Origin of the sequence: Arthrobacter sp. AG258 (assembly GCF_004364695.1) — a bacterium.
Classification (GTDB): Bacteria; Actinomycetota; Actinomycetes; order Actinomycetales; family Micrococcaceae; genus Arthrobacter.
In genome coordinates this window covers 402,713-512,194 of record NZ_SOBI01000001.1, presented here as the reverse complement: position 1 = coordinate 512,194, position 109,482 = coordinate 402,713, and the positions used below count along the sequence as shown (strand labels likewise).

Here is a 109,482-nt window from a genome sequence, read left to right as displayed (position 1 = left end):
CCAGCAGGATTCCCGCTTCGGTGGGGTTCGGGGTCAGGACCAGCCGGCCGCGCCAGGAGTCCAGCCGGTCTTCCAGCGGCACCAGGGCGCCCAAAGCGTAGGCATCGAGGACGACGGCGGGCCGTTCCGTACCGGGCGACTCGCGGTCAAGCATCGCCACCAGCAGTTCCGCCGCAAGGTCCGGGTCATCCAAGCCCGGTCCGACCAAGACCGCGTCCGCGCCGTCCAAATACGCGGCAACAGGGTCCAGTTCCGCCTTGAGGGAACCCTCCGCAGTTTCGGGCAGCCCGATGCAACCACACTCAGGCAACGCGACCCCCAGCTGCACGGCAACGGACCCGGCCACTGCCAGCGTGAGTTTACCGGCCCCGGCCCGCAGCGCGGCGGTGCCGGCCAGCAGCGCCGCGCCAGGGGTGGTCCGGGCCCCGCCGATCACCAGCACCGACCCACGGGAGTATTTGTCTGCGCCGGGTGCCGGCAGGGGCCACTCGCGCAGGAGCGACGGGGTGACCAGGGTGGCGCCGGCGTCACCGGGGCCGGACACTGGTGTCTCCCGCATGCTCGGTGACAGCGACGCCCTGCTCGGCCAGGTGGCTGGCCACGTTGAAGCTTTCCAGGGTCCACGGTCCCTCACCGGAGGGGCGCACAAACCTGGTTACCGAGGCATTGCGGATGGCTTCGGTGGCCGCGAGGTCCAGCAACTCCCTCTCCGTGAGTCCTTCCAGCACGTACCGGAACAGCATGATCACGGCGTCATGGCACACCAGCATGACCCGGTGGCCGGCACCCAGGCCATTCAGCTCTGCCAGGACGGACCGCAGCCGGAGCGCCACGTCCGCCCAGGATTCCCCGCCCGGCGGCCGGTAGTACAGTTTGCCCAGCCAGTCCCGCCGTTCGGCTTCCACCGGGTAGCGGTTGTCCACGCCCAGCCGGGTGAGCCGGTCCAGGATGCCCAGTTCGCGGTCCCGCAGCCGTTCATCAATCCGAACCTGCAGCGGCCAGCCTGCCGTTTCCACGGCGATCCGGGCTGTCTGACGAGCGCGCGCATAGGGGGAGGAGACCACGGCGTCGGGACGGAACCCTTCCGCGATCCGGGACAGGGCAACACCCAACGCCTTTGCCTGGTCCTTCCCGGTGCCGGAAAGGTCCACATCGGCATCGCGGGCCGGCACGTCGATGACCTCAACTCCCGCGTCCCGGGCCTCCGTGGCGGCCACGTTGCCTTCGCTTTCGCCGTGCCGGACCAGGAGCAGCTCCACCGCTCCGGCTGCCCTGACCGCTGCTGTCAAGCCGTCGTCGCCGGACGGGCCGCCGCCCGAAATGTCTTTCTTCGAAGAATCGCCGTTCAAGGAACCACCCCGTCCGTTTGCCGTGCCGAAGCCCCCACTATGTGCGGCGTACCCAAGGAACGTCGGAAAATAACGGCCGACGGCGGTCCCGGCGCCAGGGGCGCGCAGCCGCCGTCGGCCCCGCACCAGGGTGATGGGGCCGGAACACCTACCTTTCGGGCGTGAGGGTCTTGGAGAACACGGTGGCGCCGTTGGCGTTCCGGAGGCTCACGGTGAAGCTGTTGTCCTCCCCGAGCTGCACGTGCCCGAAGAACTGGTTTTCGCCGTCCCGCGGGGACTCTCCGGCGAAGCGGCCGGACTTGGAAAACACCACCTCCGGCCCGAACGTGCCGTCCATGGCGTTGGGACCGAACGAGCCCGCCGCGATGGGCCCGGCCACGAACTCCCAGAAGGGGTCGAAGTCGGTGAAGGCCGCCCGCTCGGGGGAGTAGTGGTGGGCGGCGCAGTAGTGCACGTCGGCGGTCAGCCACACAGTGTTCTTCACACTGTTGCGCTTGAAGGCGCTGAGCACCCCGGCCAGTTCAAGCTCGCGGCCCAAGGGTGCGCCGGGGTCGCGGTTGGAGACGCTTTCCTCATTCACGGGTCCGTCCGGGACCACGACGCCCAGGGGCAGGTCGTTGGCGATCACCTTCCACGTTGCCTTGGATTTGGACACCTCGCTGATGAGCCAGTCCACCTGCTCCCGGCCCAGGATGGAGGTGGCATAGGGCTCCTTGCCATCCGTGTTGGGGGACTTGTAGGTGCGCATGTCCAGGCAGAAGATGTCCAGCTGCGGCCCGCGGGAGATCTTCCGGTAGATGCGGGCCGGCTGGTACGTGCCGGCGTCGTCGAACGTGCCGGGCCGCCACAGGGCGGAGCTGTCCGCGATGGGCATGTTTTCCTGCCAGGCCTGGCGGCCGCGCGCGGCGAGGGTGTTGACGTCCCGCACCGTGTAGCGGGAGTCATCCAGGACCTGGCCGGGGTACCAGTTGTTGTGGGTCTCGTGGTCGTCCCACTGGGCGATGACCGGGACGTCGGCGAACAACGCGCGCATATTGGCGTCCATGGAGTTGTAGCGGTGCCTGCCGCGGAACTCGGTCAGCGTCTCGGCCACCTTGGAGACCTCCTCGGTCACCAGGTTCTTCCAGACCTGGCCGTCCTTTTCGGTGACGGTCTCCGCAATGGGACCGTCGGCATAGATGGTGTCGCCGGAGTGGATGAAGAAGTCCGGCCGGGTCTGGTGCATGGCCCGGTAGCCGCGCATGCCGCCGACCTCCTCGTTGATGCCCCACCCCTGGCCGGCTGTGTCGCCGGTCCACACGAAGCTCTGCGCAAACGACGCCGGGACGTCGCCGCTGTTGCCCACCCCACCGGTGCGGCCCTTGCCGTTGACCGTCCCGGTGTCGGGGGCCGTGCGGAAACTGCCGAGGACCGTCTCGCTGGCCGCGCCGCCGTCGTCCTCGAAGCTGATTTCCAAGGCGAACCGGGTGTTGGACGGCAGGTTGCCGGCATGGATCTTGGCCGTGAAGTCTGAGGCCTGGGTGGCGCGGGGGCCACGGAGGACCCGCTCAAAGGCACCGCGTCCGCGAAGGACCTGGCCGCCGTCGTCCACCGCCCGCAGGACCGCAGTCATCCGGCCGGCACCCGAGGAGCGGGACCACAGGACGGCAGAATCGGAGGTGACGTCCCCGGTGGCGATGCCGCTGGGGAGGGTGAGGCGGTTGCGGACCAACGCGACGCCGGCGGGAGACTGGCCGGTTTCGGCTGCCTGGGCGGCGGCGGGGACGGAGGCGAGCGCGGCAGCCAGGACCGAGCCTTTGACGACGGTGCGGCGGGAAACGGTGGTGCGGGAGTTCTCAGTCATACCCTGAGGTTCCCGCGGGCGGACGCACGGACATGGTCCTGCGGGTAAACCCGGGGTGAGGCGGTCCTGAACAGCCGGTGGCTTGGATGGGGGCCGCCGCCTTGGGCCCGCAGGCTACGGGACCGCGAAGTCGGCGATCCTGCCCTCCCGCAGTGCGGCACCGACGGCGGCGATGCCGCCATAATCGGGGAATACCACCGACTGCCCGGCCGCCATGCCGGTCCCGGCCGTGGGCAGGGTCATGGTGCCGATGGCGTTCACGTCCAGGTTCCGCAGGCTGTAGGCGAGGATGGCGGCCTGGACGGGGTCGAAGCCCTTGTCCACCGTGAGGCAGCAGCCCGCGAAGTCCACCAGCGACCGGACCGCGTTCACGTCGTTCAGGGCGCCGCCGCCGGTAAGCCGGGCCAGGATGGCGCGCAGCATGGTCCGCTGGTTCTGTACCCGTTGGAAGTCTCCGTCGGTGAAGGCGTAGCGTTCGCGGCTGAACTCCAGGGCAGCCTGCCCGTCAAGATGGTTGATGCCCTGGCTGAACACATGCTGGGTTTCGATAGTGGACTGGAAGGCAAAAGGGACGTTGACGTCGATGCCGCCCAGCCCGTCCGTAAGTGCCCGGAAGCCGTTGAAATCGAGCATCAGGGTGTGGTCGATGGTGACGCCCAGCAACTGCTGCACGGTCTGCGTGGTCAGGTCGATGCCGCCGTACTCCAAGGCCGCATTGATCTTGGAGCCGCCCACGCCCGGGACGTCCACCCACAGATCCCGCATGATCGAAATGACATAGAGCGTGTGGCGGTCCGCGGGCACATGGACCAGCATCAACGAATCCGAGCGCTGGTCCGAGGGCTCGCCGGTCTCCGCGGTGTGGGCTGCCTCGTTCCGGGCGATCCCCCGGCTGTCGCTGCCGATGACCAGCACATTCATCTCGCCCGCCGGGAGGTCCGGAATCGGCTGCGGCGGAGGAGGCGGAGCGGGCGCCGGTGGAGGTGTTTCGGACGGCGTGGGTGTGGGCGTGGGCGTTTCGCTCGGTGACTGGGTTTGCGTGGCCGCGGGGGCGGCGTCCCTGCCCGCGCGGTTGAGGCTGAACACCGCGATCCCCGCGGCCGCCACCAGCACCAGTGCCAGCAGGGCGGCGATCCAGCGGCGGCGGCCCAGGGCCGCAAGCCAGGCGGGCCGGTGGGGCACGGACGGGCGGGTGGGGGGACCGGCGGGTCCGGTTGGATCAGGCGTGCTCATGCGGTGCCTCCACCTCATCGTGTTGCGGGTGGGATCAGTGTCCGCCAGTGATACCCCTGTTGGCTACAGGCTTGTCCAAACTGTCACCTGCGGCGTGTCGCCGGGCCGCCGGGCACCCACGGTTCGTTACGGCGCGCCGGCTGCGTCCCCGCGGACCGGGGAATTGAGGCGGGCGTGGCGCAGGATGGACACGATGGCGGGGGCCAGCTGGTCCTCCATCTGCCGGTACACCTCCGGCGGCCGGCGGTACGGGTCCACGATGTCGTTCTCGGCGGGATCCGCGGGGAGCGAGAGGTGCCGCACCCCGGCGGCACGCGCCGGCAACCCCCGCCAACGGGTTGTGTGGGCAGCCAGCCAGCCGTCGTCGTCGGCCGCGTTGTCCGTGGATGCGGACGTGTCCCTCTGGTCCAGGACGTCGAGCATGCGGGCGAACTCGCGGATGGTGAAGGTGCGCTTGAGGAGGGAGGCATCGAGCTGCAGGACCTCGCCGCGGTGTCCGGAGGTCATGGTGAGTACCAGGTCCACGCCGCGCAGGATGGCGGGGGTGAGCTGCCGTGCGGCAAACCCTTCCGGATCCCCGCCGTAGGTCCGCACGATCTCCGCGGAAATGGGCTGCATGGGTTCGCCCACCATGGCCCGGGTGCCGGCGCTCGCCACCTGGAACCCTCCCGGCACGGCTTGGTCCAGCCCCGCCTGCAGCAGCCGTTCGGCCACGGGCGAGCGGCAGATGTTCCCGGTGCAGACGGTCAGGATCTTGACTGGCGCGGAATTGTCCAAGGAGATGTTCTCTTTCCCAGCTGGTGGCAGGACCGGTGGGCCCGTGCCTTTCAACTTAACACGCAACGGCGCGGCGGCGGCCCCCTGGCCGGGTGCCGCTGCCGCGCCGTTGCGTGTTTTGATGCCGGGCGCCCGCCGGGCAGCTTACAGAACGGTCAGCAGCTGCTTCATTTGTGTGATCTCGGCCTGCTGGGCGTCCACGATGTCGTGGCCCAGCTTCACGGCGTCCGGGAATTTGCCGGCGCTGATCTCCTGCCGGGCCATGTCGATGGCGCCCTCATGGTGGCCGATCATCTGTTCCAGGAACAGTTTCGCGGCGTCGGTCCCGGTGGCGGACTCCAGCTTCTCGATGCCGGCATCGTCCACCATGCCGGTCATGCCGTGTCCCGAGTGGTCGCTCATCATGGTGGGCACGTTCCAGGCTTTAAGCCAGCCGGTCATCTGCTCGATCTCCGGTGCCTGGGCGGCCTTGATCTTCGTGGCGAGCGCTGTCACCTCTGCGGGCATCCCGGGCTTCGCCAGGATGATGCCGCTCATCTCTACTGCCTGGGCGTGGTGCGGGATCATCATCTGGGCAAACATGATGTCCGCCTGGTTATGGTCGGCGCTGGCGCCGGGCATGGTGCCGGCGCTTGCCATGGTACTCGACATGGGGTTGGAGCTGCCGTGGTCCATGGGCATGCTGCCGGAGCCTGTGGCGCAGCCGGCGAGGCTGAGGGACGCGGCGAGGGCAACGGTGATGGACAGGGTCTTGAATGTGGTGTTCATGGTGTCTTTCAGGGAGGTAGTGGAACTGGGCCGGGGTGATGGGCACAGTCCGGTTTACGTCCGGCTGATGGACAGGTCGCAGGGCGAGGGGCTGGGCGGCAGGTACCCATAGGAGGAGCTGGGGTCGCCGGCCGGCGGCAGCAGCGAGACGACGGCAAAGGTGGCCTGGGGTGGGGCAACGGTGACCGGACTCCCCGGTGCGGTTGGGATGCACGGTGCCCCCGATTCCTGCGCTCCCGGGCAGGAGGTGCCGCACGTGGACGTCGCCAGAGCCGGCGCGTCCATGGAAGCCGCTGCAACCGCGTGGCCGGTATGGCCCGGCTGGTCCCCAACCGTGGAATGCACGACGGCGGTGTGCCCTGCGGGCGCCGTATGGGAGGCTGCGCTGTGCGAAGCGACGCCCTGCGCAACGAGCCCGTGTGAGGCGTGGCCCGTGGTCAGTACGTGCATGCCGAGCAGGCCCGCGATAACGGCCAGGGTGCCGGCCAGCAGCAGGGCCTGGTGCAGTGCCCGGTTCACTGCACCTCCGACGGGTTCAGCTTCAGGCGCCGGAGGAGCTGGGCGTTCAAGGCCACCACAACGGTGGAGGCAGACATCAGCACCGCCCCTGCCGCCGGTGAGAGCACTACGCCGGCAAAGGCCAGGACGCCTGCGGCCAGCGGCACGGACAGGATGTTGTAGCCCGCCGCCCACACCAGGTTCTGCCACATCTTCCGGTAGCTCGCCCGGGAGAGGTCCACCATGGACAGCACCGCCCGCGGATCGTTTCCTGCCAGCACCACGCCGGCGGATTCCATGGCCACGTCGGTCCCGGCGCCAATGGCGATGCCCACCTCGGCGCGGGCAAGGGCCGGGGAGTCGTTGACGCCGTCGCCCACCATGGCCACCTTCAAGCCACGGGCCTGCAGTTCGGCAACTTTCTTGTCCTTGTCCGCGGGAAGGACCTCGGCGAATACCTCGTCAATGCCCAGGTCCGCGGCCACGGCCTGCGCCACCTGGCGCGCGTCCCCGGTGACCATGGCCACCTTGATACCGCGGCGCTGGAGGGCTGACACGGCCTGCCGCGATTCGGCCCGCACGGCGTCTTCCATGCTCACGGCGCCCAGGATGGTGCCGTCGCCGTCCACCACGTGCAGGACTGCGGCGCCGCGTTCCATCCATGCCCGCGTCCGGACGGCCAGGGCCTCGGGCTCGACGACGCCGAGCTCGCGCAGGAGCGCGGGTCCGCCCACGTGCACAGTGCGGCCGTCCACGACGGCCCGGACGCCCCGGCCCGCCAGGGCGGTGAAGCCCGTGGCTGCCGGGAGTGCCAGGTTCCGGGCTCCGGCGGCCCGGACGATGGCACGCGCCACGGGGTGCTCGCTGTCGGATTCAACGGCGGCGGCCAAGGCGAGCACGGCATCGGCCTCAGCACCTTCGGCGGCGGCGATGTCCTTCAGTTCAGGTTCGCCGGTGGTCAGGGTGCCGGTCTTGTCGAACAGGACGACGTCGACGGTGCGCATGCGCTCCAGTGCCATCCGGTTCTTGATGAGCACCCCTGCCCGGGCGGCCTGTTCGGTGGAAATGGCGATGACCAGCGGGATGGCCAGCCCCAACGCGTGCGGGCAGGCGATCACCAGGACAGTGACGGTACGGGTAACGGCGTCGGGGACGCTTCCCAGCAGCGTCCAGCCGATGAAGGTCAGCACGCCGGCTCCGGCGGCGAAGTAGAACAGGAACGCCGCCGCGCGGTCCGCGAGGGCTTGCGCGCGCGAGGATGAGGCCTGGGCCTCTTCCACCAGCCGCTGGATTCCGGCCAGGGCGGTCTGGTCGCCCACTGCCGTGACCCGGACCCGGACGCTGCTGTCCGTTGCCACGGTTCCGGCCACCACCGGATCGCCGGTGCCGCGTGGGACGGTTTTGGATTCGCCGGTGATCATGGACTCGTCGAACTCCGCCTGGCCGTACACCACGGTTCCGTCCGCCGGCATGCGGGCGCCGGGGCGGACCAGGACGAGATCGCCGGGGGCCAGATCGGCAACGGGGACAATTTCCGTGCCGCCCTCCGTGATGCGCTCGGCCTCGTCCGGGAGCAGCGCCGCGAGGGCGTCAAGGGCGCCCTGGGCGGATCCGAGGGCGCGCATTTCGATCCAGTGGCCCAGCAGCATGATGGCCACCAGGAGCGCCAGCTCCCACCAGAAATCCAGGTCGAAGCCGCCGATCCCCAGGCTGGTGACCCAGGAGGCCGCAAAAGCCACGGTGATGGCCATGGCGATCAGCAGCATCATCCCGGGCGTGCGGTCCTTGAGTTCCTGGAGGCCGCCCTTGAGGAACGGCTGGCCGCCATACAGGAAGATCACGGTGCCCAGGACCGGCGGAATCCAGGCGGCGCCGGGAAACTCGGGCGGCATGTAGCCCAGCAGGTGACCCATCATGGGGCTGAAGTAGACCACCGGCACGGACAGGGCGAGCGTCAGCCAGAACCGGTTCTTGAACATGGCGGTGCTGTGGCCGGCGTGCTGCCCGTGGGTGTGCACGGCATGGTCATCGTCATGCTCGTGGCCGCCGTGGTGAGGGTGCCCGGTGGGGGCCGCCGGAGCGTGCGTGAGGGGGCCGGCCGCCGCCGGGTGGTGGGAGTGGTTCCCGTGGCTCATGTCAGTTCCATTCCATAGACGATCATGGGGCGCTGGGGTTGACCGGCTGTAAGGCCGGTGGCACCGGCCGGGACAAACCACGTCACTGACAACACCTTGAATATACCCCCTAGGGGTATATGCGTTCAAGTCCATAGCCCATTTGCTGCGGGAGTTCCATAGGACCTCCCGCACTACTTTCCGCTGCTCCATTCGCCCATACTGGGAGGAGCGAGTACGGTGCCGGCCCGCTGGGGGCTGGCCAATACCTGGGAAGTGGGCCTCGTGACCGAGCTGAGCGACTTGTACACCTACTCCAGTGCCCTCGGCGACGACCAGTGCGACGCCGGGGTGTTCCGCGTGGACCTAGCCGGGCCGGCGTTCCATTGGTCCAATGGCATGTACCAGCTGCACGGCTACCAGCGCGGGGAGGTGGTGCCCACCCTCGAACTCGTCTTTGCGCACAAGCATCCCGATGACCGCGGACAATGCGAGGAAATCACCGCCAGGGTGGCGGAGACCGGCGGCTTCTTCTGCATGTACCACCGCATTATTGACGCCAAAGGCCACACGCGCCGGGTCATGACCTCCGGTGAGGCGATCCTCGGCGACGACGGATCAGTGGTGGCGCTCGAAGGCGTGATGGTGGACCTCACCCGGACCCTGCAGCGCGAGACCGAACAGACTGCGCGGGATGCCGTTGCCGGCGCCACCTCCACCCGCACGGTGATCGACCAGGCTCGCGGCATCCTCATGGGCCTGCTGAAGCTCGGCTCGGACGAGTCCTTCCAGTTGCTCGTGGCCACCAGCAGCCACCGGAACGTCAAGCTCGTGGTGGTGGCCGCCGAACTGGTGCAGCTGGCCAATTCAGTTGACGGGCGGACCTACCTGGACCGCGCCGTTCGGGCCATCCAACTGCACGGGCGGAGCCGGGACACCGGGGGACGCCGCGCAGGCTGACCCTCCCGCCCGGTAGAATGGACCTAGGTGCGCCGGGAAGTCTGGTCGGCATGGCTTTGTCGAACCCGGAAATAAGGATGCCTCCATGACCTCCACCCCGCCTGCACCAACACCGCCCCCGCCCAGCCGGAACACGTTTTTCGGCTCCACCGTCTTCTCCCGCGGCAGCTACGCCGAGGCCCTCCGGATCGGTGAAATCCTCCGCAAGGAAACGGTCGGCGGAGCCCTCCTCGTCATCGCGGCGGTCATCGCCCTCGTCTGGGCCAATTCCCCGGCATCGGAGAGCTACTTTGCCCTCCGCGACTTCACGGTGGGCTACGCGCCGTGGCACCTGGAGCTGAGCCTGGGTGCCTGGGCGGCTGACGGCCTGTTGGCCATTTTCTTCTTCCTGGTGGGCCTGGAACTCAAACGGGAATTTGTGGCCGGCGACCTGCGGCAGATCAGCAAATCGATCGTCCCCGTGGCCGCCGCCGTGGGCGGCGTGGCCGTCCCGGCGGTGATTTACGCCGTCGTCAACCTCGCCAGCCCGGAAACCCTGCGCGGCTGGGCCATCCCCACGGCAACCGACATCGCCTTTGCGGTGGCCGTCCTGGCCATCATCGGCTCCCACCTGCCCAGCGCGCTGCGGATCTTCCTGCTGACGCTGGCCGTGGTGGATGACCTGATTGCCATCACCATCATTGCGTTCTTCTACTCCAGCGACATCCAGCCCACCCCGCTGCTCCTGGCGCTCGTTCCGCTGGCGGCCTATGCGTTCCTCGCGCAAAAGTACCGCCGGTTCTTCGGCCGCCATGCCGCCGCGGCCTGGTTGATCCTGCTGCCGCTGGGGGTACTCACGTGGGCGCTGGTGCATGCTTCGGGTATCCATGCCACTGTGGCCGGTGTGCTGTTGGGCTTCGCGGTGCCGGTGATCAGGTCACAGGCCTCCGGCGGTCCGGAAGCGGGCCCGGGGCTCGCCGAGATCTTCGAACACCGGTTCCGTCCCATTTCCGCGGGCGTCGCGGTCCCGATCTTTGCGTTCTTCTCCGCAGGCGTGCTGGTCGGCGGATGGGGAGGCCTGGTTTCGGCGTTGTCGGACCCGGTGGCGCTGGGCATCATCCTGGGCCTGGTCCTGGGCAAGCCGGTGGGAATCCTTGCCACCACCTGGGTGCTGACCAAAGCCACCAGGGCCAGCCTGGACAGCTCATTCACGTGGATCGACGTGTTCGGCGTGGCGCTGCTGGCAGGCATCGGTTTCACCGTGTCCCTGCTCGTGGCGGAGCTCAGCTTCGGCAACGGCAGCCTGCATGATGACCATGCCAAGGTGGGCATCCTGGCCGCATCATTGATCGCCGCGCTGCTGGCGACGCTGGTGCTGCGAACCCGGAACCGCCAGTACCGGCTCGCCGAAGAACTCGAGAAAGTGGATTCGGACCACGACGGCATCCCGGACGTCTACCAGGAACGGACCTAAGCCGCTGGTCCTGCCGGCTGCCCGGCCGGAACCCCGCTCACGCCGTCGCGAGCGGCTTCGCCTGGGCGGCCGGTGGAACGGCCGTGACCTCCACGTGCCGGATCTCCAGGGCCTCCGGGTCCAGCAGCTTCCGCGCACCGGTCCTGGAATCCAGGATCCAGAAGAGTTCAAGGGCCGGGACGACGTCGGTCACCCGGCCGCTGTGGAAAAGCTTGCCTCGGTGCCAGGCTTCGATCTGGTCCCCGATGCGGAGCTGGGCGGTACGTATTCCTTGTGCCTCCATGAGGGCTGCCTCCTGCTGTTGTATCCCCGTACGCACAGCTTGCCGTGAAGAGGTTGCCGGAGTGTTTCGGCCCGGTGTTTTTTCTGTGTCAGCAGTGGCGGTCGCACCGGTCAGAAGCTTGTTCGTCCATCTGTGCCCCCTAGCTTCAGATGCGCGGACAAGCTTCGGATACGCCGCCGAGCGCGGCCGGGGCCGGAGCTCAGTCCTCCATCGGGAACGCGACTGCTTCGCCGACCACCCGGAGGCACAGTTCCATCCCGGGCCGGGCAATCGAGGCGTTCCAATGCCGGATGGTGATCACTTCGCCGCCGCCGGGGTACCGGTGGTCCGCGTGCTCCGCCACCTCTTGCGGCACGTTGAGCTTGAGCCGCACCGTGGTTTCGGGGCCGAAGTAGTCAGTGTCCACTACCACGCCGCGGATGGGGCCGTCCTCGGCGATGCGGATCTGCTCGGGCCGCAGCATCAACTGGACCTTGCCCTGCGCCGGCGGCCGGCGCACCGGAATGCCGCCCAGCGAGCAGGTGGCCAGCGACCCTTCGAGCCAGGCATCCAGGATGACGGCATCGCCCAGGAACTCGGCGGTGGCCCGGTCGGCGGGACGGGTGTAGACGACGAAGGGGTTGCCGATCTGGGCCAGCTTGCCGCCGCGCATGACCGCCACCTGGTCGGCGAAGGACAACGCTTCGGCCTGGTCGTGGGTGACCAGGATGGTGGTAACCCCGGCCTCGGCCAGGACCTTGGCCACGGCGCGGCGGGTGGCCACGCGGAGGCCCGCATCCAAGGCTGAGAAGGGTTCGTCCAGGAGCATCAGTTCCGGTTCCCGTGCCAGGGCGCGGGCCAGGGCCACGCGCTGCTGCTGGCCGCCGGAGAGCTGGTGCGGGCGGCGCTTGGCCATGGCCGGATCCAGGGACACCATGTCCAGGAGCTCCGCCACCCGGGCCGCGACAGCCCGCCGGCCGCCCTCCAGCTTGGCCGGATCCAGGCCAAAGGCAACGTTCTGGCCCACGGTAAGGTGCGGGAAGAGCGCGCCGTCCTGGGCCACGTAGCCGATCTGGCGTTTGTGCGCCGGGAGCCACGCGCCGTCGCCTGCCACGGTGGTGCCGTTGAGCGAGATGGTGCCGGTGTCCGGGTGTTCAAAACCGGCGATGAGGCGCAGCAGCGTGGTCTTGCCGGAGCCGGACGGACCCACGATGGCGGTGGTCCCGCCCTTGGCCACGGACAGGTTGACGCCCCTCAGGACCGCCTGGGATCCGAAGTTCTTGGTGACGTCCGTGATCTGGAGGTGGCTGTTGGTGGTTGCCGCCACGGAGGGGGAGACCCGTGGTTCGGGCAGCCGACGGGTGGATGGTGCTGTCACTGTCCGGCTACTTTCTTGGACTGTTGGAAGAGGAGGTAGGTCATGGGGGCGGAAAGCAGGATCATCAGCAGGGCATAGGGCGCGGCTCCGGCGTAGTCGATTTCGCTGCTCTTGCTCCAGAACTCGGTGGCCAGGGTCTTGGTGCCGTTGGGGGACAGCAGCAAGGTGGCGGTGAGCTCGTTGGCGATGGCCAGGAAAACCAGGGCCGCGCCGCCGGCAGCGGCCGGGGCGGTCAGCCGCAGTGTGACGCGGATGAAGGCCAGCAGCGGCGGCTTGCCCAGCGCCTGCGCGGCCTCGTCAAGCTCCTTGGGAGCCTGCGCCAGCCCGGCCCGGAGGTTCACCAGGGCCCGGGGCAGGAACAGCAGGACGTACGCTGCCACCAGCACGCCGGCTGTTTGGTAGATGCCCGGCATCACGCGGATGCTGACGGTGACGAACGCCAGGGCCACCACGATGCCGGGCATCGAGCTGGTGACGTAGTTGGACAGTTCCAGTGACTTGCTGAACCAGCCGGGCCTGCGGACCGCGAGGTACGCCATGGGGAACGCGACCACGATGGTGGCGGCAGCGCCGGCCAGGCCGTATCCGAACGTGGCCAGCAGGGCGGGGAGGAATTCGGCGGCGGTCCAGACGTCCGCGCCGCCGGCCACGATCCATTTCAGTACGTAGTACAGCGGGAGGCCGAACGCCAGTGCCGTCAGCGCCAGCAGGAAGGCCTGGGACGGGATCTGGTAGGCATGCAGCGGGAGGCGGAGTGCCCGTGCCTGCGCCCCCGAGCCGATCCTCGCGTACCGGGCGGTGCCGCGGCTGCGGACTTCGGCCATCAGCAGCAGCAGGCAGAAGAACACCAGCACGCTGGCCAGCATGTTGCCCGCGGCCCCGTTGAAGGTGGAACGGTATTGGGTCATGATCGCGGTGGTGAAGGTATCGAACCGGATCATGGCGAAGGCGCCGTATTCGGCGAGCAGGTGCAGCCCTACCAGGAGGCCGCCGCCCGTCAGGGCGATCCGCAGCTGGGGAAGCACCACCCGGAAGAAGGCCCGCCAGGCGCCCAGTCCCAGTGCGGCGGCGGACTGCTCGATGGCAGGGTCCAGCCGGCTCAGCGTGGCGGCCGCCGGAATGTACACCAGCGGGAAGTAGGACAGGGTGGAGATCAGGATTCCTGAGCCCAGGCCGCCGAGCGAGGGGATGGCCGAAACCCAGGCGTAGCTGTTCACGAATGCCGGGATGGCCAGGGGAGCGGCCAGCAGGACAGCCCAGATCCGCCGGCCGCGGAGGTTGGTCCGTTCCACCAGCCATGCCCCCGCCACGCCAAGCAGCAGGCACAGCGGGACGGTGGCGGCCATCAGGAGCAGGGTGTTGGCCAGCAGTTCGCCCACCCGGGGGCGCAGGATCAGGGCGACGGCGGTGTCCCACCCGGTTGCCACCGTCATGTAGACCACGTATCCCAGCGGGACGAGGGAGAAGAGGGCGATCAGCACCGCCAGGACGGACACCGCGGAAACGCCGAAAGGCGGGCGGGGGCTGTTGCCCCGGCCCGCCGTCGTCGTGCCCCGCCTGGCGGGAGCCGATAGATCGGTGGTCACGGAATTAGAGGAGTCCGGCCTGGGTCATCAGATCGCTGACCTTCTGGGAGTTGAGCTTTGCGGCGTCAACCTTGGGCGCCTGCAGGTCCTTGATGGGCACCAGTTTGTCGTTGGCGGGCACATCGGAGCCAATGGCGTATTCGAACGACGTTCCGTTCTTCAGGACTTCCTGTCCCTTCTTGCCGGTGATGAACTTCAGGAACGCCTGCGCAGCTGCAGCATTCTTGGAGGACTTGAGCACGCCGCCGCCGGAGACGGAAAGGAACGCGCCCGGGTCCTCGTTCTTGAAGTAGTACGGCGTGACGTTGCTGGAGTTCTCGCCGGTCTTGGCCTGGTCGCCATAGTAGTAGTAGTGGTAGATCAGCGCGGCGTCCACTTCGCCGGCGTTGACCGCCTTCATGGCCGTGCTGTTCCCCTTGTAGGCCTTGGAGTTGTCCTTCATGGCCTTGAGCCAGTCTTCGGTGGCGCCTTCACCCTTGAGTTCCAGCAGCGCGGAGACGATGGCCTGGAAGTCGGCGCCGGTGGGCGAAGCGGCCCAGCGGCCCTTCCACTCCGGCTTGGCCAGGTCCAGCATGGACTTGGGCAGCTGGTCCTCGGTGAGCTTGGTCTTGTTGTACACCAGGACGGTGGACCGGGCGGCGATGCCCGTCCACTTGCCGGTGGACGGCGCGAACTCGGCGGGAACCTGGGCCAGGGTGTCCTTGTTGACGTCGGCGAACAGGCCGGCGTTCTCCACCTGCGTCATGGCGGGGGAGTTTTCGGTGAGGAACACGTCCGCGGGGGACGCCTGGCCTTCCTGGATGATCTGGTTGGACATTTCGGTGTCGTCGCCCTGGCGGAGGGTCACCTTGATGCCGGTTTCCGCCGTGAAGGCGTCCACCCATTCCTTGGTCAGGCTCTCGTGCTGGGCGTTGTAGACAGTGATCTCGCCGGAGGGGGCGCCGTTGGAAGCGGAGCTGTCACCGGCGGGCGTGCCACCGCCGCAGGCGGTCAGGCCGAGAGCTGCGGTGGCGGCGAGTGCGATGCCTGCCAGCGCGCTGTTGCGGATCTTCATTGAGGCTGCTTTCGTGGGGAAAAGTCTGCGTGAACCTAAGTCTTTACGGGCACCGGGAGGCGGTGCCTATGTTCAAAAACTGTAGGGTAGGCAAACCTAAGCTCCAAGCCGGAAAGCGCTTTAAGTGACGAGGTTCACATCAATTACGCAAACATGGCGTGACGTAATTAGCCTCGAAGGTCCCGCCGGTACCCCGGCGGCCCGCTAGGCGATGCCCGTGGTGCCCAGGAGGCTGCCCACCGCAAACGTGAAGGCCATGGCGAGTGCGCCGCCCACCACGAGCCGCAGGGTTGCCTTGCGCTTGGAGCTTCCGCCAATCCTGGCGCTGACGGTGCCGGTCAAGGCGAGCGCCAGGATCACGGCGACGAACGTGACCGGGATGCGCGCCTGCTCCGGCGGGAAAATGATGGCCAGCATCGGCAGTACGGCGCCCACCGTGAAGGCGATCGCGGAGGCGAACGCGGCATGCCAGGGGCTTACCACCTCCTCCTCGTCGATGTTCAGTTCGGCGGACAGGTGCGCCTTCAACGCGTCCTTCGCCGTCAGCTCCTCGGCGACGGTCCGGGCCGTGGCTTCGCTGAGCCCCTTGGCCTGGTAGATCTCCGCGAGCTCGGCCAGCTCGCCGTCGGGATCGTCCCGGAGCTCTTGGCGTTCCTTTTCGATCAATGCCCGCTGGCTGTCGCTCTGGCTGCTGACGGACACGTATTCGCCAAGGGCCATGGACACGGCGCCGCCCACCACGGCGGCCGTTCCCGCCACCAGGATCGGGGCGAGGTCGTTGGTCACGCCCGCGACGCCCACTACGGTTGCCGCGACGGAGACGATACCGTCGTTGGCGCCCAGGACACCGGCCCGCAGCCAGTTCAGGCGGGCGGCCACGCTGCTGTCGTGGGGTTCGTTGTGGCTGAGCTTCACGGTTTCAGACATGCTGGCAGTTAACCACCGCCCGGTTCCGTTTACCACAAAGGTTTGCATCCCCTAACCGGCCCGGAAACGCCGGGCGTCAGTAGGTGGTGGCATTCGGCAGAATCAGGGGCGGCAGCGGGGCCTGGGTGAAGTCGAAGGACTTGGCGAGGTCGCCCAGCTGCGGGTTGTTTTCACGGACGTCGGGCCGTGCGTCGGGCCGTCCGTCCGTGGCAGGATCGATCCGTTCGCCGCCCAGGAAGTCGTCCTCAATGAATTTGAAGTAGGCGTCGTGGCTCAGCACCTGGTGGTCGATGTAGCCCTTCCGGGCGTACGGGCTGATCACCAGGCCGGGCACGCGCAGGCCGTAGCCGTTGTTGTCCACCACCGGCGGGTTTTCGTGGTCGTAGAACCCGCCCCAGTCGTCCCAGGTGAGGAAGATGGCGGTGCTGTCCCAGTCCGGACCGCTCATCACCGCGTTAATGAGGCCGGCCACGTAGGCCTGCCCGGTGCTGATCTTGGCGGGGGCGTGTTCGCTGACCTTGTCGGTGGGTGCCACCCAGGTGACCGCCGGCAGGGTGCCCTGCCGGGCGGCGTCGTAGAACCCGCCCAGGGGTTTGATGTTGCCTTGCTCGCCGTCTTCCTTGACGGTGTCGAAGTACAGCAGCGGGTTCCACAGGCCGGGGGTCTTGGCGTCCTGCTTGACGGGGTCGCAGGTGGCGGCGTCGTTCCGGCAGTCCGGTTCGGTGCCGTTGAAGACGTAGTAGGCCCAGGACACCTGGTGCTTGTGGAGCAGGAAGGTCAGGTCCGTCCAGGCGTAGTCGGGCAGTTCCAGTTTCTTGGCGGCGTCGGTGAGCTTCTTCTTCAGGTCATCGGACACCGGGGCGGCGTCCACGGCTGCCTGGCAGACGGCGTAGGAATCGGTGGGCTGGCAGCTGGTTCCGATCAGCTGGTCGATCTGGGCAGCGAGGCCCGGATCGATCCCCGCCGCTTCCAGGGCCTCACGGCAGGGGTCCAGGTCCATGCCGGCCTGGCATTTGCCGATCAGGGTGTCCTTGATGATTTGCGGCTCGGGTTCGGGGTCCGGGTCCTGCAGGGCGTTCACGCACGACGACGGGTCCCCGGCTTTGCTGCATTTCGCCGACCATTCCGAGACCAGGTAGAGGTGGGCGGGCAGGCTCCAGGACGCCGCCGAGGCGAACAGGTGGTCCTCGAGGGTGAAATTCTGCGCGTAGGCCCAGTAGTTGGGCAGGTCCCGCCCGTCGTGGTAGCCCATCACGTCGGTGGGCATGGTGGTGCTGTACGTGCACTTGGTGCTGGCGGCGCTGCAGCCGGAGAGCCCCTTCTCCGCCTGGGCTACGAACCCGTCCATGGCGCCGCCGTTGATGTCCCCGGTGGCGTCGGCGTGGCTGTGCGGACCGCCGGCGTTGCTGTCCGCGGAGTTGTAGAAGGGGGCGATGCAGCCGCCATTTGCCGGATCCGGGAGGCACACGGCGGGCTTTCCGTCCTTCATGGGGATGCCGTCTGCGCCGGGGTAGGTCCCGAAGTAGCTGTCGAAGGACCTGTTTTCCTGGGTGATGATCACCACGTGCTTGATCTTGGAGATCCCGGCGTCCGCAGAGGCGCCCTGGCCGGCGGCAGCGCCCGCGCCCGCATCCTGGGCCGGGGCGGAGGAGGGCGTGGTGGGTGCCGGCGGGCCGGCGCGCAACGCGTTGGGAAGGACGACGGCGAGAACCACCAGGACCGCCAGCGCAACGAGGTCTGCCAGGACTGTCCGGCGTCGGCCGTTCCATGGAAGCTTCACCTAGGACTCCTTCCGGAATACGTCGTCGCCAAAGGTGGCGACCCCGGGATCGCCGGCCAGCCCCAGCCGGGGGAGGAAGAAGAAGTCCTCGATGCTGGCCAGCAGGCTGTAGTGGTTGTAGGCCCGGTCCGAGGACGTGCCCGCGTTGCTGAACGGCGAGAGCACCAGCGCGCCCACCTTGCCCCCCGCGGCGCCGCCGGCCGGGCTTGCCGTGTCTGATTCAGGCGGACCGGACGAGTCGCCCTCGGCCTCGTCGAAGGTGATCACCAGCATCCCGTCCTGCTTGTAGGCCGGTGAGGACAGGATGGCCGGCACCTGCTCCTTCAACCATCCGTCCACCGCTTCCAGGCCGCCGGTGGTGCCGTCGGCACACGTGGCGTCATGGCCGTCGTGGCACAGGTTGGGTGTGATGTAGGACAGGGTGGGCGTGGTGTCCACGGACTTCAGGTCGCCCGCGAGCGCTGCGAAGTTGACCACGTTCCTGGCACAGTCCGGTGAGGAGGTGATGGAGCGGAAGTACACAAAGGGGTTGTGGTGCGTGGAGTACTGGCTCTCCGGGCTGGCCTTGATGTGGTTGTCAGGCTCGCCCAGCGGCGGGTGTTCGCATGGCTCCTGCATGTCCTCCATGTAGCCCCTCCACGTCTTGCCCTGGGCGGCCAGTTGCCCGGCCAAGGTTTGGGTGTCCTGGGGGTAGACGCAGCCGTCGCCTTGAAGGGTGCCTTCCGAGTCGGTGCCGGTGGCGTTGAACTCGGTGTAGGTGTGGCAGTCGGCCATGGTGCTGTCGTTGGGCCGCTGGCCTGATATCTGGGCCAGGTAGTTGGGCAGTGAATTGTGGGCGATGCCGTAGTAGTTCTTGAGCAGGACGCCCTTCTTGCGGAGCGTTCCGGAGAGGTAGGGCGCGGGGGAATGGTCACCCCATGCGGAGTCGTATCCTTTGTTTTCCAAGTTGATGACGAACACGTGGCCGGGCGTTTGGATGTGGCTTGCAGGGTCCTTGGTGGCGCTGGGCCTGGGTGCCGGGGTGCCTGCCGTGCTGCTGGACACAGACGGGGCAGGCGTGGGCGCGGGGCCATTCGGAGTGCATGCCGCCAAGGTGGGCAGCAGGAGGGCCGGAAGCAGGAGCAGGCCGGGGGCCCGGCGTCGGGCCGCCCCGGTGTGGCGCTCAGTGCTGTTTTTCACGCCCGGCCTCACTTGTTCGTCGCTGCGGGCCTGCCGGCCGGGCTGCGTGGCAGCCCGGCCGGCAGGTATCGGCTCCCCAGCGTTGCGGACACTCTTGCATACCGCGGCCCGGATTTGCACGGGCACTTCCTGTGAGTTCGCAGTGAATCTGTCCGGGTTGCGTCCTCAGCCCACTTTCCGGCGGTAAATGGCTGCAGCGGCCGCGTACGCCACGGCGAGGATCCCGGCCAGCCAGGCAAGCGCCGTCCAGATCCCGGTGCCCACGGGTTCCTGCGCGAGCAGCGCACGGAGGGTGTCCACGATCGGAGTCACCGGCTGGTTCTCGGCAAACCAGGCGACCGGGCCGGGCATGGTGGCCGTGGGAACGAACGCCGAACTGATGAACGGCAGGAAAATCAGCGGGTAACTCATGCCGCTGGCGCCATCCACCGTCTTGGCGGTCAGGCCGGCAACGACCGCCAGCCAGGTCAGGGCCAGGGTGAACAGGACCAGGATTCCGGCGACGGCGAGCCACGCTGCCAAGGATGCGCCGCTGCGGAACCCCATGAGGACCGCAACGCCGATCACGATGGCGATCGCCGCGAGGTTGGCGGCCAGCGACGTGAGGACATGGGCCCACAGGATGCTGGGCCTGGCGATCGGCATGGATCCGAGCCTTTCGACGATCCCGCCCTTGACGTCCAGGAACAGCCGGTAGGCGGTGTAGGCCACGCCCGAGGCGACGGTGATCAGGAGGATGCCGGGCAGGAGGTAGTTCACATAGGAGCCTCCTGAGCCGGTGGTGATGGCGCCGCCGAACACGTAGACGAACAGCAGCATCATGGCCACGGGCGTCACCGCGGTGGTGATGATGGTGTCCGGGCTGCGCAGGATGTGCCGCAGCGAGCGGCCGGTCAGAACGCCGGTATCCCGCAAGGCGTGGGTGCTCATCGGTGGTCCTTTCCTTGCGCCGAGGCGCCGCTGGCACGGCTGTCCGGGGCGGAACCCACCAGGGACAGGAAGACGTCCTCGAGCGAAGGCTGTTTCTCCACGTATTCCACCGTGGCAGCAGGCAGGAGTTGCTTGAGTTCGGCCAGCGTCCCGTTTTGGATGATGACGCCTTGGTGCAGGATGGCGATGCGGTCCGCGAGTTGTTCTGCCTCATCGAGGTACTGGGTGGTGAGCAGCACGGTGGTGCCTTGGCCCGCGAGGTGCCGGATGGTCCGCCATACCTCGTTGCGTGCCTGCGGATCCAGCCCGGTGGTGGGTTCGTCGAGGAAGAGGACACTGGGGTTTCCGATCAGGCTCATGGCAATGTCCAGGCGCCGCCGCATCCCGCCGGAGTAGGTGCCTGCCCTGCGGTGTGCGGCCTCGGCCAGGTCGAACCGGTCCAGCAGGGCGCCGGCAACCGCGTCCGGGCTGGCCAGGTGGCGCAGCCGGGCCACCAGCACCAGGTTTTCCCGGCCCGTGAGGACGTCGTCCACAGCTGTGAACTGGCCGGTGAGGCTGATGGATTCCCGGACGTGCGCGGGTTCCGTGCCGGTGTCGAAACCGTTCACCGTGGCCGTGCCGGCATCCGGCTTCAGCAGGGTGGACAGGATCTTCACCAGCGTGGTTTTTCCGGCGCCGTTGGATCCGAGCAGCGCAAAGATGCTTCCCGGCGTCACGTCAAAGTCGACGCCCCGCAGCACGTGCAGGTCCTTGAACGACTTTTCGATGCCCTGGACCCGGATGGCGGGTTGCAGGGCCTGGTCTGTGGTCACGGCTGGTCCTTCCGGTGTGGGATCTCTCAGGCTTCGCCGGAAGCGGCCTGGTTGATGGTGTCGGTGAGGCGCTTGCGCTCCTTGTTGATCCACTGGCCGTCCGAGTAGTTGCTGATGAAGGTTTCGGCAAACTCCACGGGGTCATCGCCAACGATGTCGCGGATCGGGGTTCCGTCCGCTGCGGCCCCCTCGATGAGGTCGGCCAGGTCCTCGAGCATCTGCATGAGGATGTCGCCTTTGACGATGGCACCCGCATACGTGAAGTAGCGTTCCAGAGCGTCGATGGTGGTCCGGTAGCTGCCGGGCAGCTGTTCTTTGCGGGCCTTGTATTGGCGCCAGCGCTTCTTGTCGTCGAAGGATCCGGTGACTTTTTCGAGCCATCCCTGCGTCATGGTCATTCTCCTTTTTCCTGCTGGTGGTTGGTGTGGTGGAGCTGCTCGATCCGTTCGGCGAGGAAGCTCCAGGAAGTCCAGAACTCGTCCAGGTAACCGCTGCCGGAGGCGTTCAGCGAATAGACCTTCCGGGGAGGTCCTTTTTCCGAGGGGACTTTGGCGACGTCCACCAGGCCGCGCTGTTCGATGCGGACCAGCAGTGCGTAGACCGTGCCCTCGACGATGTCCGAAAAGCCCTGTTCACGCAGCCGGGCGGTGATTTCGTAGCCGTATGCCGGCTGGACGGCCAGGAGCGCCAGGACAATGCCCTCCAGCGTGCCCTTGAGCATTTCGGTCATTTGCTTGCCCATGGAATCCCCTTGGTACCTAGTGTTGCTGACTACTAGTAGATAGTAACACTGAGTAGTCGGCGCGCAACCCCCTGGGCAGGTCTTTCTGCCCTATTGGGTGCATGAGCGCAGGCGTTGACTTGAACCATGGGCAGCAGAGGCCCATAGGGCGGAGACGTACTGGCGTACCGCCCACACCAGAAAGGAAAGATCAGTGAAAAAGTGGTATCGGTGGCAGGACTATGTAGCGGCTGCCGCTGGACTCTTCACCGCCGTGGCGGTCTTGTTTACGCAGCAGCAAAACATGTCCACCACCCTCATGCTCGTCTTCGGCGGGCTCCTGGTGGTCAGCGGCATCATCAACCTGGCCATGCCCGGAACACCGGTCATGGAATACGCCCAGGCTGTCATTGCCGCAGTCTTGATCCTCTCGCCGTGGCTGGGGTCCTACACGGGCGCGACGGGCGCAGCGTGGACGTCGTGGATTGCGGGGGCAGTGGCGCTGGTGGTCACCGCGGTGGCCATCAAGCCGAGCACGGATGCCCAGCACAACCTGCGCATCTCGCACTAGACAGGGGAGCATCCGCCATGACTGAAGTGATGCGGTATGAGGTGGGATCCGGGACCGTGCTCGTTGAGGCTGCCGACAACAGCTATGGGGTGGACCACCCCGCGCGCAACGAGCAGGGGATCCTGGACACCGGCAGGAGGCTGGAAGATGCACTCGCCAGCGTCCGACCGGCGGCCCACGCCGCACTTGAGGCCATGGCGGAGCTGTACCCGGAACAGATCGAAATCGAATTTGGCGTGAATCTGGCGGGAGACGCGGGGGCGATGATAGCCAGGAGCAGTTCCGAGGCCCATTTCGTCCTCCGGATGTCCTGGACCCCCGCGGCCGGGGCGATCCTCCCCGCGGAAGAACTCCCACATGGCGGGTGAGCGTGATGGTTGCATTCCTGAACAGGGCCGACGCCGGGCGGCGCCTGGGCAAGCGGCTCACCGGACTCCGGGGACAGAACGTGGTGGTGCTGGGCCTGCCCCGAGGCGGCGTGCCCGTGGCGTTCGAGGTCGCCAAGGCCCTCGAGGCGCCACTGGACGTGATCGTGGTCCGGAAACTGGGCGTCCCGTTCCAGCCTGAGGTGGCCATGGGAGCCATCGGGGAGGGCAACGTCCGGGTCTTGGATCCACGCACCATCTCCATGGCCCGCGTCTCCCAGGAGGACCTGCAGCAGGTGGAACGGCGGGAGCGCACCCTGCTGGAGAGCAGGGTGGCACGGTTCCGGCAGGGGCGCCCCAGGCTCGACCTCACCGGCCGCACCGCGGTGATCGTGGACGACGGCATCGCCACCGGCTCCACTGCCAAGGCCGCCTGCCAGGTGGCGCGGCACCTGGGAGCCGCGAAAGTCATCCTTGCCGTGCCCGTGGCCCCTGCCCGGGCCATCGTGGAGCTCAAGGAACCGGACGACGTCGTCTGCCTGCTCTCGCCCCAGGACTTCCAGGCCGTGGGCTACTACTACCACGACTTTTCCCCCACCGAGGATGGCGAGGTGGTGCAGTTGCTGGATGCAGCCGCATCCCCGCCGTCCCATGGCGGCGTCGAAGGGAGCGACGGAAGCCTGGTGGACGAGGTCGAGATCCCGGACGGGATGGCCGTGCTGCGGGGCAGCCTCTACCTGCCGGCCGTGTGCGACGGCACGGTGATCTTCGCCCACGGCAGCGGCAGCAGCCGGCACAGCCCGCGCAACCGTTTCGTGGCCTCCGTCCTGCACGGGGCGGGCCTGGGCACCTTGCTCCTGGACCTGCTGACCCCCGAGGAGGAAGTCAACCGTGCCAATGTCTTCGATATCGCGCTCCTGGCCCGGCGCCTCTCAGCCGCCACCCACTGGCTGGAGGTGCGGCATGACGGCTCGGCCGGACGGATCGGCTACTTCGGCGCGAGCACCGGTGCCGGAGCAGCGCTGTGGGCCGCTGCCGAGCCCGGCGCCGAAGTTGCCGCCGTCGTGTCCCGGGGCGGACGGCCTGACCTTGCCGGCCCGCGGCTCGACGCCGTCAGGGCCCCCACCCTCCTGATCGTTGGAAGTGCCGACTCCCAGGTCCTCGCACTCAACCGCCAGGCAATGGCACGCATGCAGGCGCCCACCCGGCTCGAGATCGTCCCGGGGGCCACCCACCTGTTCGAGGAGCCCGGAACCCTGGCATTGGCCGCGAACCTGGCTGCCGGCTGGTTCCACCACTACCTGCTGCCGTCACCGGTGGGCCGTACCGTACCGGAGGCCAGGGAATGACCGCCGACGCAGGCCGGCCGCTGGAACGCGAGCCGGAACATGCGGCGGAGGCCGCAGAAATCCGCCGGCTCGCGCACCCCCTGGCCACCGCCGACGGGCTTGAACCGTTGGTCCGCCTCGCAGCTCCCGCCCGATTCGTGTGCCTGGGCGAGGCGTCCCACGGCACCCAGGAGTACTACCACTGGCGGGCGCTTCTCAGCCGCCGGCTGATCGAAGAATACGGCTTCACCTGGGTTGGCGTGGAAGGCGACTGGCCCGACTGCTGGCGCATCAACCGTTGGGTCAGGGGAGAATCCGGGCAGGACCTCGATGCGCGGCGGTTGCTGGCCGGTTTTGAACGCTGGCCCACCTGGATGTGGGCCAACCATGAGGTTGCCGACTTCCTGACGTGGCTGCGTGAGTGGAACCTCCGGCTCCCCGCAGACCAGCGGACGGGCTTCTACGGCCTGGATGTCTACTCCCTGTGGGACTCCCTGCGGGAGATCTTCGCATGGCTGGACAACAACGCCCCGGATGCCCTGCCGGCTGCCTTGCGGGCCTGGCATTGCTTCATTCCCTTCCGGGAGGATCCCCAGCGCTACGCCGTGGGGAACCGCCTGGTTCCGCAGTCCTGCGAAGCGGACGTGGTGGCATTGCTGGCTGAAGTCCGGCGGCGCGCACTTGGCCGGATGCAGGACGATCCCGCCGCTTTTGACGCATTCCAGAACGCCGTCGTCGCTGCCAACGCCGAGCATTACTACCGGACCATGGTGCGCGGCGACCAGCAGTCCTGGAATATCCGCGACCTTCACATGAGCGACACCGCCGACCGCATCGCACGCCACCACGGGCCCGCATCCAAGGGGCTGGTGTGGGCGCACAACACGCATGTGGGCGACGCCCGGGCTACGGATATGGCGCATGGCGGGATGGTCAACGTCGGACAGCTGCTCCGCCAACGCCACGCGGGACAGGTGGTGCTGGCGGGGTTTGCGTCCTACTCAGGGTCCGTCACGGCGGCCGAGTCGTGGGGCTCTCCGGAGCGGGTGATGGACGTTCCGGCCGCTGTGCCGGGCAGTCACGAGGACCTGCTGAACGAGGTGCTGGGGGAACGGTCCCTGCTGGTGTTCGGGGCAGACCGGACCGGTCCCTGGCTGGCGGCCTGGCGCGGGCACCGGGCCATAGGTGTTGTTTACAACCCGCGGCGGGAATGGGGCAACTACGTGCCCACCCGGATGGGGGATCGCTACGACGCGTTGTTCTGGCATCCACGGACTGAAGCGCTGCGCCCGCTGCACCATGAGGACCAGCCCGGCGAACCTGAGCTCGAGACCGAACCCAGCGGGTTCTAGGCCAAACCAAAGGAGCATGATGGACCAGCCGAGCACCGCGGCCTCCGACGTCCAGGGTTCCACGCGCTGGCCCGCCATCATCAAGGACGTGGCTGCCTTCCCGGTGCCGCCCAACATGCCGGACTACGACGCCGCCCGGCGCGACTTCAGCTGGGACCAAGCCCGGCAGGCACTGGCCGGGCTGCCCGGGGGCCGGGGGCTGAACATCGCCTACGAGGCCGTTGACCGCCACGTGGCCGAAGGCCGCGGCGGCAAGGAAGCCCTGCGCTTCATCAGGGCCGACGGCGGCACCCGGTCCCTTGGCTACGGTGACCTTGCGGAGCAGTCCGGCAGGTTCGCGGCAGTGCTCCGGACCCTGGGGGTGGGGCGCGGTGAGCGGGTCTTCTCCCTCCTGGGCCGCAGCCCGGAGCTGTATGCCGCGGTGCTGGGAACCTTCAAGAACGGCAGCGTCTTCTGCCCGCTCTTCTCCGCGTTCGGCCCCGAACCGGTCAGGCAGCGGCTGCACCTCGGTGCCGGACGGGCACTGGTCACCACCAGGGCTTTGTACCGCAAGAAGGTGGCACCGGTGCGGGACAGCCTTCCCGAACTCCGCCACATCCTGCTGGCGGACGCGGACGGCACCCCCGACCCCGGGACCCTTGACCTGGCCGAACTCCTGTCCCGGGGGGACCCGATCGGGGAGGTCGCAGGCACCCAGCCGGAGGACATGGCCCTGCTGCACTTCACCAGCGGCACCACCGGCACGCCCAAGGGCGCCATCCACGTCCATGGCGCCGTGGCCGCCCATTACGCCACCGGCCGCTTCGCCCTGGACCTGCACCCGCAGGACGTCTACTGGTGCACCGCCGATCCCGGCTGGGTGACCGGCATGTCCTACGGCATCATCGCGCCGCTGGTGCACGGCGTCACCGCCATCGTGGACGAGGAGGAGCTGGACGCCGACCGCTGGTACCGGATCCTTGCGGACCAGCACGTCAGCGTCTGGTACACCGCCCCCACGGCACTGCGGATGCTCATGAAGGCCGGGGCCGAACGGGCAGCCGGGCATGACCTTTCGGCGCTGCGCTTCGTCGCCAGCGTGGGGGAGCCGCTGAACCCCGAGGCGGTGGTGTGGGGCCAGGAGGTCCTGGGCCTGCCGGTGCACGACAACTGGTGGCAGACCGAGACCGGCGGGATCATGATCGCCAACTATCCCGCCATGGACGTCCGCCCCGGGTCCATGGGCCGGCCGCTCCCCGGCATCGAGGCTGCGCTCGTGGCACGGGACGCCAACGGTAAAGCGGTCATTACCGACGGCCAGGCGGTCCTGGTCACGGAACCGGACACCATGGGTGAGCTGGCGCTGCGCCCCGGGTGGCCATCCATGTTCCGTGGCTACCTCAACGAGGAGGAGCGGTACCGGCGGTGCTTCGCCGGCGGCTGGTATCTCACCGGCGACCTGGCGAAACGGGACGCCGACGGCTACTTCTGGTTCGTCGGCCGTGGCGACGACGTCATCAAGTCCTCAGGCCACCTGATCGGCCCGTTCGAGGTGGAAAGCTGCCTGATGGAGCACCCTGCGGTGGCCGAAGCCGGGGTGATCGGAGTACCGGACCCCGTGGCCGGCGAGGTGGTCAAGGCCTTCGTGGAACTCAAGCCGGGCAACCAGCCCAGCGAGGACCTGCAACTGGAGATCATCGGCTTCGCCCGGAAACGGCTGGGCGCCGCCGTCGCACCCCGGCTGCTCGACTTCACCAGCACGCTGCCCAAGACCCGGAGCGGAAAGATCCTGCGCCGGCTCCTGAAAGCCCGCGAGCTGGGACTGCCCGAAGGCGACACCTCAACCCTGGAGGCCCCGGCCGGACCTGCGCCGGGCCTCGGCAAGGAGCAGCCATGAGCACCCTGCGGAATCAGGCCATCCGCGACCAGGAACACGCCCTGCACCTGTTGCGGCAGATGCTGCGGGTCCGCCGGCTCGAAGAAAAATGCATTGAGCTGTATAGCGCGGCCAAGATCCGCGGTTTCCTGCACGTGTACATCGGCGAGGAAGCCGTGGCCGCCGGGGTGATGGAAACGCTGGCACCGGACGACGCGGTGGTGGCCACCTACCGGGAGCACGGCCACGCCCTGCTCCGCGGCGTCTCCGCCGGTGCCATCCTCGCCGAAATGTACGGCCACGCCGAGGGCTGCTGCCGCGGCCGCGGCGGTTCCATGCACCTCTTCGACGCCGACGCGCGCTTCTACGGCGGAAACGCGATCGTGGCCGGTGGCCTGCCGCTTGCCGTCGGCCTGGCGCTCGCGGACCGGATGGCCGGGCGCCAGCGCGTGACCGCCTGCTTCTTCGGCGAAGGCGCCGTGGCCGAAGGCGAGTTCCACGAAAGCATGAACCTGGCCGCACTGTGGCAGCTCCCGGTGCTGTTCTGCTGCGAGAACAACCTCTACGCCATGGGCACCGCGCTGGGCCGTTCCGAATCCCAGACGGACATCGCGCTCAAGGCCGCCGGGTACGAAATCTCCGCGTGGGCCGTGGACGGGATGGACGTGCTCGCCGTCGAGGAAGCTGCCCGGCGGGCGGTGGATGCCGTCCGGTCCGGCGGCGGACCGCACTTCCTGGAACTGCGCACCTACCGCTTCCGCGCCCACTCCATGTTCGATCCGGAGCTGTACCGGGAGAAAACGGAGGTGTCCCGCTGGATGGAACGGGACCCGATCAGCCTGTTGCAGGGAACCATGCAGGCCGCGGGCCAGCTGCCGGAGGAGACCTGGGCGGCGCTGGCGGCGGACGTGGACGCCGAGATCAGCACCGCGGTCGGGTTCGCCGAGAACGGCACGCCGGAACCGGTGTCCGAACTCATGCGGTTTGTGTACAGCGACCCGCCGGAGGCCGGCAGCGGCGTTGCCACCGCCGGCGGCGGCGCCGGGAAAGAAGGGGCGGCAGGATGAAAACCACGTACCGGGAAGCGATGCGGGCGGCCCTCCGTGACGCGATGCAGCGCGACGAGCGGGTGTTCCTCATGGGCGAGGACGTGGGCAGGTACGGCGGCAGCTTCGCCGTGAGCCTGGGGCTGCTGGAGGAGTTCGGGCCCGAACGGATCCGTGACACGCCGCTGTCCGAGTCCGGGTTCGTCGGGGCGGGGATCGGTGCGGCGCTGGGCGGGATGCGGCCCGTCGTCGAAATCATGACAGTGAACTTCAGCCTGCTGGCGCTGGACCAGATCATCAACAACGCCGCCACGTTGCTGCACATGTCCGGCGGCCAGTTCAACGTGCCCATCGTCATCCGGATGACCACCGGCGCCGGGCGGCAGCTCGGTGCCCAGCACTCGCACAGCCTGGAAGGCTGGTACGCGCACATTCCCGGGCTGCGCATCCTGGCCCCCGCCACTTTGGCCGACGCCCGGGGCATGCTCTGGACCGCGCTGCAGGACCCGGACCCGGTGCTGTTCTTCGAGCACGGCTCGCTGTACAACGTGGCCGGCGAGCTCGACGACGACGCCGGCGCCGTGGACATCGACAAGGCGGCGGTGGTGCGCCACGGGGACGGACTGACGCTTATCACCTACGGCGGCACGCTGCCGATGGTGCTGGAGGCCGCGGACCTGCTGGCCGCCGAAGGCATCGAGGCCGACGTGATCGACCTCCGGACGCTCCGGCCGCTGGATGCGCCCACCATCATGGACAGCGTGGCCCGGACCCACCGGGCTGTGGTGGTGGACGAGGGCTGGCGCAGCGGCAGCCTCTCGGCGGAGATTGCCGCCAGGATCTGCGAGCAGGCCTTCTTCGACCTGGACGCCCCGGTGGAACGGGTGTGCAGCCTGGAGGTGCCCGTCCCGTACGCCAAGCACCTGGAACAGGCAGCCCTGCCGTCGGTGGAGCGGGTCATGGCGGCCGCCCGGAGGGCCGTGGGGACCCATGGCTGAATTCCGGATGCCGTCCCTGGGCGCAGACATGGAGCACGGCAAGGTGGTGGAGTGGCTGGTCAAACCGGGTGACTACGTCCACAAGGGGGACCTCGTGGCGGCCGTGGATACGGACAAGACCGTGATGGACATCGAGTCTTTTGAGGACGGCGTGGTCGCCGAGTTCCTGGTGGACATCGGCGACACCGTGCAGGTGGGGACCCCCATCGCCCGGATCACGGCCACCCCCGCCGAACTCCCGCCGCCACCCGCGCCCCAACCCCCGCTCACTTCCGGCAGCATTCCCCCCGACGCCCGCTCACCTTTGACAGCAAAAGAGGCAACGCCCGCTCACCCGGGTGCCACGGGCGGCCGCCCGGAACCCGGCGCCAAGGTTCCGCCGCCGGTCCGGCACCTGGCGCACACGCTGGGGGTCGACGTCGGACGCCTCAGCGGGAGCGGAGCCGGCGGAGAGGTGACCCGGGCCGACGTCGAACGCGCCGCTGCGGCGTCCGGCACCCGGGCGCCGGAGCCGGCAACAGCACCCGAAGCGCACCGCGTGCGGTCCTCGCCGCTGGCCCGGCGGCTGGCGGCGGAACTAGGGGTGGACCTGCCGGCCGTCACGGGCACGGGCCCGGGCGGTGCCGTCACTGAGGAGGACGTGCTCGCCGCCGTCCCGCCCCGGGGGCTGCCGGCCAGGGAACCCGGCGCGGACAAGCCGGCGGAAGCGCCGCCGTCGGAAGCCCGCCCGCCGGCGCCCGCGCAGCCAACGGCACCTGGGAACGCACCGGAAAAGGCGCTGCCCGCAGCACCCCGGCAGGAGCGGGCTGCGGCTGGCAGCAAGGCGGAGAGCCTGCGGCAGGCAATCGGCGCGCTGATGTCCCGGTCCAAGAAGGAAATCCCGCACTACTACCTCGCCACCACCCTGGATCTTGCGGCGGCCATGGCGTGGATGCAGGCGGCCAACCAGCAGCGGCCCGTCACCGCCCGCCTGGTGCCCTCCGCCCTGCTGCTCAAGGCCACCGCCCTCGCGGCGAAAGAGGTGCCGGACATGAACGGCTTCTTCACCAGGGGCGCGTTCCAGCCCAGCAGCGCGGTGCACCTGGGCGTCGCGGTGGCCCTGCGGCATGGCGGGATCGTGGCCCCGGCCGTGCACGACGCAGACACCCTGACGCTGGACGACCTCATGGAGCAGCTGCGCGGCCTGGTCAGCCGGGCCAGGGCCGGCCGGCTGCAGCGCGCGGAGATGGCCGACCCCACCATCACAGTGACCAACCTTGGCGACCTCGGCGTCGAAAGCGTCTACGGCGTGATCTATCCGCCGCAGGTGGCCATGGTGGGTTTCGGCAAGGTCCTCGAACAGCCGTGGGCGCACAACGGGATGCTCGGGATCCGGCACGCCGCCACCGCCACCCTGTCCGCGGACCACCGGGTCAGCGACGGGCTGCGCGGCGGCCGCTTCCTGGCCAGGATCGACGAACTCCTGCAAACGCCGGAGGACCTGTGAGCCGGACCCGTGTGACCGAGGAGGAACCGTGAACCAAGAGGACGCGCGCCGGGCCGTGGAGGCGGCGATCGGCAAAGTAGCGCCCGACGTCGAACCCGCGGACCTGGACGGCACCGCCAGGCTGCGCCAGGACCTGGAACTGGACTCGCTGGATTTCCTCCGCCTGGTGGAGGTCATCGCCGAGTCCACGGGCGTGGATATCCCGGAGGCCGACTACCCTGCGGTGGCTACGGTGGGCGGGCTGGTGGAGTACCTGGCCGGGCACGGATAAAGGGGCTATCCCGCCGCGTGGTCGTTCCCGCGCATCCGCGCCGCAACCACCAGGCCCGAGAGTGCGGTGAGCACCGCGACGGCGGCGATGGCCGCGGGGATGCCGTAGAGGTCCGCGAGCACTCCGGAGAGCAGGGCACCCACGGCGAATCCGGCGTCGCGCCACAGCCGGTACACGCCCACTGAACGGGCGCGCCACCCCGGGTGGGCGACGTCGCCGATGGCTGCCAGCAGTGTTGGGTAGACCATGGCGGTACCGAGGCCCAGCACGACGGCGGCGGCGAGCCATGGTGCGAAGGCGTGCGCGGAGGCAATGACCGCCAGGGCGCCGGCTTGGACCAGCATGCCCGCGGCGATGAACCACTTGCGTCCCCAGCGGTCCGAGGCGGCTCCGGTCACCAGTTGGGCGGCGCCCCAGGCCGCCGGGTAGGCGGCGGCCAGGATGCCGATCTGGCCCAGGCCAAGCCCGGCGCCGGCGAACAGGACAGGGAAGAGGCCCCACGCCAGGCCGTCGTTGAGGTTGTTCACCAGCCCGGCCTGGCTGGCCGCGGAGAGAGAGCGGTCCGTGAAGCTGGTGAGGGTGAACACCTGGCCGGTGGTGAGGCCGGCATGGGCGGTATTCCGTCCTGTGGCATGCTGCGCGGCCTCGGTCCGGGCATGGTGGTGGGTTTCGCGGACGGCCAGGACCGTGAGGCCCAGACCCAGGGCGATGTACGCCGCTCCCAGCAGGAACGGGGCCGGGCGCAGGCCGTGGGCGGTGGCGAGGTAGCCGGTGGCCAGGGCCGTCACGGCGACCCCGAGATAGCCCGCGGCCTCGTTGAAGCCCATGGCCAGGCCGCGCTGCTTAGGACCCACGAGGTCCATTTTCATGATCACGGCGGTGGACCAGGTGAGGCCCTGGCTGACGCCGAGCAGCACGTTGGCCGCCACGATCCAGCCCCAGGACGGAGCGAGCATGAGCATCAGCGGGACGGGGACCGCGGCCAGCCAGCCGGCGATGAGGACCGGCTTCCGGCCGTACCGGTCCGAGAGGGTTCCGGCGAAATAGTTCATGGCGGCCTTGGACAGGCCGAAGGCGAGGATGTAGGTCAGTGCGCCCGTGTACAGGTCGAGGTGGAATTCCCGGGCGGCAAGCAGGGGAAGGACGGTGCGCTCCTGGCCCAAGGTGCCGCCCACCAGTGCGTTCACGGCCACCAGCAGCATGAACTGGGCCAGGTTCTGCCGCAGGCCCGGCACCGCCGGGGTGGATCCGCTGGTGCTGCGGAGGGTGGTGCCCTGCATGGTGGCTCCGTTCTGGTGGCTCCGTTCTGGGGAGGCGAAAGGTGGCCCGGACGCGCGGGGGACGCGTCCGGGCCGGGCCCGGGCAGGAGGGGGGTCCTGCCCGGGCGGTCTGGGGGGAATTGCCTGCTCAGGCTGCGGGGACGCTGTTCCGCCGGGCGTTCCAGGCGGCGTAGCTGCCGTCGAGTTCGAAGACGTCGTACCCGGCACGGCGCAGGGCGCTGGCGGCCACGGAGTTGCGCACGCCGGACTGGCAGTAGGACACGATGGTGCCGCCGGCGGGCAGCTCATCCAGGTGCCACATCACGCGGCCGCCGCTGAGCTGGTGGGAGCCGGGGATGTGTCCTGCCTTGTGCTCGGTCTTGTTGCGGACGTCCAGGACCATGGCCGCTTCGAAACCCTCGAGTTCCTCAGGCTGGATCAGGCTCGGCGTGAAGGTGGGCAACCCCTTGATGTCGGTGAGGTAGCCGGCCACGTTGTCGATGCCCACGCGGACCAGATGGTCCCACAGGTCCTGGGCCTGTTCCTGGTCTTTGGCCAGGAGCACCAGCGGGTTCGTGTCCGTTTCCGGGTTGACCACCCAGGCGCCGTAGCTGGCAACGGACTTGCCGGCCGGTACGTTCAGGGACCGGACCACCGTGCCCTGGTGGACTTCGCTGCTGGAGCGGGTGTCGATGAAGGTCAGGGTATCCCCGGCCAGGCCCTTGGCGACGGTGTCCGTGTCCAGTTCCTGCAGCGGGGCGCGTTCGCCCATGACGGCGGGGCCTTCCCGGTTTTCGCGCTTCATGCGGGCGAAGTAGGCGTGGGCGTCGGGCTGGCCGTCGAGCAGTTCGTTGATGAAGCCCTGTTCGTCGTTGGTGGCCAGGTAGGGGCCCCACCAGGCGTACAGGCGTTCGTAGCCCACCGTGGAGGAAGGGATGGCGCCCAGGGCCTTGCCGCAGGCGCTGCCGGCGCCGTGGCCCGGGTGGACCTGGACGTAGTCCGGCAGGGCAAGGAATTTGTCGCGGAGGCTGGCGAACAGCTGCTTGGCGCCCTCGAAGCGGGTGTCGATGCCGCCGGCGGCCTCATCCAGCAGGTCCGGCCGGCCCAAATCGCCGGAGAACACGAAGTCTCCGGAGAGCAGGTAGCCGGGCTTGTCGCTGAACGCGCCGTCGGTGACCAGGAAGGACAGGTGCTCCGGGGTGTGGCCGGGGGTGTGGACGGCCTTGATGGTGATGTTGCCCAAGGCGATGGTGTCGCCGTCGTGCAGCCGTTCGCCGTCGAACCCGTACTGCCAGTCGGGTCCGCCCTCGCCGGAGACGTAGATCTTCGCGCCGGTGGCGGCGGCCAGTTCGCGCGTGCCGGAGAGGTAGTCGGCGTGGATGTGGGTCTCGGTGACGGCCACGATTTTCATGCCGTTCTTGGCGGCAAGGTCCCTGTAGACGGCGATGTCCCGGCGGCCGTCCACCACGATTGCCTCGCCCTTGGCCTGGCAGCCGATCAGGTAGCTGGCCTGGGCCAGGTCTTCGTCATATATGCGCTCGATAAGCATGTGGTTCTCTCCTTCGGTGAAAGGGGATTGGGGGATGTTCTGCAACAATTCTAGATACCCCTGGGGGTATATCGCAACTATGGATCTGCGGCGGTATTGTGCAGGCTGAGGGGGTCAGGCGGGCTGGTGGCCAAACTCCGCGCGGAGCTGGTCCATGTCCAGGTTCTTGACGGCCTGGATGACTTCCTCGAGGCCGGTGGCGTTGAGGGCTCCGGGCTGGGAGAAGACCAGGGTCTTGTCCTTGAAGGCCATGAGGGTGGGGATGGAGGTGATGTTCGCCGCCGCGGCCAGGGCCTGCTCGGCTTCGGTGTCCACCTTGGCGAACGTGATGTCCGGGTGGCGCTCGGCGGCGGCTCCGTACGTGGGGGCGAACATCCGGCACGGGCCGCACCAGGCTGCCCAGAAGTCAACGAAGACGAGGTTGTTGTCCTCCAGGGTCTGGGCGAAGGATTGCTGGGTGATGTCGATGGTTGCCATGGTCTGTCGAGTCCTTTCGGGCGAAGTTGGTTGGTTGCCCTGGGTTTGCTGTTTCGCCACGCGAGGCGGGGTTAGGTAGTGGGAAGTCCGGCGCGGGTCCAGGCGGTCATGCCGCCGGCCATGGTGTCGGCTTTGTAGCCGGCGCCGTTGAGGGCGTCGGCGACGGCGGCGCTGCGGTTTCCGCTGCGGCAGACGGCAATCACGGGGACGGCCGGGTCGAGCTCGCCCAGGCGGGCCTGCAGCTGGCCCATGGGGATGTGCAAGGCCCCGGGGATCATGCCTTCGGCGACTTCGAAGTCCTCGCGGACATCGAGGATGCGGGCGGCGTTGCGGCGCTGGTCGGCTTCGGTGATGGTGATTTCAGCCATGATGGTTCTCCTTCGAAGTGTGATGTGGCTGGTTCAGTGGCGCCCGTTTAGCGGACGGGTTCGCCGGCCTGGCGCCAGGCGGCCATGCCGCCGCGGACCGAGTAGGCGTCGTAGCCCTCGGCGGCCAGGAGCCGGGCGGCGGACGCGGACCGCACGCCGGAGGCGCAGATGGCGATCACGGGGCGGGTCTTTTGGATGCCGGCGGTGCCGGCCTGCAGCCGGTCCAGGGGAACATGCTTGGCTTGCGGTGCCCGGCCGGTCCGCCATTCCTGCGCTGACCTGACGTCGATGAACGTGGCGCCGGAACCCAGGAGGTCCTTGGCCTGTGCCACGGAGATTGTCTTGTAGGGCTTTCTGAAGGCCTTCTTGAGGGAATCGATCAATCCCATGGTGTTCTCCTTTGTGGATGGGTCAGGCGGTGACCGTGCCGGCGGTGACCCACGCCGCGACGGCGAAGATCAGCACCGCGAATGAGATGCGGATGTGCTTGTCCTTCAGGTGGCGCGCGAACCGCGCGGCAACCAGTGATCCCAGGATGGCCGGGGCGGCGAAGGCCAGGGTGGTGGCCCAGTCGATCGTGTAACCGGCGGCGTGGGCGCTGAATCCGGCTGCGGAGTTGACCACGATGATCGCCAACGAGGTTCCCACCGCCTGTTTCATCCGCAGGCCCAGGAGGATGGTCAGTGCGGGAGTGATGAGGAACCCGCCGCCCACGCCAAGCAGTCCGGTGAGGAACCCGACGAGCAAGCCAACACCCACGGCCTTGGGTGCGCAGGACCGGAAGGCCCGGTTGGGCCCCGTGCTGCAGGTTCCCTCGCTTTCGCGGGGTTTGCTCAGCATCCGGATGCCCGCGGCCACCATGATTCCGGCAAACGCCAGCATCAGGATGGCCGGATCCAGGACTTTGCCGACCGCGGCGCCGGCCCAGGCGGCCGGAATGCCGGCGGCCCCGACCAGTGCGATGACGGGCCAGTTCAGGCCCTCCCGGATGCGGGGGAGCAGGGCTGCCAGTGACGATATGCCCACCACCAGCAGCGACGTGGGGATGGCCTGGGCGGGGCTCAAACCCACCCCGTACACCAGTGCGGGAACGGCGATGATGGAGCCGCCGCCGCCCACCACGCCCAGGACGATTCCGACGACGAGCCCCAGACCCAGGGCAGGGATCATGCCGCGGCGTCCTCTTCAGTGCCATGGACGGGAAGCTGCAGGATGGCGCTTTCGCGGGTGGGCTCCGCGGCGGCCTTGTTCCAGGGCATCGCCGAGAGGGCCTTGCCCATGGCGCAGGTGTTGGTGGCGGCGGAGAAGGTCAGGCCGGTGCCGATGGCTCCGGCCAGCATCCGTATTTTGGGGGATACAAACTTGCCGCCGGCCAGTCCCAGCATCACCAGTGAACCTGCGGCCAGGCGGACTTGGCGCTCGAGGTCCCAGCGGTCTTTGCCCTTGACTACGTTGCCGCCGGCGGCGGCAAAGCCGGGGACACCGCCGGTGAGGACGTAGGCGGTGTCCAGGCCGACCGTGGTCATGCGCTGGCGGGCCTGCTCGGCGCGGACGCCGGACTGGCAGACCAGGACCACCCGTGAGCCCAGGCGTGCGGCGAGTTCATCGGTGTGCTCGGAAAGCAGCGGCAGCGGCACGTTGTAGGAGCCGCGGATGTGCATGGACTCGAATTCGGCCGCAGAGCGCACGTCAATCACCATGAGGTCCTGATGCTCTTTGATCCAGGACTGCAGGGTCTCGGGAGCGAGTGCGGTCACGGCGCCTGCTTTGGAAGGGGAAGTCATAAGTAGCCTCTCGGGAGGGTCAGGTGGATACCCCACCGAGTATTACAGATACCCCGGGGGGTAGTCAAAACACCCATGGGGGTATATAGTCGAGATCAAGCACCCCACCGATGGAGAACCCGTTATGGAACTGAACCCAACCGAACTCACGCCCGTGATCAACCGCCTCAAGCGCGCCCAGGGCCAGCTCGCCGCCGTCACCCGGATGCTCGAGGAAGGCCGGGACTGCAAGGACGTCGTCACCCAGCTGGCGGCCGTCTCCAAAGCCCTTGACCGCGCCGGCTTCGCCATCATCGCCACCGGCCTGGAGCAGTGCATCACCCAAAAAGACGAAACCATGGACCGGAAAGAGCTGGAGAAGCTCTTCCTCTCCCTCGCCTGACCCGTCCGCAGGACACTTTCCGGCAACTTCGAGGAGCATCATGACCTACACGCTGGCCACCACCGTCGCCCTTCCCTGGGCCGAAGCGCTGGAACGCACCCGCGCGGCCCTCGCGGCGCAGGGCTTCGGGATCCTGACGGAAATCAACATCCGCTCCACCTTCGAAGCCAAGCTCGGCACCGACGCCGCAGACGCCGTCGGGGACTACGTCATCCTTGGCGCCTGCAACCCATCCCTTGCCAGCCGCGCCCTCGCCGCCGAACCGCAAATGGGCGCCCTGCTGCCGTGCAACGTGGTGGTGCGGCGGAAGGCAGATGCCCAGGAGACCACCGTTGAGGCGATCGACCCGCAGGCCATGGTCCAGCTCAGCGACGCGCCTGCGGTCAAGGACGTGGCGGACGACGCCGGGACGCGGCTCCGGAAGGCCCTCGCCAGCTTGGACGGGGCAGCAGGATAGCCGCTCAGCTCAGGGGTGTGATTGGTCCGGAGCCGGCCGGGCTGCGCCGGATTCCAGGAGATCTGCACGGTGGCGGCGCTCCAGCTGGACCACGTCCCGCCCGAAGGAAAACGCCAGCAGCGCGAGGGCCGCGACCGGAATGGACACCGCGGCGGCCGCGGGGATGCCGGGAATCAGCGGCAGGAGCAGCGCGAACGGCTGAAACGCCCCGATGGCCTTCCGGGACTGGCGTGGGGGCAGCGACCCGCGGAGGCGGGGCCGGAAGCGTCCCGCGGCCACGAAAACGTAATACATCCCCCCAATCGCCAGCACCCACGGCCCCACCCGGGCAGCGACCGCAACGGACAACGCCAGGACCAGCCCGGCGTCGGTGGCCGCATCAAACCGCGCCCCCGCCATGGAGGACAGCCCGGTCCGCCGGGCCACCGCCCCGTCCACCCCGTCCAGCGCAAAGGCCAGCCCGCCCAGGACCGGAATCAGCAGGTCCGCCCGCGGCCCCGTAAACAGCTGGGGGACCGCCAATGCGGCGCAGAGGGCGGCGAGGACGGCGCGCAGCAGCGTCACGCGGTCGGCCGGGGTGGAGAACCTGGGGGCCCGCCGCAGCACGGAAGCGGCCGCCGCGCCCGTGACCATCGCGCCCGCACCCAGGCCTGCCAGCTGCAGGGGAATCCCGGGGGCTGACAAGGAGGACAGCCACAGCGCCAACAAACCGTAGGAGGCCAGGGCGGCCAGGGCGTCGGGGACGGCACGTCCGGCCGCACCGCGAGGCCCTGCCGCCTCCGCCCGCACGCTGACGACGGCGGCTGACCCGGGCCACCGGCGTGCCGCGGAATCCGGACGGGGAATCACGTGCCGGGACGCGTCGCGCGGCGCTTCACGACGGCGGAGCGCCGCTTCCCGGACGCCCGCGCCAGTCCCACGGCGGCCAGGAGGGCGCCCGCTCCCTCGGCGACGGCGCTGAGGGTCTTCGAGAAGAACCAGACGGGATCGTACATGGCGGGAATCGGTCCGATAGCCGGGATATCAACGTACCTGTACAGCATCACGGCCGCGAAGGCGCTCAGTGCCACCAGCAGGGCCACGGCATAGGCCGCCCGGCTGCCGCGGAGCAGGACAAAGATTCCGGCCACAAGCGCCACCGCGGCCTCCAAGAGGAACAGGGTGCCCTGGCTGACGGTGCCCGGCTGGGCGTTCTGGTAGCCCGGGGCCAGGAACAGGTGTACGCCGGCGTCAATGAACAACGCAAGGGCGGTCAATAGTCTTAGTGCCACGCTTATGTATACGCCCGAAGTTCCCTTCCGGTTCACCCGGCCCCCTTATAAATGCGGGTCCGATGCGGAATATTTAGGACCATCCGCAACCTTGCGCCCATAGCGGGCAGCAAAGCCTGCGGCCCTACGAGCAAGGAGAATGACCATGACCCTTCCCCAGCAACTCACCCCTGGAACCTGGACCCTGGACATGTCGCACAGCGAGATCGGCTTCAGCGTCCGGCATGCCGGGATCAGCAAGGTCAGGGGCCGCTTCACCGATGCCCAGGCCGAAGCCCGGGTGGGGGAGTCCCTGGCCGAATCCACCGTGCATGCCACCGTGGCCACGGCAAGCTTCGACTCCGGGGATGCCAACCGTGACGCGCACGTCCGGGGTGAGGACTTTTTCGACGTCGAGAAGTTTCCCGAGATGACGTTCCGCGGCACCGCCATTGAGGGTGACGGCGAGGAATACACCCTGACGGGCGACCTGACCATCAAGGGTGTCACCAAGCCCGTGGAGCTCGAGGTGGAGTTCACAGGTGTTGCCGTGGATCCTTTCGGCGCCACGCGGGCAGGCTTCTCCGCCGAAGCCGAGATCAGCCGCAAGGAATTTGGCCTGACGTGGAACGCCGCCTTGGAAGCCGGCGGCCTGCTGGTCAGCGACAAGGTGAAGATCAACCTTGAAGCCGCGCTCGTGAAGCAGGGCTGATACAGGGATCTACCCGACGACCCGGGGGCGGGCACTGCGCATGTGGCGGAGTGCCCGCCCCGGCCGTTTGTGGCGTCGTCAGGAGCTGGCTATGTCAGGCGTCGGACTCCGCGCTCCGGAGCCGCCGCCGCACCAGCACCGCCCCGCCGGCCAAGCCGATGACCAGGACGGCGGCAGCCCCGCCGGCAATCAACACTCCTGCCTGGGGCCCGCCGGAACCGGCAGCAGCAGCTGGGGCCGGCGCCGCACTGGAGTTTCCGGCGCCGGCCGTGAACGTGAAGGTTCCTTCGATGGGGTGCCCATCGGAGGAAGCCACCCGCCAGATCACCGTGTATTTGCCCGCCGGTGCACCGGCCTTCACGGCCTGGGTGACATGGTTGTCGACAATCGTGACGGCGCCGTCGGCCTGGTCCGTGCCGGTCTCATCCTGCACCTGGATCACCGAGCCGATGCCCATCGGCGTGCGGTCGAAGGTCAGTCCGATCTGGCCGGGGACTGCCGGAACAGACGATCCATTCGCAGGATCGCTGGATTCGAGCACATCGTGCGCCTGCGCGGGCGCGGCCAGGACAACCGAACATGCCGCCACGGCCAGGACCAGCAGGCAGCGCCGGAACCAGCGGGGCAGATTCGCAAACATCCGGGCCCCTGCTACTTGGCTGCCGGGCGGGACCGGCGGCCGGCCAGCACCAGTGCCAGGGCGGCGGCGCCCAGGACAAACCCTGCAGCGCCGAGGACAACGCCCCAGATTGAGGTCGCATCGGAGGTGCGCTCGATGGCCTCCGGGGCTTCGGGAGCAGTCGAGGCGGCAGCCGAGGCCGGGGTGGTGTGCGCCGCGGCGCCGTCCTCGGCTGTGGTGGTGAATGAGGGGGCCGGGTGCTTGGGCTCGGGCTGCCCGTCGGCACTGCGCTCGTTCCAGTTCACCACCGTCCCGTCGCTGTAACCCTGGGCGGCCTCCAGCACCACCGTGGTCCCCTCGGCCGGGAGGCGGCCTACCGAGAGGGAAAACGCCTGGTACTGGTTCTGCCCCAACTGGTGGGCTTCGTCCGCGGTCCAGACCACGGAAGTAGGTGCCTTGGTGACCGTGGCGCCGGCCACCGTCACCGGCGTGGGCAGGTCACCGGTGATGACCTGCGCGGTCCAGCCCTCCACCGGTTTGACCGAGACGGAGGTGAAGGGTGTGTCGGTGGGCAGCTTGACCTCAAGCTTGTTCGTCTTGGCGGTGGGGGACTCGTTGGGGACGTTGAAGGTCAGGCGCGAGTAGCCGTTGGCGCCGGTGTCGCCCGGATCCACGGAGACATGGGCTGACGCGGCGGCGGCGCCGGCGGCGAGCATTCCGGCTGCTGCGGTGATGGCGGCGAAGGCTCTGGCGGTGCGGCGGATTGAGGTATTCATGATGTCGCTTTCACAAGGTATGGGTGCGCCGGGGGCGGCCTGCGGCTGCGGCCGGGCGCGAGGACATGGCTGACCGGGGCGCGCGCAATGGCAGCGGTCCAAGGGCATCGCCTTGGGCCCGGGCAGCATGGTGGGGGCAGGTGCCGCTCAGGAGGCGGCAGCGCGCGGCGGACCGCGCAGTGCGGGAAGCCGGAGGACCTCGGCGCGCAGCACCACAACAACGCGGCGCGGAGCCGGAAGCTGCGGCCAGTCGGGAAGGAACGCCGCCGTCAGGATACGGATCAGCGGCCGCAGCCAGGCCGCGAGGGCCCAGACGGCCGCTTCGCCGCGGGCCAGCACCAGGGCGGTGGACACGGTGGCCGCGGCGTGGAGGACCAGCATCAGCGGGTCCGAAGCGTGGAGGTGTTCCGGGGCCGCTGCCACTGCTGCCGCGGCGAGCGGTTCGCCCGGGTGGATGTGGCCTCCCGGAGCCGGTGTGAAGCCGGACGAAGCCGACAGGGTGCTGAAGGCCTCGTGGAGGAGCAGTTGGCCGCCGATGAGCAGGCCGGCCATCACTGGGGAGTTGACCCGGATCCTGGCGAGCACCATGACGGGCAGCAGCACCAGGGCAAAGAGCCCGGCGACGATGGCCGGGTGCGGCATCACGCCACGGGCCACCACGTGGGCTCCGGCAGCGAGGGCGAACATTGCCGCCGTGAACGCGAAGGCGCGGGGGAAGCGGAACGGCGCGCTCATGCCAATCGCCACCCCTTCTTCCACTGATTACCCGGTACCACTTTAGGGAAAGCAGCACCCCGGCGCGTAATCGGCGCCCCGTGCTGCCGGGGTCGTGACGGCGCGCAGCCCTACAACGGGTCGGGCCGGACCGTGACGTTGCCCAGCGAACGGATCAACGCGACGGCGGTAATGGACCCTGCCGCCATGATGGACGCCAGCACCACCACCTGGAACCGGCCGGCTTCCAGGGGCGAAGCGCCGCCAAAGATGGCGCCCACGAATGCGCCGGGAAGCGTGACCAGTCCGGTGGTCTTGGTTTGGTCCGTGGCGGGGATCAGCGCCGAATGCACCGCCTGCCGGGCCTGGCTGAGGGTGGCCTGCCGGGGAGTCGCGCCCAGCGCCAGCCAGCCCTCCACCTGGTCCCACTGCTCCAGGACGGCCTCGACGAAGCGGCGGCCGGCCAGCGTGGCAATGGTCATGGAGTTGCCGATCACAATCCCGCCCACGGCCAGGGCGTAGCGCGGCGAAAATTCGATGGCCCCGGTGCCGAAGACGATTGCGACCGTCACCAGGATGCCGGCCGCCATGGTTGCGGCCACCACGGCGAACCGCCGCCAGGACCAGGTGAGCCGCCGCGTAGCCGTCACTGACGCCACGGAGAACATGACCAGCAGGGCCAGGCCGACCCAGACCGGGCTGGTGATCACCCCTCCCAGGACAAGGCTGATGATTGCAAGCTGCAGCACGCCGCGGACGATGGCCAGGGCGGGGGAGAGGTACGACGGCGTGCGCGAGCCCCAGAGGATGCCCACCGTGAGTGCCGCCAGGATGGCGATGGCCGCGAGGGTGGGGGCCAGTGCGGCAAGGTCGGGCATCTGCCCAGCTTACTGACCTGCGAACCTTCCGCTGGAAGCCCGGCAGCTGCCCGCAACACGACCGTGTGGCTGCTCCGCCGGGTGGAATAGCCTGTACCTGCGGGCGGCCGGCAGCCCGGGGAGTTGGTCCGGGTGGCCGGAGGGGATAAGACTGTGAACATGGCACGGGGAACGCTTCGCATCTTCCTGGGCGCGGCAACGGGAGCCGGCACAACATACTCCATGCTGCGCGAGGCGCACCGCCTTGCGGCGTGCGGCCGGGACGTGGCCGTCGGCATCGCCGCCGACCACGGCAGGACCGATACCGCGCTCCTCCTTGACGGGCTCGACGCCGTTGCCCCGCGCCCGGTGCCCGGCGCCGGCGGAGCAGCGGCCTCCGAGCTGGACGTGCCGGCAGTACTGGCCCGGCACCCGGAGGTGGCCGTCGTCGACGACTATGCGCACGTCAACGCCCCGGGAAGCCGGAACGGGCGCCGCTGGCAGGACATCGAAGAACTCCTGGCGGCCGGGACGGACGTGCTGACCACCCTTACCGTCCAGCACGTGGCATCGCTGCGGGACGCCGTCGCAGCCATCACGGACCAGTCAAGCGGTGAAACCGTGCCGGACGCCGTGGTGCGGCGGGCAGAGCACATTGAGCTGGTGGACATTCCGCCCGAGCTGCTGCGCCAGCGCGTCGCCGACGGAAAGGTATTCCCCAAGGACGCCATAGATGCGGCCCTGGCCAACGAATTTCGCCTGGGCAACCTGATCGCCTTGCGCGAAATCGCCCTGATCTGGCTGGCCGACCGCGTGGACGAAGGATTGGCGACCTACCGGAAAAGCCAGGGCATCACCGCCACCTGGCCCGCACGCGAACGGGTGGTGGTTGGCCTGGACGGCGGCCCGGACGGGGAACTGCTCATCCGGCGGGCGTCCCGGATCCTGTCCAGGGTCCACGGCGGCGACCTGCTGGCCGTGCACGTGCGGCGGGGAGACGGCGGCACCGCCGAGTCCGGCCACGCACTGGACGCCCAGCAGCGCCTGGTCACGGACCTCGGCGGAACCTGGCACACGGTCTCGGGGGAGGACGCCGCCCAATCGCTCCTGGAGTTCGCCCGCAGCGTCAACGCCACGCAGATCGTCATCGGCGCCTCGACCGGAGGGCTGTGGAGCCGGCTGCTCGGTTCCGGAGCCGGCGCCAAAGTGGTGCGGGACTCCGGCGACATCGACGTCCACATCGTGTCCCGGCCGCAGGGCGGCGCCGGCCTGCCCAGGCCCGCCACCGCAGCACTGGGCCGGACGCGCACCACAGTCGGGTTTGTCCTCGCCGTCGTCCTTCCGGTCATCCTGACCGCTGCCCTGGCCGCCAGCCCGGACCTCAACCTCGCCACCCACGCGCTGGTGCACCTGACCGGCGTCATGGCCGTGGCCTTCATTGGCGGGTTGTGGCCGGCGGTGCTCGCGGCGGTCCTGGATTCGCTGCTGCTGAACTTCTTCGAGACAGAACCGGTGGGAACGTTCACCATCAAGGACCCGCAAAACGTGTTCGCGCTGGGGGTGTTCCTGGCGGCGGCGGTGGCGGTCTCCCTGGTGGTTGGCCTGTCCGCCCGGCGGGCCCGGGAAGCTGCCCGGGCACGCGCCGAGGCAGCCACCCTGGCGGACCTGGCCCGCGACGCGTTGCTTGCCGATGACACCGTAGCCGCGTTCATGGCCAAGGTCCGGGAAACCTTCCAGGTCCGCTCCGCAGGGTTGTTCACCGTTGCCGGTGACGGCAGCGGTGCGTGGGAACTCCAGGCCTTCTCGGGTGCCGCGCCGCCGCCCGCCCCGGACGCCGCGGCCTTGACGGACAGCGTGGAACTGGCCGACGACCGGACGGCGCTGGTCCTCTCCGGGCGGACCCTGACCGCCGGCGACCGGCTCCTCCTCGCAGCCCACGGCGCCCACCTCCTGCTGCTGCGCCAGCGCCAGGCCCTGCAGCGAAGGCTGCAAAGCACCACCAAACTGGCGGAGGGCAACAGCGTCCGCACGTCCATCCTGCGGGCCGTCAGCCATGACCTGCGCACCCCGCTGGCCGGGATCAAGCTCGCCGTCACCGCCCTGCGCCGCCAAAGCCGCAGGCTGCCGGAGGAGGTGCAGGCCGAGATGCTCGCCACGATCGAGTCCTACACCGAGCGCCTGGACGCCCTGATCTCGAACCTCCTGGACATGTCCCGCATCTCCAGCGGCTCGGCGGCCCCGCTGACAGCGCCGGTCTCCTGGCGGGACGCGATCGAGGACGCGCTGCGCGGACTCCCGGCAGGCCGGATCCGGGTTGACCTTGCGCCTTCCATGCCGGCCGTGGACGCCGACCTGGGCATGCTGGAACGGGTCATCGCCAACATCGTGGAGAACGCGCTCAAATACGCGCCGGAGTCGGACGTGGTGATCGTGGGTGTGTCGGCCGGGACGCTGAGGACCGACGACGACGGCGGCGGGTTCGGCGAGTTGCGCATCGTCGATCACGGGGAGGGTGTGCCCGCTGCCGCGGCTGCCGCGATGTTCCAGCCGTTCCAGCGGCTTGATGACGCCCCGGAAGGGCTCGGCATCGGGCTTGGCCTGGCCGTCGCCAAGGGCTTCACGGAGGCCATGGGCGGAAGGCTGGTGGCCGAACCGACCCCCGGCGGCGGACTGACCATGATCATCAGGCTGCCGCTCTCCGCGGGGGCCGCCACCCCGGACCGCCGTCCCGCCGGGAGCACGCCATGAGGACCATCCTGATCGTCGATGACGAACCCCAGCTCCTGCGCGCCCTCCAGGTGAACCTGGAAGCGGAAGGCTACCGCGTGCTGACGGCGCTGGACGGTACGTCCGCCCTGCACCATGCGGAGGGCGGCCATCCGGATGTGATGGTGCTGGATCTCGGGTTGCCGGACATCAACGGCGTGGACGTCATCACCAGGGTCCGCCGGACCAGCAGCATGCCCATCATCGTGCTGTCCGCCCGGCACGGCTCCGTGGACAAGGTCCGGGCCCTGGACGCCGGCGCCGACGACTATGTGACCAAGCCGTTCGGCCTGGACGAACTCCTGGCGCGGCTGCGCGTGGCGGGGCGCCGGAGCGGGAACCCGGAAACGGTGGACAGCGGCCCGGCGATTGACGTGGGCGATTTCGAAGTGGACCTGGCCAACCGGAAAGTCACCCGTGCGGGAGACCCGGTCCGGCTCACGCCCCGCGAATGGGCCATCCTGGAACTGCTGGCCCGGAACCCCGGCCGGCTGATCACGCAGCAGCAGATGCTCCGGAAAGTCTGGGGCCCCGGCTACGAGAACGAAACCCACTACCTGCGCGTCTACATGGGCCAGCTGCGCCGCAAACTTGAGGCCGACCCCGCCCGGCCCCGGCACCTGCTCACCGAGGCCGGCATGGGCTACCGCTTCGAACCGTGACCCGCCCCGCGAAGGCCCCCGACGGCGTCGTACATCACGCGTAAAGGAATCATTAAGAAAACCCGCTTTCCCCCGCCAGCCAATTTTGCCGGTGCTAGCTTCGCAGTGATCGCGGTGCACAGGGCAGCGCGGAAAGGCAGTCATGACCACGTTAAGCAGGCCCCCGGCGGATCCTTCCGCGCTCCACCCGCATGGCAGGACGGCGCTCAAGGACTGGCTGCTGTTTGGCCTGCAGGACAGCAAGGGCACGCACCAGGGCCCCGGCGGCGTTCCGACGCAGCATGAACGCAAGCACACGTGGTGGCAGGTCATGTGCCTGACCGGCGTGGACTACTTCTCCACCCTGGGGTACCAGCCGGCCATCGCCGCGCTGGCTGCCGGGGTCATCTCCCCGCTGGCCACCCTGGTGCTGGTGGCGGTGACCCTGCTGGGCGCGCTGCCGGTCTACCGCAGGGTTGCCGGTGAAAGCCCGCGCGGTGAAGGCTCCATCGCCATGCTTGAGCGGCTGCTGCCGCGCTGGGGCGGCAAGCTCCTGGTGCTGGTCCTGCTCGGGTTCGCCGCCACCGACTTCATGATCACCATGACCCTCTCGGCAGCCGACGCCACCGCGCACCTGGTCGGCAACCCGGTAGCTCCGGGGTGGCTGCAAAACCAGAACGTCCCCGTCACGCTCTTCCTGCTCGCGCTGCTGGCGGCGGTGTTCCTGCGCGGATTCAAGGAAGCAATCGGCGTCGCGGTGGTCCTGGTGGTCCTCTACCTGGGCCTGAACGCCGTGGTGGTGGTTGTCACCCTGGGACAGGTGATTTCCCATCCTGCGGCCATGGGGGATTGGTGGACCAACCTGTGGGTCTCCCACGGGAACCCCGTGATGGCGGTGGCCATCGCGCTGCTGGTGTTCCCCAAGCTGGCGCTGGGCCTGTCCGGCTTCGAGACGGGCGTTGCGGTGATGCCGCAGGTCCGGGGCGCGGCGGACGATACCGAAGAGAACCCGGCCGGCCGTATCCGCGGCGCCCGGCGCATGCTCACCACCGCCGCCGTGATCATGAGCGTGTTCCTGCTGACCACCAGCTTCATTACCGTGGTCCTGATCCCGGAGCAGGAATTCCAGCCCGGCGGCCAGGCTAACGGGCGCGCGCTGGCGTTCCTCGCACATGAATACCTTGGCGTCGGATTCGGCAGCGTCTACGACATCAGCACCATCGGCATCCTCTGGTTCGCCGGCGCCTCGGCCATGGCCGGCCTGCTGAACCTGGTTCCCCGGTACCTGCCGCGCTACGGCATGGCCCCCGGATGGGCCAAGGCGGTGCGCCCCCTGGTGCTCGTCTTTACCGTGATCGGCTTCGTGATCACCTTTATCTTCAACGCCGATGTCGACGCCCAGGGCGGCGCCTACGCCACCGGCGTCCTGGTGCTGATGACCTCCGCAGCCGTGGCCGTGACGTTGTCGGCGCGCCGCCGCGGGCAGCGGAACCTAACCGTCGGCTTCGGCGCGATTTCGGTGGTGTTTGCGTACACCACGGTGGCCAACATCTTCGAACGTCCCGAAGGCATCCGGATCGCGGCCATCTTCATTATCGGCATCATCGTGATCTCCCTGCTGTCCAGGGTGCGGCGTTCCTTTGAGCTGCACGCCACCCGGGTGCACCTGGACCAGCAGGCCCTGGAGTTCATGTCCAGCACCCTGGACGGGCCCATCGCGATCATTGCCCATGAGCCGCTCCGGCTGTCAGCGGAGGCGTACCGGGACAAGCTGGAATCTGCGATCGAGGTCAGCCACCTGCCGCTGGCGGGGGACGCCCTGTTCCTCGAAGTCATTGTGGACGACTCCTCCGACTTCGAAACGGAGCTCCACGTCCGCGGCGTGAACCGCCACGGCTACCACGTCCTGGAAGTCCACGGGCCGGTGGTGCCCAACACCATCGCCTCCGTGCTCCTGCACATCAGGGACGTGACCGGGCTGATGCCGCACATCTACTTCCGCTGGACCGAGGGAAACCCGATCACCAATCTGGTGCGGTTCCTGTTCCTGGGCGAGGGCGAGATCGCGCCGGTGACCCGTGAGGTCCTGCGCGAGGCCGTCCCCGATGTCACCCAGCGCCCATGGGTCCACGTGGGCTGACCGGCGGGTCCGACGGTGTCCCGTCCGTGCGCTTCGGCGCGGGACCGGGGCGCTCCGGTGCAGCGTGCCCCGGTGCCGCCACGTGCGCCACCGTGGCCGCCACCCGGGCGGCGTCCGCCAGGGTCAGCGGGACGTGCGCGCGGAAGGCGGCCTCGGCGTCGTCCTCCCAGACGCCCGCTGCCAGCACCACCACGTGCACCATGTCGCCGTAGGAGTCGTTGCAGGCCAGGATGTCGCCGGGAACTTTGCGGGCGTGCAGGCCCGACGGTGGCCACGGCTGGAAGATGACCCACCATTGCTCGCCGTCCTGGTCGGGGAAGAGGTAGCCGCTGGCCGGCTGCAGGGCACGCCCGTTCAGGGGCCGGCCACCGTAGCCCTCCACGGCCTCGGCTGCGGCGGCGAACTTGACCCTGCCACGGTCCTCCGGCACCTCGTCCCACCGCATCTGCGCTCCCTGCCTCCCACCTGCTGCCTATGCCTCCATCAAAGGGCTGCACGGCCGCGGGCGGGGGAGCGGGGGCCGTTTATTGACGGATTCTTTACGCCCCGGCGCGGCCGACGCCCGGCCAGCGGGGCCGGGCCGGTCAACCATAATGGGACCCATGGACAGCCCCGTGACCATCCGCCCCATGCGCCCCGACGACTGGGACGCCGTGCACGCGATCTATGCCGCCGGCATCGCCACGGGGGAGGCGACCTTCGAGAGCGAACCGCCCACCTGGGAAGCGTTCGACGCCGGCCGGTTGCCTGGGCACCGGCTCATCGCCGAGGACGCGGGCCGGGTCCTGGGCTGGGCCGCCGTGTCCCGGGTTTCGTCACGGGAGGTGTACCGGGGCCTCGTGGAGCACTCCATCTACGTGGCGCCGCAGACGCAGGGCCGGGGCGTGGGCCGGCTCCTGCTCGGAGCCCTGATCGATTCCACCGAGGCCGCGGGCATCTGGACCATCCAGTCCAGCATCTTCCCGGAGAACGCGGCCAGCCTGGTCCTGCACCAGCGGCTCGGGTTCCGCGTGGTGGGGACCCGGGAGCGGATAGCCCGGATCAGCAACGGGCCCAAGGCCGGGCACTGGCAGGACACGCTGCTCCTGGAACGCCGCAGCACCGTGGCCGGGACCGGATAGCTCCTACCGCGAGGGCAGGGTCAGGATCTCGGCGCCGTCGTCCGTGATGGCGATGGTGTGCTCCGTGTGGGCCGTCCGGCAGCCGGTGGCGCTGCGGAGGGTCCAGCCGTCGTCGTCCGTGACCAGTTCCGCCGTGTCCGCCATGATCCATGGCTCCAGCGCCAGCAACAGTCCCGGCCGCAGCTTGAAGCCGCGGCCGGGCCGGCCCATGTTGGGCACGTGCGGGTCCTGGTGCATGGTGGAGCCGATGCCGTGGCCGCCGAACTGGGTGTTGATGGGGTACCCGGCGTCGGTGAGGACGCGGCCGATCGCGTAGGAGATGTCGCCGATCTTGGCGTTCGGCCCGGCGGCGGCGATGCCGGCGGCAAGCGCCCTCTCGGTCGCCTCGATCATCGCCACGCTCTCCGCCGGCCGTGATTCGCCCACGATGAAGCTGATGGCGGCGTCCGCTGCCACCCCGTCCTTGACGACGGCGAGGTCAAGGGTCAGCAGGTCGCCGTCGGCCAGGGCGTAGTCGTGGGGCAGCCCGTGCAGCACGGCGTCGTTGACCCCGGTGCAGATGTAGTGGCCGAACGGGCCGCGCCCGAAGGACGGCGCATAGTCCACGTAGCAGGACTCGGCCCCGGCCGCGGCGATCATCTCCTTGGTCCACCGGTCGATGTCCAGCAGGTTGGTGCCCACCGTGGCGCGGCTTTTCATGGCCTGCAGGATGTCAGCCACCAGGGCACCGGTGACGCGTGCGCGGGCCACTTCGGCGGGGTTGAGGATCTCGATCATGGGGCGCCCTTCATCTGCGGCCGGCTAGCTCTAGGGGCCATCCTATTTGGCCAGCCGCCGCGGGCTGCAAGGGGACGGCCCGGACCTGCGGGATTATTGCGGCGATTGCCAAAGACATAGATGAGTGTAAATATTTACGTATGTCTATGTCTTTGGAGCTGACCGCGGTCCAGGCCGCAGCCTGCTGCGCCCCGCTGGCGCGCCAGCCGCTGTCCGAGTCCGAGGCCGACGGGATCGCGCCGCTGCTGAAGGCCTTGGCGGATCCGGTCCGGCTCCGGCTGATGTCCATGGTGGCCTCGCACCAAGGCGGCGAGGCCTGCGTCTGCGACCTCAACGATGCCTTCGACCTCTCCCAGCCCACCATCAGCCACCACCTGAAGATCCTGCACGAGGCAGGCCTGCTGGACCGGGAAAAGCGCGGCGTCTGGGTCTACTACCGGGCCCGCACCGAGGCACTGCAGAACCTGGCCGCCCTGATCGGCGGGCAGGCCGCGTGACCGTCCTGGTCCGCCGGGCTGCGGCGGAATTCATCGGTACGGCATTCCTGGTCATGGCCGTAGTCGGCTCCGGCGTGATGGCCTCCAGGCTGTCCCCGGACGACGTCGGCCTGCAGCTTTTGCAGAACAGCCTCGCCACGGGTGCCGCGCTGGTGGCGCTGATCGTGGCACTGCAGCCCGTGTCGGCGTCGTTCAATCCCGTGGTGACGCTGGTGGAACGGGCGCTGGGGATGGTCGACACCGCCACGGCGGCCAGCCTGGTTGCGGGGCAGGTACTGGGCGGGCTGGCCGGCACGGTGGCCGCAAACCTCATGTTCGGGCTGGACGCCGTCACCTGGTCCACGCACCAGCGCGCCGGCGCCCCGCTCTGGCTGGGGGAAGTGATCGCCACCGTGGGCCTCCTGCTGGTCATCTTCGGAACGGTCCGCTCAGGCCGGGCAGACCGGGTGGCGTTCGCCGTGGGCGGGTACATCACCGCCGCGTACTGGTTCACCAGCTCCACCAGTTTCGCCAACCCCGCGGTGACCATCGCCCGCACCGTCACGGACACCTTTGCCGGCATCGCACCGTCGTCGGCCCCTGCCTTCATCCTGGTGCAGCTCCTCGGCGGCGCCGCCGGATTCGTCCTGGTCCGCTTCCTCTACCCCTCCCTCCCTGCCGTTTCCACCGCTCCGGCGGCCGACCGAAAGGTGCTCTCATGAGCCACAAACCCTCCGTCCTGTTCGTCTGCGTCCACAACGCCGGCCGCTCCCAGATGGCCGCCGCGTACCTGACCACCCTCTCCCAGGGCGCCATCGAGGTCCGCTCCGCCGGGTCCCAGCCTGCGGAGAAGGTCAATCCGGCCGCCGTCCAGGCCATGGCCGAGGTGGGCATCGACATGTCAGCCGAGATCCCCAAGGTCCTCACCACGGAAGCGGTGCAGGACTCGGACGTGGTGATCACCATGGGCTGCGGCGACGAATGCCCCTACTTCCCGGGCAAGCGCTACGAGGACTGGGTCCTGGAGGATCCGGCGGGCAAGGGCGTGGACTCGGTCCGGCCCATCCGCGACGAGATCAAGACCCGCGTGGAGGCCCTGATCGCTTCCCTGACCCCGGCGCAGGGCTGACCGGTGGGCAGCGTGGCATCCGTTGAATCGCTGCCCGTGGCCGTGATCGGCGCCGGGCCCGTGGGCCTCGCCGCGGCCGCCCACCTGCTCGAACGCGGGCTGGAACCCCTTGTCCTGGAAGCCGGCCCCACCGTGGGTTCGGCCATCCGGAAATGGGGGCACATCCGGTTGTTCTCCACGTGGAAATACAACCTGGACCCGGCCTCGGTGCGGCTGCTCGAACGCAGCGGCTGGGAAGCGCCCCGGCCCACCGCGCTGCCCTATGGTTCCCAGATCGTCTCCGACTACCTCGAACCCCTGGCCGCCACACCGGAACTGAAGGGCCGGATCAGGACCGGCGCCCGCGTTCTTGCCGTGACCCGGCAGGGCATGGACAAGGGCCGCAGCCTGGGCCGGGACGAGGCGCCGTTCCTGCTGCGGATAGAGCACGACGGCGGAGAGGTCACCGAGCTCCTTGCACGCGCCGTCATCGACGCGTCCGGGACATGGACCACGCCCGCGCCGCTGGGATCCTCCGGGTTGCCGGCCCTGGGCGAGCCGGAGGCCCGTGCCGCCGGGCCGGTCACCGGGTCGCTGCCCGACGTCACCGCCGGCGGTTTCGCCGGGCGCCGCACCCTGGTGGTCGGCGCCGGACATTCCGCCGCGAACATGGTGCTTGACCTCGCCCGCGTGGCCCGCGCCAACCCCGGAACCGAGGTCCTGTGGGCCATCCGCGGTGCCTCTCCGGAGCGCGCCTACGGCGGCGGGAACGCCGACGAACTGCCTGCCCGCGGCCAGCTGGGCACCCGGCTCCGCACCGCCGTCGACACCGGAGCCGTCCAGCTCCTTACGGGCTTCCACACGGCATCCCTCGAAACCCGCGGCAACACGCTCACCGTGCACGCCGCGGACGGCCGCAGCGTGACGGTGGACCGGGTGATTCCCGCCACCGGGTTCCGCCCGGACCTGTCCATCCTGTCGGAACTCCGGCTGGACCTGGACCCGGCAGTGGAGGCACCCAAGGCCCTGGGCCCGCTGATCGATCCGGACTTCCACAGCTGCGGCACCGTCCCCGCCCACGGCGCCAGGATCCTCGCCCAGCCGGAAAAGGACTTCTACCTTGCCGGCATGAAATCGTACGGGCGGGCGCCCACGTTCCTCATGGCCACCGGCTATGAGCAGGTCCGGTCCGTTGCGGCGGCGCTGGCCGGGGACACCCAAGCAGCGGACGCCGTGGAACTTGAGCTCCCGGAAACCGGGGTTTGCTCCACCAGCCTCCCGGCCGACGCCGCCGGGGACGCGTGCTGTGGCAGCCCGGTGCCGGTGACGATCGGCTTCGCCACCGGCGTCGAGCACGGCCGCAGCGGCGAATCCGCGCGCGTACAGCCGCCCTATGGGCTCAGTCGGTGATGTCTGTGCTGGTGCTCAGCTCCCGCCACTGGTCCAGTTCGGCCCGCTGTGCGTCCGCCACCATGCCGAACGCACCGAAAGCGTCCGTGCCCAGGACCAGCAGGCCCGGCGGGGTGGGGGATTCGACGACGGCGATGATCGCCCGGGCGGCCTTGTCCGGATCGCCGGGCTGGTTGCCGTGGCTCGTGTCGCTTTCCTTGCGGCGCTTGCCGGCGGTCTCGGCGTAGTCGCCGATCGGCGTCGCCGACTGGGTCAGCGAGCGGCCCGCGAAGTCGGTGCGGAAGCCGCCGGGCTCTATGGCGGTGACGTTGATGCCCAGGGGTTTGAGCTCGTTGCGGAGCGATCCGGACATGCCCTCCAGCGCCGCCTTGGTGGCCGCGTAATAGCCGGAGCCGGCCGGGGTGATCCGGGCGCCGATGGAGGAGACGTTCAGGATGGACCCTCCCTTGGTGGCGCGCATGCCCGGGAGGACTGCCTTGATCATGTCCACCGCACCGAAGAAGTTGGTGTCGAACAGTTGGCGGATCTCGGCGTCGTCGGCTTCTTCCACGGCGGCGCGGTAGCCGTAGCCGGCGTTGTTGACCAGGACGTCGATGTTGCCGAATTTCTCCTCCGCCTGCCTGACCGCGGCATTGATCTGCGCCTTGTCCGTGACGTCCAGGGGGAGTGCCAGCGCGGTGTCCGGGAAGCCTGCGGTGATGTCCTGCAGCGTCTCCACCTTGCGGGCGGTGACGACGGCGTTGTGCCCGGACGCGAGCACGGCTTCCGCCAGTGCCCGGCCAAGTCCGGTGGAGCAGCCTGTGATGAGCCACGTTGCCATGGGTTGTCCTTCCATAGGGTGTGAAATTCGCTGGGGGAGCGGCAGTTAAGCCGCGTGCCGCCGTCGTGCGTGTGTTGTCAGTTCGTGGGCGCCGTAGCTGTTGTCGTCCGGGTTGACGGTCACGCCCGGGGCCACCAGCTGGTCGATGCGGTCCAGCACTTCCGGCGCCAGCTTCGCGTCGGCGGCCGGGAGGTAGGACTCAAGCTGTTCCATGGTGCGCGGGCCCACGATCGCGGAGGTGACGCCGGGGTGGTTGATGACGAACGCGATGGCCAGCTCAATGAGCGTGACGCCCGCCCATTCGGCCACCTGCGCCAGCTCTTCGACGATGTCCAGCTTGCGCTGGTTGGCCGGCTGGGACATGTCGAACCGGGCGCTGGGGCGGGCAGCGGAGGTGGGTGAAGACGCGGAGTCCTTCCGCCACCGACCGGAGAGCCAGCCGCCGGCGAGCGGGCTGTAGGTGAGGGTGCCCATCCCGTGCCGCTGCACGGTGGGCAGGACGTCCTCCTCGATCCCGCGGGTCAGGATGGAGTAGGGCGGCTGCTCGGTGACGAACCGTTCGAGGTTGCGTTCCGTGGAGGCCCACTGCGCCTCCACGATCTGTGAACCGGAGTAGGAGGACGACCCGAGGTAGCGCACCTTGCCCTGGCGGACCAGGTCGGTGAGGGCGCCCAGGGTTTCCTCCACATCGGTGTCCGGGCTGGGCCGGTGCACCTGGTAGAGGTCGATGTAGTCGGTGTTCAACCGGCGCAGCGAGTCTTCCACGGCGCGCATGATCCAGCGGCGGGAGCCGCCGCGCCGGTTGGGGTCTTTTTCGTCCATCGGCATGAAGAACTTGGTGGCCAGGAAGACGTCGTCGCGGCGGCCTGCCAGGGCCTTGCCCACGATTTCCTCTGACACGCCGCCCGAATAGACGTCTGCGGTGTCGACAAAATTGATGCCGGCGTCCAGGGCGCGGTGGATGATGCGGGTGGCGTCGTCGGTGTCGTTGTTGCCCCAGGGGCCGAACATCATCGCGCCGAGGCACAGGGGGCTGACCTGCACGCCGGTGCGGCCAAGCGGGCGGTATTCCATCTGGTTCCTTCTCTCTCTCAGGCTTGGGGGTTGCTTAGGCCTCGGGGATCACCATGGCGAACCGCTCGGGGCGGGCCACGTCCGGGTCCGGGCCGCTGCGGACACCGGTATCCAGGGCATCAATGGCAGCCAGTTCCGCCGCGGACAGCTCGAAGCCGAACACGTCGAAGTTCTCGGCGATGCGGGCCGGGTTGGTGGACTTGGGGATGGCGGAGCGGCCCTGCTGCAGGTGCCAGCGCAGCATCACCTGGGCGGGAGTCTTGCCGTGGGCCTTCGCGACGGCGGCGATGGCCGGGTCACGCATGACGTTCTTCCGGTTCTCGCCCCAGCCGGGGTAGAAGGTGATGCCGCCGATCGGCGACCACGCCTGGGTGAGGATGCCGTGCTCTGCGTCTGCGGCCTGGACGTTGCGCTGGGCAAAGTAGGGGTGCAGTTCGATCTGGTTGACGGCCGGGACCACGTCCGTTGCCTCAAGCAGTTGCTTCAGGTGGTGCGGCATGAAGTTGCTGACGCCGATGGCCCGCACGCGCCCGTCCGCCAGCAGGGTTTCCAGCGCCTTGTACGCGGCCACCGTCTTCTCGAACCGGTCCGGTGCGGGCTGGTGCAGGATGAGCAGGTCCAGTTGCTCCACGCCCAGCTTTCCCACCGCTTTGTCCCACGCGTGCAGTGACTCGTCGTAGCCGTAGTCGCTGACCCAGACCTTGGTTTCGATGAACACGTCGCCACGGTCCAGGCCGGAGCGGCGGAAGCCTTCGCCCACTTCCCGCTCGTTGCCGTAGGCGGCGGCTGTGTCGATGTGCCGGTAGCCCACCTCGAGCGCTGTCTGGACGGCCGCCGTCGTCTCTTCCGGGGGACTTTGGAAGACGCCGAGGCCGAGAGCGGGCATGGTGACGCCGTTGTTGAGTGTGAGTTCCATAACCATTCCTTCACGGTATGGGGATGCGGAGGTTTGTGGGAGGGCTTGACAGTCCCTCCCTCGCGGCGGCGGCCGGGCGTAGCGTGGGTGGCATGACCAACAGCGACGACGTGCGCAAGTTCCTGACTTCCCGCCGGGCCAGGCTCACGCCGGACGAAGCCGGGCTGCCTGCGTATGGCGGCAACCGGCGCGTGAAGGGCCTGCGCCGGGAAGAGGTGGCCATGCTCGCCGGGATGAGCATCGATTACTACATCCGGCTGGAGCGGGGAAACCTGTCCGGTGCCTCGGACAGCGTGCTGGAGGCGCTGGCCCGGGCGTTGCAGTTGGACGACGCCGAGACGGCCCACCTGTTCGACCTGGCCCGGGCGTCCACGGCTGCTCCGCGGGTGCGGCGCAAGCGGAGCCCGCTGACGGTGCGGCCCAGCGTGCAGAGGGTCATTGATGCGATTACCACCGCGCCGGCCTGGGTCCGCAACGACCGCGGCGACGTCCTGGCGTCCAACGAGCTGGGCAGGGCCCTGTACCTGGAAATGATGACCGACGGCGGTACCCCGCCCAACAGCGCACGGTTCACGTTCCTGAGCCCGAAGGCGCGGGAGTTCTTCGCCGACTGGGAACGCGCCGCGGACGACATTGTTGCCGTCCTGCGGTCCACGGCCGGGAAGAACCCGTACGACAAAGACTTGTCCGACCTGATCGGGGAGCTCGCCACCCGCAGCGAGGAGTTCCGCACCCGGTGGGCCCGGCACGACGTGAAGTACCACCGCACGGGCCGCAAACGGCTCCACCACTCGATCGTGGGGGACCTGGACCTGACCTACGAGGCACTGGAGCTCCCCGCCGACCCCGGGCTGCGGATCAACGTCTACACGGCCGAACCGGGCTCGCCGTCCGAGGACGCCCTCAAGGTCCTGGCCAGCTGGGCCGCCACGCAGGAGGAACCGGCCCAGGCATCGGTCACGGAAACCAGCTGACTTTCCGGTGGCGCTGCCCGCTATTTGCCGCCGAGCTCAGCCTGCAAGGGGTAAGTGTTGCTGTCCAGGATCACTTGGGTGCACACGCCCGTTTCCGGATTGAGGACCAGCGGAGCCGCCAGGTTGACGGTGGGCTTTCCTTGGCCCGGGTTCACCACCAGCAACGTGGTGCTCTGGCCCGCTGCCCGGGCACCGGCCGGAAGGGCGGGGGCATAGTCCGGCACGTACACGGCGGCGTCGGCCAGGAACAACCGCACCGCGGCAGCCTCGGCCTCCAGGGCGAAGAGGCCATGGGCGCCGTCCACACCGCGCAGCGTGAAACCATCCAGCCCCTCGAGGCCAGGCATAGGGGCCGTGAAGGCCACCGGCATGGAGGAAACGGCCGTCACCGCAGGAAGTCCATCAGCGTCGGCTGAAGAACTTTGGCCGTGACGGCCAAAGCTACCTGGTAGTTGGATTCCTGCAGTTTCAAATCAAGCACCACCTGTCCGATGTCCGCGTCTTCGATGGCGGACCGCTGTGTTTCCAGCGTAGCCTTCAGCCCCGAGAGCCTGTCCTGCGCGGTCACCAGCTGTGCCTGCCGGGTCCCCACCTCGGCGCGGCCGTTGATCACACTGTTCAGGCGCGCGTCCACGGCGCCGAGCTGCGGGGACGGGTCTGCGCCGGATCGGATGGCTGCGGCGACGCCGCTGACCAGGGCGAAAACGGAGCCTGCGCCGTTCCCGAAGATCGCGCCGCCGTCGGCATCCACCCGGACTTTCTGCCCGGCGTCGACGCGCCGCTCCACTGAACTGGCGGGCACCCCGTTGAACACGGGCGGATTCCCGCTGAAGGCGGCCGCGGAATCGGAGCTGCCGGCGAAGATGTTCCGGCCCAGGTACTTGGTGTTGGCGGCGGCCAGCAGGTCCTTGCCCAGCCCGTCGAGCTCCGCGGCGATCGCATCCTTGGCCGGCTGGTTGAGGGATCCGTTGGCGGCCTGCAGGGTGAGGTCGCGGACCTTGTTCAGGATGTTGGTGGCCTGGCCCAGGGCTGCATCCGCCGTGTTCAGCCAGCCGTTGCCGTCGTTGATGTTGCCGGCGTACTGGTCCGCGGCTCGGAGCTGGGCGCGCGTTGCCATGGCATTGGCCAGCGCAGCGGGATCGTCCGACGGCTTGGTGATGTTCTGCAGGGTGCCGGCCTTCTGCTGCAGCGTGGCGAGCCGGGACTGCCCGGCCTGAAGGTTCCGCTGCGCGGCCGCAGCCATCGACTGGTTGGTGACACGGTTCAACATGGGCTACCTTCCCACCAGTCCGGTGTGGTTGATCAGGACATCGAGGGCTTCGTCGACGGCGGTCATCACCCTGGCGGCCGCCTGGTAGGCGTGCTGGTTGCTGAGCAGGCTGATGTTTTCCTCATCCAGGCTGACGGCCGCCCCGGAATCGCGCTGGCCCGCAGCGGAAACACGCGCCGCCGTGGCCAGTTGTTCGTGTTGCTGGGCTGAGCGGGACAGCGCGCCAATACCGGTGACGACGGCGGTCCAGGCCTTGTCCGGGGAGTCCGCCCCCGCTCCGAGCTGGGCCAGGGCATCGGCGGTCCCGCCGTCCAGTGCTCCGGCACCGGCCGTCCCGGTGGCGATTCCAGAGGCGTCCACCGGGACCACCCGCAGCGTGAGCGCCGGCGAGCCCGTGGCGGCCGCTGCGAAGAAGTCCAGCTGGCCGGCTCCGGTGGTGGACTGGCCGGCGCGGTGGACGGCGTTGACGTCGGTCATCAGTTTGGTGGCGAAGGCGTCGTAGGAGGCGGCCGCCTCCGCGATGGGTCCGCCGGACCCGCCGGCCGCCGGGGCAAGGAGGGTGATGGCACCTGCGAGCTTCCCGCCGTCGGGCCCTACGGGGTGGCCCGGACGGTCAGCCCACTCAAGCTGCACCGCGGCGCCCGGGCCGGCCATGCTTGCCTGGCCGGACAGTGCCAGGAGGCGGGTGGACGTACCCGACACCAGGGCGTTGCCGCCCACCAGGACATCGGCGGTGCCGTCGGCGTTGTCCCGGACGGTGCCGCCGGCCAGGGAGGCGATGGTCTCGATGGCCTTGTTGCGGGCGTCGACAAGCTCGTTCGCGGAGCCGCCGCCGGCCAGGACCTGGCGGATGCGGGCGTTGTAGCCGGCCACCTGCGCCGCGGCGTCGTTGACGGTTTTCACGTTGCCGTCCGCCTCGGCCCGGACCCGCGTCCATTGCGCATCCAGCGACCGGTAGCCGGCGGAGACGGTGCCCGCAAGGGAGGAGGCCGCCTGCAGCAGCACGGCGGTGGGGGCGGCCTCGCCCGGGTGGTTGGAGACTCCCTGCCAGGCCGCCCAAAAGCCCTGCAACGCCGCAGTGATTCCGTGTTCGCCGGGTTCCTGCAGGCTGTCCTCGACACGCTGGAGCTCCCCGGAGCGGACACTGGCGTACCCGGCCTGGGCTGCGCTGGACCGGACACCGGCGTCCAGGAAACTGTTGCCCAGGCGGGCGATGGCGTCCACGGAGACGCCTTGTCCGGGCTGGAGCAAGCCCGTTGCCAGGCCGGTGGGTGCCGGGGCGCCGATGGCCGACTGTTCAAGCCGCTGCCGCGTGTAGCCTTCCGTGGTGGCGTTGGCGATGTTCTGGCCCGCCACGTTGATGCCCTGCCGGGCCGCGGTGAGGCCCAGGTAGGCCGTGTTCAGTCCGCCGAATGTGCTCACTGCTGTCCTTTGCTGGTGCGGGTGTGCCGGTCAGATTTTTTGGTCGAACAAGTGCGACGCCTCGGTTTGCCCGGCACGGCCCTGGGAGTCGTACGTGCCGGCGGCCGGCTGGAGGTTGGCTGCTGTTTCCTGGGTGGAGCGCACCGCTGCGCGCAGGAATTGTTCGTTGGAGTCGCGAAGTTCCTGGATGGCGGCGGTCTGCCGCTGCATGGCCGTCAGGTGCGCGGTGAGGATTCCCGCCCACGCTTCGTCCGGGGCGGCGGACGCCAGTTCCGCCAACGAGGAATCCTCGGAAAGACCCCAGGCAGCGGCGACGGCAGATGCCTCCAGGGCGCGTGCCAGTCCTGCCTTGGACAGGCGCTCAAGGACCTGCTCCACCTCCCGCGTGCCGTGCGGGAGCCACCGTGACTTGCCGGCGGTAAGCAGCAGCTGCTCCTCCTCCAGCTTGAACGTCAGGAGGTCCAGGAGTTCGCGTTCGCGCCACAGCAGTGCCGAAAGTTCGTGGATGGCCATGGCTGGTCAGCTCCAGGTTCGTTGGGTTGGCGTCGTGTCATGGGAAAGCTATCGGCCGGCGGAGTGGGTGCGTTAGGAGCAGCCGGGGGAGGAACGCCTGGAAGGGATTGCCAAAAACTTCCCGGCCGTTTTTCCTAACCGGGGTTGCCGCTGCTCCGATAGCTGGTTGTGAAGGCCCACGGATGGGCCTTCGACACAACGTCCCACATCACGGAGGAAACACCATGGGAATGCAGATCAACACCAACCTGGCTGCGAACAACGCGTACCGCAACCTCAACAACACGCAGAATGACCTGTCCAAGTCGCTGGAGAAGCTGTCCAGCGGCCTGCGCATCAACCGCGCTTCAGACGATGCGGCTGGCCTGGCCATCTCGGAAGGCCTGAAGTCGCAGGTCAACGGCATGGGAGTTGCAGCCCGCAACGCCCAGGACGGCATCAGCGTCATCCAGACCGCTGAAGGCTCCCTGTCCGAGGTCCACTCCATCCTGCAGCGTGTCCGCGACCTCGCGGTCCAGGCCGGCAACGACTCGAACAGCACGGACTCCCGCTCTGCAATTTCAAAGGAAGTTACAGCCCTCGGCTCCGAACTGACACGGATCTCGGCTTCGACTAACTTCAACGGTACGAAACTCCTTGACGGGGTGACGACCTCGCTGACGTTCCAGGTTGGAGCTGGTAGCACCGCTGCTGCAGACCAGATCAGTGTCAACTTGAAGGATGTCGCCGCTGTCGGAACCACCATTTCGGGGCTCGCCGCCACGGGCTTTAGCACTGCTGCCGACGCTCTCACAACGATTGCTGCGATTGACACCGAGATCAAGGGTGTCTCCACCGCCCGTGCATCCCTCGGTGCCGACCAGAACCGGTTCGAGAGCGTCATCCGGAACCTGAACGTGTCCAAGGAAAACCTGTCGGCCGCCAACAGCCGCATCCGCGACACGGACATGGCTGAGGAAATGGTGAAGTTCACCAAGAACAACATCCTCTCCCAGGCAGGCACCGCCATGCTGGCCCAGGCGAACCAGTCCAGCCAGGGCGTCCTGCAGCTCCTGCGCTAGTCCGCTCCGGGCCACCGTCCGGTAGCAATGTTGTACCGGTGAGGGCCGGGCGGAGTGATCCTCCGCCCGGCCCTCACCTGCAGCGCCCCTTGTCCCAGCCACCCACCCACAGCACCCAGGAGCAGCAGCGATGGGCATATCCCTCGACGGACTGGCCAGCGGCCTGGATACCACCGCCCTGATCAGCTCCCTCATGCAGGTCGAAGCGATCCCGCAAACCCAGTTGAAGAACAAATCGGCTGACATCCAGTCGATGGTTTCCGCGCTCCAAGGGTTCAACTCCAAGGTGGCCGCCCTGGCCACGCAGGCCTCCGCCGCCGCCAAACCCGGCGCGTTGAACCTGAACACAGCCACCAGCAGCAGCGACAAAGTCACGGCCACCAGCACCGCTGCAGCGGCAGCCGGGTCCATCGACTTCACCGTGACCAGGCTGGCCCAGACCCAAGTCAGCGTCTCGGATGCCCTGACGGCCTGGCCGCAAACCACCCTGACCATCACCCAAGGCGGCAAGGCCGTGGATATCACCGCGGCTTCCACGTCCTTGGACGACGTGGTGACCGCCGTCAATGCTGCCGGCGCCGGAGTCAGCGCCGCCAAAGTCGCCGTAGGCGGCGGCCAGTACCGCCTGCAGTTCACTTCCACCACCCCCGGCCAGACCGGTGCGTTCGCCGTGACCAACTCCGGTGCCGCTGTTTCCGATGCCAAAGCCGCCCAGGACGCCGAGATCCAGCTCTGGTCCGGGCTGGCAACCCCGCAGTCGATCACCTCCGCCACCAATACCTTCACCGACCTGCTGCCCGGAGTGTCGGTGACGGTCAAGGAAGCATCGGCAACCCCGGTTACCGTCACCGTGGCACGCGACGACGCCCAAATCGGCAAACTGGCCTCCGACCTGGTGTCAGGACTGAACGGCGTCCTGGCCTTCGTTTCCGCCAGGAGCGCCGTCAGCACCTCGGGCACCACCACCAGCGCAGGCATCTTCACCGGCGACAGCACGGTCCGGGACGTGAGCCAGAACCTCCTGTCCGCAGCCTCCATGCCCGTGGGCGTCCCGCCGCGCTCGCCCTCTGAAATCGGCATCAGCATCACCAAGGCCGGCACCATGGAGTTCGACCAGGACAAGTTCGCAGCAGCCCTGGCCGCAGACCCCGCCGGAGTGCAGGCCAAGGTCCAGGAACTGGCCGGACGCCTCGCGGCAGCGGCCACCACGGCGTCGGACAAATATGACGGCACCCTGACCACCAGGATTTCGGGACAGCAGTCCACGGTCCGGGACCTGGCGGACCAAATCAGCGACTGGGACACCCGGCTTGAGGACCGCAAGCAGACCCTCCAGCGCACCTACTCCGCCCTTGAAGTGGCCCTCAGCGGCATGAAGGCGCAGTCATCCTGGCTGTCCTCCCAACTTGCCGGCCTCTCCACCTCCTCAGGAAGCTCCTCATCATGACCTCCACCCCTTTCGGCGGCTACGGCAACGCGGCCCAGCGCAATCAGTACCTGGCCGAGTCGGTGCTTTCGGCGCCACCGGCCCGGCTGCTCACCATGCTGTATGACCGGCTGCTGGTGGACCTGGCCCGCGCCGAAGCGGACCAGGAAGCAGGCAATTGGGCCATGGCATCGGTCCACCTGCTGCACGCCCAGGCCATCCTGACCGAACTTTCCTCCTCGCTGAAAGTCGAGGCGTGGGACGGAGCCGGCAGCCTCCTGGGAATCTACAACTACGCCTCCACCGCCCTCATCAACGCCAACATCCAGCGCGACCCCGCACTGACCAAGGAAGCGATCAGCCTGCTGGAACCCCTCCGTCAGACCTGGCACGAAGCTGCCGCGATGGTGCCGGCGGCCGCCCCTGTCCCGGCAGCCTATGCGGCAGCGCCCCTGGCGGCCCCCGCCGCTATCCGGGGGACCAGGGAGTCTTTGTTCCCTACTGGCAACGGGATGCTCGGCGTTGGCTGAAAGCCCGGCAACGGACCCCGCCGCGGAAGCGGACGCCGCCTTGGCCCGCTGGACGGCGGTCCTGGACTCCCTGGAGCGGACCGCGGATGCGGCCGGTGCCCTGATCCACCAGCCCACCCGCGGTATCCCCGGCACATCCCCAAGGCCGGTGCGGGCCCAACAGCTCCAACAGACCCAGCAGCCCCAGCAGGCCAATCTGCCGCCGCTCGCCTCGCTCCCGGACCCTGCGGCGGCTGCGGTCCGCGCGCGGGCGGTGGCGCTTGCCGCCCGGCAGGAAGCCCTGATCCGCCAGCTTGAGGAGGCCCGGGCGGATGTGGCGCGGCAGTTGCAGGCGGTGTCCTCCATCCCTGGTATCGGGGCGCCGGCGGCCGCCGTCTACCTGGACGTCACGGGCTGACGTACCCGCATGACCGGGCAGGCAGGACGGACGGGAAAACTGGGCGGATTTTCCTCCTAACGCCCCGCTGACCTGTGCCGATAACTCCTGACAGAGCACGGATCGCTCGATGCCACGGCCACGGATCGGCCTCTGAAACACCACCAGGCAGGTTTGTCGTGCTCGAATCCGTGACCTCCGCGGCGCTCTCCAGCGCCCTGGACGGCCTGGCGCTGCGCCAGCGCACCATCGCCAACAACATCGCGAACATCAACACGCCCAACTACCAGGCCAAGCGCGTCTCCTTCGAGGAGGCACTCGCCGCCTCGGTGCGCAACGGCAACGGGCAGGCGGTGCCTTCTGTCGAGGCGTCACTGGAGCCAACGCAGCTCAACGGAAACAACGTCAACCTGGATACCGAAACCCTCTCCAACATCGACACCGTGCTGCGCTACCAGTTCGCCTCCCGGGCAATTAACGGCGAGTTCACGGCCCTCCACGCGGCGATGAGGACCAACTGAAATGACCTTCGACGCCATCGGCATTGCCGGAACCGCCCTGACCGTCCACCGCAAGTGGCTCGACGCCGTCTCGGACAACCTGGCCAACATGAACACGGCAACCAGCACCAACGGCCCGGCGTTCCGCGCCCGCTACATCGAGGCCGCCGAAGGCCAAAACGGTACCGGCGTCTACGTCAAGAGCACCCCTGCCGGGGACGCCACCGGCCGCCTGGTGTACCAGCCGGATCACCCGCTGGCCGACGCGCAAGGCTACGTCCGCTACCCGGACATCGACCTGTCCGAGCAAATGGGCGCCCTGATCATCGCCCAGCGCGGCTACCAGGCCAACGCCCAGGTGGTGGACCGCGCCCGCGAAACCTATTTGGCTGCACTTGAGATTGGAAAGTCCTGATGGCATTCGATGTGCTGAGCGCAATCAGCAATATCGCCGGAGCCGGCGCCGGAGCCGGAGCCACCACCGGCCGGGGCGTGCAGGCAGTGCAGGGGACCGGCTACGTTGATGGCCCGGCCGCCGCCGGAAGCACCCCCTCCGGCGGTGCCTTCGCCACGGCCCTGACCGGCGCCGTCGACAATCTCCAGCAGCTGCAGTCCACGTCCAAGTCCCTGGCCGTCTCAGCCGTCACCGGCAACCTCGACGACATCCACGCCGCCACCATCGCCGCCACCCGCGCGCAGGTGACGCTGGAATTGGTGGCCTCCGTGCGCAACAAGGGCGTTGACGCCTTCAACGAGATCATGAGGATGCAGGCCTGATGCCCCCGCAGATTGCCGCGTTCTTCCGCAGACTGGGCTCCGGGGTCAAAGGGTTCACGCCGGCGCAGCGGACCCTGGCGATCCTGGGCGTCGCTGTCCTGGTCCTGGGTACCGTGGCGCTGGGTGCATGGCTGGGCAAGCCAGCCTACTCGCCCCTTTTCTCCGGGCTGAAGGATACCGACGCGAACGGCATCGTGGAGCAGCTGCGCAAGGACAACGTGCCCTACGAGATCGCCAACGGCGGCTCCACCATCCTGGTGCCCGAGGAGAAGGTCTACGACGAGCGGCTCAAGGCTGCCGCCGCCGGGCTGCCGTCCGCCGCGGCCACCGGGTACTCGCTGCTGGACAAGCTGGGCGTCACGTCCTCCGAGTTCCAGCAGTCCGTCACCTACAAGCGCGCCCTGGAAGGCGAACTGGCCTCCACCATCCAGGCCATGGACGGGGTCAAGACGGCGGCCGTGCGGCTGGCAATCCCGGAAAAGTCGGTCTTCGTGGACAAAACCCCGGACCCCACCGCGTCCGTGTTCGTGGAGACCCAGCCGGGCACCACGTTGTCCCCGGACAAGGTGCAGGCCGTGGTCCACCTGACCTCGGCTGCCATCGAGAACCTCAAACCGGCCAACGTGTCGGTGGTGGACTCGCAAGGCAACGTGCTCTCTGCCATCGGCGGAGCTGCCGCCGGGTCCTCCTCCAAGCAGGCCGCCGAATACCAGCAACGCACCACCGACTCCGTCAAGGCCGTGCTGGACAGCGTCGTGGGCCCGGGGAACGCCACCGTGGCCGTGGCAGCGGACGTGACCGGGGAATCGGCACAACAGCGCAGCGAGACGTTCACTGCCGCCGACGGCGTCCCCGCCCTCAGCGAGACCACCAAGACCGAGAAGTTCACCGGCACCGGCGGCGGGGGAGCGGCCGGCGTGCTGGGACCGGACAACATCGCCGTGCCGGGCGGCACCAACGGCAACGGCACGTTCGACTCCTCGGACACCACCAAGAACAACGCCGTCAACAAGGTCACCGAGGACCGGACCATCCCGCAGGGTGCCGTGAAGCGGCAAACCATTTCCGTGGCCATCAACCAGGCCGCGGCCGCCGGGGTCAACCTCACGTCCGTGCGGTCCCTGGTGACCGCCGCGGCCGGGGCTGATCCCGCCAGGGGCGACGTGGTCACCGTGGAGATGCTGCCGTTCAGCACGGCTGCCGCCGACAATGCCGCCGCTTCCCTCAACGCTGCCAAGGCCGACGCCGAGGCCGCCCGCCAGGCCGAGCTGATGAAGACGCTGGTCATTGCCGGCAGCATCCTGTTGGCCGCCCTCGCCCTGATCGTCGTGATGCTCATCGCCTGGCACCGCCGCCAGCTGCGCGAGCCGGTGGACCTGGGCGTGGGCATCGAATACCCCGCCCTTCCCGGCGGCGCCGTCCAGGCCCTCGAGACCGCGCCGGCCACCTCCGCCATCCCGCTGCCCGCCCCGGTACCGCTGCCGCTCCCGGACGCCGAAGCCCTCGACGTCGAACGCCGGCGCGCGCAGATCGAGGCCATGGTGGCTGAGAGCCCGGCCCGCACCGCCGACTACCTGCGCGGCCTGATGGACGACAGGCAATCCGTATGACCGCCCAGCCCGGTACGGGCCTGGCCGCCCCGGTGAAGGCCGGCGCGCCGCTGTCCGGTCCACAGAAGGTGGCCGTGGTCCTGATGCAGATGAGCCCGGAAAACGCGGCAGCCGTCATGGCCCAGTTCTCCGAGGCGGAGGCCGAGGACATCGCCGCCGAGATCGTCCGGCTGCGCCGGGTCCCGCCGGCCGTCGCGGACCAGGTGATGGGCGAATTCCATGACATCGCGGTCAGCGGCCGCCGCACGGCCCGCGGCGGGCAGGAACTCGCCGTCGGGCTCCTGGAAGCGTCCTTCGGCGCGGACAAGGCTGCCGGCTTCATGGACCGGCTCGCGTCCACGATGGCTGGGAAATCCTTCGAGTTCCTGGAAATGATGGACGCCGGGCAGATCCTGGCGCTGATCGACGGCGAGCTGGCGCAAACCATCGCCCTGGTCCTGGCGCACCTGCGCCCGGCCAAGGCCTCGGCCGTGATGGCGGGCCTGGGCGAGGCGCAGCGCAGCGACGTCGCCCGGTGCATCGCGGTGATGGGGTCACCCACGCCGGAGGCAGTAGGCATCGTGGCGGAGACGCTCAAGCAGCGCTCGGGAGCGGTGGTGTCACAGGGCAAATCCACCGAGACGGTGGGCGGAATCCAGCCGCTGGTGGACATCATCAACCGCTCGGACGTGGCCACCGAACGGTCTGTGCTGGACGGCCTGGAAACCCTGGACCCGGCCCTTGCCACCGAGGTCCGGGCCCGGATGCTCACGTTCGTGGACATCGTGAAACTCGAGCGCCGGGACATCCAGCAGATCCTGCGCGGGGTGGCGCCCGAGGTGCTGGCCCTGGCCATGAAGGGTGCCCCGGCCGTGGTCCTGGATGCCGTCCGCAGCAACGTTTCGGGCCGCAACCAGGAGATCCTCGAGGCCGAGATGGCCAATGCCGGGCCGGTGCGGGCCTCGCAGGTGGAGGAAGCCCGGGCGGACATTGTCCGGTCCATCCGCGAGCTGGAAGCCAGCGGAGCCATTGTGGTGCGCCGCGGCGAGGAGGACGACCTTGTCTACTGACGCCGCCCCGGCCGCGGTGGTCTTCCCGCGCGTGCAGCAGTCCGTCCCGACCGAGTCCCGCGACCGCGGCTACGTGCAGGGCCACGCGGCGGGGTACGCGGCCGGCCTGCGCGCAGCCGCCGCGGATCAGGAACGCCAGGCCGATGCCATGCGTGCCGAGCATGACGCCGTGCTGGCCCACGCCCGCGAGTCCGCCGCCAGGGCAACCGCCGTCCTCCAGGCCGCGGCTGCCGCCTTCCAGCAGCGGTTCGCGCTGGTGCTGCAGGACAGCGAACAGGTGCTGGCCGCCGGTGCCTTGGAACTGGCGGAGGCAGTGCTCGGCTATGAAATGCACGACGGCGACCGCACCGCCCGCGCGGCGCTTCACCGGGCGCTGGGCGGCAGCACGTCCGCCGCACCGGCCGCCGTCCGCCTCCACCCGGCCGACATCGCGCTCCTGGACGGCGCCGGCGCCACCGCGGACGCCGCCGTCGACCTTGTTCCCGACTCCTCCCTGGCCCGCGGCGACGCCATCGCGGTCTACCCGGACGGCTGGCTGGACGCCCGGCTCCACACCGCAGTGGCCCGTGCCCGCGCGGCGCTGCTCGGCCCGGACAACGTGCCCGGAGGCGCGGCATGAGCATCTCCTGGCGCCCGTACAGCGCACGCTTCGCCGCAGCGGTGGGCGCAGCCGCCCCGGAGCGGGTGGGCACCGTGACCGCGGTCCTGGGCCTCGGCCTGGAAATCACCGGGCTCGAGTGCGCGGTGGGGGACCTGGTCACCGTGGGTGACGGCCCCGGGCTGGACGCCGAGGTGGTGGCTTCCGTCAGCGGCGCCATCCGGTGCATGCCGCTGGGACGGCTGGCAGGGGTGGCCGCCGGCGATCCCGCCCGGTCAAAGGGCAGACCGCTGCTGGTTCCCACCGGCCCGGGCCTGAAGGGGCGCGTGCTGGACGGGCTGGGACGGCCCATCGACGGCAAGGGACCGCTGGCCGCCGGCCGGTACGTGCCCGCGGACAACGAATCGCCCTCCGCCATGCACCGGGCCCGGGTGTCCGCGCCCCTGCACACCGGCGTCCGGGTCCTGGACACCATGGCCACCCTGGGCAGGGGGCAGCGCCTGGGGCTCTTTGCCGGGTCCGGGGTGGGCAAATCCTCGCTGCTGTCCATGGTTGCCCGCGGCACCGACGCCGAAGTGTCCGTCATTGCCCTGGTGGGGGAGCGCGGCCGTGAAGTCCGCGAGTTCCTCGAAGACGACCTGGGACCGGAGGGACTGGCACGGTCCGTGGTGGTGGTGGCTACCTCGGACGAGCCCGCCCTGATGCGCCTCCGCTGTGCCGTGACCGCAACCCGGATCGCCGAATCTTTTCGGGAAGCCGGGCAGGACGTGGTGCTGATGATGGACTCGCTGACGCGGGTGGCCATGGCCCAGCGCGAGATCGGCCTGTCCGCCGGTGAACCGCCCGCCACCCGCGGCTACCCGCCGTCGACGTTTTCCATCCTGGCCCGGCTGCTGGAACGCGCCGGTACGGCCCGGACTGGCTCGGTGACCGGTGTCTACACCGTGCTGGTGGACGGCGATGACCACAACGAACCCATCGCGGACGCCGCCCGTTCCATCCTGGATGGCCACGTGGTCCTGGATCGGAAGCTGGCCGTGACCGGGCATTTTCCGTCCGTGGATGTGCTGGGTTCGGTCTCGCGCGTGGCGTCAAAGGTCAACCCGCCGGAGCGGACGGCGGTGGCGGGCTCGCTGCGGAAGGTGCTGGCCGCACGCCGGGCCGCCCAGGACCTGATCGACGTCGGCGCCTACCACCGCGGCACGAACCCGCTGGTGGATGCGGCGCTGGACAACGAGCCGGCCATCAATGCCTTCCTGCAGCAGCGCATGGACGATTCCACCCCGCCGGACATGGCCTGGCAGGCGCTCACCTCCCTGACCAACCGCCTGGGGACGCCCCTCGAAGGAGCCGCATGAACCGCCAGTTTCCCCTCGCCGGACTGCTGAGGCTGCGCCAGCTGCAGCAGGACCAGGCAGCCACCGGCATGGCGCGTGCCGCCTCCCGCTCCGAGGATGCCCGCGGCCGGCGCGCTGCGGCGCGGAAGGAACTCGGCGATTCCGTCGATTCCGCGGTCAGTTCGTCCTCCCTGCTGGCCCTCGCGGCCGCCCGGGCATCCTCCCAGAGCATGCTGGCGGACCTCGACACGCTGTCCGCGGCGGCGGAGGCGGACCTGGCCGAGGCCCGCGCAGACTACACGCAGGCCCGGCGGATGGCGGTGGGGCTGGAGAAGCTCGAGCTCCGCCACGGTGCCGAGCTGGCTGCCGCAGAACTGCACGCAGAACAGGGCGTCCTCGACGAGATCGCAGCCACCTCGTGGCACCGCAAGGCCGGGGAGGCGACGTCATGAGCATGGCCGAAATCATTGGGCGGATCGGAACCATCGAGTCCATGATCAGCGAACTCTCGCGGCCCCTTTCTACGGCGGCTCCGGCGGGGGCCGCCTCCGGCACGTCAGCGGCAAATGCGGCTGCGTTCGAATCAGCGCTGGCCGCTGCCGGTACGGATGCGGGTGCCGGGGCGGGACTGCTTGCTTCATCGGGGCTGGCGGGGCTGGCGGGGCTGGCGGGGCTGGGCGGCGTAACGGGACCTGGCGGCAGCACGGGCCTGTCCGGCATTGCCGGGACGGCTGGGCTTGCCGGAAACACTGGGCTCACCGGAACCTCCGGGCCCTCCGGGACGGCGGCTGCCTCCGCTCCGGCAGCGCCCGGAAAGGCCACCGGCACCGATGTGGTGGCCACCGCCAAGAAGTACATCGGCGTCCCTTACGTGTGGGGCGGCACCAACCCGGCCACCGGAATGGACTGCTCCGGGTTCGTGCAACGGGTCTTCAAAGACCTGGGCGCGGAACTCCCGCGCGTCGTCAGCGACCAGATGAAGGTAGGCACGCCGGTGGCGTCCCTCGCCGAGGCCAAGCCGGGTGACCTGCTGGTCAGCTTCGGCGGGAACCACATCTCCATCTACCTGGGCAACGGCAAGGCGATCGACGCGCCCGTCCCCGGCCAGACCATCCAGGTCCGGGACGCCTGGGAACAGCAATCGAACCTGACGGCCATCCGCCGCATCGTCCCCGCAGGGCAGGGCGCCTGATGCCGGCGGCGGTCCTTCTTCCCACCGCCCCGCCCGCAGCGGCGCGGGGCGGGGCCTCTGCAGGGGCGGCGCCTGACCGGGACGGCGGGGCCGGGTTCGGCGCGGTGCTCGGCGGCGTGCTGGCCGGCCCTTCCCTGCAACCGAACGTTCCTGGCCAAGGCAACGGCGGGGATGCCAAAGACACCACGGACGACGCCGGTACCGCGGTGGCCGGGCAGCCCGCCGTTGTAGAGGGTTCAGTTGCGGCGTTGCTGGCTGCTGCCGGGATGGTTCCGGCCCAGGCCCACGCAACCCCCGCACCAGGCACGACGGCAGCCACGGCAACAGTTACGACGGCGCCAGGGACGGTAGGAGTCCCGGCACCAGGTCCGGTCGCAGCTGCTGCGTCCGGGTCCACGGCAGCGGCCCCTGTTGCGCCAGCGGCCTGGGACGGCAGGCAGCAGCCCGCTCCGGCGGCGGCCCCCGGCGCTGTGGCAGCCGGTGCTGTGGCTGCCGGTGCGGTGGTGGCAGGCGAAGTCGTGGCTGGCGCGGCGCCTGACGCCGGCGTGCTTCCTCCCATGTCTGCAGGCCCGGCAGCCGCGCGCGGTACAAGCCTTCACACCCCTGCCCCCGGTCTTGCAGGATCCGTGCCGGAGGCGGCTGCGCCCGCGGCTCCTGTGCCCGCGCCCGGGGCAGTGGAGCCGCACGCCGAGTCCGGAACCGTTCAGGCCAACCCTGCGCCGGGCAACGGCGGACCGCCCCCGGTGGCCGTGCCCGCGCAGGTTCCCGCAGCACCCCAGCCCGCGCCCGGCGCCCTTGCTTCCGCCACAGAAGGCCCTGCACCGTTCACCCACCCGGCAAGGCTCACGCCGCAGCTGGCCGGCCCGTTGTTCTCCTTGGCCAGCGCCGCGCCCGGGGAACATGTGATGACCCTGAAGGTGTCCCCGGAGGCATTGGGTCCGCTGACCGTGCGGGCCCACATCGACGCCACCGGGGTGCGCATTGAGCTGTTCGCCCCGGCGGACGCCGGACGCGACGCCTTGCGGACCATCCTGCCCGAGCTGCGCCGCGGCCTGGCCGAATCCGGCCTCGCAGCCAACCTCAACCTCTCGCAGCACGGCGCCCCGCCGGACCCGAACCCGGGGGGACCCGGCGGCCAGGCGCCCGGGCAGCACCGTGAACCGGCCGGCCAGCCCCGGCCAGGGCAGCCCGCCGCGGCACCGTCCGATGCTGCCCGCCCTTCCCGGCTCCGCGCCGGCGTCGTCCTTTCCGGAAACCGCCCCGGTGTCCTGGACATCATGGCCTAGCCCGCAACCCATGAAAGAGAGCCACCCATGACCATCGAAGCCGTCGGCGCCACCACCGGCATCCCGGCCGCCGCCAGCGCGCGCAAACCCGTCCAGACCATGGATTCGGACGTCTTCATGAAACTCCTGGTCACGCAGCTCAAGTACCAGGACCCGGGCGCACCCATGGACACCAACCAGATGATGGCCCAGTCCGTGCAGCTGTCCATGATGGAGAAAATGACCGAGCTCTCCGGCGGCGCCAAGGAAAGCTTCTCCCTGCAGATGCGCACCGCTGCGGCCCAGATCGTGGGATCGGAGGTGGGCTACACCCTGGCTGACGGGACCATCGGCAGCGGCGTGGCCAGCGCAGTGTCCTTCGCCACCAGCACGCCGCTGGTCACCGTGGGGTCCGCCAAAGTCCCGCTCGATTCCCTCACCGGGATCAGCGCCCCCGCCCCGAAGCAATAGCTCCACGACACCGCCCTACCCACCCGCCCCACCCGACGAAAGGCCCACCCATGCTGCGTTCCCTGTACTCCGGCATCTCCGGACTCCGCGCCCACCAGACCATGCTGGACGTCACCGGCAACAACATCGCCAACGTGAACACCACCGGCTTCAAAGCCTCCGCCACCCAGTTCCAGGACACGCTCTCGCAGATGACGCAGCCGGCCGCCGCGGGACAGGACGGCGGCGCCGGAACCAACCCGGCCCAGATCGGCCTGGGCGTGCGGGTGGCGGGCATCAGCACCAACTTCGGCCAGGGCTCGGCGCAGACCACCGGCAAGGCCTCGGACCTGATGATTTCGGGCGACGGCTTCTTCGTCACCGGCAAGGGTGCGCAGACGTTCTACACCCGCGCGGGCGCCTTCGAACCGGACAACGCGGGCCGGCTGGTCAGCCCGGACGGCGGCATCTTGCAGGGCTGGACCGCGGTCAACGGGGTGGTCAACACCGGCGGAGCGCTGGGCGCCATCGTGGTTTCGCCCAACACCACCTCGCCCGCCGTCGCCACCACCACGGCGGCCCTGGACGGGAACCTGCCGGCGGACGCCGCGGTGGGCACCGTGCTGGAACGCCAGGTCAAGGTGTTCAACGCCGACGGCGCCTCTCGCACCCTGGATCTGACCTTCAGCAAGACGGCGGCCGGCTGGGACGTGGCGGGGCGCGACGCCAACGGCGCCACCGGCGCCTCTGCCATGACGTTCCAGAACGGTGCGCTGGCCTCCGGCGGCACCCTGGCCGTTGGCGGCATCACCGTGACCCTGGGTACCGTCACCGGGTACGCGGGGATGAGTACGCTCACCGTCGCCGGCCAGAACGGGGCCGAGGCCGGAACCCTGCAGTCCTACACCCTGGCACCCGACGGGTCCGTGGTGGGGTCCTTCAGCAACGGCAGCCGGGCCGTCCTGGCACGGGTGGCGCTGGCCAAGTTCGCCAACCCGGGCGGCCTGGAAAAGGCCGGAGGGTCCTCCTTCGTGGCGACGGGAAATTCAGGTGCTGTCCAGGTGGGAACGCCGGGAGCCGCCGGGATGGGCACCTTGGCCACCGGGTCCCTGGAAATGTCCAACGTGGACCTGTCCCAGGAGTTCACCAACCTGATCGTGGCGCAGCGCGGGTTCCAGGCCAACGCCCGCATCATCACCACCTCGGACGAGGTCCTCCAGGAACTGTCCAACCTGAAGCGCTGAATCTACGGAAGAACTGACTGTCTCCTAGGCGGCACCCACGGGCGGCTGCGGCCCGTGGTCACCTGCGGGGCAGGGGTGTCTCTTGTGCACTGCCCGGGTCACGGGAGCGTCCCGTTGGTTGCCGGAAGCACAGCTCGGCGACGGATCAGCCGAACACCAAGCACTGAACGGTCGAAGCCCTCGCATCATGAAGAGAGCCGGAGGGCGGCAATTGGTGGCGAACCAGGGTCCTGACGAGCAGTCCTGTGTGGTCTCGGAGAGCTTGCAGGACATGATTTCCGATGAAACCAGTCGCGCCTATCAGCAGCACGACTCTATGGGCAGTTGTGAGAGGAGATACTTGAAGCGGGGTGGGCACGTATGCCTCCTCATTTGGAAGGTGGATAAGGATTGGCGTTACAGGACAGGGCGAAGGCCACCCGCGGTGCAATTATCGAAGGTGCAGCATCCATCTTCGAGACCCAGGGGTACGCCAGCGCTTCTTTGGCTGATGTTGCTGAACGTGCAGGGGTCACTAAGGGAGCACTGTACTTCCACTTCAAATCGAAGGAAGAGCTTGCCAAGGCTGTCATCCAAGCGCAGCATGACATGTCCCTGAAACGTAGCGCTACGATTCTTGAGGCGCAGCACCCTGCGGTGACGTCCATGAAGCTCCTTTGTCGAAGCTTTGGTGAGCAACTCCAAGGCGAACCCATCATTCGAGCCGGGATAAGGCTCACCTTCGAGGCGTCCTCCTTCGGCTACGCCGTGAAGGAGCCCTATATCGACTGGCTCACGACGATGGAATCGCTTGTTCGCGCAGCACAAGCTGAGGGAAGCGTCCGGGAATCCATTGACGCTGCCGCCCTTGCCCGACATATCGTCGCGTCATTTACAGGGGTCCAGTTGTTGTCCGAGGTTCTCAACGGGCGCAAAACTCTTCTGGATGAGATCGACATCATGTGGGAGTTCCTCGAAGAGGGCATCCGAAGATGAACGAGGACGGCCGTGTCGCTCCGAGACCCTCACAGGCTGCACGGGCCCGGGCCCATTGCGATTTCAAATTCTGCTTTACGATCTCTGGCGGCGTCGATTGTCAGTGACGCAGTGACGCAGTGACGCAGTGACGACGGCTCCGGCGCCTCGGGTAATTCGGCGCACCTGAACGTGCGGGTCGTCGCCGAACTCAACGGTCTTGTCGAAGCGGCCGGAGAACTTCGTGATATGAAAGCCCGCCGACCACCCAATCAAGCGTCTTCCCCCAATCCCGCCAAACGGGGTAGAGCCTACGCGAACGCTCTCCTAGTGTTCAGAAAACAAAACCGGTCATCCAGCTTGTTTTGCCAGGACTGCTGTCGTAGTCTCTAAAAGCCCGAGCAGCAGGTTATCCGAGGCCTGCGACCTGGCAGCGCCGGTTCCTTCGCGATGAACCTGCGCGCAATGGGGGGAGTTACCTGAACTTTGGAAGCTTTCCTCTCCAGCCGTCATGAATGTGTCGCCGCACTGGATCAGGTTCTACTACGGCAACCTCCGCACCGCTTGCGCCCGCGTTTAGCACTAGAGATCGGCACTGCAGCAGTGAAAAACAGCATGGGTGGGAGTCGTCGGCCCCATCACCGCACACGAATCGTTGGACGCCTGTCATTGCTGACTGCGGCCCTGCTTGCTTTCACTGGCTGCAGTGCCGGTCAAAACCAGCCCAACAACGAGATCTCCACAATCAAAAAAGACGTAGTGAAGCTCCGAGGGGCCAACGGCTTGTTCCGCATGCCGGAAGCCTCAGACTACGAATCCACGTTGGACGTCCAAGCAGCCCTGGAAATAAAGTCCACGCCAAAAAAGGACCCCGTCGTTCCGAACGACGGCTCCGTGCATGCAACCTACCTCGCGTCACGGCTTCTCGACACGAGTTTCCCGGACATCACAAATGAGCGGACGAAACAGGAGCTGGAACGCGTCCTCCAAATACCCGAGACTGACATTCTGACCAGGCTAAAGGCCCTCGTGGCACTTAAAAGGTCTGGCTCGGAAGCCTGGCATAACTACACCCCCGTTGTCGGCCAAGCGCAAGCCAACCTTCCGGCCTCTGTGACTGCTGAAAACCTCAACGAGTACGTCGAACTCATCGACGTGCTGATGCAAGCGGATCCAAGGACCACCCTGAGCAGCCTCAAATCCTTCGATGCCCAGCCCGGCAATGACTCTGCCCTTTCCAAGGCTCTGATTGCGCTTTCGAATTCGATGTACTTCAAAAACAGTGCTGAGGTCCGGTCCATGTTCCCTGCAGTCCAGGCGAAACTCCCGGAGATCATCGCTAACCAGGGAACAGGCGGACTGAACTACTTTAGAGCCCTGACGGCGATGACCAGCGCCAGCCTCTCAGGGCTGGACTCAAACGACTTTGACAGCGCAACGCAAAAGCTCCAGAACTTGAAAGGCTGCAAAGAGTTCTCGTCGCTCTACCGTCTGCAAACCGACGAGGCCTCACCGTGCAGCCTGTCCCTTTCAGCAGCACTCATTGCCGTGCCGGGCGCCTATGACCTAGGAGCAAACAAGTGAGTACCGTTCTCATGCTGGAAAACATCAGCAAATCCTTCAGGGATGACCACCGTAACCGCCACACTGTGCTCTCCGGGGTCAGTCTGCGGCTCGACGCCGGCGAGATCGTTTGGCTCCACGGCGACTCAGGCTCAGGAAAGTCAACAGTCCTGAACATTGCCGGGCTTCTGTCGACCCCGGATGCAGGAAGTGTTTGGGTTGATGGTCGTGACCTCACGCGTGCAGCTCCGAAAATCGCTGCTCGGACAAGGGCCGGCCGGATTGGAATGGTCTTCCAAAGCAGCAACTTATTGCCTGAGCTGACAGCGCTGGAAAATGTTCTTCTGGCGGCCCGCGAACGCCCCTCAAGGGACCAGCTCCTGCACGAACTGGACCGATTCGGTCTCACCGCAGTGGCCGATAGAAAAGCAAAGAAGCTGTCCGGCGGACAGCAACAACGCGTTGCATTCTGCCGTGCTGTTTTCAACAGGCCTGCCGTGCTCCTGGCGGACGAACCGACTTCAGGGCTTGATCCAACGAACACGGAACTCGTCCTCGAAGCTTTGCGATCGAGTGCCGCAAACGGCTGTGGTGTGTTGGTCGCGTCGCATGACCAGATTTTCGAGCAAGTCGCTCATCGAGAACTCCCAATGAGCGAGGTGCTGATTGAACAAGTATGACGTTTTTATCAAGAAGTCCGTACAGCTGACGCTTTCCAAACTGCGTCCGCTCGCGGTCCTGATGGCACTCGGCATAGCCGCCTTCGTCTTTGCGGACAGTGTGGTGGGGGCAGGAATATCCTCGTACTCGAACAACATCACCACCAATTCCGCTCTAAACTACGTTGAAGTGAGCTCCGTTGGCCCCGGAAGCGCGAAGGACATCACGGACGAGTCACTCGGGCAGTTTGATGGGATTTCACACGTTGCTGGTTCTACGGGATGGGCTCAGTTCGATCTAGCTCTCCAAGACCCGACCACGTGGCCGACCACTAACAACCCGGGAGCGTTTACCGCCACGCCCTTCATCAGCGGCGTGACGCCGAAAGTACTTCAAGGCGAAGTCCCGGAATCCGGCCCAAAGGCAGGCGAGGTGCTGCTCCCAGACACCGGACAGGGACAGAAATTCGGCCAGCTTCTCGGCAAAGAAATCAACTTCGTTTACACGAAAGTCATCGGCCCCGGGAACGGAGAGCCGGCGGCAATCGCACTGCGGGTAGTTGGCATCTACGACAACTCATCGCCGGGAACCGACGGAACCCAGGCCGCCTATGTCTCCGATAGCGTCCTTAAGTCCACAATCTCAGATTCCAGGATGGCCGGTGAAGAACTCACTTACCCCCGGGCTTTTGTTCGCGTCGACACAGCTGAAGAAGTAGTCAGCGTACAAAACGCTGTCCGTGAATTGGGCTACTCAGTCAACAGTGTGGCAGGGCAGATCAGGTCACTTACCGGACTCTTCGCACTTCTTGCCCTTGCCAGTTGGGTCATCGGAGTAGTCCTCGTCATATTCTGCCTGGGTGTTGGTATCTCAGTGGGTGGAAGTTGGATCAAGCAACGAGCTCGGGAGGTCGGACTCCTCAAAGCTGTCGGGTGGTCTGCGAAGTCGATCGGCGGGGCCTATTTGACTGAGCTGGCCGTGGTGGGACTGGCAATTGGAGTTGGGGGAGCGCTCTTGGGTTCGCTTTTGTCGATATTTGGGACAACTGTATTCAGCAGCCTCCAACTCGAACTCTTGCCAGTGACCCCGTGGGCAGCGCCGAACTGGCTTCTGGTCCTGGGTGCGCTGGGCTGTGTGCCATTGTTTCTCTGCTTGGGCGCAGTGGGCCATATCGCTCGGCTCGCCCGCTTGGACGCGGATTCCTCCCTGCGCGATCTCTGAGTGCAGACTGCCGAAGGCGTGCTTTATCAAAAGCACGCGGCGCAGGCGTGCCTGGGACCCGGCGGCGCGCTTCGGCGCGGTGCTTTAGTTGTGCTTCAGGCGGCCCAGCCGCGGGCAACGGCGTCCAGGGCGGCGGCGTAGACGGCGGCCCAGTCGGCATCCGGTGGGCCGACTTGTGCCAGTTCCAGGCTGACCAGGCCATGGACCTGGCCCCAGATGGCGGCGGCGACCAGTTCCACGGGCGCTTCCAGGAGGGTCCCGGCGGACTGTGCAGAAGCGACGGCGTCCATCAGCGGCTGCATGGCATTGAGGGCAACGTCCGGGTCTGGCCGGCACTCGACGTAGGCGGCCAGCACGCCGCCAAACATCAGCCGGTAGAGTGCCTGGTGCTCCAGGGCCCAGGCCCGGTACGCCATGCCAAGCCCCTGCAGGCCGCCAGCGGCTGCGGCCGCCTGCGACTCGCCGAACGAGCGGAAACCGTCCTCCACGACTGCGGTGAGCAGCTCTGATTTCCCGCCAAACAGCGAGTAAACGGCGGTGGTGGAGGTCCCGGCGGCGGCGGCCACGTCCCGCACCGTCACCCGCGCCGGACCAGTGCGGTCCACCAGTTCAGCCGTGACGGCCAACAGGTCCTGCCTCAGGGAATCGTTATGAACAACAGGTCTTGCCATGGACCCCATTGTTTCATAACCTTGTTTTGTAACAGCGTTACACAACACCGTGCCGAAGGGGTTCCCATGTCGCAGAAGGTATTTCCGGGCCGCTATACAGCCGATCCGGGCCGGGAGTCCGTCACGGTTTTCCTGATCGGGATGCGGGCCAACCGGTGGTGGAAGGTGGGGACCGTGGGGAGGGTTGGTGCCGCCATGGGGCGGATGCTTCAGCATTTGGGAGATGACCCGGCGACGGGGATGCTCGGTTACCAGCAATGGGTGGGGCGCACCACCATGATGCTCAGCTACTGGGAAAGTCCGGAGCACCTGCGGAAGTTTGCGGCGGACAGGGATGCGCCCCATCTGGAACCCTGGCGCCGTTTCATGAAGGAGCTCGCCGGAACCGGGAACGTCGGCGTCTGGCATGAGACCTATCAGGTGCCCGCTGCCGGCATCGAGGTCATCTACAGCGGGATGCCGCTCTTCGGGCTCGCCAAGGCCACGAACCATGTCCCGGTCGGAGCAGGCACCAACACCGCCAAGCAGCGGATGGGGCGGGCTGCCCGCCCCGCCGGCGGTTCCTGACCGCAGGGGTTTGACGACGCCGAACCGGGCTGGGGCCAGGCGTCCCCCGCCGCGGGGCAATGACGCGCGTTTCCTCCCGAGGTCCGGCTGCGCAGTAGAATCCGGATCTGACAGGAGAACAGATGACTGACGCAGCGAAACCATCCAGCCCTGCGCCGTACGTCCCGCGGCAGATCAGCGGGCCGGTGCTGATGGGCGTCGTGCCCGGCCAGCCGCTTGCCGTCGCGCACCGTGCCGCGGAGCTGGCGTTCAGCCTCGGAGTGAAGCTGGTCTGTGCCTACGTGGACGTAACCACCTACCTTGCCGGGGAGCCGGACGGCAGGGCGGAGGCCCGGCCGATCGACCCCGACGGGGTGGATGACGATATCGAAGGAATCGGTGCCACCATTGCCGCGGACCTCCGTGCAGCTTTCGACGGATCCGGGGTCGACTGGTCCTTCGTGACCCTTGCCGGTGACCCGGCCCGGGCGCTGGGACGCCTGGCGGAATCCGCCGATGCGTCCGTCATCGTGGTGGGCACCCGCGAGCGCGGACTCGGGGCCCGGCTTGAGGAAATGCTGGTGGGATCCGTGGCGGTGTACCTCACCCACCGCCAGCACCGGCCCGTGCTGGTGGTCCCGCTGTCGCCGCACAAGCACCAGCCCAAGGCGGGCCGATGATGGAACCGCCTGTCCCCGGCGCCCAGACGCAGGCGGGGAACGCGGACAAGCGGGGGGACGACGACGGGACCGGGCGTCCGGAGGCCGGCGGCCGGGAGGCTGCGGCGGACCAGGGGACGCTTGGTGCGGCGCGCCCGCACCGGCCGGTGCACCTGCATCCCGGGTTCCTGCTGGTCGTCATTGCGGGCGGCATCCTGGGGGCGCTGGCCCGTTTTGGACTTGCCGGCATCCTGCCTGCACCGGGTGGCTGGCCGGTCCCCACCCTGGCCATCAACCTTTCCGGCGCCTTCCTGCTCGGCCTCCTGCTGGAGGCCCTGGTGCGGCGGGGCCCTGACGCGGGGCGGCTTCGGCTGATCCGGCTGTTCGTCGGCACCGGGTTCCTGGGCGCGTTCACCACGTACAGCACCCTGGCGCTGGAAACGAACACCCTGTTCGGAGCCGGCCGCGTCGCGGACGCGCTGCTCTACGTGGCGGTCAGCGTGGTGGCGGGCGCGGCTGCCACCGTGGCGGGAATTTGGCTGGCGGCGGGCAACCACGCACGGGCAACCGGCAGCCGGAAGGCTCTGAAGAAGGAGAACCGGTGAACGTCGCCACCATTATCCTGGTCGGCGTCGCCGGCGGGCTCGGGGCAGCCACCCGGTTCGTGGTGGACGGCCTGGTACGGTCCAGGGCCCGCACCGCCCTGCCGGTGGGAACCATCATCATCAACGTCACGGGCTCGTTCCTGCTTGGCTTGCTCGCCGGCGCCGTGATCGTGCACGCAGCGCCGGTCGAGCTGCAGGCCATTGTCGGCACCGGGTTCCTGGGCGGGTACACCACGTTCAGCACGGCAAGCTTCGAAACCGTCCGGCTCATCCAGTCCCGCCGTACCGGGCTGGCCCTCCTCAACGGCATCGGCACCGCGGTGGCCGCGGTGGCCGCTGCTGCCGCCGGGCTTGCGCTCGGCAGCCTGTTCTAGCCGGGCAGGCCGGCGCGTCCCCAGGCGGCGCCTGTTGCCGCGGTTTAATTCCCGTGCGCGCCGTACTCTTCGATCACCACGCCCGACTGGAACGAACGGGTCCACGTCAGGGCGAACGACTGTGCAGCGAAGGGCTTGTTGCCGAACAGCGGAATGCCCGACCCGAACGCCACGGGGTTTCGCTTCAGCACGAGCCGGTCGATCTCCGGCAGGAGCGATCCGGCCAGCGCGCCGCCGCCGCACAGCCAGATGTCCAGGCCCTCTTCCCGTTTCAGGTCTCCGACGGCGGCCAATGGGTCGGCGGTCACGGTGATGGCGGGGTCCAGCGTGCGTGGGCTCCTGCTGGCCACAATTTGCCGAAGATGCGGATACGGGCTGCTGATGCCGGCGTCGAGTGCCGGGGCCAGGGTGTTCCGCCCCATGATCACGGTATCGAACCGTGTTCCGGGCGGCTCTAGGCCGAGTGCGCTGTGTGCGTGTGCGGGCAGGGCGTCGGCGTAATCGCCGACCACGAATGCCATGTGGTCGCCGTCGGCAAGGAAGGCGTCGAATCCGCCGGTTGGGTCGGCAATGTATCCGTCAATGCTCACGGCAACGTAGTAAACGAGTTCTCGCATGGTTTCTCCAATCACGACACCTGTCGTAGTTAAAGTACAACAGGCGTCGTGGTTTGGCTAGCATGATCCGTATGGCCCGAAACGATGAACGACGTTCCACCCTTGCCGACGCCGGCATCCGCGTCCTCGCCGAGGAAGGCGCCCGCGGCCTCACGCATCGGGCCGTCGACGCCGCGGCCGGTGCGCCCCGGGGGACTGCCTCCAACTATTTCCCCACCCGGGACGACCTCATCGCCGCGTTGGTTGACCGGATCGGAGAGCGGCTGACTCCTGATCCGGCCGCCGGCCCGGGGCAGGGCCGGGAACCGGACAGGGCACTGTTCGCCGCGTACCTGCGTGACGTTGTGCGGCGGCTCGGTGCCGACCCCCACGTGTCCCTCGCGCTTTTCGAGCTGCGGCTGGAAGCTGCCCGGCGTCCGGCTGTTGCCGACTCGCTGGGCAAGTGGCGGCAACGCGCCTTCGAAGACGACGTGAAATTCAATGACCGGGCCGGACTGCCCGGAGGCCGAACAGAGCTGGCCCTGTTCCACTACGCCATCGACGGGCTCATGCTGGACCACCTCACCGTCCCGCTGGCCACAGGACTCTCCCTCGACGCCGTCGTGGACGAACTGGTGGACCGGATCCTCAAATGAGCGGGTTGCCGGCGCCGGGATCACCCCTGACCTAACGGCCCGGGCCGGGCGGCCGACAGTAGGGAGGGAACGCCCACCCAACAGAGCAGAAACGGCCCATGATCGTTGTCACCCGCCTCAACGGCACCCGCTTTGCCGTGAATCCGGATGTGATCGAGCGGATCCACGAGAGCCCGGACACGCACCTGGTCACGCTCGACGGCGCCACGTACGTTGTGCGCGAAAGCCTGGCTGAGGTTGTGGAGCTGATTGCGAACTACCGGGCCTATGTTCTCCGCCGGGCACGTGACCTGCCGGCAGCCCCCGGGCATTCGCTCAGCCTTGTCCGGACGCCCGAGGAGTAACCCATGGATCCCGCAACAATCATCGGGCTGCTGCTGGCCTTCGGCTCCGTCTTTGCCATGGTCACCCTGGAAGGTGCCAGCGTGGAGGCGCTCCTGCTGCCCGCGCCCATGGTCCTGGTGTTCGGTGCCACCCTGGCGGTGGGCCTGGCCGGAAACACCCTCCGGGACGCCCTCCAGGCGTTCAAGGACCTGCCCCGGGCATTCGTGGCCAAACCGGCCAAACCGCAGGACAGCATCGACCAGCTGGTGGGGTTCGCGGAGATTGCCCGCGGCGAAGGCCTCCTGGCCCTGGAGGATGAGGCCGGCAAGGCCAAGGACCCGTTCCTGGCCCGTGCCCTGCAAAACATCGCCGACGGCACGGACGCCGAAGAGCTGCGGATGCTCATGGAAGACGAGATCGACACCAAGCAGCGCCGCGACCGGATCTCCAGCAAGTTTTTCGCCAGCCTGGGCGGGTACGCACCCACCATCGGCATCATCGGCACGGTGGTGTCGCTGACCCACGTCCTGGAAAACCTCTCCACCCCGGACCACCTGGGCCCCATGATCGCCACCGCGTTCGTGGCCACCCTGTGGGGCCTGGTGTCCGCGAACTTCCTGTGGCTGCCGTTCAGTTCCCGGCTCAAGCGCCTCTCTGACCTGGAAATCGAGCGGATGACCCTGCTGATGGAAGGCATGCTCGCGGTGCAGAACGGCACCCAGCCGCTGCTGCTCGCCGAACGGCTCAACGCCATGGTTCCGGCCGGGCAGGCCAAAGGCAAGGGCAAAACCAAGGGCGCCCCGGCCGCCGGCGAGCTCTCGGACCTGGGCCGGGCCGCTTGAGCAGGCGCCGCCGCCGGAGCCACGAGCCGGAGGAAGAACACGTGGACGAACGGTGGATGGCGTCCTACATGGACATGGTCACCGTGCTCATGTGCATGTTCATCGTCCTGTTCGCCATGTCCACCGTGGACCAGGCCAAGTTCGACAAGCTCCGCAACTCCCTGGCCACCGGATTCGGGGCGGTGGCCACGCAGACGGTGGACACCGCCAGCGGAACCGTGGTGCCGCCCGAGCAGATCAACAAGGATGCCGAAGCCTTCTCCTCCCTGGAACTGGCCATCAAAGAGGTGGACCGGCTCACCGCCCTGCAGCAGAAAATGCAGTCGGACCTCAAGGCCGGCCAGTTGGACGCCAATGTCCAGTTCCAGGTCACCGAGCGTGGCCTGACCGTGAAACTGGTGGGCTCGCAGGCCTTTTTCCTGCCGGACCGGCCCGAGCTCACTCCGCGCGCCAGCCAGGTCCTGGACACCATCAGCCCCACCCTGGCCCCGGCCGGCCTGGAGATCATGGTGGAAGGCCACGCCGCCAACGGCATCACCTCGTTCCCGTCCACCTGGGAGCTGTCCTCCGCACGGTCCGTCAACGTGCTGCGCTACCTGGTGGACCGCGGGGGAGTGCCGCCGGGCAGGATCGGGGCGGTGGCGTTCGGGTCCGCCCGCCAGGTCAACGACGATTCCACCGAGGAACTCATGGAACTGAACCGCCGGGTGGATGTGGTGGTCCTCTCGGACAAGGCGGAGGCCATCCGGGCGCTCATTCCGGAAGCCATCAAAGTGGAGGCCGCGAAACCGGCCCCGTAAGGGACAAGAACACCGGTCCAACCTGCTTACGCGCCGGGAACCGCTGCCGATAGTCCCACCCGTGAGTGAACTGGAGGACCGGCAGGCGCCACGGCAACGGACCGTGGACGTCTACGATTTCCGCAGGCCCACCACCTTGCCCCGGCAGCACAGCCGCGTCCTGGAAGTGGCGTTTGAAACATTCGCCAGGCAGTGGGGCACCCAGCTCACAGCGAAGGTCCGGGTGAAGTCTTCCGCCACCCTGGACCAGCTGAGCATGCAGAGCTACGACGAATACGCCGCCTCCCTGCCGGCCGTCACCGCCATGGTCCTGTGCCGGATCGAAGGCAGCGAATCCCGGCTGGTCCTGCAGTTCCCGGCCACCGCCGCCCTGTCCTGGATCAGCCGGATGCTGGGCGGCGCCACGGACCCGGTGGTCCCGGAACGCAAGTTCACCCAGATCGAGCATGCCCTGGTGCGGCGCATGGTGGAGGACGGGCTGGAGGACCTGCGCTATTCACTGGGCTCCCTGCTGTCCGCGCCGCTGGCCATGGACGTGGTCCAGTACAACTCCCAGTTCGCCCAGGCGGCGGCGCCCGGCGAGCTGATGATCGTGGCCGCGTTCAGCGTCAAGGTGGGCGAGAACCACAGCGCCGCCACGCTGGCCATCCCGGCGGACGTGCTGCTCCCGGGCCTGGGTGCGGTCAACCCGATGGTTCCCACGGCCGACGCCGGCGCCCTGGTCCGTGCCCAGGTGGCGCAGGTGCCGGTGGACGTGGCCGTGCAGCTGGCGTCCGCGCCGGTGACGCCCGGGCAGATCCTTGGCCTGGCCGTGGGCGACATCCTGCCCCTGCCGCACCGCGAGAACAGCCCGTTCGACGTCACTATCAACGGCACCCGGCTGGCCACCGCGGCCCCGGCCCGGAACGGTTCCCGTGCCGCCGCCGTCATTGTCACCACCGAGGAGAACCAGCGATGACCATCACTTTGAACCTGCACGAATCCTCGGCGCAGCAACTGGCCCTGCACCTGCCGCATCCGGCGGTGCTGTCCGTTTCCGGCATCGTCCCGCCGCTGGCGGCCGCTGCGTACGCGCCGCAGGGCATCGCGGCCACGTTCGTGGGCGCCGTGACGGCGGACCTGGCCCTGGTCCTGGCGAACCGTTCGTTCCTGGCCGCGGCCGGCGGTGCGGGAGCGGCTGCCGGCGGCGGGGCACCGGGCCTGGTGTCCGCCGTCGACATCCTGCGCCCTGCCATGGAGGCGGCTGCCGCGGTGTTCGACGCCGGCGTGCTGGGCGAGCTGCGGGAAGAGGACGCCGCCGGGCTGCTCTCGGACCCGGAAACCGCGGTGTTCGAATTGACGGACGGCACCAGCCCGGCCGGCTGGTTCGCAGTGCGGGTGCGCGAGCACGGCACCGTCCATGACGCCGGCCGCGGCTCCCGCCGGGATTCCGGCGTTCCGGCCCGGCTCAGCCTGATCAGCAACGTGGAAATGTCCCTGACCGTGGAGATCGGCCGCACCAGGATGTCCGTCCGGGACGCCTTGGCACTGGAACCGGGCAAGGTCATTGAACTGGACCGCTCCGCCGGTGCCCCCGCCGACGTCCTGCTCAACGGCCGCCTGATCGCCCACGGGGAAGTGGTGGTGGTGGACCAGGACTACGCCGTCCGCATCACCCGCATCCTGGATACCGCCGAGGGACTGGGGTAGATGGATTCAGTCATCCTGGGGCTGCGCGTGCTCGTGGCCCTTGGGGCGGTGCTGGGCCTGATGTGGTACCTGCAGCGCCGCCTGGGCAAGGCGAAAGGCCACGGCCGCCGCCGCGCCAACCGCACCCTGAGCGTGGTCAGCCGCCAGAGCGTGGGCCAGAAGGCCTCCGTGGTGGTGATCGATGCCGGGGACAAACGCTTCCTGCTCGGCGTCACCGAACACAGCATCAACGTCCTGCATGCCGGGGAGATCCCGGTGGAAGCAGTGGACATCACGACGCCGGAGCAGCGGGCCGCGCTCCCGGCACCCGGGCGGGTGGCGGCGGCGCCGTCGGAGAGTTTCGCCGCCGTGTTCCAGGAGGCGGCGGGCATGCCCCGCCGGGCCGAGCTGCACCGCCGCGTGGGCCCCGCGGCCCTGCCCGGATCCAGGGTGTCCGGTCCCGGTGTGCCGGCGTCGAAGCTGCACGGCTCCCTCCTGGCCGGTTCCACCTGGCGGCAGGCCGCCGAAGCGCTCCGCGGACGCCGGAGTTGACCGGAACCGCGGCCGCCGGCCGGCGGCCCCGCCAGGCCGCCACGGCAACCCGGCTGCTGCTGGCCGCCGTCGCAGCGGTGCTGCTCGCCGTCGTCGTCCTCTGGCTGGGCGCCGCCCTGGCCGGAACCCCCGCGCACGCCGCCCCCGTCCCGGTGCCCGCGCCCACCCCGCCCGCGGCCCCCGCCGAACCGGGCAACGGCAACGTGAGCATCAACATCAACGGCCTGGACGGCCAGCCCTCCACCGCCGTGGTCACCCTGATCGGCATCACCCTGCTGTCCGTGGCGCCGGCGCTGCTGCTGATGATGACGTCCTTCACCAAGATCTTCGTGGTGCTGGCCATGACCCGGAACGCCCTGTCGCTGCCGTCCATCCCGCCCAACCAGGTGCTTGCCGGGCTGGCCCTGTTCCTGTCCCTGTTCATCATGTGGCCGGTGATCCAGGACATCAACACCGCCGCGGTGCAGCCGTACCTGAACGGCAGCATCGACTTCGGCGGGGCCGTGTCCGCCGGTGCCGCGCCGCTGCAGCGGTTCATGCTGGGCCACACCCGGCAGGAGGACATCGCCCTGATGACGCGGGCGGCCAAGATGGCCAACCCGGCCAACCCGGAATCGGTGCCGCTGCAGACCCTCATCCCGGCGTTCATGATTTCCGAGCTGCGGGCGGCGTTCATCATCGGGTTCGTCATCTTCATCCCGTTTCTGGTGATCGACCTGGTGGTCTCCGCCGCCCTGATGTCCATGGGCATGATGATGCTGCCGCCGGTGATGATCTCGCTGCCGTTCAAGATCCTGCTGTTCATCCTGGTGGACGGCTGGGGACTGGTCATCACCTCCCTGATCCAGAGCTACGGCTGATGGATACCAACGCCGTCCTGGACATCTGCCTCCAGGCCATGATCGTGGCGGCCAAGCTCTCCGCACCCGTGCTGGTCACCGCGCTGGTGGTGGGCCTGGCCATCTCGCTGCTGCAGTCCATCACCCAGCTGCAGGAAGCCACCTTGTCCTTCGTGCCCAAGGCCGTGGCCGTGGCCATCGCCCTGGTGGTGTGCGCGCACTGGATGATCACCGAGATGGTCTCGTTCACCAACGAGCTTTTCGCCCGCCTGCCCGGGTTGATCGGGGGAACGTGAACATCCCCGTCGACCAGGGCTGGCTGGAAGTGATGCTGCTGGCCTCCGTCCGGATGGTCGCGTTCCTGGTGGTGGCCCCGCCGTTCGCGCACCAGGCCATCCCGGCGCAGGTCAAGGCCATGCTGGGCATCGGGCTGGGCCTTGCCGTGTCAGGGCGCCTGGCGGCCGGGTATGTGCCCCTGGATACGGCGGGGTTCCTCACCGCGATCGTCCTGGAGCTGGCCACCGGCCTGGCCCTGGGGTTCCTGGTGTACCTGGTGTTCGCCGCCGTCCAGTCCGCGGGCAGCCTGATCGACCTCTCCAGCGGATTCCAGATGGCCCAGGCGTTCGATCCCCAGATGATGGTCAACGGCGCCCAGTTCACCCGGCTCCTGCAGATGGCGGCGCTGGCCCTGCTGTTCGCCTCGGACGGCTACCAGCTGGTGATTGGCGGCCTGACCGGCAGCTTCACGGCGTTCCCCCTGGCCGGCGGGATCGACCTCGCCCGGCCCGCCCAGGCAATGGTCCAGGCCGTCACCGGGATGTTCCTGTGCGCGGTGCAGATCGCCGGGCCGCTGATGGTGGTGCTGCTGCTGGCCGACGTCGGCCTGGGCCTGCTGACCCGCGTGGCGCCGGCCCTGAACGCGTTCGCGCTGGGTTTCCCGCTGAAGATCCTGCTCACCCTGGCCCTGGCGGGTTTCCTGTTCCTGGGGCTGCCGCGGATCGTGGCCGTCCTGGCGGGGCAGGCCGTCAACTCGCTGATGGGGGTGGGCTGAATGGCGGACTCGCAGGAGCGCACCGAGCAGGCCACGGACAAGCGGATGCGCGAGGTCCGGTCCAAGGGCCAGCTCAGCCGCTCGCAGGACCTCACCGCCTGGCTGGGTGTCGGTGCCGGCGCCGTGATGCTGCCGGCCACCATCGACCGGGCCGCCAACGCCGCCGTGGACCAGGTGTTCAGCATCCGTTCCGTGATGGAAAGCCCGGACCTCGGCAAGGCCCTGCACGCCTTGGAACTGGGGCTGGGCTCGCTGGCCGGCATCCTGGGGCCTCTGCTGCTGGTGGTGTTCCTGGTGGTGCTGGCCGGATCCGCCGTGCAGGGCGGGGTGCATTTCAAGAAGTTCCGCCCCGAGTTCGGCCATTTCAACCTGCTCAGCGGGCTCAAGCGGCTCTTCGGGATGCAGGCCGTGTGGGGCGGGCTGAAGGCGCTCCTGAAGGCGGCCGTCGTCGGCGTCGTCCTCTATTTCGTGGTCCAGCGCCTCATCCCGGTGCTGCTCACCGCCGGCGGGCTGCCGGTGTCCGGGGTGATCGCCGCGGCCACGGACGGCATCGGCTCCCTGGTGCAGTTCGCCGTGGCGGCGGGCCTGGTGCTGGCGGCCGCGGACGTGCTGGTGGTGATGCGCCGCAACCGCAAGAAGACCCGGATGTCCAAGAAGGAAGTCACGGACGAGAACAAGAACACCGAGGGCGACCCCCTGGTCCGCTCGCACCGGCGTTCCCGGCAGCTGGCCATGAGCCGGAACCGCATGATCGCCGCCATCGCCGACGCCGACGTGGTGCTGGTCAACCCCACGCACGTGGCCGTGGCGTTGAAGTACGACGCCGGCACGTCGGCTCCGCGGGTGGTGGCCAAGGGGGCGGGGGTCATCGCCACCCGGATCAGGGCCGAGGCGGAGGCCAAGGAGGTGCCCATGGTGCAGGACATCCCGCTGGCCCGGGCGCTGCATTCGGCCTGCGGGCTCGGCCAGGAGATCCCGTTGGAGCTGTACCGGGCGGTGGCCGGGGTGCTGGCGTTCGTGATGTCCCTCAAAGCCCGCGGCGCCGCCCGCGGGATGCACCGGATGGCGGAAGTGCCATGACCGCCGCGCTGCTTGAACCTGACCGCCGTGAAAGGACCTCCGCATGAAGAAGCCGCTTGGCCCGTTGGCCGTTCCGGTGGGGATCGTGGGCATCGTGCTGCTGCTCGTGGTCCCCGTTCCGGCGCCGCTGCTGGATGTCCTGATTGTCTGCAACATCCTGCTGGCGCTGCTGGTGCTGCTGACCAGCATGTTCGTCAAGAAGCCGCTGGACTTTTCGGTGTTCCCCTCGCTGCTGCTGGTGGCAACCCTGTTCCGGCTGGGCATCAATGTGGCCTCAACCCGGCTGGTGCTGGGGCAGGGGTACGCGGGGCAGGTGATCGAGGCGTTTGGCCATGTCACGGTGGGCGGGTCCATGATCATTGGCGCGGTGGTGTTCCTGATCCTGGTGGTCATCCAGTTCGTGGTGGTCACCAAGGGCGCCGAGCGCGTGGCGGAGGTGGGTGCCAGGTTCACCCTGGACGCCATGCCCGGCAAGCAGATGGCCATCGACGCGGACCTGAACGCCGGCCTCATCACGGACGCGCAGGCCCGCAGCCGCCGCGCGGACGTCTCGGCGGAGGCGGACTTCTACGGCGCCATGGATGGTGCGTCCAAGTTCGTCAAGGGCGATGCGATCGCGGGCATCATCATTATCATCATCAACTTCATCGGCGGCATTGCCATCGGGGTGCTGCAACGCGGCATGAACGTGGGGGATGCGCTGGGTACCTTCGGGCTGCTGACCATGGGCGATGGCCTGGTCACGCAGATCCCCGCGCTACTCATGGCCGTGTCCACCGGCATGATCGTCACCCGGTCCAACGCCGAGGAGGACATGGGCCGCACCGCGTCCTCCCAGCTGATGCAGTCGCCCACGGCCATGATGATCGCCGGGCTGGCCGCGGCCGCCATGGCTTTCATCCCGGGCATGCCCATCCTGCCGTTCCTGCTGGTGGCCGCGCTGCTGCTGTTCGGTTCGCGGCGGCTGGCCGCAGACCAGAAGGCCCGGGCTGACGTGGCGGCGGCGGAGGAAGCCTCGCTGCTGCCGGAGGAGGACCCGAACGAGCGGCTGCTCGAGGACATGCGGGTCCACCCGGTGGAGATCCTGCTGGCCCCGGACCTGGTGGACATCGTCTCCGGCGCCTCGGATGACCTGCTGGCCCGGGTGCGTTCCCTGCGGCACAAGATCGCCATGGACCTGGGGCTGGTGATCCCGCCGGTCCGCACCCGGGACAGCGTGGAGCTGCCGCCGGCCACCTACGTGATCCGGATTGCCGGGGTGCAGGCCGGCCGCGGCACCGCACCGGCCGGGCGGATGCTGGCCCTGGGCGACTTCCTGGACGCCCTGCCCGGCGCCTCCACCGTGGAACCCGTGTTCGGGCTGGCCGGCAAGTGGATCCCGTCCGAGATGCGGCACAGCGCGGAAATGACCGGCGCCACCGTGATCGACCGCGTCTCGGTGCTGGTGACGCACCTGTCCTCGATCGTCACGGCCAACGCGGCGCGGCTGCTCTCCCGGGAGGATGTCCGGGTGCTCACCGAAGGTGTCCGGAAGCTGAGCCCGGCGGCCGTGGAGGAACTCACCCCGGGGCTGCTGTCCCTGGCGGAGATCCAGCGGGTGCTGCAGGGCCTGCTGGAGGAACAGGTCCGCATCAACGACCTCCCGCGCATCTACGAGGCCCTGGCGCTGCGGGCGAAAGCTTCCACTGATCCCGAGGCGCTGATCGAGGCGGCCCGGCAGTCGCTGGGCCCGGCGCTCGCCGCGAAGTTCCTGGACGGCGGAGTGCTGCACGTGATCATGATCGATCCGCTGCTGGAGCAGTCCATGCTGGAGGACCTCCGCCCGGGGGAGGGCGGCACGCAGATCGTCATGAACCAGGCCCGGCTCGACGCCGTGCTGGGCTCGGTCAAGCAGTCCATGGAATCCGCCGCGGCGGCCGGTCGCCAGCCGGTGCTGGTGTGCGCTCCGGCGCTGCGGCCGGCGGTGCGGCGGCTGGTGGCAGGGCCCGACGGCGGCGTGCAGGTTTTGTCCTACCGCGAGGTGACAGCCGCGAACGTGGGCATCGAGACGATGGGGGTGGTGCGGCATGCCGAAGCAATTCAGGCTTAAGGGGTCCTCGCTGGAGGCCATCCGGGACAAGGCCGTGGCCCAGTACGGCGCCGGCGCCCGGATTGTCGCGGCCGAGAAAGTGACCAACCCCGGGTTCGGCGGGTTGTTCGCCAAGGACCGGTTCGAGGCCACGGTGGAGGTGCCGGACGGTGCAGCTTCCGCTGGTGTTGGCGCGTCTGTGCAGGCGCCTTTGGCAACCGCGACGCCGGCACCGGGCACGGCTGCCAACGCCCACGCCGGACTCCGGCGCCCCGCTATTGCCGCCCTGCTGGAGCAGGCGGACCAGAGCGAGCTGCGGCTCCACGGCCGGGGTGGCGGGCTTGGCGCTGCTTCAGGTTCTCCGCACGTCCCGTCCGCTGCCGCGCAAGCCGTGGAGCCCGTGGAGCCCGTGGAGCCCGTGCCGGTTTCGACGGCGCGGGCCGACTTCGCCGGACTGTTGGCGCAGCTGGGTGCCGACTACGGCAAGCCGCTTGCCGCCGTCGAACCTTCCCTGGCGCTTCCCGCAGGTGCTCCGGGTGAGGCCGTTGGCCAGGCAAAGACCCGTCCGAAAGCTCCGGCACCGCTCACCGGTGCCGGGGACCTGGTGCTGCTGCTGGGGCTTGGCGACGACGCCCTGGGCCCGGCCCTGGAGATGTCCCTGGCCGCGGGGGGCTGCGATGTCCGGACCAGCGGCAAGCTGACCGCGTTCGGCCACCTGCACGTGGCGGACCGCCAGGGCGCGACGGCGGCGCGGGCCTCGGCCGTGGCCACCGGGCAGGCGGTGCTGCTGGCGTTCGGGCTGGGCAGCCCGCGCGACGTCGCAGGCCACGCAGCCGTGATCGCAAGCCTCGGCGCTGACCAGGCCTGGGTGGTGGCGGACGCCCGCCGGAAAACCGACGATACCGCTGCCTGGCTGACGGCACTGCGGAACCTGACCGCTGTGGACGCGCTCGCCGTCGTGGGTTCGCAGGACACCCTGACCCCGGGAACAGTGCACGGTTTGGGGCTGCCCGTCGGTTGGCTGGACGGCAGAAAGGTAGATTGAGTACATGTTGGTTCTGACGCGCAAGCCGGGCGAGAAAATCATGATCGGGGATGACATTGTCATCACCGTCATGGAGGGGCGCGGCGACGGCGTGCGGATCGGGATCGAAGCCCCCCGCGGCGTGACCATCCAGCGCAGCGAGGTGGTGGAAGCCATCGCCGCAGCAAACGTCGCAGCAGCGCAGGCGGGCCCGGAAACCGAAGAGCTCCTGAAGGCGTTCCTCCCGCCCGCGGACTGACGCTTCCGCCGGGGTTGGGTCCCTGGCACGTGCGGCGGAAAGCCTTACGCCGAGAGGACCGGGCGCGTGATGCCGCCGTGGGTGGCGGCGCCCATTTGGGCCATGTAGTCGTTCCGGCGGCGGGCGTTGATTCGTGACTCCGGCGCGTGGGTGGTGCCGGGGTCGTCGGCGTAGTGCGCCGCCAGGCCGTCGCGCATCAGCCGGATGGCTTCTGCACGCTGCTGGGAGACGGCGGCGTGGGTGGATCCGAGTTCGGCGGCAAGCTCCTTGACGGTGCGGCCGGCGAGGTAGATCTCTTCCACCACGTAGCGCATCTTGGCGGGCAACGCCGTGACGGCAGCGCGAAGGTACTTGACGCGTTCATCCGCCAGCACTGCGTGTTCGGGGGACGCCGTTTCCGCAGCGAACGTTTCCACAATGACGTCGTCCAGCGGGGTGAGGGTCCGGGCGGCGTCGGCCAGGGCGGCTTCCACCACGCTTCGCTCCACTCCGAGGGATGACGCCATCTCCGACACCGTGGGGTTCCGGCCCAGGAGCCCGCGCAGGGTTTCCTCCACGGCCATGGTTTCCTTGATGCGTTTGCGGGCCGAGCGTGTGGCCCAGTCCTGGGAGCGCATCTCGTCCGCGAAGGCACCGATGATACGACGGCGGGCGAAGGCTCCGAAGGGAACGCCCAGGGCGGGATCGAAGGACTCCGCGGACGTGATCAGCGCGATGGACCCCACCGACGCGAGGTCGTCACGCGACAAATGGGAGGCTTTGGCGCACACCTCGGAAACCAAATAACCCACTAAGGGGAGGTGCTGGAGGACCAGCTCGTTGCGGTGTTCGCGATCCAAAAAAAGTCCCCCCACGAGACTGTAGTGATGGTGCTGCCGCGCAGCACTGAGCGAAGACTATCACCTCAAAGCGACCCATTACGTGTACTGTCATGCAAAAGACGGCGCGGATTTCGCATCTCCGCGGCGGCAGAACTCCATAGTGATTGGGGAACCATTGGGGGCAGATGGACTTTCCGCGACGTTGTGGCGCGAAAGACGGCAACTCGAGCTGTTGAATTTCCGCTTGGAAACGCAGCTCCTGCACCTGGGCACGGGCAAAACCCAATGGTTAACGTTCACATCCGCGGACCTGGAAGCCGTCCTGGAGAAGCTCCGCTTCGAGACCCTCGCCCGCAATGTCGAGGCCGCCGCGGTCGCCGCAGAGTGGGGCGTTCCCGGCGAACCGGACCTTCAGCGCCTGGCTGCAGCGGCGCCCGAAGGGATTTGGGGCGAACTCCTGCTGGACCACCGGCGCGACATGTCCCTGCTGCTCCAGCACATCCAGTCCGCGATAGAGGCAAACCGGGAGGCGCTGAAGTCCGCGCTGGAGGGCGTGGCCCGGGACCTGGATGCGGTCGCGTCGTCCCCCGAGCCGGCCGACGAACTCTCGATCCTGGCCCGGCAGGCCAACGCGGCGCACGCCCTGGCCGTGGTGGAAAATTGCGGGCAGCCGCTGGTGGCTGAGTTCCTGGGCGCCACCGAGTAGGAGCCCGGCGCAGGGCATTGCGGCCGGTCACGGCGCGGGGCTACGTTGTGGCGATGGAGCGCAAGGCAACACCGGGCGACATCGATGCCATCTGCAGGGGCCTTCCCGAGGTTGTGCTGGGGACCTCCTGGGGCGACCGTCCAACCTACAAAGTGCCGCAGGGACCCAAGGGCCGGGGCTTCGTGCTGTACCGGGCCCCGCACAAGACGGCGATTAATCCTGAATCGGGCGAGCCGTACCAGGACCTGCTGGTCATCGTGGTCCCGGACGATGCCGCGAAGTCAGCCCTGGTGGAGGACCCGTCGCTGCCGTTCTTCGCCGGCCGTTGACGCACGACGCCGGCCCGCGACGTGCCCCATGACGCCCCGTTAGCTGGGTGGGCCTCAGCCACAAGGAGCCGCCGCACACTGTCAGGCCGCCAGGTGGAAGGTGTCCGCAAAGCGGCGGAGGAGGTCTCCCGGCCCGCTCAGCACCCGGACCACGCCGCTTTCGATCGCGCGGTCTGGTGCCATGTCGCCGGAGATGAGCAGCCGGATGTCCGGCCCGGTGGAAAAGGCGAGGTCCGCCGCGCCGTCACCGCGAATGACGTCGAGGCTCGGTCCCTGGACCCTGATCAAAAGGTCGGCGGAACCAAAGTGGGCCGCATAGGCCGTGGCAGGAAGGGCGGCCGCCACATCCGGCCGGAACGCGGTGCGCAGGTCCATGGTCATCGAGTCGGGGCTGATGATCTGGTCCTCGCGTGGATCGCCCATGGCCTTGAAGCCCCAGGCGCCCAGCGCGAGGACCACCGGTTCGAGTTCCCGTCCGTACGGCGTGAGCTCGTAGACGATGACCCGCGAGCGTGGCGCACGGCGGATCACGCCGGCCGCCTGCAGTTCCTTGAGCCGCGCGGCCAGGATATTGCTCGGGATCCGTGGCAGGCCCTCGGCGAGCTCACCGTAGCGGCGCGGCCCTACGAGCAGGTCGCGGACGATCAGCAGGGCCCACCGTTCGCCGACGATCTCCATGGCCCGCGTGATGCCCGAGTACTGTCCGTAGTCGCGTGCGGCCATGAACCTCAGGCCTGCTGGTTCATGAAGGCTTCCGGGCCCTGTTCGGCGGCAGCGGCTTCCATGTAGCCAAACTCAAGGATGTTGCCGTCCGGGTCCGTCAGCTGGCGCTGGTACATGAAGCCGTAATCGGAAGCGGGCTGGGCCTCGGTCCCGCCTGCTGCCAGGCCACTGGCAACGCTGGCGTCCACTGCATCCCGGCTCTCCAGGAAGATTGCGGTGGTGGCCGATACGGTCGCGGACGGGTCGCCGATGGGCCGGTCGCTGAAGGTCTGGAAGTACTCGCGGACCAGGAGCATGAAATAGCTGTGGTCTTCCTCCACCACCACGCATGCGGCGTTGTGGTCAGTGAACAGCGGGTTGATGGTGAAACCCACCGCCGTATAGAACGCCTTGGCGCGCTCCAGGTCGGTCACCGGCAGGTTTACGAACATTGCGGTCATCACAGTCTCATTTCCCAAGATGGAGTGGATAACCACGATACTTGCAAAAAACAAGTGAGGGGTCAATACCCAGACTGCATGCTTCCAATCCGTTCGTTCAGCCCGCCCTTCAGTCCCGCGCCAGCGGCAGTGCAAGCCTCATGGTCGTGCCGTCGGGTCCGGTCCGCTGTACGTCCACGGTGCCGCCGGCTGCGGTGGCGATGTCGCGGACCAGGGCCAGGCCTATGCCAAAGCTGCGCCTGCCCCCGGCTCCGTCCAACCCCGGGGCGCGGACGAACCGGTCAAAGATCCGCTCGGGGTCCACCCCGGTGATCCCGGATCCGGTGTCTGCCACCAGGACCACGGCCCTGGATCCCTCGATATTGGTGCTGATGGTGATGCTTCCGCCGGAGGGGGTGTGGGCCAGGGCGTTATCGGCCAGGGCCAGGATGGCGCGCCGCAGCGAGCCGGGATCTGCGCGCACCCACGCCATGCCGGCCCCGGAGAAGTCCAGCCGGACGCCCTGTTGGCCGGCCAGGCCCTGGAGGCTTTCGGCGGCGGACCGGGCAACCGCCGCGACGTCCACCGGCTCCGGGACAACGTCCCCGGACGCGCCGGCGGATCCGCCGGTGGAGCCGGTCGCCGCCAACAGGAGTTCGTTGACGATGCGCGTCAGCGTGGCCGTGTCCTCCCGGATCTTCGCCAACGCCTGCGCCGGCTCGGACCCGGGCTCGGCCTTGCGCTGCGCCAGCTGGATGCGGGTATCAAGGATCGCCAGCGGGGTGCGGAGTTCATGGCTGGCGTCCTGGACGAAGCGCCGTTGCCTGGCCAGGGCCTCGCCCAGCGGCCGGATGGCACTGCGGGCGCTGATCCAGCCCACCACACCGGCCAGCACGATGCCCCCCAGCCCGGCCAGGATCATGCCCTCGATCAGGTCCTTCGAATCCAGGTAGGTGTAGGCCTTGCCGGCGGTGGAACCGGGCGGCGTGGGATGGGCCAGCTTGTTCATCAGGAACAAGGTGGCGGCGGTAAGCAGCACCAGCACCAGGACGGCCACGCCGGCGCTGATCCGCAGTGCCACCTTCAGCGACGCGCGGCGGAGGATGTCCTGGTCCGCGTCCCCGGAACCGGAGTGGGACACGCCGGTGGAGCCAGGGCCGGAGGAGCCAACACCGGAAGAGTAAGAGGTCATGAGGGGTCGCCGATCTGGTAGCCCACGCCGTGGACGGTGCGGATGACGGTCCGGGAGATCTTTCGGCGCAGGTGGTGGACGTAGGTGTCGATGACGCCGGGCTGGTCCGTGGACTGGAAATGCGCGGCGAGCAGGTCGTCGCGGGTGAACACCCTGCCGGGTTCGGCGGCCAGCGCCGCCAGGAGTTCGGCTTCCTTGGCGGTCAGCGTCACCACCTCGCCGTAGGCGGAACGGACAGAGCGCGACGCCGGATCGAAGTCCCAGCTGCCGATGCCCACCGGCCCCGCGGGCGGAGCGAAGGTGCGCGTCAGTGCGCGCAGCCGCGCCGCCAGCTCGCCGGCGTCGAACGGTTTGGTCATGTAGTCGTTGGCGCCGGTGTCCAGCCCGCGGACCTTCTCGTCCGTCTCGCCCAGCGCGGTGAGGATCAGGATGGGGGTGGCGATGCCTTTGGCCCGGAGCGCCGCGATGACGGCCAGTCCGTCCATGACGGGCAGGCCGCGGTCAATCACCATCACGTCCCAGGGCTGCGTCAGCCCCAGGTGCAGGGCTTCCTGGCCGGTGGCGGTGAGCCGGATCCGGTAGTCCGGCTCCAGCAGTTCCGCGATCATTGGTCCCAGCGCGGGATCGTCCTCGGCGAGCAGCAGGGAAGGCCGGTCCGCGGTGGTCATGCGGCCTATTCTTCCGTGAAAGCGTCCTGCCGAGCGCTGGTGCCCACCGTGTCGAGGTGCGGCGCGGCACCCGCCGAAGCGTCGTCGTCGTGCTCTGCGGACGGCTCTGCGGCGGCACGGCGGTTGGCGCGGCGGCGCTTGAGGTATTCCACGGCCCAGGGAACAACGGAGACCAGGACCATGAGCACGGCGATGACGTCGATGTTCTTGGCGATGATTTCGTAATGCCCAAGCCACGTCCCCAGCAGGGTCACGGATGTGGCCCAGGCGGCGGCGCCCACGATGTTCCACAGCGTGAAGGATTTATACCCGTAGCGGGCGGTACCGGCGGTCAGCGGGGCGAACGTCCTGATGATGGGGACGAAGCGGGCCAGGACCACGGCCGCGCCGCCATGCCGGCGGAAGAAGTCCTCGGTGGCGGTGAGGTGGGCGGTTTTCAGGACCTTGGCGTCGTCCTTGAACCAGCGCCGGCCGAACCGCCGGCCCAGCAGGTAGCCCACCTGGTCGCCGGCGATCGCGGCCGCCGTGATCACGCCGATGAGGACGGGAAGGGCCAGCTGCAGCTGCTGGTGCAGGAGCCCGGCGGTGAAGAGCAGCGAATCACCGGGCAGGAACGGGAACAGGACGCCGGATTCGATGAAGACCATCCCGGCGATGACGCCGAGGGCTGCCGGTCCCAGGCCGCCGAGCAGGCCTGCGGGGTCCAGCAGGGAGGGTGATCCCGCGGTGGCCATGGCGGAGACCACGTCAGGGGTGAGCAGGGTGTGCATGGGGGTCCCTTAGCGTCGGCCGGACGGGGTGGTGAGCGCGGCGGGCAGGCGGTCGAAGAGCCGGGGAGCGTAGCGGTTCCAGAGCCCGGCGAGCAGCACGAAGGCGGCGCTCGCGGCCAGGAACGAGGCCGCCACGTCGGTGGGGTAGTGCACGCCGACGTACAGTCGGGACCATGCGACGGTTACGGCCACGACGGCGCCGGCAGCGGCCACCAGCTTGGACCAGCGGGTGCCCCGGGCCAGGAAGTACAGGGCGAAGGCCAGGGCGACGGCAAAGCTGACGTGGCCGCTGGGGAAGCTGTTGGATCCGGTCTCCGGCGAGAGGGGATCGAACAGCAGGGCCGGGTTGGGGCGCTGCCGGGCAACGATCAGCTTGAAGACTTCGCTGGCAACCCAGCCCGAGCACGCCACCACGCCGAAGGCAACAGCCGTGGCCAGGTCGCGGCGTACCAGCAGCACCACCACGGCGATGACGGCGATCAGGCCCAGGCCCGCCACCGGGCCGAACAGGAAGTTGATGCCCATCGCGACGGCGGTCAGCACGGCAACGTGGTGCGTGCTGAGGTCCTGGTCCACGTGCAGTTCGGCGGCGGTGTCGCCGGGCAGGAGCTGCACCGTGAAACCGAGGACGACGACGGCGGCGCACAGCAGCGCGCCCAGCAGCAGCCAGTGCCGGGCCTGGGGGAGCACGGGGAACCGGGTGCGTGCCCCGGCGGTGGGGCGGGGGCCGGGTGTTGTCTTGTGGGCTCGGGCTGGTCCGTTCACGAATCCTCCGGGATGGTCCTGCGGCGGACAGGGTTCTGTCCGTGGTCTCTGTTTCGATCCTTCCCCAGGGTTCCTAAGAAAGGCTTAAGAAACGTGGCCGCCGCAGGGCCGCCGAAGGCGCCCGTCAGGTCATGGGCCGGCCGAGATCGCGGTGAGGAGCGCTGCTCCGTCGGGGCTGCCGAGGCCGGTGCACGGGTCCCAGCCGGCGGCGGCCTTGTAGGTGCCGTTGTTTCCGGCGGTAATGTCGCGGAAGGCCGCCTTGTTGCGGTACAGCAGCGGCTGGATCTGCCCGAAGGTGCGGCTGGTGGACTCCGCCAGGAGGGCGATGAGTGCCGCCCAGAGCGGTGCCACGGCGCTGGTCCCGCCAATGACCATGTCCGTGCCGTCCACCCGCACTTTGTAGCCGGTCTGGGGGTCCGCCACTGCGCTGACGTCCGGCACTCCGCGGCCTTTCGTCCCTGTGGGGTGGTGGCCGCCGTGGTGCGCGGACTGGCCTGACTGCCAGGCGGGGACGGGGAAGGTGTCGCTGTAGCCGCCGCCGGTGGCTGAGTGCGGGCCGTCGTTCCACACAGTCTCGGACGTGATGGTTCCCGTGGCGGGGTCCGCGTCGAGGCGGGTTCCGCCGCAGGCCAGCGCGTGGGGGCTGGAGGCGGGGAAATCGGCGTGGTCTTTGCCGTCGGTGGCGCCGTCTGCGCTGCCGTTGTCCCCGGCGGCGGCGGTGACGGTCACGCCGAGTGCCGTGGCGTCGGCCAGGGCCTGGTCGAAGGCTGTCCGGGCCTGGGCGGTCCAGTCGTCCTCGCTTTGGCCCCAGCTGATGCTGATGGACGTGGGTGCCGGGGCGGCGTGGGAGGCGTTGATGATGGCGTCGAGGAATCCGGCGTCGGTGTTGGGCGCGAAGTAGACCGGGATGTCCGCCTGGGGCACCAGGGCGCCCACCACTTCGATGTCCAGGAGGACTTCGCCGTCCGCGCCCGTGGGGTCCTGTCCGGGATGGTTCGCGGCGCCGTCGACCCCCACTGCCCGCACCGTGGGCCCGGTGATGCCCAGTTCGGCGAAGTAGGCGTCCAGGTCGGATTGGGCGAAGCCGCCGCCGAGTTCGATGATGGCCACGGTCTGGCCGGCGCCGCCGCCGCCCGCGGGGAAGTTGTAGATCCGGGCGAGCTCGGGCGGTGTGTAGCTGGTCCCGGATGCCGCCCGCGGAATGGCGTGGAACTGGGCGCGCGCCTGGGGCCGGTCATCAAGGCCCAGTACCGCCGTGACAACGCCGTCCAGTTCCGCGGGGATCTCCAGCCCGCCGGTCCTGTGCCGGTGGGTGACATCGTGGCCGTGCGGACCGCTGCTGGTGACTTCCTCCAGGCTGGTGCCGAAGATCCGGCTCAGCACCTCCACCGTCCCGGCGAGTCGGATGCGGCGGGAGGCGGCGTCGGCCTCGACCACGTCGGCGCCGAGCCGGGTGAAGGTCTCGGTGGCAAGGCTCAGGTCAGCGTCGGAGGCTCCGTGGCGGGCTGCCAGTTCCTCGCGGGTCAGGGGCTGGGCGGGCTCGGTGGAGGCCTCCGGCAGCGGTTCCTGGCGGCGCAGGATCACGGTGACCTCGATCCTGTGCGCGGGATTGGCAGGACCCAGGGTGTTTTGGATCCGTGCCGCCGCGGGGCGTTCTGAGCCGGGAAGGGGGACACGGCTCTCTGCGTGCTCGGGGGTGGGGTTGGTGTGCTCAGACATTGGATGGCTCCGTTCATGGTCGGGCAAGGCCAATTGTGCTCCGCGCCACTGACAATGAACAGGGAACATTGGTCCCTCCGGAGCGGCCGGCGACGCACCAGTTCCCCTCCGCCGCGCAAATTCCGTTGCGCGCCAGTTATGTGGGTGCGTGGAGAACCGCGGCAGCGCACGACGGCGGGCCCGGCCCCGGGAAGCCAGCGCACGACGGCGGCACGCGCCACGCGCAAAAGGTGAGCGGGCGTTGGGGGCGGAACGGTCGAAGGTGAGCGCGCGTCGGTGGAAGGGCGCTTGAAGGTGAGCGGGCGTCGGTGGGAAAGCTGTCGAAGGTGAGCGCGCGTCGGTGGAAGGGCGCTTGAAGGTGAGCGCGCGTTGGGGGGAGAGCGGTCGAAGGTGAGCGGGGGGAGGGGTGCACGCTTGACGAGTTCCGCCGCGCCCGCATATCCTGAACGAACGGTCGGTAAATAATTCCGGACGTCCCAGTAGGTCTTTGCATAGGAGCAACCATGGCAGCGCAGAACTTGCAGTCAGTGCCGGCTGAGCTAACCCAAGAAGCGGACGCCGCGGGGGAGGCCCACTTTGATCGCATCATCGCCGAGGACTCCCGGATCGAGCCCCGTGACTGGATGCCGGCGGCCTACCGCAAGACCCTCCTGCGCCAGATCTCCCAGCACGCCCACTCCGAGATCATCGGCATGCAGCCGGAGGCCAACTGGATCTCCCGCGCCCCCAGCCTGAAGCGCAAGGCCATCCTCATGGCCAAGGTCCAGGACGAGGCCGGCCACGGGCTCTACCTCTACAGCGCCGCCGAGACCCTAGGCCAGTCCCGGGACAAGATGATGGACGACCTCATCGCCGGCAAGGCCCGCTACTCCAGCATCTTCAACTACCCGGCCCTGACCTGGGCGGACATGGGCGCCATCGGCTGGCTGGTGGACGGCGCAGCCATCTGCAACCAGGTCCCGCTGTGCCGCGCCTCGTACGGCCCCTACGGCCGCGCCATGGTCCGCATCTGCAAGGAAGAGTCCTTCCACCAGCGCCAGGGCTTTGAGATCCTCCTGGAACTCTCCAACGGCACGCCCGCGCAGAAGCAGATGGCCCAGGACGCCGTGAACCGCTGGTACGCCCCGGCCCTGATGATGTTCGGCCCGCCGGACGACGATTCCCCCAACTCCAAGCAGTCCATGGCCTGGAACATCAAGCGGTTCAGCAATGACGAGCTCCGCAGCCGCTTCGTGGGCATGATGGTGGAGCAGGTCCGGGTCCTGGGCCTCACCCTCCCCGATGACCAGGTCCGCTTCAACGAGGACACCAAGAAGTGGGAGCACGGCCCGCTGGACTGGCACGAGTTCCAGGAAGTCCTGGCCGGCCGCGGTCCCTGCAACGCCCAGCGCCTCGAGCGGCGGAGGGCAGCGCACGACGACGGCGCCTGGGTCCGTGAAGCAGCCGCCGCGTATGCGGACAAGCAGCGAGCAAAACAGCAGGCAAAAGAGTCGATGAAGACGAAGGAACACGCAGCATGAGCCCCATGGCCCCCCACGGCAACCCGGAAACCCCGGCCAGCTCCGCCACCGAGATCAACCGCGAAGCCCCCAAAGCATCACCAGCGCCGCAGGAGCACCACGACCGCGGTGCCTGGGGCCTCTGGGAGGTTTTCGTCCGCTCCAGCCGCGGCCTGAGCCACGTCCACGCCGGGTCCCTGCACGCACCGGATGCCGCCATGGCCCTCCGCAACGCCCGCGACCTCTACACCCGCCGGAACGAGGGCGTGTCCATCTGGGTGGTCCCGGCAGACGCCATCGCTGCCAGCGATCCCGATTCCAAGGGCTCCTTCTTCGAGTCCCCGCAGGGCAAGGATTACCGGCACGCCACGTACTACACCAAGAGCGAAGGGGTAAAGCACCTGTGAGCACCCACGAAAACACGGGCCACGGCGACATCTCCACCGGCGTGGCCGGCGGCGACTCCAACGCATCGGCAACACGCATCACCCCCGGCAACGCCCTGCGCCCGGAGGACATCGCCCTGGAGGTAAAGACCGGCCTGGTCAAGCCCAGCGGGGACGTCGCCGAGTACGCCCTGAGGCTGGGCGATGACGCCCTGATCCTCGCCCAGCGGCTGGGCCACTGGATCTCGCGCGCCCCGGAGCTGGAGGAGGACATCGCCCTGGGCAACATCGCCCTGGACCAGCTGGGCCACGCCCGCAGCTTCCTCACCTACGCCGGCGCCGGCATGCCCAAAGAGGACGGTACGGCCACGTCTGAGGATGAGCTGGCCTACTTCCGCCGCGAGCACGAGTTCCGGAGTGTCCAGCTGTTCGAGCAGCCCAACGGGGATTTCGCGGCAACCATCGCCCGCCAGTTCGTGGTGAGCTATTACCAGTACGAGCTCTACCGCCGGCTCACCGAATCCACGGACGCCACCCTGGCAGCCATTGCCGCCAAGGCCGTGAAGGAAGTGGATTACCACCGGGACCACAGCAGCCAGTGGGTGCTGCGCCTGGCCGGCGGCACCGAGGAATCCCGCAAGCGGATGATCCACGGCCTGCGCCTCATGTGGCCGTACGTCAACGAACTGTTCCAGGACGATGACCTGACGCAGCGCCTCGCTGAGGCGGGTGCCGCCGTCGCACCTTCCAGCCTTAGAGGCGACTTTGACCGCCTGGTCACCGCCGTCCTCACCGAGGCCGAACTGGAGGTGCCGGACGTGCCCGCAGCCCCGGGCGGCGGCCGGCACGGCAAGCACTCGGAGCACCTGGGCTACATCCTCGCGGAGATGCAGGTGTTGGCCCGCGAGCACCCCGGGGCCAGCTGGTGACTGCCATGTACATCTCGGACTTCGAAACCCGGACGCAGACGCCCCGGCAAAAGGCATGGGACATCGCCGCCACGGTGGTGGACCCGGAGATCCCGGTGCTCACCATCGCGGACCTGGGGATTTTGCGGAAGGTCGACGCCGGCACGGACGGAAGCGTCACGGTCACCATCACGCCCACGTACTCGGGCTGCCCGGCCATGGACGCCATCCGGGACGACCTCTACACGGCCTTCAAGAAGGAGGGCTACTGGGACGTGCACGTGGACCTGGTCCTGGCCCCGGCGTGGACCACTGACTGGATGACGGAGGCCGGCAAGCAGAAGCTGCAGGAGTACGGCATCGCCCCGCCCAGTGGCCACTCCAAGGCGGGCGGACACTCCGGCCCCATCCGGCTGAGCCTGGCGGTGAAGTGCCCGCAGTGCAACAGCCTGAACACCAAGGAACTCACCCGCTTCGGTTCCACGTCCTGCAAGGCGCTGTATGTGTGCCAGGACTGCAAGGAACCGTTCGACTACTTCAAAGTCCTGTAAGGAACCCCCATGCCTGTTGTCCGCCAGACCGCCGCCGAAGAGGCTGAGGTGACCGGCCGCCGTCGTCCGTCCTTCCACACCCTCACCGTGCAGGAGGTGCGCCGGCTCACCGAGGACGCCATCGAGGTCAGCTTCCACGTCCCCGCGGAGCTCGCCGGCAAGTTCGACTACCTGCCCGGCCAGTACGTTGCCCTGCGCACCACGCTGCCGGACGAGGACGGCGAGCCGAAGGAAATCCGCCGCAGCTACTCCATCTGCGCCGAGCCGCGCAGCTTCGAGGACGGCACCAGCGAGATCCGGGTGGCCATCAAGAAGGACCTGGGCGGGCTGTTCTCCACCTGGGCCAACGCCGAGCTGAAGGCCGGGGACACCCTTGACGTGATGAGCCCCATGGGCGCGTTCGTGTCCAAGCACGGCCGCGACGGCGTGGCCGTGGAGCAGAACGTCATGAACTCCATGAACCACCCCGAAGACCTCGCGGGGGAGGCGGGGAACTTCGTGGCCATCGCCGCCGGGTCCGGGATCACCCCGGTGATCGCGATCGCCCGGACGCTGCTGGCCGCCAATCCGGAGACCCGGTTCGACCTGATCTACGCCAACAAGGCCGCCATGGACGTGATGTTCCTGGAGGAGCTGGCGGACCTGAAGGACAAGTACCCGCAGCGGCTGGCCATCCACCACGTGCTCTCGCGGGAGCAGCGGATCGCGCCGCTGCTCTCCGGCCGGATCGATGCGGAGAAGCTGCAGCAACTGCTGGGTACCGCCCTGCACGCGGACGATGTGGACGAGTGGTTCCTGTGCGGGCCGTTCGAGCTGGTGCAGCTGTGCCGGGACACCCTGGCCGAGCGCGGCGTGAAGCCGGAGAACGTCCGGTTCGAGCTGTTCACGTCCGGCAAGCCGGACCGCCCGGAAGGCCAGGCCGGCCGTCCCGTGGTGGTGGACGAGTCCAAGGAGACTTACAAAATCACGTTCAAGCTGGACGGCCTGCAGGGCGAGGTGGCAAGCCCCACGCACGCCCGCGAGTCCATCCTCAACGCGGCGCTGCGGGTCCGCCCGGACGTGCCGTTCGCGTGCGCTGGGGGAGTGTGCGGCACCTGCCGGGCCAAGGTGGTCACCGGCACCGTGACCATGGACGAGAACTACGCGCTGGAGCAGGACGAGCTGGACAAGGGCTACGTGCTCACCTGCCAAAGCCACCCCACCAGCAAGGAAGTCACAGTCGACTTCGACGTCTAATCCGTTTTCACTACAAGGAGCCCCATGATTTCCCTTTCCATCGGCATCGGCAACGGCATCGCAGAGGTCGTTCTGGACGCACCGCACAAGCTGAACTCGCTGGATGAGCAGGCGCTGCGGGATTTAACCCAGGCGTACGACGACGCTGCTGCCGCCGCCTCGCGCGGTGAGGTGCGGGCGCTGCTGCTGAGGGGAGAGGGCCGGGCCTTTTGCGCGGGCCGGGACATCGCCGGGGTCACCCCGGAGAGTGACGACGCCGCAGCGTATCTGGGTGGGCTGGTGGAGCCGTTGCTGAAGAAGATGGCCGCGTTCCCGGCGCCGACGTTCGCCGCGGCCCAAGGGGCGTGCCTGGGCGTGGGGCTGGGGCTGTTGCTGGCCACGGATGTGGTGTACGTGGCGGAGAACGCCAAGTTCGGCTCGCCCTTTGCCAAGCTGGGCGCCACGCTGGATTCGGGCGGGCACTGGTACTTCACGGAGCGGCTGGGCATGCACCGGACGCTGGACCTGATCTACACGGCGGACCTGATCTCGGGGGCCGAGGCGGTGGCGCAGGGCATGTTCAGCCGTGCCATGCCGGCGGCCGAGCTGCTGGACTCCACCAGGGCGATCGTTTCGCGCGTCGCTACCGGTGCCACGGGTGCGTTCGTTGCCTCGAAGGAGCTGGTGGCGCACATCCGCGACCAGCGTCTGGGCCTGTGGCAGGCCATGCAGGAGGAGAACGAGGAGCAGGCGCGCCTCTGCAAGACCGATGATTACGCGGAGGGTTTCCGGGCGTTCCAAGAGAAGCGCGAACCGCAATTCCGCGGTAATTGAGCTTGTCGAAATCGAGCTTGTCGAACCTCACCGAAACCCGGTCCACGAAATCATAATTGCCCGCCGCTCCATCAAATTTGTTAAGGTTCAGCTATGACTATGGGGAGAGCTATCACCAAAGCCGTCATTCCTGCTGCCGGATTGGGAACTCGCTTCCTGCCCGCCACCAAGGCAATGCCGAAGGAAATGTTGCCGGTGGTTGACCGCCCGGCCATCCAGTATGTGGTCGAGGAAGCGGTGGATGCCGGCCTCACTGACCTGCTGATGATCACGGGCCGCAACAAGCGTGCCCTGGAGGACCACTTCGACCGCGAGCCCGGCCTGGAGGCTGCGCTGGAGGCCAAGGGGGACAAGGACAAGCTGGGCATGGTGGAGTACGCCTCCAACCTGGGTCCCATCCACTACGTCCGCCAGGGTGAGGCCAAGGGCCTGGGCCACGCTGTGCTCTGCGCCCAGCAGCACGTAGGGGATGAGCCCTTCGCGGTGCTCCTGGGTGATGACCTCATCGATGAGGCTGAGAACCTGCTGGGCACCATGATGGAGGTGCAGCAGAAGACCGGCGGTTCGGTCATCGCCCTGATCGAGGTTGACCCCTCGCAGATCAGTGCCTACGGCTGTGCTGACATCTCGGTTGTTGAGGGCGAGGACTACGTCCGCGTCAACAGCCTGGTGGAGAAGCCGGCAGTCGCTGACGCACCGTCCAACCTGGCCGTGATCGGCCGCTACGTGCTGCACCACTCGGTGTTCGGCGTCCTGGAGAATACCGCTCCGGGCCGTGGCAATGAGATCCAGCTGACCGATGCCCTGCAGACCCTCGCCGCCGGCGAGGGCGAAGGTTCGGGCGTGTACGGCGTGGTCTTCAAGGGCCGCCGCTACGACACGGGCGACAAGCTGAGCTACCTCAAGGCCGTCATCACGCTGGCGTCCGAGCGCGTGGAGTTCGGCGAGGACCTGAAGACCTGGATGAAGGGCTTCGTCGGATAGCTCTGGCGTTCTATTGTTTTTGGGAGGCTCGTTGCCGGATGGCGGCGGGCCTCCCTTTTTGCATGGCCAGGAGTGCCACCAGGGCGCCGATGACAGCACCTGACGTGTTGGTCATGACATCTGACGGGCTAGCAAAGCGGCTGTGAAGAAACAAAAGCTGCCCCAGTTCAATGCAACCGGAAACGAGCATTCCAAAGGCGCCGATTTGCCACCATTTTTTGTTGGGAAATGCCAGGGCGGCAACAAATCCGACGGGAAGAAAGAGGCCAACGTTGGCGGAGCGTTCCACAAAGTCGTAGTTAAACCAGCGGGGAATGCCGTGGTGGTGGAGGAAATTCAACACGATGGCCAGTTGCCCTGAGACGGGCTGGTCTACGGGTGTCGGCCAGAAAGCGACGAGCGCCAACGGAACCACCATGGCCGCCAGGATGAGCTGCCACAGCCGGTGGTTGTTGAGGATTCTCAAATGGGCCTCAGGACGTCTGTAGAAGGGCAAAAGCGGCGGTGGCGAAGGCGCAGGCCGCGAGGAGAACGAGGAGGGCGTAGCCGAGCACCTGTGGGCGGGGGAGTGGGACGGAAAAGTCGTATTCGCGTGGTGCCCTGCGCCAATGTCTCCCCATAGCCCTAATAGTTATCACAAAAGCGTTGGTGATTGAGCTTGCTAAATTCAAGGTTGCGGGAACCCGCAGCATCAATCCCAAAGCAAAAGGTGGGTGCATCTCCGTTTCCGGAGATGCACCCACCTTCTTTGGTGCTAGGAGCTGCTGCGGTTAGGCGGCAACCTCTGCCTTGGCGCGGCGGCGAACCACCACAACGGAGGTTGCACCGGCGGCCAGTGCGCCTGCGCCCACCAGGGTCCACAGGATCAGGCCCGAGTCGGCGCCGGTGTTGGCCAGGCCGCCCGTGTTGGCCAGCGGAGCGCCGCCGTTGGCACCGGCAGCGGCGCCACCGGTGTTTGCCAGGGAGGCGGCCACGGTTACCGTGACGGGGCCAACGGTGACACCGGAGGTGTTACCGGTTGCGGTCAGGGAGTAGGTGCCGGCTTCGCTGATGGAGATCGGCAGGGAGAATGCGCCCTGGGCGTCAGCGGTTGCGGACAGGGTCTGCGGTGCCTGGAAGACGGGAATCTTCACGGCAACGGAGCGGCCCAGGCCGGCGCCGTTGGAGGCCGGAGCCTGGCCCGGCGTAACGGTGATGGTCAGGCCTTCGCCGGCGAGGAAGCCCTGGCCGCGGAAGACGAAGGTTTCACCCGGTCCAACGGTTCCGTCGGAAACGGCGGCCTGCGGCGGAAGTGCCGGGTAGGTTGCGGCCATGGCAGGCGCGGAACCGATGAGTGCGATGGAGCCCGCGAGTGCGAGAGCTGCGAGTGTTTTCTTCATGTGTGTCCCCCCGGAGACGTTTAAATTTTTGATACCCGATTTTGGGGAGATGCCCCCTCCGCACGAGACCATGTGCAGAACTACGGATAGATATCCCAGATAGAAGGTACCATCCCGGATACGTTGTAACCAACCTCAATCCAGTCGGTTTACATAGTGTTAACGCGACCGTCACTGACCAGGATCACACGAGGCATTTTCGGTAGGCAGGATAACGTCCTTTACAGGCTGCACAGTCGGTGTGACAACCACGTTAGGTTCTGTGTGCTGGACGATCTTCCCGAAAGTGAACTCCACGGTTTTGCTTTCGCCAGGCGCAAGTTGCTGGGCAACAACGCCTACTGGCCTGTTCGCATGGATGTATGGGGCAAACGGGGTTTTCTGGCCGTCAATGGTGGCTGACTCGACGTTTGCTTGGGCGGGACCATAAGCGACAACGTTCGTTTGGACAGTGCCGGGGGCGACCCCAAATGCTCCTGCACCCGTGACGTATGCCGGCAGGGAAGTGGCAGCGTCACTTGGCGCCGTATTGGTGCTGGTCACTCGGACCGTCGTCTGTTCGTAGCCGTCTGCCGGACACTCCTTGATGAGCTTTACGGTGCGTTTGACGTAGTAGTCCATCTTGGCGCCCGTCCCGTCGTTGAAATACACGCCGAACTGGGCGGGGGAAACACTAGGGCCGGAGATGGAGCCGCTCAGAGCGTACTTGGAGATGACGGACTGCTCAGAACTTTTGGCGGACCAGATGAGAACACGTCCTTCTTCGGTGCCTCGGGTGATGCCACTGATAAGGCCTTTGGCTTCTCCCTTGCCGCTGGAAAGCGCAGAGAAAACTTCCTTCGCCACACCCGCAAAATAGGCGTCTTGGAGTTTTGGCTGTTTGATCTTCGCGTAGACGTCGGAGAGAAGCGTTGGGACCACGTTTTCACCGGTCAGTACAGTGGGCAGACCTGATGCCTTCACGGCTGCGAGTTCGGGTCCGTTGACGGAAACTGGTCCCGTCGACTGGAGGATGTAGCTCAGGACTATTGGATCAATCGAGATGACACCATCCACGCGCTGCCCAGTCTTCTTTTCCCACATCGCCTGGGCGATAGTTGCAGCCGTTGGAAAGTCTGGAGTGAGATTGACGTCCTGCAAGTACTTGCCGAGTCGGCTGGAATAGATCTGCTGCTGTTGTGGATCCACCGATATAACGGGTGAGATGACGCCAACGTCGCCCGCGCTGCTCTGTGGTCCTAAGGAGAGCTTGCCTTTGTCGAGTGTGAGGACGGCGAGGGCGCCCGGAATGCCACCCGAGGCGCGAGCCTCCGCATTATTCTGGATCATTAGAAGGTATGTGTGCTGTTCATCGGCTCCCAACATACCGGGAGCAGTTTTTGCAACATCAGCAGAGATGCTTACTGCACCAGTGACTGACGTCAGTTCTTGCCGAAGACGGTCCAGGGGTGCGGCTACTTGTCCTACTAGCTCGCTTGAATCAATCTGATTCAAGCGAGCAGCTGAATTGCTGACCGCTTGTGCCGCAGCTGAAATGCTAGGAGAAGCTCGCTGGAGTGCATCAAGATCTGTTGCGGTATCGCTGGGAACCAATTCGTCCCAGTTCATCGAGCCATAAACAGCTACTAGCGGCGCAACGCTCAGAGTGGCGATGTCATC

The 109,482-nt window shown here is 68.3% G+C and carries 124 protein-coding genes (2 of these 124 only partly in view); 70 read left to right on the top strand and 54 right to left on the bottom strand.

The window, feature by feature from the left end; all coding sequences use genetic code 11:
* From DFO47_RS02435 to DFO47_RS02400, 8 genes are all read right to left on the bottom strand, one after another.
* Positions 1-559, bottom strand: partial view of an NAD(P)H-hydrate dehydratase gene (locus tag DFO47_RS02435; protein WP_133830550.1) — the 5' portion only. Its footprint begins 356 nt before the window's first position; 559 of the gene's 915 nt are visible here — the first part of the coding sequence; its start codon is at positions 557-559; its stop codon lies off the left edge, out of view.
* Entirely contained in the window at positions 528-1,349 is an 822-nt protein-coding gene (locus DFO47_RS02430) for a histidine phosphatase family protein (RefSeq protein ID WP_243835306.1), read from the bottom strand. The genes DFO47_RS02435 and DFO47_RS02430 overlap by 32 nt, the downstream gene beginning before the upstream one ends.
* Positions 1,350-1,497: 148 nt before the next feature.
* Entirely contained in the window at positions 1,498-3,192 is a 1,695-nt protein-coding gene (locus DFO47_RS02425) for an alkaline phosphatase D family protein (protein ID WP_133830549.1), read from the bottom strand.
* Positions 3,193-3,306: 114 nt separating this feature from the next.
* Positions 3,307-4,425, bottom strand: coding sequence for an LCP family protein (locus DFO47_RS02420; protein WP_133830548.1), 1,119 nt, complete (start codon positions 4,423-4,425; stop codon positions 3,307-3,309).
* 126 nt (positions 4,426-4,551) lie between these two features.
* Positions 4,552-5,202: a low molecular weight phosphatase family protein gene (locus tag DFO47_RS02415; protein ID WP_109045241.1), complete on the bottom strand. Its 651-nt coding sequence runs from the start codon at positions 5,200-5,202 to the stop codon at positions 4,552-4,554.
* A 144-nt stretch (positions 5,203-5,346) separates the two neighbouring features.
* Complete coding sequence (locus DFO47_RS02410; protein WP_133830547.1) at positions 5,347-5,970, bottom strand: DUF305 domain-containing protein; 624 nt, start codon at positions 5,968-5,970, stop codon at positions 5,347-5,349.
* Positions 5,971-6,024: 54 nt separating this feature from the next.
* Positions 6,025-6,489: a hypothetical protein gene (locus DFO47_RS02405; protein WP_133830546.1), complete on the bottom strand. Its 465-nt coding sequence runs from the start codon at positions 6,487-6,489 to the stop codon at positions 6,025-6,027.
* Positions 6,486-8,603: a copper-translocating P-type ATPase gene (locus DFO47_RS02400; RefSeq protein ID WP_133830545.1), complete on the bottom strand. Its 2,118-nt coding sequence runs from the start codon at positions 8,601-8,603 to the stop codon at positions 6,486-6,488. The genes DFO47_RS02405 and DFO47_RS02400 overlap by 4 nt, the downstream gene beginning before the upstream one ends.
* Positions 8,604-8,822: 219 nt before the next feature.
* On the opposite strand from DFO47_RS02400, the gene DFO47_RS02395 reads away from it, so the two are divergent.
* Together DFO47_RS02395 and nhaA are read left to right on the top strand one after the other, a co-directional pair.
* The gene (locus DFO47_RS02395) at positions 8,823-9,542 is read left to right on the top strand and encodes a PAS and ANTAR domain-containing protein (protein ID WP_133830544.1); all 720 of its coding nucleotides are present in this window, start codon (positions 8,823-8,825) and stop codon (positions 9,540-9,542) included.
* A gap of 85 nt (positions 9,543-9,627) precedes the next feature.
* Positions 9,628-10,995, top strand: coding sequence for a Na+/H+ antiporter NhaA (nhaA, locus tag DFO47_RS02390; RefSeq protein ID WP_133830543.1), 1,368 nt, complete (start codon positions 9,628-9,630; stop codon positions 10,993-10,995).
* Positions 10,996-11,032: 37 nt separating this feature from the next.
* On the opposite strand, the gene DFO47_RS02385 is transcribed toward nhaA, so the two are convergent.
* The 11 genes from DFO47_RS02385 to DFO47_RS02335 form a co-directional block, all read right to left on the bottom strand.
* On the bottom strand, positions 11,033-11,278 hold the full coding sequence (locus tag DFO47_RS02385; protein ID WP_018761703.1) for a hypothetical protein: 246 nt from the start codon (positions 11,276-11,278) through the stop codon (positions 11,033-11,035).
* A gap of 199 nt (positions 11,279-11,477) precedes the next feature.
* Positions 11,478-12,635 carry an ABC transporter ATP-binding protein gene (locus tag DFO47_RS02380; protein ID WP_018761702.1) on the bottom strand — a complete coding sequence of 386 codons (1,158 nt, stop codon included), beginning with the start codon at positions 12,633-12,635 and terminating at the stop codon, positions 11,478-11,480.
* The gene (locus DFO47_RS02375; RefSeq protein WP_208294355.1) at positions 12,632-14,221 is read right to left on the bottom strand and encodes an iron ABC transporter permease; all 1,590 of its coding nucleotides are present in this window, start codon (positions 14,219-14,221) and stop codon (positions 12,632-12,634) included. Before DFO47_RS02375 ends, DFO47_RS02380 begins: the two co-directional genes overlap by 4 nt.
* Positions 14,222-14,225: 4 nt before the next feature.
* The gene (locus DFO47_RS02370) at positions 14,226-15,275 is read right to left on the bottom strand and encodes an iron ABC transporter substrate-binding protein (protein ID WP_018761700.1); all 1,050 of its coding nucleotides are present in this window, start codon (positions 15,273-15,275) and stop codon (positions 14,226-14,228) included.
* Between the two features lie 204 nt (positions 15,276-15,479).
* Entirely contained in the window at positions 15,480-16,202 is a 723-nt protein-coding gene (locus DFO47_RS02365) for a VIT family protein (RefSeq protein WP_018761699.1), read from the bottom strand.
* Positions 16,203-16,278: 76 nt separating this feature from the next.
* A complete protein-coding gene (locus tag DFO47_RS02360) occupies positions 16,279-17,982 on the bottom strand; it encodes an alkaline phosphatase family protein (protein WP_133830542.1) in 1,704 nt (567 codons plus the stop codon).
* A complete protein-coding gene (locus tag DFO47_RS02355; RefSeq protein ID WP_243835304.1) occupies positions 17,983-19,161 on the bottom strand; it encodes an alkaline phosphatase family protein in 1,179 nt (392 codons plus the stop codon).
* A 165-nt stretch (positions 19,162-19,326) separates the two neighbouring features.
* A complete protein-coding gene (locus tag DFO47_RS02350; RefSeq protein WP_109045248.1) occupies positions 19,327-20,091 on the bottom strand; it encodes an ABC transporter permease in 765 nt (254 codons plus the stop codon).
* Complete coding sequence (locus tag DFO47_RS02345) at positions 20,088-20,903, bottom strand: ATP-binding cassette domain-containing protein (RefSeq protein ID WP_133830540.1); 816 nt, start codon at positions 20,901-20,903, stop codon at positions 20,088-20,090. Before DFO47_RS02345 ends, DFO47_RS02350 begins: the two co-directional genes overlap by 4 nt.
* Before the next feature lie 26 nt (positions 20,904-20,929).
* Positions 20,930-21,295 carry a DUF1048 domain-containing protein gene (locus DFO47_RS02340; protein ID WP_165838007.1) on the bottom strand — a complete coding sequence of 122 codons (366 nt, stop codon included), beginning with the start codon at positions 21,293-21,295 and terminating at the stop codon, positions 20,930-20,932.
* A 2-nt stretch (positions 21,296-21,297) separates the two neighbouring features.
* A complete protein-coding gene (locus tag DFO47_RS02335) occupies positions 21,298-21,645 on the bottom strand; it encodes a PadR family transcriptional regulator (RefSeq protein WP_133830539.1) in 348 nt (115 codons plus the stop codon).
* 193 nt (positions 21,646-21,838) lie between these two features.
* Here DFO47_RS02335 and DFO47_RS02330 point away from each other — a divergent pair, with 193 nt between their 5' ends.
* Genes DFO47_RS02330 through DFO47_RS02290 form a run of 9 tightly spaced genes read left to right on the top strand, consistent with a single transcriptional unit; the run spans position 21,839 to position 30,896 of the window.
* The gene (locus DFO47_RS02330; RefSeq protein WP_109045252.1) at positions 21,839-22,195 is read left to right on the top strand and encodes an SPW repeat protein; all 357 of its coding nucleotides are present in this window, start codon (positions 21,839-21,841) and stop codon (positions 22,193-22,195) included.
* A gap of 17 nt (positions 22,196-22,212) precedes the next feature.
* Positions 22,213-22,563: a CU044_2847 family protein gene (locus DFO47_RS02325; RefSeq protein ID WP_133830538.1), complete on the top strand. Its 351-nt coding sequence runs from the start codon at positions 22,213-22,215 to the stop codon at positions 22,561-22,563.
* A gap of 5 nt (positions 22,564-22,568) precedes the next feature.
* Positions 22,569-23,909 carry a phosphoribosyltransferase gene (locus DFO47_RS02320; RefSeq protein ID WP_133830666.1) on the top strand — a complete coding sequence of 447 codons (1,341 nt, stop codon included), beginning with the start codon at positions 22,569-22,571 and terminating at the stop codon, positions 23,907-23,909.
* Positions 23,906-25,240 carry an erythromycin esterase family protein gene (locus DFO47_RS02315; protein WP_133830537.1) on the top strand — a complete coding sequence of 445 codons (1,335 nt, stop codon included), beginning with the start codon at positions 23,906-23,908 and terminating at the stop codon, positions 25,238-25,240. The genes DFO47_RS02320 and DFO47_RS02315 overlap by 4 nt, the downstream gene beginning before the upstream one ends.
* 19 nt (positions 25,241-25,259) lie before the next feature.
* On the top strand, positions 25,260-27,116 hold the full coding sequence (acsA, locus tag DFO47_RS02310) for an acetate--CoA ligase (RefSeq protein ID WP_133830665.1): 1,857 nt from the start codon (positions 25,260-25,262) through the stop codon (positions 27,114-27,116).
* Positions 27,113-28,162: a pyruvate dehydrogenase (acetyl-transferring) E1 component subunit alpha gene (pdhA, locus tag DFO47_RS02305; protein WP_133830536.1), complete on the top strand. Its 1,050-nt coding sequence runs from the start codon at positions 27,113-27,115 to the stop codon at positions 28,160-28,162. The genes acsA and pdhA overlap by 4 nt, the downstream gene beginning before the upstream one ends.
* Positions 28,159-29,139, top strand: a complete 981-nt coding sequence (locus DFO47_RS02300; RefSeq protein ID WP_133830535.1) for an alpha-ketoacid dehydrogenase subunit beta — start codon at positions 28,159-28,161, stop codon at positions 29,137-29,139. The genes pdhA and DFO47_RS02300 overlap by 4 nt, the downstream gene beginning before the upstream one ends.
* Complete coding sequence (locus tag DFO47_RS02295) at positions 29,132-30,625, top strand: dihydrolipoamide acetyltransferase family protein (protein ID WP_133830534.1); 1,494 nt, start codon at positions 29,132-29,134, stop codon at positions 30,623-30,625. The genes DFO47_RS02300 and DFO47_RS02295 overlap by 8 nt, the downstream gene beginning before the upstream one ends.
* A gap of 28 nt (positions 30,626-30,653) precedes the next feature.
* Positions 30,654-30,896, top strand: coding sequence for a phosphopantetheine-binding protein (locus DFO47_RS02290; RefSeq protein ID WP_133830533.1), 243 nt, complete (start codon positions 30,654-30,656; stop codon positions 30,894-30,896).
* Positions 30,897-30,901: 5 nt separating this feature from the next.
* On the opposite strand, the gene DFO47_RS02285 is transcribed toward DFO47_RS02290, so the two are convergent.
* The 7 genes from DFO47_RS02285 to DFO47_RS02255 form a co-directional block, all read right to left on the bottom strand.
* On the bottom strand, positions 30,902-32,176 hold the full coding sequence (locus tag DFO47_RS02285; RefSeq protein ID WP_133830532.1) for an MFS transporter: 1,275 nt from the start codon (positions 32,174-32,176) through the stop codon (positions 30,902-30,904).
* 127 nt (positions 32,177-32,303) lie between these two features.
* Positions 32,304-33,704, bottom strand: a complete 1,401-nt coding sequence (locus DFO47_RS02280) for an MBL fold metallo-hydrolase (protein ID WP_133830531.1) — start codon at positions 33,702-33,704, stop codon at positions 32,304-32,306.
* Positions 33,705-33,818: 114 nt separating this feature from the next.
* Positions 33,819-34,181 carry a thioredoxin gene (trxA, locus tag DFO47_RS02275; protein WP_133830530.1) on the bottom strand — a complete coding sequence of 121 codons (363 nt, stop codon included), beginning with the start codon at positions 34,179-34,181 and terminating at the stop codon, positions 33,819-33,821.
* 71 nt (positions 34,182-34,252) lie between these two features.
* Positions 34,253-34,549: a rhodanese-like domain-containing protein gene (locus DFO47_RS02270; protein WP_133830529.1), complete on the bottom strand. Its 297-nt coding sequence runs from the start codon at positions 34,547-34,549 to the stop codon at positions 34,253-34,255.
* A 47-nt stretch (positions 34,550-34,596) separates the two neighbouring features.
* On the bottom strand, positions 34,597-34,938 hold the full coding sequence (locus DFO47_RS02265) for a rhodanese-like domain-containing protein (protein WP_133830528.1): 342 nt from the start codon (positions 34,936-34,938) through the stop codon (positions 34,597-34,599).
* Positions 34,939-34,960: 22 nt separating this feature from the next.
* A complete protein-coding gene (locus tag DFO47_RS02260; protein WP_133830527.1) occupies positions 34,961-35,719 on the bottom strand; it encodes a sulfite exporter TauE/SafE family protein in 759 nt (252 codons plus the stop codon).
* Positions 35,716-36,333, bottom strand: coding sequence for a rhodanese-like domain-containing protein (locus tag DFO47_RS02255; RefSeq protein WP_133830526.1), 618 nt, complete (start codon positions 36,331-36,333; stop codon positions 35,716-35,718). The genes DFO47_RS02260 and DFO47_RS02255 overlap by 4 nt, the downstream gene beginning before the upstream one ends.
* Positions 36,334-36,457: 124 nt before the next feature.
* Here DFO47_RS02255 and DFO47_RS02250 point away from each other — a divergent pair, with 124 nt between their 5' ends.
* Together DFO47_RS02250 and DFO47_RS02245 are read left to right on the top strand one after the other, a co-directional pair.
* On the top strand, positions 36,458-36,715 hold the full coding sequence (locus DFO47_RS02250; protein ID WP_109045264.1) for a metal-sensitive transcriptional regulator: 258 nt from the start codon (positions 36,458-36,460) through the stop codon (positions 36,713-36,715).
* Between the two features lie 40 nt (positions 36,716-36,755).
* The gene (locus DFO47_RS02245) at positions 36,756-37,172 is read left to right on the top strand and encodes a DUF302 domain-containing protein (protein WP_133830525.1); all 417 of its coding nucleotides are present in this window, start codon (positions 36,756-36,758) and stop codon (positions 37,170-37,172) included.
* Positions 37,173-37,181: 9 nt separating this feature from the next.
* Here DFO47_RS02245 and DFO47_RS02240 read toward each other — a convergent pair whose 3' ends face one another.
* Together DFO47_RS02240 and DFO47_RS02235 are read right to left on the bottom strand one after the other, a co-directional pair.
* A complete protein-coding gene (locus DFO47_RS02240; RefSeq protein ID WP_133830524.1) occupies positions 37,182-38,021 on the bottom strand; it encodes a CDP-alcohol phosphatidyltransferase family protein in 840 nt (279 codons plus the stop codon).
* The gene (locus tag DFO47_RS02235) at positions 38,018-38,443 is read right to left on the bottom strand and encodes a hypothetical protein (protein WP_231369862.1); all 426 of its coding nucleotides are present in this window, start codon (positions 38,441-38,443) and stop codon (positions 38,018-38,020) included. The genes DFO47_RS02240 and DFO47_RS02235 overlap by 4 nt, the downstream gene beginning before the upstream one ends.
* Positions 38,444-38,588: 145 nt before the next feature.
* Between DFO47_RS02235 and DFO47_RS02230 the strand changes: the two genes are divergently transcribed.
* On the top strand, positions 38,589-39,134 hold the full coding sequence (locus DFO47_RS02230) for a YceI family protein (RefSeq protein ID WP_026264567.1): 546 nt from the start codon (positions 38,589-38,591) through the stop codon (positions 39,132-39,134).
* A gap of 94 nt (positions 39,135-39,228) precedes the next feature.
* Here the strand turns inward: DFO47_RS02230 and DFO47_RS02225 are convergent, their stop codons facing one another.
* The 4 genes from DFO47_RS02225 to DFO47_RS02210 all read right to left on the bottom strand — a co-directional run bounded on the left by DFO47_RS02225 (position 39,229) and on the right by DFO47_RS02210 (position 42,121).
* Entirely contained in the window at positions 39,229-39,774 is a 546-nt protein-coding gene (locus DFO47_RS02225; protein ID WP_133830523.1) for a copper resistance CopC family protein, read from the bottom strand.
* A gap of 11 nt (positions 39,775-39,785) precedes the next feature.
* Positions 39,786-40,529, bottom strand: coding sequence for a YcnI family protein (locus DFO47_RS02220; RefSeq protein WP_133830522.1), 744 nt, complete (start codon positions 40,527-40,529; stop codon positions 39,786-39,788).
* Between the two features lie 147 nt (positions 40,530-40,676).
* Complete coding sequence (locus tag DFO47_RS02215) at positions 40,677-41,264, bottom strand: hypothetical protein (RefSeq protein ID WP_133830521.1); 588 nt, start codon at positions 41,262-41,264, stop codon at positions 40,677-40,679.
* Positions 41,265-41,374: 110 nt separating this feature from the next.
* Positions 41,375-42,121, bottom strand: a complete 747-nt coding sequence (locus tag DFO47_RS02210) for an ABC transporter permease (RefSeq protein ID WP_109045272.1) — start codon at positions 42,119-42,121, stop codon at positions 41,375-41,377.
* Between the two features lie 159 nt (positions 42,122-42,280).
* On the opposite strand from DFO47_RS02210, the gene DFO47_RS02205 reads away from it, so the two are divergent.
* From DFO47_RS02205 to DFO47_RS02195, 3 genes are all read left to right on the top strand, one after another.
* Complete coding sequence (locus DFO47_RS02205) at positions 42,281-44,848, top strand: DUF4118 domain-containing protein (protein ID WP_133830520.1); 2,568 nt, start codon at positions 42,281-42,283, stop codon at positions 44,846-44,848.
* Positions 44,845-45,528: a response regulator gene (locus DFO47_RS02200; RefSeq protein ID WP_109045273.1), complete on the top strand. Its 684-nt coding sequence runs from the start codon at positions 44,845-44,847 to the stop codon at positions 45,526-45,528. The genes DFO47_RS02205 and DFO47_RS02200 overlap by 4 nt, the downstream gene beginning before the upstream one ends.
* Before the next feature lie 142 nt (positions 45,529-45,670).
* On the top strand, positions 45,671-47,647 hold the full coding sequence (locus tag DFO47_RS02195; protein WP_133830519.1) for an amino acid transporter: 1,977 nt from the start codon (positions 45,671-45,673) through the stop codon (positions 47,645-47,647).
* Here the strand turns inward: DFO47_RS02195 and DFO47_RS02190 are convergent.
* The gene (locus DFO47_RS02190) at positions 47,616-48,092 is read right to left on the bottom strand and encodes a hypothetical protein (RefSeq protein ID WP_133830518.1); all 477 of its coding nucleotides are present in this window, start codon (positions 48,090-48,092) and stop codon (positions 47,616-47,618) included. The genes DFO47_RS02195 and DFO47_RS02190 overlap by 32 nt on opposite strands.
* 157 nt (positions 48,093-48,249) lie before the next feature.
* Between DFO47_RS02190 and DFO47_RS02185 the strand changes: the two genes are divergently transcribed.
* Positions 48,250-48,768, top strand: coding sequence for a GNAT family N-acetyltransferase (locus DFO47_RS02185; RefSeq protein WP_133830517.1), 519 nt, complete (start codon positions 48,250-48,252; stop codon positions 48,766-48,768).
* 3 nt (positions 48,769-48,771) lie between these two features.
* On the opposite strand, the gene map is transcribed toward DFO47_RS02185, so the two are convergent.
* Positions 48,772-49,545: a type I methionyl aminopeptidase gene (gene map, locus DFO47_RS02180; RefSeq protein WP_109045278.1), complete on the bottom strand. Its 774-nt coding sequence runs from the start codon at positions 49,543-49,545 to the stop codon at positions 48,772-48,774.
* 146 nt (positions 49,546-49,691) lie between these two features.
* On the opposite strand from map, the gene DFO47_RS02175 reads away from it, so the two are divergent.
* From DFO47_RS02175 to DFO47_RS02160, 4 genes are read left to right on the top strand one after another with little or no spacing between them, the layout of a single operon-like run.
* The gene (locus DFO47_RS02175) at positions 49,692-50,042 is read left to right on the top strand and encodes a metalloregulator ArsR/SmtB family transcription factor (protein WP_133830664.1); all 351 of its coding nucleotides are present in this window, start codon (positions 49,692-49,694) and stop codon (positions 50,040-50,042) included.
* On the top strand, positions 50,039-50,743 hold the full coding sequence (locus tag DFO47_RS02170) for an aquaporin (protein WP_133830516.1): 705 nt from the start codon (positions 50,039-50,041) through the stop codon (positions 50,741-50,743). The genes DFO47_RS02175 and DFO47_RS02170 overlap by 4 nt, the downstream gene beginning before the upstream one ends.
* Positions 50,740-51,150: an arsenate reductase ArsC gene (locus tag DFO47_RS02165; RefSeq protein WP_018761657.1), complete on the top strand. Its 411-nt coding sequence runs from the start codon at positions 50,740-50,742 to the stop codon at positions 51,148-51,150. The genes DFO47_RS02170 and DFO47_RS02165 overlap by 4 nt, the downstream gene beginning before the upstream one ends.
* Before the next feature lie 12 nt (positions 51,151-51,162).
* The gene (locus DFO47_RS02160; RefSeq protein WP_166651660.1) at positions 51,163-52,539 is read left to right on the top strand and encodes an FAD-dependent oxidoreductase; all 1,377 of its coding nucleotides are present in this window, start codon (positions 51,163-51,165) and stop codon (positions 52,537-52,539) included.
* Here the strand turns inward: DFO47_RS02160 and DFO47_RS02155 are convergent.
* From DFO47_RS02155 to DFO47_RS02145, 3 genes are read right to left on the bottom strand one after another with little or no spacing between them, the layout of a single operon-like run.
* Complete coding sequence (locus DFO47_RS02155) at positions 52,529-53,359, bottom strand: oxidoreductase (RefSeq protein ID WP_133830514.1); 831 nt, start codon at positions 53,357-53,359, stop codon at positions 52,529-52,531. The genes DFO47_RS02160 and DFO47_RS02155 overlap by 11 nt on opposite strands.
* 45 nt (positions 53,360-53,404) lie before the next feature.
* Positions 53,405-54,433 carry an aldo/keto reductase gene (locus tag DFO47_RS02150; protein ID WP_133830513.1) on the bottom strand — a complete coding sequence of 343 codons (1,029 nt, stop codon included), beginning with the start codon at positions 54,431-54,433 and terminating at the stop codon, positions 53,405-53,407.
* 34 nt (positions 54,434-54,467) lie between these two features.
* Positions 54,468-55,349: an aldo/keto reductase gene (locus tag DFO47_RS02145; RefSeq protein WP_133830512.1), complete on the bottom strand. Its 882-nt coding sequence runs from the start codon at positions 55,347-55,349 to the stop codon at positions 54,468-54,470.
* Positions 55,350-55,441: 92 nt separating this feature from the next.
* Here DFO47_RS02145 and DFO47_RS02140 point away from each other — a divergent pair, with 92 nt between their 5' ends.
* Positions 55,442-56,323 carry a helix-turn-helix transcriptional regulator gene (locus DFO47_RS02140; RefSeq protein WP_133830511.1) on the top strand — a complete coding sequence of 294 codons (882 nt, stop codon included), beginning with the start codon at positions 55,442-55,444 and terminating at the stop codon, positions 56,321-56,323.
* Between the two features lie 20 nt (positions 56,324-56,343).
* Here DFO47_RS02140 and DFO47_RS02135 read toward each other — a convergent pair whose 3' ends face one another.
* The 4 genes from DFO47_RS02135 to DFO47_RS02120 are packed head-to-tail and all read right to left on the bottom strand — an operon-like array spanning position 56,344 to position 59,528.
* Positions 56,344-56,712, bottom strand: coding sequence for a flagellar assembly protein FliW (locus DFO47_RS02135; protein ID WP_109045284.1), 369 nt, complete (start codon positions 56,710-56,712; stop codon positions 56,344-56,346).
* A complete protein-coding gene (flgL, locus tag DFO47_RS02130) occupies positions 56,709-57,593 on the bottom strand; it encodes a flagellar hook-associated protein FlgL (RefSeq protein WP_133830510.1) in 885 nt (294 codons plus the stop codon). Before flgL ends, DFO47_RS02135 begins: the two co-directional genes overlap by 4 nt.
* A 3-nt stretch (positions 57,594-57,596) precedes the next feature.
* Positions 57,597-59,015, bottom strand: a complete 1,419-nt coding sequence (gene flgK, locus DFO47_RS02125; protein WP_133830509.1) for a flagellar hook-associated protein FlgK — start codon at positions 59,013-59,015, stop codon at positions 57,597-57,599.
* Positions 59,016-59,045: 30 nt separating this feature from the next.
* Positions 59,046-59,528: a flagellar protein FlgN gene (locus DFO47_RS02120; RefSeq protein ID WP_133830508.1), complete on the bottom strand. Its 483-nt coding sequence runs from the start codon at positions 59,526-59,528 to the stop codon at positions 59,046-59,048.
* A gap of 224 nt (positions 59,529-59,752) precedes the next feature.
* Here DFO47_RS02120 and DFO47_RS02115 point away from each other — a divergent pair, with 224 nt between their 5' ends.
* The 20 genes from DFO47_RS02115 (at position 59,753) to DFO47_RS02020 (ending at position 77,341) form a co-directional block, all read left to right on the top strand.
* Positions 59,753-60,589, top strand: coding sequence for a flagellin (locus tag DFO47_RS02115; RefSeq protein WP_133830507.1), 837 nt, complete (start codon positions 59,753-59,755; stop codon positions 60,587-60,589).
* Between the two features lie 130 nt (positions 60,590-60,719).
* Positions 60,720-62,036, top strand: coding sequence for a flagellar filament capping protein FliD (fliD, locus tag DFO47_RS02110; RefSeq protein ID WP_133830506.1), 1,317 nt, complete (start codon positions 60,720-60,722; stop codon positions 62,034-62,036).
* Positions 62,033-62,545: a flagellar export chaperone FliS gene (locus DFO47_RS02105; RefSeq protein ID WP_133830505.1), complete on the top strand. Its 513-nt coding sequence runs from the start codon at positions 62,033-62,035 to the stop codon at positions 62,543-62,545. The genes fliD and DFO47_RS02105 overlap by 4 nt, the downstream gene beginning before the upstream one ends.
* Positions 62,538-62,942 (top strand): hypothetical protein, encoded by a 405-nt coding sequence (locus DFO47_RS02100; protein ID WP_133830504.1) that lies wholly within the window; start codon positions 62,538-62,540, stop codon positions 62,940-62,942. Before DFO47_RS02105 ends, DFO47_RS02100 begins: the two co-directional genes overlap by 8 nt.
* Positions 62,943-63,100: 158 nt before the next feature.
* Positions 63,101-63,442 (top strand): flagellar basal body protein, encoded by a 342-nt coding sequence (locus tag DFO47_RS02095; protein ID WP_133830503.1) that lies wholly within the window; start codon positions 63,101-63,103, stop codon positions 63,440-63,442.
* A gap of 1 nt (position 63,443) precedes the next feature.
* Positions 63,444-63,836 carry a flagellar basal body rod C-terminal domain-containing protein gene (locus tag DFO47_RS02090; protein WP_109045291.1) on the top strand — a complete coding sequence of 131 codons (393 nt, stop codon included), beginning with the start codon at positions 63,444-63,446 and terminating at the stop codon, positions 63,834-63,836.
* Positions 63,836-64,198 carry a flagellar hook-basal body complex protein FliE gene (gene fliE / locus DFO47_RS02085; protein WP_133830502.1) on the top strand — a complete coding sequence of 121 codons (363 nt, stop codon included), beginning with the start codon at positions 63,836-63,838 and terminating at the stop codon, positions 64,196-64,198. The genes DFO47_RS02090 and fliE overlap by 1 nt, the downstream gene beginning before the upstream one ends.
* A complete protein-coding gene (fliF, locus tag DFO47_RS02080; protein WP_133830501.1) occupies positions 64,198-65,808 on the top strand; it encodes a flagellar basal-body MS-ring/collar protein FliF in 1,611 nt (536 codons plus the stop codon). Before fliE ends, fliF begins: the two co-directional genes overlap by 1 nt.
* Complete coding sequence (gene fliG / locus DFO47_RS02075; RefSeq protein ID WP_109045294.1) at positions 65,805-66,857, top strand: flagellar motor switch protein FliG; 1,053 nt, start codon at positions 65,805-65,807, stop codon at positions 66,855-66,857. Before fliF ends, fliG begins: the two co-directional genes overlap by 4 nt.
* A complete protein-coding gene (locus DFO47_RS02070) occupies positions 66,847-67,476 on the top strand; it encodes a FliH/SctL family protein (RefSeq protein WP_133830500.1) in 630 nt (209 codons plus the stop codon). Before fliG ends, DFO47_RS02070 begins: the two co-directional genes overlap by 11 nt.
* Positions 67,473-68,813, top strand: coding sequence for a FliI/YscN family ATPase (locus DFO47_RS02065; protein ID WP_133830499.1), 1,341 nt, complete (start codon positions 67,473-67,475; stop codon positions 68,811-68,813). Before DFO47_RS02070 ends, DFO47_RS02065 begins: the two co-directional genes overlap by 4 nt.
* Positions 68,810-69,244 (top strand): flagellar FliJ family protein, encoded by a 435-nt coding sequence (locus DFO47_RS02060; RefSeq protein WP_133830498.1) that lies wholly within the window; start codon positions 68,810-68,812, stop codon positions 69,242-69,244. The genes DFO47_RS02065 and DFO47_RS02060 overlap by 4 nt, the downstream gene beginning before the upstream one ends.
* Complete coding sequence (locus tag DFO47_RS02055) at positions 69,241-69,984, top strand: C40 family peptidase (RefSeq protein WP_133830497.1); 744 nt, start codon at positions 69,241-69,243, stop codon at positions 69,982-69,984. Before DFO47_RS02060 ends, DFO47_RS02055 begins: the two co-directional genes overlap by 4 nt.
* Positions 69,984-71,270 carry a flagellar hook-length control protein FliK gene (locus tag DFO47_RS02050; RefSeq protein ID WP_133830496.1) on the top strand — a complete coding sequence of 429 codons (1,287 nt, stop codon included), beginning with the start codon at positions 69,984-69,986 and terminating at the stop codon, positions 71,268-71,270. Before DFO47_RS02055 ends, DFO47_RS02050 begins: the two co-directional genes overlap by 1 nt.
* Before the next feature lie 27 nt (positions 71,271-71,297).
* The gene (locus DFO47_RS02045; RefSeq protein ID WP_133830495.1) at positions 71,298-71,720 is read left to right on the top strand and encodes a flagellar hook capping FlgD N-terminal domain-containing protein; all 423 of its coding nucleotides are present in this window, start codon (positions 71,298-71,300) and stop codon (positions 71,718-71,720) included.
* Between the two features lie 50 nt (positions 71,721-71,770).
* On the top strand, positions 71,771-72,943 hold the full coding sequence (locus tag DFO47_RS02040; protein ID WP_133830494.1) for a flagellar hook protein FlgE: 1,173 nt from the start codon (positions 71,771-71,773) through the stop codon (positions 72,941-72,943).
* A gap of 390 nt (positions 72,944-73,333) precedes the next feature.
* Positions 73,334-73,918 (top strand): ScbR family autoregulator-binding transcription factor, encoded by a 585-nt coding sequence (locus tag DFO47_RS02035; protein ID WP_133830493.1) that lies wholly within the window; start codon positions 73,334-73,336, stop codon positions 73,916-73,918.
* Positions 73,919-74,566: 648 nt separating this feature from the next.
* Entirely contained in the window at positions 74,567-75,481 is a 915-nt protein-coding gene (locus DFO47_RS02030; RefSeq protein WP_133830492.1) for a hypothetical protein, read from the top strand.
* Positions 75,478-76,140: an ATP-binding cassette domain-containing protein gene (locus DFO47_RS02025; protein ID WP_133830491.1), complete on the top strand. Its 663-nt coding sequence runs from the start codon at positions 75,478-75,480 to the stop codon at positions 76,138-76,140. The genes DFO47_RS02030 and DFO47_RS02025 overlap by 4 nt, the downstream gene beginning before the upstream one ends.
* Positions 76,127-77,341 carry an FtsX-like permease family protein gene (locus DFO47_RS02020; RefSeq protein ID WP_133830490.1) on the top strand — a complete coding sequence of 405 codons (1,215 nt, stop codon included), beginning with the start codon at positions 76,127-76,129 and terminating at the stop codon, positions 77,339-77,341. The genes DFO47_RS02025 and DFO47_RS02020 overlap by 14 nt, the downstream gene beginning before the upstream one ends.
* Before the next feature lie 95 nt (positions 77,342-77,436).
* Here the strand turns inward: DFO47_RS02020 and DFO47_RS02015 are convergent, their stop codons facing one another.
* Positions 77,437-78,012, bottom strand: coding sequence for a TetR/AcrR family transcriptional regulator (locus DFO47_RS02015; RefSeq protein ID WP_243835302.1), 576 nt, complete (start codon positions 78,010-78,012; stop codon positions 77,437-77,439).
* A 66-nt stretch (positions 78,013-78,078) separates the two neighbouring features.
* On the opposite strand from DFO47_RS02015, the gene DFO47_RS02010 reads away from it, so the two are divergent.
* The 4 genes from DFO47_RS02010 to crcB all read left to right on the top strand — a co-directional run bounded on the left by DFO47_RS02010 (position 78,079) and on the right by crcB (position 80,196).
* Positions 78,079-78,579 carry a DUF4188 domain-containing protein gene (locus tag DFO47_RS02010; protein WP_133830488.1) on the top strand — a complete coding sequence of 167 codons (501 nt, stop codon included), beginning with the start codon at positions 78,079-78,081 and terminating at the stop codon, positions 78,577-78,579.
* A gap of 122 nt (positions 78,580-78,701) precedes the next feature.
* Positions 78,702-79,238, top strand: coding sequence for a universal stress protein (locus DFO47_RS02005; RefSeq protein ID WP_133830487.1), 537 nt, complete (start codon positions 78,702-78,704; stop codon positions 79,236-79,238).
* A complete protein-coding gene (locus tag DFO47_RS02000; RefSeq protein WP_347876394.1) occupies positions 79,235-79,822 on the top strand; it encodes a CrcB family protein in 588 nt (195 codons plus the stop codon). Before DFO47_RS02005 ends, DFO47_RS02000 begins: the two co-directional genes overlap by 4 nt.
* On the top strand, positions 79,819-80,196 hold the full coding sequence (gene crcB / locus DFO47_RS01995) for a fluoride efflux transporter CrcB (RefSeq protein WP_133830486.1): 378 nt from the start codon (positions 79,819-79,821) through the stop codon (positions 80,194-80,196). The genes DFO47_RS02000 and crcB overlap by 4 nt, the downstream gene beginning before the upstream one ends.
* Positions 80,197-80,240: 44 nt before the next feature.
* On the opposite strand, the gene DFO47_RS01990 is transcribed toward crcB, so the two are convergent.
* Positions 80,241-80,813: a dihydrofolate reductase family protein gene (locus DFO47_RS01990; RefSeq protein WP_133830485.1), complete on the bottom strand. Its 573-nt coding sequence runs from the start codon at positions 80,811-80,813 to the stop codon at positions 80,241-80,243.
* A 71-nt stretch (positions 80,814-80,884) separates the two neighbouring features.
* Between DFO47_RS01990 and DFO47_RS01985 the strand changes: the two genes are divergently transcribed.
* From DFO47_RS01985 to csrA, 14 genes are all read left to right on the top strand, one after another.
* Positions 80,885-81,448 (top strand): TetR/AcrR family transcriptional regulator, encoded by a 564-nt coding sequence (locus DFO47_RS01985; RefSeq protein ID WP_133830484.1) that lies wholly within the window; start codon positions 80,885-80,887, stop codon positions 81,446-81,448.
* A 98-nt stretch (positions 81,449-81,546) separates the two neighbouring features.
* The gene (locus DFO47_RS01980) at positions 81,547-81,792 is read left to right on the top strand and encodes a flagellar FlbD family protein (RefSeq protein ID WP_109045310.1); all 246 of its coding nucleotides are present in this window, start codon (positions 81,547-81,549) and stop codon (positions 81,790-81,792) included.
* Positions 81,793-81,795: 3 nt separating this feature from the next.
* Positions 81,796-82,614, top strand: a complete 819-nt coding sequence (locus tag DFO47_RS01975) for a MotA/TolQ/ExbB proton channel family protein (RefSeq protein ID WP_133830483.1) — start codon at positions 81,796-81,798, stop codon at positions 82,612-82,614.
* Positions 82,611-83,414 (top strand): flagellar motor protein MotB, encoded by an 804-nt coding sequence (locus DFO47_RS01970; RefSeq protein ID WP_109045312.1) that lies wholly within the window; start codon positions 82,611-82,613, stop codon positions 83,412-83,414. Before DFO47_RS01975 ends, DFO47_RS01970 begins: the two co-directional genes overlap by 4 nt.
* 61 nt (positions 83,415-83,475) lie before the next feature.
* The gene (locus DFO47_RS01965; RefSeq protein ID WP_133830482.1) at positions 83,476-84,372 is read left to right on the top strand and encodes a flagellar motor switch protein FliM; all 897 of its coding nucleotides are present in this window, start codon (positions 83,476-83,478) and stop codon (positions 84,370-84,372) included.
* The gene (fliN, locus tag DFO47_RS01960) at positions 84,369-85,103 is read left to right on the top strand and encodes a flagellar motor switch protein FliN (RefSeq protein WP_133830481.1); all 735 of its coding nucleotides are present in this window, start codon (positions 84,369-84,371) and stop codon (positions 85,101-85,103) included. The genes DFO47_RS01965 and fliN overlap by 4 nt, the downstream gene beginning before the upstream one ends.
* Positions 85,104-85,634, top strand: a complete 531-nt coding sequence (fliO, locus tag DFO47_RS01955; RefSeq protein WP_133830480.1) for a flagellar biosynthetic protein FliO — start codon at positions 85,104-85,106, stop codon at positions 85,632-85,634.
* 77 nt (positions 85,635-85,711) lie between these two features.
* Positions 85,712-86,494 (top strand): flagellar type III secretion system pore protein FliP, encoded by a 783-nt coding sequence (gene fliP / locus DFO47_RS01950; RefSeq protein WP_243835321.1) that lies wholly within the window; start codon positions 85,712-85,714, stop codon positions 86,492-86,494.
* On the top strand, positions 86,494-86,769 hold the full coding sequence (fliQ, locus tag DFO47_RS01945; RefSeq protein ID WP_133830479.1) for a flagellar biosynthesis protein FliQ: 276 nt from the start codon (positions 86,494-86,496) through the stop codon (positions 86,767-86,769). Before fliP ends, fliQ begins: the two co-directional genes overlap by 1 nt.
* Complete coding sequence (locus DFO47_RS01940) at positions 86,766-87,524, top strand: flagellar biosynthetic protein FliR (RefSeq protein ID WP_133830478.1); 759 nt, start codon at positions 86,766-86,768, stop codon at positions 87,522-87,524. The genes fliQ and DFO47_RS01940 overlap by 4 nt, the downstream gene beginning before the upstream one ends.
* Complete coding sequence (locus DFO47_RS01935) at positions 87,525-88,604, top strand: EscU/YscU/HrcU family type III secretion system export apparatus switch protein (protein WP_133830477.1); 1,080 nt, start codon at positions 87,525-87,527, stop codon at positions 88,602-88,604.
* 43 nt (positions 88,605-88,647) lie between these two features.
* Positions 88,648-90,693: a flagellar biosynthesis protein FlhA gene (locus DFO47_RS01930; protein ID WP_133830476.1), complete on the top strand. Its 2,046-nt coding sequence runs from the start codon at positions 88,648-88,650 to the stop codon at positions 90,691-90,693.
* Positions 90,671-91,717, top strand: coding sequence for a hypothetical protein (locus tag DFO47_RS01925; protein WP_133830475.1), 1,047 nt, complete (start codon positions 90,671-90,673; stop codon positions 91,715-91,717). The genes DFO47_RS01930 and DFO47_RS01925 overlap by 23 nt, the downstream gene beginning before the upstream one ends.
* A 4-nt stretch (positions 91,718-91,721) precedes the next feature.
* Positions 91,722-91,955, top strand: a complete 234-nt coding sequence (gene csrA, locus DFO47_RS01920; RefSeq protein ID WP_109045321.1) for a carbon storage regulator CsrA — start codon at positions 91,722-91,724, stop codon at positions 91,953-91,955.
* Between the two features lie 44 nt (positions 91,956-91,999).
* Here csrA and DFO47_RS01915 read toward each other — a convergent pair whose 3' ends face one another.
* Positions 92,000-92,794: a sigma-70 family RNA polymerase sigma factor gene (locus tag DFO47_RS01915; protein ID WP_109045322.1), complete on the bottom strand. Its 795-nt coding sequence runs from the start codon at positions 92,792-92,794 to the stop codon at positions 92,000-92,002.
* Positions 92,795-92,876: 82 nt separating this feature from the next.
* Here DFO47_RS01915 and flgN point away from each other — a divergent pair, with 82 nt between their 5' ends.
* A complete protein-coding gene (gene flgN, locus DFO47_RS01910; protein ID WP_347876393.1) occupies positions 92,877-93,482 on the top strand; it encodes a flagellar export chaperone FlgN in 606 nt (201 codons plus the stop codon).
* A gap of 53 nt (positions 93,483-93,535) precedes the next feature.
* The gene (locus DFO47_RS01905) at positions 93,536-93,811 is read left to right on the top strand and encodes a hypothetical protein (protein WP_243835299.1); all 276 of its coding nucleotides are present in this window, start codon (positions 93,536-93,538) and stop codon (positions 93,809-93,811) included.
* Positions 93,812-93,892: 81 nt separating this feature from the next.
* Here the strand turns inward: DFO47_RS01905 and DFO47_RS01900 are convergent, their stop codons facing one another.
* From DFO47_RS01900 to DFO47_RS01870, 7 genes are all read right to left on the bottom strand, one after another.
* Positions 93,893-94,534: a winged helix-turn-helix transcriptional regulator gene (locus DFO47_RS01900; protein WP_109045324.1), complete on the bottom strand. Its 642-nt coding sequence runs from the start codon at positions 94,532-94,534 to the stop codon at positions 93,893-93,895.
* A 5-nt stretch (positions 94,535-94,539) separates the two neighbouring features.
* Entirely contained in the window at positions 94,540-94,974 is a 435-nt protein-coding gene (locus DFO47_RS01895) for a VOC family protein (protein WP_018761641.1), read from the bottom strand.
* A gap of 109 nt (positions 94,975-95,083) precedes the next feature.
* Entirely contained in the window at positions 95,084-96,145 is a 1,062-nt protein-coding gene (locus tag DFO47_RS01890; protein WP_133830473.1) for a HAMP domain-containing sensor histidine kinase, read from the bottom strand.
* Entirely contained in the window at positions 96,142-96,813 is a 672-nt protein-coding gene (locus DFO47_RS01885; protein ID WP_109045326.1) for a response regulator transcription factor, read from the bottom strand. Before DFO47_RS01885 ends, DFO47_RS01890 begins: the two co-directional genes overlap by 4 nt.
* A gap of 5 nt (positions 96,814-96,818) precedes the next feature.
* Positions 96,819-97,583, bottom strand: a complete 765-nt coding sequence (locus DFO47_RS01880) for a VTT domain-containing protein (RefSeq protein ID WP_133830472.1) — start codon at positions 97,581-97,583, stop codon at positions 96,819-96,821.
* Between the two features lie 9 nt (positions 97,584-97,592).
* Entirely contained in the window at positions 97,593-98,348 is a 756-nt protein-coding gene (locus DFO47_RS01875) for a phosphatase PAP2 family protein (RefSeq protein ID WP_133830471.1), read from the bottom strand.
* Between the two features lie 129 nt (positions 98,349-98,477).
* Positions 98,478-100,067: a S53 family peptidase gene (locus DFO47_RS01870; protein ID WP_133830470.1), complete on the bottom strand. Its 1,590-nt coding sequence runs from the start codon at positions 100,065-100,067 to the stop codon at positions 98,478-98,480.
* A 503-nt stretch (positions 100,068-100,570) separates the two neighbouring features.
* Here DFO47_RS01870 and paaA point away from each other — a divergent pair.
* The 7 genes from paaA (at position 100,571) to galU (ending at position 106,444) form a co-directional block, all read left to right on the top strand.
* Entirely contained in the window at positions 100,571-101,587 is a 1,017-nt protein-coding gene (gene paaA, locus DFO47_RS01865; RefSeq protein ID WP_133830469.1) for a 1,2-phenylacetyl-CoA epoxidase subunit PaaA, read from the top strand.
* Between the two features lie 5 nt (positions 101,588-101,592).
* A complete protein-coding gene (gene paaB, locus DFO47_RS01860; RefSeq protein ID WP_133830660.1) occupies positions 101,593-101,973 on the top strand; it encodes a 1,2-phenylacetyl-CoA epoxidase subunit PaaB in 381 nt (126 codons plus the stop codon).
* Positions 101,970-102,881 (top strand): 1,2-phenylacetyl-CoA epoxidase subunit PaaC, encoded by a 912-nt coding sequence (gene paaC, locus DFO47_RS01855; protein ID WP_133830468.1) that lies wholly within the window; start codon positions 101,970-101,972, stop codon positions 102,879-102,881. The genes paaB and paaC overlap by 4 nt, the downstream gene beginning before the upstream one ends.
* Before the next feature lie 5 nt (positions 102,882-102,886).
* On the top strand, positions 102,887-103,411 hold the full coding sequence (paaD, locus tag DFO47_RS01850; RefSeq protein ID WP_133830661.1) for a 1,2-phenylacetyl-CoA epoxidase subunit PaaD: 525 nt from the start codon (positions 102,887-102,889) through the stop codon (positions 103,409-103,411).
* Positions 103,412-103,420: 9 nt separating this feature from the next.
* On the top strand, positions 103,421-104,647 hold the full coding sequence (gene paaE, locus DFO47_RS01845) for a 1,2-phenylacetyl-CoA epoxidase subunit PaaE (RefSeq protein ID WP_133830467.1): 1,227 nt from the start codon (positions 103,421-103,423) through the stop codon (positions 104,645-104,647).
* A 24-nt stretch (positions 104,648-104,671) separates the two neighbouring features.
* Positions 104,672-105,460 carry an enoyl-CoA hydratase-related protein gene (locus DFO47_RS01840; RefSeq protein ID WP_133830466.1) on the top strand — a complete coding sequence of 263 codons (789 nt, stop codon included), beginning with the start codon at positions 104,672-104,674 and terminating at the stop codon, positions 105,458-105,460.
* A 93-nt stretch (positions 105,461-105,553) separates the two neighbouring features.
* On the top strand, positions 105,554-106,444 hold the full coding sequence (gene galU / locus DFO47_RS01835; RefSeq protein ID WP_026264556.1) for a UTP--glucose-1-phosphate uridylyltransferase GalU: 891 nt from the start codon (positions 105,554-105,556) through the stop codon (positions 106,442-106,444).
* Positions 106,445-106,454: 10 nt separating this feature from the next.
* On the opposite strand, the gene DFO47_RS01830 is transcribed toward galU, so the two are convergent.
* From DFO47_RS01830 to DFO47_RS21050, 3 genes are all read right to left on the bottom strand, one after another.
* Positions 106,455-106,910 carry a VanZ family protein gene (locus tag DFO47_RS01830; RefSeq protein WP_133830465.1) on the bottom strand — a complete coding sequence of 152 codons (456 nt, stop codon included), beginning with the start codon at positions 106,908-106,910 and terminating at the stop codon, positions 106,455-106,457.
* A 304-nt stretch (positions 106,911-107,214) separates the two neighbouring features.
* Positions 107,215-107,823 carry an LPXTG cell wall anchor domain-containing protein gene (locus DFO47_RS01825; protein WP_133830464.1) on the bottom strand — a complete coding sequence of 203 codons (609 nt, stop codon included), beginning with the start codon at positions 107,821-107,823 and terminating at the stop codon, positions 107,215-107,217.
* A gap of 171 nt (positions 107,824-107,994) precedes the next feature.
* Positions 107,995-109,482, bottom strand: the 3' portion of a protein-coding gene (locus tag DFO47_RS21050) for a DUF4012 domain-containing protein (protein WP_166651658.1). It continues 360 nt past the right edge of the window; the window shows 1,488 of its 1,848 coding nt (coding positions 361-1,848); its start codon lies off the right edge, out of view; the stop codon is at positions 107,995-107,997.

Bases quoted from the DNA above. Each gene is read 5' to 3' on its own strand.
- DFO47_RS02425 (WP_133830549.1), bottom strand. From the start codon at position 3,192: ATGACTGAGAACTCCCGCACCACCGTTTCCCGCCGCACCGTCGTCAAA.
- DFO47_RS02420 (WP_133830548.1), bottom strand. From the start codon at position 4,425: ATGAGCACGCCTGATCCAACCGGACCCGCCGGTCCCCCCACCCGCCCG.
- DFO47_RS02410 (WP_133830547.1), bottom strand. From the start codon at position 5,970: ATGAACACCACATTCAAGACCCTGTCCATCACCGTTGCCCTCGCCGCG.
- DFO47_RS02400 (WP_133830545.1), bottom strand. From the start codon at position 8,603: ATGAGCCACGGGAACCACTCCCACCACCCGGCGGCGGCCGGCCCCCTC.
- nhaA (WP_133830543.1), top strand. From the start codon at position 9,628: ATGACCTCCACCCCGCCTGCACCAACACCGCCCCCGCCCAGCCGGAAC.
- DFO47_RS02385 (WP_018761703.1), bottom strand. From the start codon at position 11,278: ATGGAGGCACAAGGAATACGTACCGCCCAGCTCCGCATCGGGGACCAG.
- DFO47_RS02370 (WP_018761700.1), bottom strand. From the start codon at position 15,275: ATGAAGATCCGCAACAGCGCGCTGGCAGGCATCGCACTCGCCGCCACC.
- DFO47_RS02365 (WP_018761699.1), bottom strand. From the start codon at position 16,202: ATGTCTGAAACCGTGAAGCTCAGCCACAACGAACCCCACGACAGCAGC.
- DFO47_RS02350 (WP_109045248.1), bottom strand. From the start codon at position 20,091: ATGAGCACCCACGCCTTGCGGGATACCGGCGTTCTGACCGGCCGCTCG.
- DFO47_RS02340 (WP_165838007.1), bottom strand. From the start codon at position 21,295: ATGACGCAGGGATGGCTCGAAAAAGTCACCGGATCCTTCGACGACAAG.
- DFO47_RS02335 (WP_133830539.1), bottom strand. From the start codon at position 21,645: ATGGGCAAGCAAATGACCGAAATGCTCAAGGGCACGCTGGAGGGCATT.
- DFO47_RS02325 (WP_133830538.1), top strand. From the start codon at position 22,213: ATGACTGAAGTGATGCGGTATGAGGTGGGATCCGGGACCGTGCTCGTT.
- DFO47_RS02320 (WP_133830666.1), top strand. From the start codon at position 22,569: ATGGTTGCATTCCTGAACAGGGCCGACGCCGGGCGGCGCCTGGGCAAG.
- DFO47_RS02315 (WP_133830537.1), top strand. From the start codon at position 23,906: ATGACCGCCGACGCAGGCCGGCCGCTGGAACGCGAGCCGGAACATGCG.
- acsA (WP_133830665.1), top strand. From the start codon at position 25,260: ATGGACCAGCCGAGCACCGCGGCCTCCGACGTCCAGGGTTCCACGCGC.
- pdhA (WP_133830536.1), top strand. From the start codon at position 27,113: ATGAGCACCCTGCGGAATCAGGCCATCCGCGACCAGGAACACGCCCTG.
- DFO47_RS02300 (WP_133830535.1), top strand. From the start codon at position 28,159: ATGAAAACCACGTACCGGGAAGCGATGCGGGCGGCCCTCCGTGACGCG.
- DFO47_RS02295 (WP_133830534.1), top strand. From the start codon at position 29,132: ATGGCTGAATTCCGGATGCCGTCCCTGGGCGCAGACATGGAGCACGGC.
- DFO47_RS02285 (WP_133830532.1), bottom strand. From the start codon at position 32,176: ATGCAGGGCACCACCCTCCGCAGCACCAGCGGATCCACCCCGGCGGTG.
- DFO47_RS02280 (WP_133830531.1), bottom strand. From the start codon at position 33,704: ATGCTTATCGAGCGCATATATGACGAAGACCTGGCCCAGGCCAGCTAC.
- trxA (WP_133830530.1), bottom strand. From the start codon at position 34,181: ATGGCAACCATCGACATCACCCAGCAATCCTTCGCCCAGACCCTGGAG.
- DFO47_RS02270 (WP_133830529.1), bottom strand. From the start codon at position 34,549: ATGGCTGAAATCACCATCACCGAAGCCGACCAGCGCCGCAACGCCGCC.
- DFO47_RS02265 (WP_133830528.1), bottom strand. From the start codon at position 34,938: ATGGGATTGATCGATTCCCTCAAGAAGGCCTTCAGAAAGCCCTACAAG.
- DFO47_RS02260 (WP_133830527.1), bottom strand. From the start codon at position 35,719: ATGATCCCTGCCCTGGGTCTGGGGCTCGTCGTCGGAATCGTCCTGGGC.
- DFO47_RS02255 (WP_133830526.1), bottom strand. From the start codon at position 36,333: ATGACTTCCCCTTCCAAAGCAGGCGCCGTGACCGCACTCGCTCCCGAG.
- DFO47_RS02250 (WP_109045264.1), top strand. From the start codon at position 36,458: ATGGAACTGAACCCAACCGAACTCACGCCCGTGATCAACCGCCTCAAG.
- DFO47_RS02245 (WP_133830525.1), top strand. From the start codon at position 36,756: ATGACCTACACGCTGGCCACCACCGTCGCCCTTCCCTGGGCCGAAGCG.
- DFO47_RS02230 (WP_026264567.1), top strand. From the start codon at position 38,589: ATGACCCTTCCCCAGCAACTCACCCCTGGAACCTGGACCCTGGACATG.
- DFO47_RS02225 (WP_133830523.1), bottom strand. From the start codon at position 39,774: ATGTTTGCGAATCTGCCCCGCTGGTTCCGGCGCTGCCTGCTGGTCCTG.
- DFO47_RS02220 (WP_133830522.1), bottom strand. From the start codon at position 40,529: ATGAATACCTCAATCCGCCGCACCGCCAGAGCCTTCGCCGCCATCACC.
- DFO47_RS02215 (WP_133830521.1), bottom strand. From the start codon at position 41,264: ATGAGCGCGCCGTTCCGCTTCCCCCGCGCCTTCGCGTTCACGGCGGCA.
- DFO47_RS02210 (WP_109045272.1), bottom strand. From the start codon at position 42,121: ATGCCCGACCTTGCCGCACTGGCCCCCACCCTCGCGGCCATCGCCATC.
- DFO47_RS02205 (WP_133830520.1), top strand. From the start codon at position 42,281: ATGGCACGGGGAACGCTTCGCATCTTCCTGGGCGCGGCAACGGGAGCC.
- DFO47_RS02200 (WP_109045273.1), top strand. From the start codon at position 44,845: ATGAGGACCATCCTGATCGTCGATGACGAACCCCAGCTCCTGCGCGCC.
- DFO47_RS02195 (WP_133830519.1), top strand. From the start codon at position 45,671: ATGACCACGTTAAGCAGGCCCCCGGCGGATCCTTCCGCGCTCCACCCG.
- DFO47_RS02190 (WP_133830518.1), bottom strand. From the start codon at position 48,092: ATGCGGTGGGACGAGGTGCCGGAGGACCGTGGCAGGGTCAAGTTCGCC.
- DFO47_RS02185 (WP_133830517.1), top strand. From the start codon at position 48,250: ATGGACAGCCCCGTGACCATCCGCCCCATGCGCCCCGACGACTGGGAC.
- map (WP_109045278.1), bottom strand. From the start codon at position 49,545: ATGATCGAGATCCTCAACCCCGCCGAAGTGGCCCGCGCACGCGTCACC.
- DFO47_RS02175 (WP_133830664.1), top strand. From the start codon at position 49,692: ATGTCTTTGGAGCTGACCGCGGTCCAGGCCGCAGCCTGCTGCGCCCCG.
- DFO47_RS02165 (WP_018761657.1), top strand. From the start codon at position 50,740: ATGAGCCACAAACCCTCCGTCCTGTTCGTCTGCGTCCACAACGCCGGC.
- DFO47_RS02155 (WP_133830514.1), bottom strand. From the start codon at position 53,359: ATGGCAACGTGGCTCATCACAGGCTGCTCCACCGGACTTGGCCGGGCA.
- DFO47_RS02150 (WP_133830513.1), bottom strand. From the start codon at position 54,433: ATGGAATACCGCCCGCTTGGCCGCACCGGCGTGCAGGTCAGCCCCCTG.
- DFO47_RS02145 (WP_133830512.1), bottom strand. From the start codon at position 55,349: ATGGAACTCACACTCAACAACGGCGTCACCATGCCCGCTCTCGGCCTC.
- DFO47_RS02140 (WP_133830511.1), top strand. From the start codon at position 55,442: ATGACCAACAGCGACGACGTGCGCAAGTTCCTGACTTCCCGCCGGGCC.
- flgL (WP_133830510.1), bottom strand. From the start codon at position 57,593: ATGTTGAACCGTGTCACCAACCAGTCGATGGCTGCGGCCGCGCAGCGG.
- DFO47_RS02120 (WP_133830508.1), bottom strand. From the start codon at position 59,528: ATGGCCATCCACGAACTTTCGGCACTGCTGTGGCGCGAACGCGAACTC.
- DFO47_RS02115 (WP_133830507.1), top strand. From the start codon at position 59,753: ATGGGAATGCAGATCAACACCAACCTGGCTGCGAACAACGCGTACCGC.
- fliD (WP_133830506.1), top strand. From the start codon at position 60,720: ATGGGCATATCCCTCGACGGACTGGCCAGCGGCCTGGATACCACCGCC.
- DFO47_RS02105 (WP_133830505.1), top strand. From the start codon at position 62,033: ATGACCTCCACCCCTTTCGGCGGCTACGGCAACGCGGCCCAGCGCAAT.
- DFO47_RS02090 (WP_109045291.1), top strand. From the start codon at position 63,444: ATGACCTTCGACGCCATCGGCATTGCCGGAACCGCCCTGACCGTCCAC.
- fliE (WP_133830502.1), top strand. From the start codon at position 63,836: ATGGCATTCGATGTGCTGAGCGCAATCAGCAATATCGCCGGAGCCGGC.
- fliF (WP_133830501.1), top strand. From the start codon at position 64,198: ATGCCCCCGCAGATTGCCGCGTTCTTCCGCAGACTGGGCTCCGGGGTC.
- fliG (WP_109045294.1), top strand. From the start codon at position 65,805: ATGACCGCCCAGCCCGGTACGGGCCTGGCCGCCCCGGTGAAGGCCGGC.
- DFO47_RS02065 (WP_133830499.1), top strand. From the start codon at position 67,473: ATGAGCATCTCCTGGCGCCCGTACAGCGCACGCTTCGCCGCAGCGGTG.
- DFO47_RS02060 (WP_133830498.1), top strand. From the start codon at position 68,810: ATGAACCGCCAGTTTCCCCTCGCCGGACTGCTGAGGCTGCGCCAGCTG.
- DFO47_RS02055 (WP_133830497.1), top strand. From the start codon at position 69,241: ATGAGCATGGCCGAAATCATTGGGCGGATCGGAACCATCGAGTCCATG.
- DFO47_RS02050 (WP_133830496.1), top strand. From the start codon at position 69,984: ATGCCGGCGGCGGTCCTTCTTCCCACCGCCCCGCCCGCAGCGGCGCGG.
- DFO47_RS02045 (WP_133830495.1), top strand. From the start codon at position 71,298: ATGACCATCGAAGCCGTCGGCGCCACCACCGGCATCCCGGCCGCCGCC.
- DFO47_RS02040 (WP_133830494.1), top strand. From the start codon at position 71,771: ATGCTGCGTTCCCTGTACTCCGGCATCTCCGGACTCCGCGCCCACCAG.
- DFO47_RS02015 (WP_243835302.1), bottom strand. From the start codon at position 78,012: ATGGCAAGACCTGTTGTTCATAACGATTCCCTGAGGCAGGACCTGTTG.
- DFO47_RS02010 (WP_133830488.1), top strand. From the start codon at position 78,079: ATGTCGCAGAAGGTATTTCCGGGCCGCTATACAGCCGATCCGGGCCGG.
- DFO47_RS02005 (WP_133830487.1), top strand. From the start codon at position 78,702: ATGACTGACGCAGCGAAACCATCCAGCCCTGCGCCGTACGTCCCGCGG.
- DFO47_RS02000 (WP_347876394.1), top strand. From the start codon at position 79,235: ATGATGGAACCGCCTGTCCCCGGCGCCCAGACGCAGGCGGGGAACGCG.
- DFO47_RS01990 (WP_133830485.1), bottom strand. From the start codon at position 80,813: ATGCGAGAACTCGTTTACTACGTTGCCGTGAGCATTGACGGATACATT.
- DFO47_RS01985 (WP_133830484.1), top strand. From the start codon at position 80,885: ATGGCCCGAAACGATGAACGACGTTCCACCCTTGCCGACGCCGGCATC.
- DFO47_RS01980 (WP_109045310.1), top strand. From the start codon at position 81,547: ATGATCGTTGTCACCCGCCTCAACGGCACCCGCTTTGCCGTGAATCCG.
- DFO47_RS01975 (WP_133830483.1), top strand. From the start codon at position 81,796: ATGGATCCCGCAACAATCATCGGGCTGCTGCTGGCCTTCGGCTCCGTC.
- fliN (WP_133830481.1), top strand. From the start codon at position 84,369: ATGACCATCACTTTGAACCTGCACGAATCCTCGGCGCAGCAACTGGCC.
- fliO (WP_133830480.1), top strand. From the start codon at position 85,104: ATGGATTCAGTCATCCTGGGGCTGCGCGTGCTCGTGGCCCTTGGGGCG.
- fliQ (WP_133830479.1), top strand. From the start codon at position 86,494: ATGGATACCAACGCCGTCCTGGACATCTGCCTCCAGGCCATGATCGTG.
- DFO47_RS01935 (WP_133830477.1), top strand. From the start codon at position 87,525: ATGGCGGACTCGCAGGAGCGCACCGAGCAGGCCACGGACAAGCGGATG.
- DFO47_RS01930 (WP_133830476.1), top strand. From the start codon at position 88,648: ATGAAGAAGCCGCTTGGCCCGTTGGCCGTTCCGGTGGGGATCGTGGGC.
- DFO47_RS01925 (WP_133830475.1), top strand. From the start codon at position 90,671: ATGCCGAAGCAATTCAGGCTTAAGGGGTCCTCGCTGGAGGCCATCCGG.
- csrA (WP_109045321.1), top strand. From the start codon at position 91,722: ATGTTGGTTCTGACGCGCAAGCCGGGCGAGAAAATCATGATCGGGGAT.
- DFO47_RS01905 (WP_243835299.1), top strand. From the start codon at position 93,536: ATGGAGCGCAAGGCAACACCGGGCGACATCGATGCCATCTGCAGGGGC.
- DFO47_RS01900 (WP_109045324.1), bottom strand. From the start codon at position 94,534: ATGGCCGCACGCGACTACGGACAGTACTCGGGCATCACGCGGGCCATG.
- DFO47_RS01895 (WP_018761641.1), bottom strand. From the start codon at position 94,974: ATGACCGCAATGTTCGTAAACCTGCCGGTGACCGACCTGGAGCGCGCC.
- DFO47_RS01890 (WP_133830473.1), bottom strand. From the start codon at position 96,145: ATGACCTCTTACTCTTCCGGTGTTGGCTCCTCCGGCCCTGGCTCCACC.
- DFO47_RS01885 (WP_109045326.1), bottom strand. From the start codon at position 96,813: ATGACCACCGCGGACCGGCCTTCCCTGCTGCTCGCCGAGGACGATCCC.
- DFO47_RS01880 (WP_133830472.1), bottom strand. From the start codon at position 97,583: ATGCACACCCTGCTCACCCCTGACGTGGTCTCCGCCATGGCCACCGCG.
- DFO47_RS01870 (WP_133830470.1), bottom strand. From the start codon at position 100,067: ATGTCTGAGCACACCAACCCCACCCCCGAGCACGCAGAGAGCCGTGTC.
- paaA (WP_133830469.1), top strand. From the start codon at position 100,571: ATGGCAGCGCAGAACTTGCAGTCAGTGCCGGCTGAGCTAACCCAAGAA.
- paaB (WP_133830660.1), top strand. From the start codon at position 101,593: ATGGCCCCCCACGGCAACCCGGAAACCCCGGCCAGCTCCGCCACCGAG.
- paaD (WP_133830661.1), top strand. From the start codon at position 102,887: ATGTACATCTCGGACTTCGAAACCCGGACGCAGACGCCCCGGCAAAAG.
- paaE (WP_133830467.1), top strand. From the start codon at position 103,421: ATGCCTGTTGTCCGCCAGACCGCCGCCGAAGAGGCTGAGGTGACCGGC.
- DFO47_RS01840 (WP_133830466.1), top strand. From the start codon at position 104,672: ATGATTTCCCTTTCCATCGGCATCGGCAACGGCATCGCAGAGGTCGTT.
- galU (WP_026264556.1), top strand. From the start codon at position 105,554: ATGACTATGGGGAGAGCTATCACCAAAGCCGTCATTCCTGCTGCCGGA.
- DFO47_RS01825 (WP_133830464.1), bottom strand. From the start codon at position 107,823: ATGAAGAAAACACTCGCAGCTCTCGCACTCGCGGGCTCCATCGCACTC.